This window comes from Gracilibacillus orientalis (assembly GCF_900114645.1).
Classification (GTDB): domain Bacteria; phylum Bacillota; class Bacilli; order Bacillales; family Amphibacillaceae; genus Gracilibacillus; species Gracilibacillus orientalis.
Genome location: NZ_FOTR01000013.1, coordinates 1 through 100,247, shown reverse-complemented (window position 1 = coordinate 100,247; position 100,247 = coordinate 1). Strand labels below are relative to the sequence as shown.

The 100,247-nt window shown below is 35.7% G+C and carries 98 protein-coding genes and 1 riboswitch; of the genes, 96 read left to right on the top strand and 2 right to left on the bottom strand.

The features are described from left to right. The 90 genes from BM121_RS18675 to BM121_RS18230 all read left to right on the top strand — a co-directional run. Positions 1-195, top strand: a 195-nt coding sequence (locus BM121_RS18675) for a transposase (RefSeq protein WP_175495503.1), incomplete at its 5' end; no start/stop codon positions are given. A gap of 435 nt (positions 196-630) precedes the next feature. After that, positions 631-1,017 (top strand): YlqD family protein, encoded by a 387-nt coding sequence (locus BM121_RS18670; protein ID WP_091485502.1) that lies wholly within the window; start codon positions 631-633, stop codon positions 1,015-1,017. 17 nt (positions 1,018-1,034) lie between these two features. Continuing rightward, entirely contained in the window at positions 1,035-1,544 is a 510-nt protein-coding gene (gene rimM, locus BM121_RS18665) for a ribosome maturation factor RimM (RefSeq protein WP_091485497.1), read from the top strand. After that, on the top strand, positions 1,544-2,290 hold the full coding sequence (gene trmD, locus BM121_RS18660; RefSeq protein ID WP_091485495.1) for a tRNA (guanosine(37)-N1)-methyltransferase TrmD: 747 nt from the start codon (positions 1,544-1,546) through the stop codon (positions 2,288-2,290). Before rimM ends, trmD begins: the two co-directional genes overlap by 1 nt. A gap of 120 nt (positions 2,291-2,410) precedes the next feature. Beyond that, positions 2,411-2,755 (top strand): 50S ribosomal protein L19, encoded by a 345-nt coding sequence (gene rplS, locus BM121_RS18655; protein WP_091485493.1) that lies wholly within the window; start codon positions 2,411-2,413, stop codon positions 2,753-2,755. Positions 2,756-3,292: 537 nt separating this feature from the next. Then, positions 3,293-3,844, top strand: a complete 552-nt coding sequence (gene lepB, locus BM121_RS18650; protein ID WP_091485492.1) for a signal peptidase I — start codon at positions 3,293-3,295, stop codon at positions 3,842-3,844. Between the two features lie 23 nt (positions 3,845-3,867). After that, positions 3,868-4,713, top strand: a complete 846-nt coding sequence (gene ylqF / locus BM121_RS18645) for a ribosome biogenesis GTPase YlqF (RefSeq protein ID WP_091485490.1) — start codon at positions 3,868-3,870, stop codon at positions 4,711-4,713. A 190-nt stretch (positions 4,714-4,903) separates the two neighbouring features. Then, the gene (locus tag BM121_RS18640; protein ID WP_091485488.1) at positions 4,904-5,662 is read left to right on the top strand and encodes a ribonuclease HII; all 759 of its coding nucleotides are present in this window, start codon (positions 4,904-4,906) and stop codon (positions 5,660-5,662) included. Between the two features lie 15 nt (positions 5,663-5,677). Further along, positions 5,678-7,744 carry a hypothetical protein gene (locus tag BM121_RS18635; RefSeq protein WP_091485486.1) on the top strand — a complete coding sequence of 689 codons (2,067 nt, stop codon included), beginning with the start codon at positions 5,678-5,680 and terminating at the stop codon, positions 7,742-7,744. After that, on the top strand, positions 7,741-8,022 hold the full coding sequence (locus BM121_RS18630; protein WP_091485484.1) for an EscU/YscU/HrcU family type III secretion system export apparatus switch protein: 282 nt from the start codon (positions 7,741-7,743) through the stop codon (positions 8,020-8,022). The genes BM121_RS18635 and BM121_RS18630 overlap by 4 nt, the downstream gene beginning before the upstream one ends. A 115-nt stretch (positions 8,023-8,137) precedes the next feature. After that, positions 8,138-9,304 (top strand): ADP-forming succinate--CoA ligase subunit beta, encoded by a 1,167-nt coding sequence (sucC, locus tag BM121_RS18625; RefSeq protein ID WP_091485483.1) that lies wholly within the window; start codon positions 8,138-8,140, stop codon positions 9,302-9,304. Between the two features lie 36 nt (positions 9,305-9,340). Next, complete coding sequence (sucD, locus tag BM121_RS18620; RefSeq protein WP_091485481.1) at positions 9,341-10,243, top strand: succinate--CoA ligase subunit alpha; 903 nt, start codon at positions 9,341-9,343, stop codon at positions 10,241-10,243. Between the two features lie 66 nt (positions 10,244-10,309). Continuing rightward, positions 10,310-11,206: a DNA-processing protein DprA gene (gene dprA, locus BM121_RS18615; protein ID WP_091485479.1), complete on the top strand. Its 897-nt coding sequence runs from the start codon at positions 10,310-10,312 to the stop codon at positions 11,204-11,206. Between the two features lie 148 nt (positions 11,207-11,354). Then, positions 11,355-13,433, top strand: a complete 2,079-nt coding sequence (gene topA, locus BM121_RS18610; protein ID WP_091485478.1) for a type I DNA topoisomerase — start codon at positions 11,355-11,357, stop codon at positions 13,431-13,433. Positions 13,434-13,932: 499 nt separating this feature from the next. Continuing rightward, the gene (xerC, locus tag BM121_RS18605) at positions 13,933-14,838 is read left to right on the top strand and encodes a tyrosine recombinase XerC (protein WP_091485476.1); all 906 of its coding nucleotides are present in this window, start codon (positions 13,933-13,935) and stop codon (positions 14,836-14,838) included. Between the two features lie 11 nt (positions 14,839-14,849). Then, positions 14,850-15,392, top strand: a complete 543-nt coding sequence (gene hslV / locus BM121_RS18600) for an ATP-dependent protease subunit HslV (protein WP_091485474.1) — start codon at positions 14,850-14,852, stop codon at positions 15,390-15,392. Positions 15,393-15,407: 15 nt separating this feature from the next. After that, a complete protein-coding gene (gene hslU, locus BM121_RS18595; protein ID WP_091485472.1) occupies positions 15,408-16,808 on the top strand; it encodes an ATP-dependent protease ATPase subunit HslU in 1,401 nt (466 codons plus the stop codon). An 18-nt stretch (positions 16,809-16,826) separates the two neighbouring features. After that, positions 16,827-17,603, top strand: a complete 777-nt coding sequence (gene codY / locus BM121_RS18590; protein ID WP_091485471.1) for a GTP-sensing pleiotropic transcriptional regulator CodY — start codon at positions 16,827-16,829, stop codon at positions 17,601-17,603. Positions 17,604-17,873: 270 nt separating this feature from the next. Next, the gene (gene flgB, locus BM121_RS18585) at positions 17,874-18,266 is read left to right on the top strand and encodes a flagellar basal body rod protein FlgB (RefSeq protein ID WP_091485469.1); all 393 of its coding nucleotides are present in this window, start codon (positions 17,874-17,876) and stop codon (positions 18,264-18,266) included. 2 nt (positions 18,267-18,268) lie between these two features. Then, complete coding sequence (gene flgC, locus BM121_RS18580) at positions 18,269-18,724, top strand: flagellar basal body rod protein FlgC (protein ID WP_091485500.1); 456 nt, start codon at positions 18,269-18,271, stop codon at positions 18,722-18,724. Between the two features lie 25 nt (positions 18,725-18,749). Next, complete coding sequence (gene fliE, locus BM121_RS18575) at positions 18,750-19,049, top strand: flagellar hook-basal body complex protein FliE (protein ID WP_091485467.1); 300 nt, start codon at positions 18,750-18,752, stop codon at positions 19,047-19,049. A 45-nt stretch (positions 19,050-19,094) separates the two neighbouring features. Beyond that, entirely contained in the window at positions 19,095-20,696 is a 1,602-nt protein-coding gene (fliF, locus tag BM121_RS18570; protein ID WP_091485465.1) for a flagellar basal-body MS-ring/collar protein FliF, read from the top strand. Between the two features lie 18 nt (positions 20,697-20,714). Then, a complete protein-coding gene (gene fliG / locus BM121_RS18565) occupies positions 20,715-21,725 on the top strand; it encodes a flagellar motor switch protein FliG (protein WP_091485463.1) in 1,011 nt (336 codons plus the stop codon). Then, positions 21,718-22,485: a flagellar assembly protein FliH gene (gene fliH, locus BM121_RS18560; protein WP_175495502.1), complete on the top strand. Its 768-nt coding sequence runs from the start codon at positions 21,718-21,720 to the stop codon at positions 22,483-22,485. Before fliG ends, fliH begins: the two co-directional genes overlap by 8 nt. Beyond that, on the top strand, positions 22,460-23,776 hold the full coding sequence (fliI, locus tag BM121_RS18555) for a flagellar protein export ATPase FliI (protein WP_091485460.1): 1,317 nt from the start codon (positions 22,460-22,462) through the stop codon (positions 23,774-23,776). Before fliH ends, fliI begins: the two co-directional genes overlap by 26 nt. After that, positions 23,776-24,213 carry a flagellar export protein FliJ gene (fliJ, locus tag BM121_RS18550; RefSeq protein WP_091485458.1) on the top strand — a complete coding sequence of 146 codons (438 nt, stop codon included), beginning with the start codon at positions 23,776-23,778 and terminating at the stop codon, positions 24,211-24,213. The genes fliI and fliJ overlap by 1 nt, the downstream gene beginning before the upstream one ends. 14 nt (positions 24,214-24,227) lie before the next feature. Further along, entirely contained in the window at positions 24,228-24,812 is a 585-nt protein-coding gene (locus BM121_RS18545) for a MotE family protein (protein ID WP_091485456.1), read from the top strand. 36 nt (positions 24,813-24,848) lie between these two features. After that, positions 24,849-26,237 carry a flagellar hook-length control protein FliK gene (locus tag BM121_RS18540; protein ID WP_091485455.1) on the top strand — a complete coding sequence of 463 codons (1,389 nt, stop codon included), beginning with the start codon at positions 24,849-24,851 and terminating at the stop codon, positions 26,235-26,237. 10 nt (positions 26,238-26,247) lie between these two features. Then, entirely contained in the window at positions 26,248-26,700 is a 453-nt protein-coding gene (flgD, locus tag BM121_RS18535) for a flagellar hook assembly protein FlgD (protein WP_091485453.1), read from the top strand. Positions 26,701-26,712: 12 nt separating this feature from the next. Further along, positions 26,713-27,072 carry a TIGR02530 family flagellar biosynthesis protein gene (locus tag BM121_RS18530; protein ID WP_091485452.1) on the top strand — a complete coding sequence of 120 codons (360 nt, stop codon included), beginning with the start codon at positions 26,713-26,715 and terminating at the stop codon, positions 27,070-27,072. Positions 27,073-27,151: 79 nt separating this feature from the next. Next, complete coding sequence (flgG, locus tag BM121_RS18525) at positions 27,152-28,021, top strand: flagellar basal body rod protein FlgG (protein WP_091485450.1); 870 nt, start codon at positions 27,152-27,154, stop codon at positions 28,019-28,021. A gap of 46 nt (positions 28,022-28,067) precedes the next feature. Then, positions 28,068-28,292: a flagellar FlbD family protein gene (locus BM121_RS18520; RefSeq protein ID WP_091485448.1), complete on the top strand. Its 225-nt coding sequence runs from the start codon at positions 28,068-28,070 to the stop codon at positions 28,290-28,292. Further along, entirely contained in the window at positions 28,282-28,698 is a 417-nt protein-coding gene (locus tag BM121_RS18515; RefSeq protein ID WP_091485446.1) for a flagellar basal body-associated FliL family protein, read from the top strand. The genes BM121_RS18520 and BM121_RS18515 overlap by 11 nt, the downstream gene beginning before the upstream one ends. A gap of 25 nt (positions 28,699-28,723) precedes the next feature. Beyond that, a complete protein-coding gene (gene fliM / locus BM121_RS18510; protein WP_091485445.1) occupies positions 28,724-29,725 on the top strand; it encodes a flagellar motor switch protein FliM in 1,002 nt (333 codons plus the stop codon). Further along, positions 29,715-30,905 carry a flagellar motor switch phosphatase FliY gene (fliY, locus tag BM121_RS18505; protein ID WP_091485444.1) on the top strand — a complete coding sequence of 397 codons (1,191 nt, stop codon included), beginning with the start codon at positions 29,715-29,717 and terminating at the stop codon, positions 30,903-30,905. Before fliM ends, fliY begins: the two co-directional genes overlap by 11 nt. 21 nt (positions 30,906-30,926) lie before the next feature. Next, entirely contained in the window at positions 30,927-31,289 is a 363-nt protein-coding gene (locus BM121_RS18500) for a response regulator (protein ID WP_091485442.1), read from the top strand. Between the two features lie 46 nt (positions 31,290-31,335). Continuing rightward, the gene (locus tag BM121_RS18495) at positions 31,336-31,947 is read left to right on the top strand and encodes a flagellar biosynthetic protein FliO (RefSeq protein ID WP_091485441.1); all 612 of its coding nucleotides are present in this window, start codon (positions 31,336-31,338) and stop codon (positions 31,945-31,947) included. Then, positions 31,931-32,605, top strand: a complete 675-nt coding sequence (gene fliP / locus BM121_RS18490; RefSeq protein ID WP_091485439.1) for a flagellar type III secretion system pore protein FliP — start codon at positions 31,931-31,933, stop codon at positions 32,603-32,605. Before BM121_RS18495 ends, fliP begins: the two co-directional genes overlap by 17 nt. 25 nt (positions 32,606-32,630) lie before the next feature. Further along, on the top strand, positions 32,631-32,900 hold the full coding sequence (fliQ, locus tag BM121_RS18485) for a flagellar biosynthesis protein FliQ (RefSeq protein ID WP_091485438.1): 270 nt from the start codon (positions 32,631-32,633) through the stop codon (positions 32,898-32,900). Positions 32,901-32,903: 3 nt separating this feature from the next. Continuing rightward, a complete protein-coding gene (gene fliR, locus BM121_RS18480) occupies positions 32,904-33,674 on the top strand; it encodes a flagellar biosynthetic protein FliR (RefSeq protein ID WP_091485437.1) in 771 nt (256 codons plus the stop codon). Between the two features lie 3 nt (positions 33,675-33,677). After that, a complete protein-coding gene (gene flhB / locus BM121_RS18475) occupies positions 33,678-34,757 on the top strand; it encodes a flagellar biosynthesis protein FlhB (protein ID WP_091485498.1) in 1,080 nt (359 codons plus the stop codon). Between the two features lie 38 nt (positions 34,758-34,795). Next, entirely contained in the window at positions 34,796-36,829 is a 2,034-nt protein-coding gene (gene flhA / locus BM121_RS18470) for a flagellar biosynthesis protein FlhA (protein WP_091485435.1), read from the top strand. After that, positions 36,826-37,935 (top strand): flagellar biosynthesis GTPase FlhF, encoded by a 1,110-nt coding sequence (flhF, locus tag BM121_RS18465; protein WP_091485433.1) that lies wholly within the window; start codon positions 36,826-36,828, stop codon positions 37,933-37,935. Before flhA ends, flhF begins: the two co-directional genes overlap by 4 nt. A gap of 1 nt (position 37,936) precedes the next feature. Beyond that, positions 37,937-38,791, top strand: coding sequence for a MinD/ParA family protein (locus BM121_RS18460; protein ID WP_091485432.1), 855 nt, complete (start codon positions 37,937-37,939; stop codon positions 38,789-38,791). 6 nt (positions 38,792-38,797) lie between these two features. After that, positions 38,798-39,847, top strand: a complete 1,050-nt coding sequence (locus tag BM121_RS18455; protein WP_091485430.1) for a protein-glutamate methylesterase/protein-glutamine glutaminase — start codon at positions 38,798-38,800, stop codon at positions 39,845-39,847. Between the two features lie 7 nt (positions 39,848-39,854). Further along, the gene (locus BM121_RS18450; protein WP_091485428.1) at positions 39,855-41,900 is read left to right on the top strand and encodes a chemotaxis protein CheA; all 2,046 of its coding nucleotides are present in this window, start codon (positions 39,855-39,857) and stop codon (positions 41,898-41,900) included. Positions 41,901-41,910: 10 nt separating this feature from the next. Beyond that, a complete protein-coding gene (locus BM121_RS18445; protein WP_091485427.1) occupies positions 41,911-42,381 on the top strand; it encodes a chemotaxis protein CheW in 471 nt (156 codons plus the stop codon). 4 nt (positions 42,382-42,385) lie between these two features. Next, positions 42,386-43,009 carry a chemotaxis protein CheC gene (locus BM121_RS18440; RefSeq protein WP_091485425.1) on the top strand — a complete coding sequence of 208 codons (624 nt, stop codon included), beginning with the start codon at positions 42,386-42,388 and terminating at the stop codon, positions 43,007-43,009. Then, positions 43,009-43,500 (top strand): chemotaxis protein CheD, encoded by a 492-nt coding sequence (locus BM121_RS18435; protein WP_091485424.1) that lies wholly within the window; start codon positions 43,009-43,011, stop codon positions 43,498-43,500. Before BM121_RS18440 ends, BM121_RS18435 begins: the two co-directional genes overlap by 1 nt. Positions 43,501-43,534: 34 nt before the next feature. Continuing rightward, entirely contained in the window at positions 43,535-44,299 is a 765-nt protein-coding gene (locus tag BM121_RS18430) for a FliA/WhiG family RNA polymerase sigma factor (protein WP_091485422.1), read from the top strand. A 21-nt stretch (positions 44,300-44,320) separates the two neighbouring features. Next, complete coding sequence (locus BM121_RS18425; RefSeq protein ID WP_091485421.1) at positions 44,321-45,688, top strand: flagellar assembly protein A; 1,368 nt, start codon at positions 44,321-44,323, stop codon at positions 45,686-45,688. A gap of 63 nt (positions 45,689-45,751) precedes the next feature. After that, the gene (locus BM121_RS18420) at positions 45,752-46,057 is read left to right on the top strand and encodes a hypothetical protein (RefSeq protein ID WP_091485419.1); all 306 of its coding nucleotides are present in this window, start codon (positions 45,752-45,754) and stop codon (positions 46,055-46,057) included. 7 nt (positions 46,058-46,064) lie between these two features. Continuing rightward, positions 46,065-46,541: a DUF6115 domain-containing protein gene (locus BM121_RS18415; RefSeq protein ID WP_091485418.1), complete on the top strand. Its 477-nt coding sequence runs from the start codon at positions 46,065-46,067 to the stop codon at positions 46,539-46,541. 154 nt (positions 46,542-46,695) lie between these two features. Further along, on the top strand, positions 46,696-47,448 hold the full coding sequence (gene rpsB, locus BM121_RS18410; protein WP_091485416.1) for a 30S ribosomal protein S2: 753 nt from the start codon (positions 46,696-46,698) through the stop codon (positions 47,446-47,448). 79 nt (positions 47,449-47,527) lie between these two features. Next, positions 47,528-48,415 (top strand): translation elongation factor Ts, encoded by an 888-nt coding sequence (tsf, locus tag BM121_RS18405; RefSeq protein WP_091485414.1) that lies wholly within the window; start codon positions 47,528-47,530, stop codon positions 48,413-48,415. A 444-nt stretch (positions 48,416-48,859) separates the two neighbouring features. After that, positions 48,860-49,582 (top strand): UMP kinase, encoded by a 723-nt coding sequence (gene pyrH, locus BM121_RS18400; RefSeq protein WP_091485413.1) that lies wholly within the window; start codon positions 48,860-48,862, stop codon positions 49,580-49,582. A gap of 2 nt (positions 49,583-49,584) precedes the next feature. Further along, complete coding sequence (frr, locus tag BM121_RS18395) at positions 49,585-50,142, top strand: ribosome recycling factor (protein ID WP_091485411.1); 558 nt, start codon at positions 49,585-49,587, stop codon at positions 50,140-50,142. Between the two features lie 141 nt (positions 50,143-50,283). Beyond that, positions 50,284-51,051 carry an undecaprenyl pyrophosphate synthase gene (locus BM121_RS18390; RefSeq protein WP_091485409.1) on the top strand — a complete coding sequence of 256 codons (768 nt, stop codon included), beginning with the start codon at positions 50,284-50,286 and terminating at the stop codon, positions 51,049-51,051. A gap of 14 nt (positions 51,052-51,065) precedes the next feature. Beyond that, positions 51,066-51,848 carry a phosphatidate cytidylyltransferase gene (locus BM121_RS18385; protein WP_091485407.1) on the top strand — a complete coding sequence of 261 codons (783 nt, stop codon included), beginning with the start codon at positions 51,066-51,068 and terminating at the stop codon, positions 51,846-51,848. Positions 51,849-51,874: 26 nt separating this feature from the next. Further along, positions 51,875-53,017: a 1-deoxy-D-xylulose-5-phosphate reductoisomerase gene (gene dxr / locus BM121_RS18380; protein ID WP_091485406.1), complete on the top strand. Its 1,143-nt coding sequence runs from the start codon at positions 51,875-51,877 to the stop codon at positions 53,015-53,017. Between the two features lie 27 nt (positions 53,018-53,044). Continuing rightward, positions 53,045-54,301, top strand: coding sequence for an RIP metalloprotease RseP (rseP, locus tag BM121_RS18375; protein WP_091485404.1), 1,257 nt, complete (start codon positions 53,045-53,047; stop codon positions 54,299-54,301). Positions 54,302-54,353: 52 nt separating this feature from the next. Then, the gene (locus BM121_RS18370) at positions 54,354-56,051 is read left to right on the top strand and encodes a proline--tRNA ligase (protein ID WP_091485403.1); all 1,698 of its coding nucleotides are present in this window, start codon (positions 54,354-54,356) and stop codon (positions 56,049-56,051) included. Positions 56,052-56,783: 732 nt separating this feature from the next. Continuing rightward, on the top strand, positions 56,784-61,070 hold the full coding sequence (locus BM121_RS18365) for a PolC-type DNA polymerase III (RefSeq protein WP_091485401.1): 4,287 nt from the start codon (positions 56,784-56,786) through the stop codon (positions 61,068-61,070). 489 nt (positions 61,071-61,559) lie between these two features. Beyond that, positions 61,560-62,033, top strand: a complete 474-nt coding sequence (gene rimP, locus BM121_RS18360) for a ribosome maturation factor RimP (protein ID WP_091485400.1) — start codon at positions 61,560-61,562, stop codon at positions 62,031-62,033. A 14-nt stretch (positions 62,034-62,047) separates the two neighbouring features. Then, complete coding sequence (gene nusA, locus BM121_RS18355) at positions 62,048-63,196, top strand: transcription termination factor NusA (RefSeq protein ID WP_091485398.1); 1,149 nt, start codon at positions 62,048-62,050, stop codon at positions 63,194-63,196. A gap of 12 nt (positions 63,197-63,208) precedes the next feature. Further along, on the top strand, positions 63,209-63,478 hold the full coding sequence (gene rnpM, locus BM121_RS18350; RefSeq protein WP_091485397.1) for an RNase P modulator RnpM: 270 nt from the start codon (positions 63,209-63,211) through the stop codon (positions 63,476-63,478). A gap of 1 nt (position 63,479) precedes the next feature. After that, positions 63,480-63,800, top strand: a complete 321-nt coding sequence (locus tag BM121_RS18345; RefSeq protein ID WP_091485395.1) for a ribosomal L7Ae/L30e/S12e/Gadd45 family protein — start codon at positions 63,480-63,482, stop codon at positions 63,798-63,800. 4 nt (positions 63,801-63,804) lie between these two features. After that, entirely contained in the window at positions 63,805-65,904 is a 2,100-nt protein-coding gene (infB, locus tag BM121_RS18340; RefSeq protein WP_091485393.1) for a translation initiation factor IF-2, read from the top strand. After that, a complete protein-coding gene (locus tag BM121_RS18335; protein ID WP_091485391.1) occupies positions 65,901-66,179 on the top strand; it encodes a DUF503 domain-containing protein in 279 nt (92 codons plus the stop codon). Before infB ends, BM121_RS18335 begins: the two co-directional genes overlap by 4 nt. Positions 66,180-66,205: 26 nt before the next feature. Continuing rightward, complete coding sequence (rbfA, locus tag BM121_RS18330) at positions 66,206-66,562, top strand: 30S ribosome-binding factor RbfA (RefSeq protein ID WP_091485390.1); 357 nt, start codon at positions 66,206-66,208, stop codon at positions 66,560-66,562. Between the two features lie 180 nt (positions 66,563-66,742). After that, positions 66,743-67,654 carry a tRNA pseudouridine(55) synthase TruB gene (truB, locus tag BM121_RS18325; protein WP_091485388.1) on the top strand — a complete coding sequence of 304 codons (912 nt, stop codon included), beginning with the start codon at positions 66,743-66,745 and terminating at the stop codon, positions 67,652-67,654. A 9-nt stretch (positions 67,655-67,663) separates the two neighbouring features. After that, complete coding sequence (locus BM121_RS18320) at positions 67,664-68,608, top strand: bifunctional riboflavin kinase/FAD synthetase (protein WP_091485387.1); 945 nt, start codon at positions 67,664-67,666, stop codon at positions 68,606-68,608. Between the two features lie 128 nt (positions 68,609-68,736). Continuing rightward, positions 68,737-69,006 (top strand): 30S ribosomal protein S15, encoded by a 270-nt coding sequence (gene rpsO / locus BM121_RS18315; RefSeq protein WP_091485385.1) that lies wholly within the window; start codon positions 68,737-68,739, stop codon positions 69,004-69,006. Positions 69,007-69,275: 269 nt separating this feature from the next. Next, complete coding sequence (gene pnp / locus BM121_RS18310; protein ID WP_091485384.1) at positions 69,276-71,387, top strand: polyribonucleotide nucleotidyltransferase; 2,112 nt, start codon at positions 69,276-69,278, stop codon at positions 71,385-71,387. Between the two features lie 968 nt (positions 71,388-72,355). Next, complete coding sequence (locus BM121_RS18305; protein WP_091485382.1) at positions 72,356-73,576, top strand: M16 family metallopeptidase; 1,221 nt, start codon at positions 72,356-72,358, stop codon at positions 73,574-73,576. Between the two features lie 19 nt (positions 73,577-73,595). Beyond that, positions 73,596-73,835, top strand: coding sequence for a YlmC/YmxH family sporulation protein (locus BM121_RS18300; protein ID WP_091485380.1), 240 nt, complete (start codon positions 73,596-73,598; stop codon positions 73,833-73,835). Between the two features lie 259 nt (positions 73,836-74,094). Then, on the top strand, positions 74,095-74,979 hold the full coding sequence (gene dpaA, locus BM121_RS18295; RefSeq protein WP_091485379.1) for a dipicolinic acid synthetase subunit A: 885 nt from the start codon (positions 74,095-74,097) through the stop codon (positions 74,977-74,979). 99 nt (positions 74,980-75,078) lie between these two features. Beyond that, complete coding sequence (locus BM121_RS18290) at positions 75,079-75,669, top strand: dipicolinate synthase subunit B (RefSeq protein WP_091485377.1); 591 nt, start codon at positions 75,079-75,081, stop codon at positions 75,667-75,669. A gap of 94 nt (positions 75,670-75,763) precedes the next feature. Next, a complete protein-coding gene (asd, locus tag BM121_RS18285; RefSeq protein ID WP_091485375.1) occupies positions 75,764-76,816 on the top strand; it encodes an aspartate-semialdehyde dehydrogenase in 1,053 nt (350 codons plus the stop codon). A 13-nt stretch (positions 76,817-76,829) separates the two neighbouring features. Next, positions 76,830-78,041, top strand: a complete 1,212-nt coding sequence (gene dapG, locus BM121_RS18280) for an aspartate kinase (RefSeq protein ID WP_091485374.1) — start codon at positions 76,830-76,832, stop codon at positions 78,039-78,041. A 177-nt stretch (positions 78,042-78,218) separates the two neighbouring features. After that, positions 78,219-79,091 (top strand): 4-hydroxy-tetrahydrodipicolinate synthase, encoded by an 873-nt coding sequence (gene dapA, locus BM121_RS18275; RefSeq protein ID WP_175495501.1) that lies wholly within the window; start codon positions 78,219-78,221, stop codon positions 79,089-79,091. A gap of 178 nt (positions 79,092-79,269) precedes the next feature. Continuing rightward, positions 79,270-79,989 carry a ClpP family protease gene (locus BM121_RS18270; protein WP_091485370.1) on the top strand — a complete coding sequence of 240 codons (720 nt, stop codon included), beginning with the start codon at positions 79,270-79,272 and terminating at the stop codon, positions 79,987-79,989. Next, entirely contained in the window at positions 79,986-80,207 is a 222-nt protein-coding gene (locus BM121_RS18265; RefSeq protein ID WP_091485368.1) for a YlzJ-like family protein, read from the top strand. Before BM121_RS18270 ends, BM121_RS18265 begins: the two co-directional genes overlap by 4 nt. Positions 80,208-80,346: 139 nt before the next feature. Next, complete coding sequence (locus BM121_RS18260; protein ID WP_091485367.1) at positions 80,347-82,665, top strand: FtsK/SpoIIIE family DNA translocase; 2,319 nt, start codon at positions 80,347-80,349, stop codon at positions 82,663-82,665. 107 nt (positions 82,666-82,772) lie between these two features. After that, positions 82,773-83,495 (top strand): GntR family transcriptional regulator, encoded by a 723-nt coding sequence (locus tag BM121_RS18255; RefSeq protein ID WP_091485365.1) that lies wholly within the window; start codon positions 82,773-82,775, stop codon positions 83,493-83,495. Between the two features lie 429 nt (positions 83,496-83,924). Next, positions 83,925-85,208 carry an EF-P 5-aminopentanol modification-associated protein YfmF gene (gene yfmF, locus BM121_RS18250; protein ID WP_091485364.1) on the top strand — a complete coding sequence of 428 codons (1,284 nt, stop codon included), beginning with the start codon at positions 83,925-83,927 and terminating at the stop codon, positions 85,206-85,208. Next, on the top strand, positions 85,198-86,484 hold the full coding sequence (yfmH, locus tag BM121_RS18245) for an EF-P 5-aminopentanol modification-associated protein YfmH (protein ID WP_091485362.1): 1,287 nt from the start codon (positions 85,198-85,200) through the stop codon (positions 86,482-86,484). The genes yfmF and yfmH overlap by 11 nt, the downstream gene beginning before the upstream one ends. A gap of 10 nt (positions 86,485-86,494) precedes the next feature. Then, positions 86,495-87,217, top strand: a complete 723-nt coding sequence (gene ymfI, locus BM121_RS18240; protein ID WP_091485360.1) for an elongation factor P 5-aminopentanone reductase — start codon at positions 86,495-86,497, stop codon at positions 87,215-87,217. A gap of 87 nt (positions 87,218-87,304) precedes the next feature. Continuing rightward, a complete protein-coding gene (locus BM121_RS18235; RefSeq protein ID WP_091485359.1) occupies positions 87,305-87,562 on the top strand; it encodes a DUF3243 domain-containing protein in 258 nt (85 codons plus the stop codon). A 260-nt stretch (positions 87,563-87,822) separates the two neighbouring features. Next, positions 87,823-88,704, top strand: a complete 882-nt coding sequence (locus BM121_RS18230) for a helix-turn-helix domain-containing protein (RefSeq protein ID WP_091485357.1) — start codon at positions 87,823-87,825, stop codon at positions 88,702-88,704. Positions 88,705-88,769: 65 nt separating this feature from the next. Here BM121_RS18230 and BM121_RS18225 read toward each other — a convergent pair whose 3' ends face one another. Next, positions 88,770-89,033: a hypothetical protein gene (locus BM121_RS18225; protein WP_139220288.1), complete on the bottom strand. Its 264-nt coding sequence runs from the start codon at positions 89,031-89,033 to the stop codon at positions 88,770-88,772. A 93-nt stretch (positions 89,034-89,126) separates the two neighbouring features. Here BM121_RS18225 and pgsA point away from each other — a divergent pair, with 93 nt between their 5' ends. The 5 genes from pgsA to BM121_RS18195 all read left to right on the top strand — a co-directional run bounded on the left by pgsA (position 89,127) and on the right by BM121_RS18195 (position 95,285). Beyond that, a complete protein-coding gene (pgsA, locus tag BM121_RS18220; protein WP_091485353.1) occupies positions 89,127-89,705 on the top strand; it encodes a CDP-diacylglycerol--glycerol-3-phosphate 3-phosphatidyltransferase in 579 nt (192 codons plus the stop codon). Next, positions 89,705-90,952 (top strand): competence/damage-inducible protein A, encoded by a 1,248-nt coding sequence (locus tag BM121_RS18215; protein ID WP_091485351.1) that lies wholly within the window; start codon positions 89,705-89,707, stop codon positions 90,950-90,952. The genes pgsA and BM121_RS18215 overlap by 1 nt, the downstream gene beginning before the upstream one ends. A 192-nt stretch (positions 90,953-91,144) precedes the next feature. After that, positions 91,145-92,224 (top strand): recombinase RecA, encoded by a 1,080-nt coding sequence (recA, locus tag BM121_RS18210; RefSeq protein ID WP_091485350.1) that lies wholly within the window; start codon positions 91,145-91,147, stop codon positions 92,222-92,224. Between the two features lie 361 nt (positions 92,225-92,585). Then, positions 92,586-94,145 carry a ribonuclease Y gene (rny, locus tag BM121_RS18205; RefSeq protein WP_091485347.1) on the top strand — a complete coding sequence of 520 codons (1,560 nt, stop codon included), beginning with the start codon at positions 92,586-92,588 and terminating at the stop codon, positions 94,143-94,145. Positions 94,146-95,066: 921 nt separating this feature from the next. Beyond that, entirely contained in the window at positions 95,067-95,285 is a 219-nt protein-coding gene (locus tag BM121_RS18195; RefSeq protein WP_091485344.1) for a hypothetical protein, read from the top strand. Positions 95,286-95,349: 64 nt separating this feature from the next. Here BM121_RS18195 and BM121_RS18190 read toward each other — a convergent pair whose 3' ends face one another. Beyond that, on the bottom strand, positions 95,350-96,033 hold the full coding sequence (locus BM121_RS18190) for a 4'-phosphopantetheinyl transferase family protein (protein ID WP_091485342.1): 684 nt from the start codon (positions 96,031-96,033) through the stop codon (positions 95,350-95,352). Positions 96,034-96,603: 570 nt separating this feature from the next. Beyond that, a riboswitch (cyclic di-GMP riboswitch) is annotated at positions 96,604-96,692 on the top strand. A 265-nt stretch (positions 96,693-96,957) separates the two neighbouring features. Between BM121_RS18190 and BM121_RS18185 the strand changes: the two genes are divergently transcribed. After that, positions 96,958-99,957 carry a non-ribosomal peptide synthetase family protein gene (locus tag BM121_RS18185; protein WP_245780847.1) on the top strand — a complete coding sequence of 1,000 codons (3,000 nt, stop codon included), beginning with the start codon at positions 96,958-96,960 and terminating at the stop codon, positions 99,955-99,957. Positions 99,958-100,247 lie beyond the last annotated feature (290 nt).

Below are 100,247 nucleotides of genomic sequence, written 5' to 3'. Positions count from 1 at the left end.
ATGAATGAACCGGATAAATACCATCCTTTTATTCATAGTACCAATCATTTAGAACGATTAAATGAGGAAGTTCGAAGACGTGAGAGTGTCATCCGGATCTTTCCAAACACTCAATCCGCTTTTCGTCTCTTAGCTGCTTACTTAATGGAATATGCAGAAACAAAGCAACAACAAAGAGCACTTTTGAAAAATTAAAAAGCACTTTGATAGCATGCCCATTTTCCACTGGGGGAAGGGGATCCCCTTCCCCCAGTGAAAAAATAAATAACCGTCATATGTGGTGGAAACATTGTATTTTTACTTTTACACAAAATTAAGGACTTGACTGCGAGCTGAAGATCCCGCAGTGAGCGATCTTTGCTCGCGAGGAAGCTGAAGCCGTGCCCACGGAAAGGGAGTATTTTTCCGCAGCGACGGTTTAGCACTCATCTACAATCAGAATGGAAGAAAGCCACTCTATAGAAATTTTCATTAGTTCGCAGGTTGTATCTACTACGAATTTCAGTGTGGGTAGATAAAAGGGGTGGGGTTTGTTCGATAATGTATACTTGCGCTTTGGATTGGTGGCATGCTATTCTTTTGTTAGGTGTTTTCATGCTCTTTAATAGGTATGAGAGAGAGGCTGAAACAATGAAAATTATTAAAAAAGTTGCTGTCAAAAAAATAGTCACGGATCAAAGTAAAGAACAACTAAGAGAAGAATACCAATTCAAGATTTTTAAACTCGAACAGGAATGTGAACAATTAAAATTTGAGCAAAAAAAATTAGAACAACGCTCAACCAACAAAAAAGCAGACATCGCAGCCAAGTTCAACAAAGAAATATCGAATCGTAAAGACCATATGAAGTGGTATAAATACAAACTCGAGCAATTGGAAATATTACCAACAGGGAGCGAAATTAGTGATGGAGAAGTCGATGCAGTTATCGATATCGAAGAAGGTATGAGCTGGGACGATTTAACAGAACAAAAATCCGTTACTGTGAAAGACGGCATGATTACGAAAATTACATAATAGGTGGTATGAAATAAATGAATCATTTAAATGTTGGAAAAATTGTCAATACTCATGGGATAAATGGAGAAGTAAAAGTAGTACGAATTACCGATTTCGAAGAACGTTTCGAAATTGGCACTACTTTATGGATTAAAGAGAAAGAAACTCAGGAATTACAACCAGTTACCGTTGATGGCCATCGAGTTCACAAAAATTTCGATTTGTTGCATTTCGAAGAGTTTAACAATATCAATGATGTAGAACACTTCAAAGAATCATTGTTAGTTATTAATACAGATCAGCTTACAGAATTAGAAGCCGATGAGTTTTATTATCATGACATTATTGGTTGTGAAGTAGAAACAACTGATAGTGAATTAATCGGGACGGTTAAAGAAATACTTGCTCCAGGAGCAAATGATGTGTGGGTAGTGACACAAAATGGGAAAGAATATTTAATTCCATATATTGAAGATGTGGTAAAAGAAATAGATATTGAAAACCAAAAAATTAAAATTGAGCCGATGGAAGGGTTATTAGACTGATGAAAATAGATATTTTATCATTGTTTCCGGAAATGTTTGATGGCGTTTTTCAATCTTCGATTTTAAAAAAAGCACATGAGGCAGGTGCTTTTCAGTACAATTATGTAAATTTTCGTGATTATACGGATAATAAACACAATAAAGTAGATGATTATCCGTATGGTGGAGGCGCAGGTATGGTATTAAAGCCTCAACCTATTTTTGATGCAGTAGAGGCGCTAGAAAAAAATACGTCTGATAAACCACCTCGTGTTATTTTAATGTGTCCTCAAGGTGAGACCTTTTCGCAAAAGAAAGCAGAAGAACTTGCCACAGAAGAACATTTAATTTTTATTTGTGGTCATTACGAGGGCTATGATGAGCGAATCAGAACAGAGCTTGTTACTGATGAGATATCGATTGGTGATTATGTGCTGACGGGTGGAGAATTAGGCGCCATGGTTGTGATTGATAGTTTGGTCCGCTTGTTACCAGATGTACTAGGTAACGAAGATTCTGCTGTTCAGGATTCATTTTCAACCGGTATGTTAGAGCATCCCCATTATACGAGACCGGCTGATTTCCGTGGTTTAAATGTCCCTGATGTATTGTTATCAGGAAATCATGCCCATATTGAAGAATGGCGTAGAAAAGAAGCGCTAAAGAGAACCTATTTTAGACGGCAAGATTTATTGCAACAGTTAGAGTTAACGGATAAAGAAGAGAAATGGATAAAAGAATGGGAAAATTCACAAGAAAATAGTTGAATTCTCTTTATTGGTATGCTATATTGATAGTTGTGCTTAAGTGAACGCTTAAGGTGAATAAACGATGTTCCGCTGCCGTGTAATTCGTTAAGAACATTGGTTTGGAAGGAGTGTGACAGAATGCAAAAATTAATGGAAGAAATTACAAAAGACCAACTAAAAACTGACTTACCTAAGTTTCGTGCTGGTGATACGGTAAAAGTTCACGTGAAAGTTGTGGAAGGTAACCGTGAACGTATTCAGGTATTCGAAGGTGTTGTTATTAAACGCCAAAACGGTGGTATCAGTGAAACATTTACAGTTCGTAAAATTTCTTATGGTGTAGGGGTTGAACGTACATTCCCTGTGCATTCACCACGAATCGCTAAAATCGAAGTACCTCGTCGTGGTAAAGTTCGTCGTGCGAAGCTTTATTATCTACGTAACCTACGTGGAAAAGCTGCTCGTATCAAAGAAATTCGCTAATGAGTATTGTGTGAAAAGGAGCTTGCATAGTCAGGCTCCTTTTTCTTAGGATAAGAAAGAAAATTAGGGGCTTGTCTACGCAAGCGCCGACTTCCCGAATCACCCTACGATAAAGAAGACTTGTTGACCTGCGAGCTGTTAAGCGAAGTCACAGACATAGTCGCACTTTCAACGGTCCTGTGACCAAACGTCGACACTAGAACGTCCTGTTCGTCAAAAGTCAGCATCAGCTCGCAAGCTCTCCGTATTTCCTTTATCTCAGTTGATTCACTCCATATTAGCTACTTTTCTAATCGGGTTCTTTTCGCTTTTCTTATACGTTAGGAAAGTATAAAATCTTAGTATAGATGGCCATTCGACGTGACGACAATTTTCAGTGCGAAGAATATGTGAAACTAAGACTTCGTCAGTATTTGGCGAGAAGTCACATTTTTATCATGGTGCTGATCGTCCGTAGAAACCCAATGATGGAAGTCTCACTTTATCTATTTAATATTTTGGAAGTACTTGTAGTGTATGAAAGAAAGGAATCTTTTTATGACTGAAAAAAAGATTGACTGGGTCGACTGGATAAAAACCATTGTTATTACGGCTTTAATCGTAATTATATTTCGTATGTTTATTGCGGTTCCTATTGTAGTTGAAGGTCCATCCATGTTACCAAATCTAGAGGATAAGGATCGAATTATAGTAAATAAGGTAAGTTTAATGTTTGGTGAACCAGATCGTTTTGATGTTGTCGTTTTTCATGCTACGGCTAAGAAGGATTACATAAAAAGGGTGATTGGTTTGCCAGGTGACTCCATTGTGTATAAAGATGATCAGTTATTTATAAATGGACAACCAGTTGAAGAACCATTTATTGATGCAGAAATAGCCAACGACCAATCAAATTACACAACGAATTTTTCATTACAAGATATCCCAGGCAATGCAGAAGAAGTTCCAGAGGGACATGTATTTGTTCTGGGAGATAATAGGCCAAATTCAACAGATGGTAGACATCTAGGATTTATACCGATGGATCAAATAGTTGGAATTGCTGGTGTAACGTATTGGCCAGTGGATAATATCGGCTTCGTAGATTAACATAGAGAAATAGAGGTGGATACATGACAATACAATGGTTTCCAGGACATATGGCCAAAGCAAAAAGAGAAGTACAAGAAAAATTAAAATTAGTTGATTTTGTGATTGAACTAGTAGATGCAAGAGCACCGGCTTCATCACAAAATCCTCTTTTACAGCAAATTTTAAATCAGAAACCAAAAATGATTGTGCTAATGAAGAATGATTTGGCTGATCCTGCATCAACAAAAGCTTGGTTAAGTCATTTCTCAGAAAAAGGTATGGTTGCCATAGCCGTGAATGTGAATGACCGTAAAGATATACAGCATGTTATTCAAAAGGCGAAGGATATGTCCAAAGAGAAAATGGACCGTTTAAAGAAAAAAGGGGTTCGCCCGAGACCGGCACGTGCAATGATTATTGGTATACCGAATGTAGGGAAGTCAACATTAATAAATCGGTTAGTTCATAAGAAGATAGCCAAGACTGGAGATAAACCAGGTGTAACGAAACATCAACAGTGGATAAAAGTAAAAAAAGATTTTGAATTATTAGATACACCTGGTATTCTTTGGCCGAAATTTGAAGAGCAAGTAGTTGGCTATCGACTTGCAGCAATTGGTACAATCAAGGATCAGTTGTTGCCGATAGAAGATATTGCTGCATTTGTGATTCAATATTTACAAGCGACTTTTCCGTCTGTATTAAATGAACGTTATCAAATAACAGAAGATAAAGAAGATATGAACGAAATATTTGAACACATTGGTAAACAAAGAGGTTGCCTTGAATCAGGTGGCAGAGTGAATTTTGAAAAAGCAGCCGATATCATCCTCCAAGACTTGCGATCAGGAAGATTAGGCAACTTAACGCTAGAGCAACCAGAATAGCTAGTGCTTGAATAAAGTATACACCTTGTTTCTATGAAACGAGTGTATACTTTTTATTTAGAAAAACTAATCAATAACTGGAATAAGTGCATAGTGGACAGTGAGTCCATAGTAAGCGAGTAAATGAAGGAGTTGAACCCTTCATTTTTTTGAAAAAGTGCCGATAAATTAGGAAACGAGGTTTATAAAGATGAAAAAAGAATGGACGATAAATCAAATTAAACACTACTTATCAAACGAACTTCCTAAAGAAGACGTGTTGAAAGATTTATATCAAGACCAGCGAAAAGGTGTTCAAACTTTATTAAAACAATATGAAAAAAGACAACAAGCCACTCAAGCTCAATATGAATTATTTGAAACGATGAGTCAATACGAGCAGGTGTTATGGAACAAAGGTATTACATATATTGCAGGTGTAGACGAGGTCGGTAGAGGACCGCTAGCAGGGCCTGTTGTGGCAGCAACAGTTATTTTACCAAATGATTTTCAATTATTAGGAATAAATGATTCAAAAAAATTATCGAAGAATAAACGAGAATTATTTTATCAATATATTACAAAGCATGCAATAGATTATGCTGTTGGCATAGTGGATGCTGAGGAAATCGATCAAATCAATATTTTAGAAGCTTCTAAAAAAGCGATGTATCAGGCACTAAAGAAAATAAAATATACAGAATATGTGCTCATAGATGCAGTGAGATTAGAGCAACTAGATGTTCCAAGTGACGCAATCATAAAAGGAGACCAAAAAAGTATTTCAATTGCGGCAGCCAGTATTATTGCTAAGGTAACTCGTGATGATATGATGGAAAAGCTACATCAGCAATATCCTTTATACGCTTTTGATCAAAACAGCGGTTATGGAACCAAACAGCATTTAGATGCGATAACTGGCAATGGTTTAACACCTTATCACCGGAAAAGCTTTCTGAAATCCTATTAGAGAGGAGGTAGCTATGTGCGAAACATTCCTTCTTTTTCAAGCGTATTGCGTTCTGAAAATACACGTGTGAATGCGACACAAAACGCTCTAAAACCTGGGCAAATGCTACCGGGTAAAGTACTTGAATTATATCCAAATCAAAGAGCAGCAATTCAGCTAGGCGGGTCACAAGTGGTGGCGCAGTTGGAAACAGCATTGGCCTCCAAGCAGAACTACCTTTTCCAAGTAACATCTGTTGGTGATGTGATAAGACTAAAAAAAATTAGCGATGTCCCCCTTCCAAATAACAGGCCGATTAGTGATCAAATAATGCAGCAACTAGGTTTAAACAATAACCGACAATTAAAAGCTTTCATACAACAACTTGTTAGTCAAAACATAGCGTTTACATATAAAGATGGACAAGCATTTGCTAAACTCCTTGAGCAATTTGGCGGGGGTAGCGCCAATCGTGAATTACTATTAGTAATGACAAAACAAAATTTCCCATTAACAGAACAAGTATTTCAAAGTTTACAAACATTTCAATCATCACAACTAGGTAAGCAAATTAATCAACTGCAACAACAATTAGCACCATTTAATCATAATTCATTATTATCTCAATTGCAGCAACAACTTTCATTGCTTGTTTCTTCATCACCATCACAGGCTCAACCGATGTTACAACAGTTTTTGCATGCAAATCAGCCATTACTAGAACAGGTATTGTCTACGTCGGCACCTGTTCAATCATCATTTTTACAACAACTAACAAAAGGATATAGCTTAAATAATAACCAAACACAAGAGTTCATACAGCAGCTAAATCAAATACTAAAACAACAATTGCCGTTCCAGGAAGGGGAAAGACAGGCATTTTCAACATTTTTACAACGTTTTGGTCAAATGATGGAACATGGAACGGTTACTAACTCATTTAAAAATGTTGTGCAGCAACAATCATTTTTTCAAAAAATTATGAAAGTAATAGCAGGACAAGACCAGCAAATGGCTCAACAATGGTCACAACAAACATCACAATCTAACGTGAGTCAAGAGCGACAAGTTTTTTCGATGTTACAACAGATGCAAGCACAACAATTGTCACTTCCCAACCAAAATCTTGTTCGTTCCTTATTGTTGCATTTGGATGCTACAAATCCATCATCGCTACCGATGAAAGATCAATTTTTACATATGATGAAGCATTTCGTCCAAACTAGCGGGATTCAAGATGAAGCACAATTAGCACAAGAAATTCGTACAAATAGTACACATAGTACTAGTCAATTATTGCAATCAATGATGGCAGGAATGACGAAACAAGACCGACAAGTAATGCAACAATGGATGGCACAAGCACAACCAATAGTGACACAAAATCAACAGACAGCTGAAATTTTACAGCGAATCAATATACAACAAATACCTCAATCTGAGCAATCGTTAGTTCGACAAGTCCTGCTATCATTAGAAGCTAGTGACCAAGCTGTAAACAAAGACCAGTTCTTGCAAATGGTCCGTCAAGTGTTACATCAAGGAGAGCAAGTAACCATCCAAACCAGAGAAATGGAACATTCTTTAAAGCAAAACCTATTACTAGCTAATCAACAAAGCCCAGATGTAGCCAATAATCAACTGCAACGTATGATTCAAAGTTTAACAGGCATGCAATTAAATATGGTACAAGATGAGCCATCCATTACCCAGCAAAGTTTTCAAATTCCAGGAGATCGGTTTGGCTTAGCCAAGGATATTCGAATGCAATTTGAAGGGAAAAATCGTCAGAATAGTGAAGAGATTGATTCGGACTTTTGCTCTGTATTGTTTCATCTTGATTTATATACATTAGGGGAGACGATGATTACTATGTCCATTCAAAAAAGAATCGTACATATCTCGGTATATAATGATCAACAAGATATTAAACCAATAATGGATTCTTTTACGCCCATCTTAAAAGAGAAATTGTCCGACTTAAATTATCAATTATCTTCTATTAGCCAAAAGACATTATCAGATAAAGAGCAAAGTGTCACAAACGGCAATCATACCGCTTATAATTCTATTAAAACAGAAGGGATTGACTTCCGGATATGACAGAACAGGAACGATACCGAAAACGAGCAGCAGCCTTACAGTATGATACAGAAACGGATGTTGCACCAAAAATATCCGCGACCGGTAAAGGATATGTAGCAGAAGAAATTGTCGAAAGAGCGAAACAAAACAATATCCCGATTCAATCTGATCCGTCTCTTGTAGAATTATTATCAGAATTAAATATAAATGAGCAAATACCAGAGGAATTATACCAAGTAGTGGCAGAAGTGTTTGCTTATATTTATCAAGTAGACCAAAAAGCAGCTAAGAAATAATGCATCTATCCTACTTTTAGAAAAAAGCTCGAATTATGCATAGTCTTTCCTAGACAATTGAAGGCACTTTTTTATACAATGAGAATGCAGTGATTAATTGATGGGAGGATGAAAGATGAATATTCACGAGTATCAAGGCAAAGAGATTTTGCGTAGTTACGGTGTTGCTGTACCTAACGGAAAAGTAGCATATACAGTAAATGAAGCTGTTGAAGCTGCAGAACAATTAGGTTCAGCGGTATCGGTAGTAAAAGCTCAAATTCACGCTGGGGGAAGAGGAAAAGCAGGCGGTGTGAAAGTAGCTAAAAATATCGATGAAGTCGGTACATATGCTGAAGAAATTTTAGGGAAAACACTGGTAACACATCAAACAGGACCAGAAGGAAAAGAAGTAAAGCGGTTACTAGTTGAAGAAGGTTGCGATATTCAAAAAGAATATTATGTCGGCCTTGTTTTGGATCGTGCTACATCATGTGTCACAATGATGGCATCTGAAGAAGGTGGCACAGAAATCGAAGAAGTAGCAGAGAAAACTCCTGAAAAAATCTTTAAAGAAGTGATCGATCCAGTTACTGGCTTATTACCATATCAAGCAAGACGTCTTGCTTTCCATATTAATATTCCAGCTGAATACTTGTCGAAAGCGGTTAAATTCATGATGGGATTATACCAAGTGTTTGTCGAGAAAGATTGCTCCATTGCGGAAATTAACCCACTTGTTACAACAAGTGATGGTAACGTTTTAGCATTAGATGCAAAACTTAACTTTGATGATAATGCCCTATTTCGTCAAAAAGATATTGTCGAGTATCGTGATTTAGAGGAAGAAGACGAAAAAGAAATCGAAGCATCCAAGTATGACCTAAGTTATATCGCACTGGATGGAAATATTGGATGTATGGTAAACGGTGCCGGTCTTGCGATGGCAACGATGGATATTATCAAGCATTATAGTGGAGATCCGGCTAACTTCCTTGATGTTGGGGGCGGAGCAACTGCAGAGAAAGTAACAGAAGCATTCAAGATAATTCTGTCGGATGACAATGTAAAAGGTATTTTTGTAAACATTTTCGGTGGGATTATGAAATGTGATGTTATTGCAGAAGGTGTCGTCCAAGCAACGAAAGAAGTTGGTTTAACTATTCCTTTAGTAGTTCGTCTTGAAGGTACAAACGTAGATGCTGGTAAGAAAATTTTAGCTGACTCTGGCTTGAATATTACACCAGCTGAATCAATGGCAGACGGTGCAGAAAAAATTGTGGCACTTGTTAATGAAGCATAAATTTTATCTCTAGGGGAAAAAGGAGGATCCATTTACATGAGTGTTTTTGTTAATAAAAATACCAAAGTGCTTGTTCAAGGTATAACTGGTTCAACAGCACTTTTCCATACAAAACAAATGATAGATTATGGAACTAAAATTGTTGGTGGAGTAACACCAAAAAAAGGTGGTACGGAAGTTGAAGGAGTACCTGTATTTAATACAGTTGAAGAAGCTGTAAATGAAACAGGTGCAAATGCTTCGGTTATTTATGTACCAGCTCCATTTGCTGCAGATGCTATTATGGAAGCAGTAGATGCTGAATTAGACCTCGTAATTTGTATTACAGAGCATATTCCTGTGATGGATATGGGTAAAGTAAAACGTTATATGGAAGGTAAGAAAACGAGATTAGTAGGACCAAACTGTCCTGGAGTCATTACTCCAGAAGAATGTAAAATTGGTATTATGCCAGGATATATTCATAAAAAAGGTCATATTGGAGTTGTTTCTCGTTCTGGTACCTTAACGTATGAAGCAGTGCATCAATTATCAGAAAATGGTTTTGGTCAATCCACTGCTGTCGGTATTGGTGGTGACCCTGTAAACGGTACTGACTTTATTGATACGCTTAAAGCCTTTAATGAAGATCCTGAAACAGAAGCGGTTATGATGATCGGTGAGATTGGTGGTACGGCAGAAGAAGAAGCGGCTGAATGGGTAAAAGCAAATATGACAAAACCAGTAGTTGGCTTTATTGGTGGCGCTACTGCACCTCCAGGAAAACGTATGGGGCATGCAGGAGCGATTATTTCAGGCGGAAAAGGTACGGCTGAAGAAAAAATTAAAACGATGAATGCTTGTGGTATTCAAGTAGCTGAAACACCTTCTGTGATGGGTGAAACGTTAATTAAAGTATTAAAAGACAAAGAACTTTATGATAAGTGTAAGACGCACTAAACATTCTGAAATAAGCTGAGATTCTTCTCAGCTTATTTCTTCTATAAAAAGAGGTGTATGTATGAAATGAAAAAAAACGAATGGCGATTAATTCATTTGCATTACATTATAGGAACGAATCGTAATCTTATATGGAACGTAATGAATGAAGATCCAGAGTTTGAACAGATGTACAAATGGGACGTTCAACAATGGAAAGAAAAATTTCAAATCCATGACAAAAAGGCCTTTTTTATTGTAAAAAGGTTGCAGGATAAGTCACTGAAACAAAAAATAGTACGTTACGTAGAGGCATATCAGGTATTAACCATATTTAGTAAAGATTACCCTGTCAGTTTAAAAGAAATTCCAGATCCTCCATTAGTTTTATACCTCCATGGTAATCCAAGGTTACTTTCACACGTACCAAACCTTAGTGTTGTGGGTACTAGATATCCTTCAAAATTCGCAAGATCCATCATGGCTAATATTCTAACTCCATTATTTGAATGCGATTTCCTTATTACGAGCGGTATGGCTATTGGTATTGATGGATTTGCCCATCAATTAGCATTGCAACATCTTAGTCCAACAATTGCTGTACTAGGTAGTGGTTTCGAACATGTATATCCAAAGCAGCACCTAACCTTATTTACACAATTAGTAGAACAAGGTTTAATTTTATCGGAATATCCCCCAGATCTACCTCCAAGAAAATATCATTTCCCTGAGAGAAACAGAATTATTAGCGGACTAAGTTTCGGGACTCTTGTCATTGAAGCAAAAGAAAAAAGCGGGACTTTAATTACCGTTGATCAGGCTTTAGAGCAAGGAAAAGAAGTTTTTGCAGTTCCGGGATCGGTGCTGGCAGAAACAAGTTCAGGATGTAATCAGCTAATTAAAGAGGGGGCAAAATTAGTTAAAAATAGCCATGACATTTTAGAAGAATATCATCCAAGAAGGAGAACTTCAGAAGGAAAATAAAAGAATTTTATGTAATTTCTTTATTGCATTGTTTGACAAACACTAACAAAGTATTTAATAATAGGGAAGATTTATCATATCTAACAGCAAACATTTATAATATGTATTAACACGAAATGATTTTGCCTCTTGGGAGGGTGTAAGTAATATGGCACAATATCTAGTAATTGTTGAATCACCGGCAAAAGCCAAAACTATTGAGAGATATCTAGGGAAAAAATATAAAGTGAAAGCTTCGATGGGGCATGTAAGGGATCTTCCAAAAAGTCAAACTGGTGTGGATGTTGAAAAAAATTATCAGCCAAAATATATAACAATCCGAGGAAAGGGTCCCGTATTAAAAGAATTAAAAGCCGCTGCTAAAAAAGCAGATAAAATCTTTCTCGCAGCCGACCCTGACCGTGAAGGAGAAGCAATAGCGTGGCACTTGGCGCATAGTTTGAATATTGACTTGGATTCTCAGTGTCGGGTAGTTTTTAATGAAATTACGAAAGAAGCCGTTAAAGACTCTTTTAAACATCCAAGAACCATAAATATGGATTTAGTAGACGCACAACAAGCACGAAGAATCTTAGATCGTTTAGTAGGTTATAATATTAGTCCACTACTATGGCAAAAAGTGAAGAAAGGTCTTAGTGCCGGACGAGTCCAGTCAGTTGCCGTTAAAATGATTATTGATCGCGAAAATGAAATTAAAGATTTTAAACCGGAAGAGTATTGGAGTATCGAATCGATCTTTAAAAAGGGTAAACAATCATTTGATGGTGCTTTTTATGGGCAAGATGGCAAGAAAAAGCCACTTCATACTAAAGATGATGTAGACAAGATTTTATCTACATTAAAAGGAAACGACTTTTTAATAGAGAAAGTAACGAAACGGGAAAGAAAACGCAATCCATCTCCAGCTTTCATAACGTCTTCATTACAACAAGAAGCAGCAAGAAAGCTTAATTTCAGAGCAAGAAAAACGATGATGGTAGCACAACAATTATATGAAGGTATTGATTTAGGAAAACGTGAAGGTGGCATTACAGGACTAATAACGTATATGCGTACAGATTCAACAAGAATATCGGATACTGCAAAGGCTCAATCGCGACAGTATATTGAAGATAAGTACGGCAAAGAATTTATTGGTTTCACAAAAAAGGCTAAAAATGCTGAAGGTGCACAAGATGCCCATGAAGCAATTCGACCAACTAATGCACTAAGAGATCCTCAATCACTAAAAAAAGTCTTATCTAGGGATCAATTTAGATTGTATAAGTTAATTTGGGAACGATTTATTGCTAGTCAAATGGCATCGGCCGTTATGGATACGATGACTGCTCATTTAACGAATCAAGGTGTGGAGTTCAGAGCAACAGGTTCCAAGATTAAGTTTAAAGGTTTTATGGAAGTTTATATCGAGGGATCTGATGATCAGACAAAACCAACTGATAAATGGTTACCAGATTTATCTGAGGGAGAAACAGTAAAAGCTGAAAAAATTACACCGAATCAACACTTTACACAACCACCTCCAAGGTATACGGAAGCAAGGTTAGTAAAAACAATGGAGGAAAAAGGAATCGGCAGACCATCAACTTATGCTCCTACATTAGACACGGTTCAAAGACGTGGTTATGTAGCCCTTGATAATCGACGATTTATCCCGACGGAATTAGGCGAAATTGTTATTAAGTTAATAGAAGAATTTTTCCCCGAAATCATTGATGTCACTTTTACTGCAAAAATGGAAGGTGATTTAGATTCTGTCGAAGAGGGGGAAACAGAATGGGTAAAAATTATTGACCAATTTTACTCAGGATTTGATCAACAATTGAAAAAGGCAGAAAAGGAAATGGAGAAAGTAGAAATTCGCGATGAACCGGCAGGTATTGATTGTGAAAAATGTGGCCATGAAATGGTTTATAAAATGGGCCGTTATGGTAAGTTTTTAGCATGCTCTAACTTTCCTGATTGTCGAAATACAAAACCAATCTTAAAAGAAATCGGTGTAGATTGTCCTAATTGTAAAGATGGCAATATTGTAGAAAGAAAGACGAAGAAACGAAGAACATTTTATGGTTGTGACAATTATCCTTCCTGTGAGTTTATTTCTTGGGATAAGCCAGTAGGGAGAAACTGTCCGAAGTGTGATAATATGTTAGTCGAGAAGAAATCAAAGAAGAAAGCTCAAGTCCAATGTGCATCATGTGACTATAAAGAAGAAGCTCAAGGTTAATCAAACAAGGTTTCTAACACATTTTTCTAGCCAGCTTTCAAATGAATATAACGTAAAAGATGGTTCCGACAAATGAATCGGAATCATCTTTTTTAACAGTAAAGATTAGCACTTAGCAAAAATCAGGATGGAAGGAAGCAATTTTAAGTATTCATTAGTTCGCAGTAGTTTGTATCTATATAAAATCAGTTAATCAGGATTGGTCCGGGCTTTTTTGTCCGGTTTTTCTTATGGTCTTAGACGTTTTTACTTAAGATCAAAAAAGCTTTTTATGTGTGATTGGGCCAAGTGTGATGCCTTATGCGTTTTTAAAAAGAACTAAGAATGTTAATATAAAATAACACAGTGTGTTCCATTGCATCTGATTATTGGTTCTTTGTTTAAAGCACTAAGAAAAAGGGAATTAATGTAATAATGGAGAAAGTAGTGACAATTTTGCAAATTTAATTGCAGACTCGAACCTATTATGTTAATATTTTAACGCATTTAGAGGTGAAATATGAATTTTTTTAAATATTGGCTCGCTTATTTAGATTACTTGCAAATCGAAAAAAATGCATCCAAACTGACAATTGAAGCGTATGAAAAAGACCTTGCTGATTTTTTTAATTTTTTAACATCTGAAAATCTTCAGTCTTTACAAGATGTAAATTATAGTATTATTCGAACTTATTTAACTACCCTATATGATAAAAATCTATCCAGAAGGTCGATTAATCGACGCATTTCTTCGCTAAGGTCATTTTATAAGTTTTTATTGAGAGAAGAAATGGCGTTTGAGAATCCTTTTGTTCATTTACATTTACCAAAAACAGCTCATCCCATCCCTGAATTTGTCTATCAAGAAGAAATGAAAATACTTTTTGAATCGATCGATCAAAGTACTGCGCTTGGTAAGCGAAATATTGCTATATTGGAAGTTTTATATGGTACTGGAGTTCGTGTTAGTGAATGTGTTCAACTGACAATAGACAGTGTTGATCTCGATCTTCAAACTATTTTAGTTACTGGAAAAGGTAACAAGGAAAGGTATGTTCCTTTCGGTGAATACGCTAGTCAGGCACTACAACTTTATTTGAAGGAAAGTCGATCATTATTAATTACTGAAAAAAGTCAACCACATAATGTTTTATTTCTCAATGCCAGAGGGAACCCGTTGACAGCAAGAGGGGTAAGGTTAATCATTAATAAATTGGTGGAAGAAGCAGCCATAACTTTACATATTCATCCGCATAAATTACGACATAGCTTTGCGACACATTTGTTGGATAACGGGGCAGATTTAAGAGCGGTGCAAGAACTATTAGGGCATTCTCATTTATCTTCCACTCAAATATATACACATGTTTCTAAAGATCGATTAAGTCATGTTTATAAAACAGCTCATCCGAGAGCAAAACGATAGGAGGAATTAGAATGGACTCATTTCATGCAACCACGATATTCGCCATCCAGCATAATGGAAAATCTGCAATGTGTGGCGATGGTCAAGTGACATTTGGAAATCAAGTGGTGATGAAACATACAGCAAAAAAAGTAAGAAGACTATATAAAAATCAAGTTTTAGCAGGTTTCGCAGGTTCTGTAGCAGATGCATTTACTCTCTTCGAAAGTTTTGAAACAAAGCTTGAAACTTTTGATGGAAACCTATCAAGGGCTGCTGTTGAGCTGGCAAAAGATTGGCGGAGTGATAAATATTTACGGAAACTGGAAGCGATGTTAATCGTAATGAATAAACAGGAAATACTATTAGTGTCAGGTACTGGTGAAGTGATAGAACCTGATGATGACATTCTTGCAATCGGTTCAGGTGGTCATTATGCCTTAAGTGCAGGTAGAGCATTAAAAAAACATGCTTCAGATATGGAAGCAAAAGAAATTGCAAAAGCATCTCTGGAAATTGCAGGAGAAATATGTATTTTCACAAATAACCAGCTTGTTTTAGAAGAATTAGAATAAGAAAGGATGGGTGTCGTGTCTATCAATTTAACGCCAAAACAAATTGTTGAAAGATTAAATGAGTATATAATTGGACAACAGGATGCCAAAAAAGCTGTGGCAGTTGCTTTAAGAAATCGTTACCGAAGAATGCAGTTGCCTGTGGAACTAAGAAATGAGATCGTTCCTAAAAATATATTAATGATAGGGCCAACAGGTGTTGGTAAGACAGAAGTAGCCAGACGGTTAGCGAAATTAGTTGGTGCTCCTTTTATAAAGATTGAAGCTACCAAGTATACAGAAGTAGGCTATGTTGGGCGTGATGTGGAATCAATGGTTCGTGACCTGGTGGAAACAGCTGTACGAATGGTTAAAGAAAAAGCGATGGAAGATGTACAAGAAAAAGCAGAACAACTAGCAAATAAGCGACTAGTGGAAATTCTGGTACCGTCTAAAAAGAAAACGACTACGTCAAAAAATCCATTCGATATTTTCATGAACCCGAATCAACAGCAAAACAACACAGAAGATACGAATGATACACAAGAAAAAGAAGATATTAAACAACAAAGACAACAAACTAAAAAATTATTAGATCTTGGTGAACTAGAAGATAGTACCGTAACTATTGAAGTAGAGGAACAAGCATCGAATATGTTTGACATGTTACAAGGTTCTGGAATGGAACAAATGGGAATGAATATGCAAGATGCATTAGGACAGCTGTTTCCAAAAAAGAAAAAGAAACGAAACTTAACTGTAAAAGAAGCAAGAAAAGTGTTAACCCTTCAAGAGGCACAAAAACTGATTGACATGGATGAAGTCACACAACAAGCGATTGAAAAAGCGGAACAAACAGGGATTATTTTTATTGATGAAATGGATAAGGTCGCTGTAAAACAAGAACAGTCTGCTAATGTATCACGGGAAGGCGTACAGCGTGATATTTTACCGATTGTAGAAGGGTCTTCAATTGTTACGAAATACGGTCCTGTTAAGACAGACCACATGTTATTTATTGCAGCTGGAGCTTTTCATAAGGCGAAACCTTCAGATCTCATTCCTGAATTGCAAGGACGCTTTCCGATCCGTGTAGAATTTGAAAAATTAACGGTGGCAGATTTTAAACGAATTCTTTCAGAGCCTTCTAATGCATTATTAAAGCAATATAAAGCATTGTTAGAAACAGAAGGAATTACTATTTCATATACTGACGAAGCGATTAACCGCTTAGCAGAAATTGCTTATGAAGTAAATCAGGACACAGATAATATTGGAGCAAGAAGATTACACACTGTTTTAGAAAAATTATTGGAAGAACTATCGTATGAGGCATCTGATATTGGAATTGGAAATATTGAAATAACAGAAAACTATGTAAATGATAAGTTAAAATCAATAGCAACGAATAAAGATTTAAGTCAATTTATTTTATAATATGGATGGTGAAAAAATATGCAATTATTAGAAAAGACACGAGAAATTAATGCAATGCTCCAAAAAACCAAAGGTAAATCGGTGGATTTTACAGATATGTCGAAAACGTTAAGAGATGTTATAGAAGCAAATATATTTATTGTCAGTCGTAAAGGAAAATTATTAGGCTTTGCTATTAACAAACAGATTGAAAATGAGCGAATGAAAAAAATGTTGGAAGAAAGGCAATTTCCTGAAACATATACAGACAATTTATTTAATATTTCGACTACAACAACTAACATAGGTATCGATAGTGAATACACGGCTTTCCCAGTAGAAAATTATGATTTGTTTAAGCAAGGTTTAACAACAATTGTACCAATCATTGGTGGTGGTCAACGGCTGGGGACGCTTATATTAAGTCGTTTATCAAATAGTTTTGATGACGGTGATCTAGTGTTGGCAGAGTATGGTGCAACCGTAGTAGGAATGGAAATTTTGCATGAAAAAACAGAAGAAATAGAAGAAGAAGCTCGTAGTAAAGCAGTAGTACAGATGGCAATAAGCTCATTATCATACAGTGAACTAGAAGCAATTGAACATATTTTTGAAGAATTGGATGGTAATGAAGGATTACTTGTAGCAAGTAAAATAGCTGATCGTGTTGGAATTACTCGTTCCGTCATTGTAAATGCACTAAGAAAACTAGAAAGTGCAGGTGTCATTGAATCCCGATCATTAGGAATGAAGGGAACATATATCAAAGTATTAAATGATAAATTTTTAAATGAATTAAAACACCATCATATCTAAAAAAGATCTCCTCTGAAAATGAGGAGATCTTTTTTTATGTTCAACACCATTTTTAGCGAATTATGAATCAAGCCTTAAGAATTAATACGACACAAAACAACAAATTAACCAATAAAAACAAGACTAAAGTCCCTGTTTTACAAAAAAATTACACTACTTTAGTCAGAATATGACGATAAGTCATAGACAACATAGATTATTTAAATTACAATATTCGATAGACAAAAGATTTTTGTGACGGTTTAAATAAAAAAAGTGAGGGATTTTTTTATGTCATTATTTGGTGGTACTATCCAGACCCTGGAAAATTCACTGCAATATGCTTCTGTAAAAAATAAAACAATAGCACATAATATATCAAATGCGGATACAGCTAATTACAAAGCGAAACAAGTTCAATTTAATGATGTATTGAAAAATGAATTATCAAATCAATTTCAGGCAACAAGAACGAATGCACAACATCTTCCTTTTTCATCTGATAAATCGAATATAAAAATATCATCAGACCGTGGTACCATGTACAACCACAACGGAAACAACGTAGATATCGATAAAGAAATGACGGAATTAGCCAAGAATCAAATTTACTATCAAGGTTTGGTAGATCGAATGAATGGTAAGTTTAGTAGCTTACAAAGTGTTATTAGGGGAGGTAGTTAATGATGTCAATATTTAATGCGATCAATACTAGCGGAAGTGGTCTGACCGCTCAACGTCTGAGAATGGATACGATCTCTTCTAATATTGCGAATGCAGAAACAACAAGAGCGACAGTAAATGCAGACGGAGAATATGAACCATATCAGAGAAAAATGACAGTGTTCAGTCCTAAAGATCAAAGTTTTTCATCAATTCTTAATCGAGCTACTCAAAAAGGCGAAAGCGCTGGAAATGGAGTAAAAGTATCTCAAATTGTCGACGATGAAGAACCGTTCAAGCTTGTGTATAACCCTAATCATCCAGATGCGAATGACGATGGTTATGTAGAAATGCCTAATGTAGATCCGTTAAAAGAAACGGTTGACATGATGAGTGCGACAAGGTCTTATGAAGCGAATATAACTTCTTTAAATGCTTCGAAAACAATGTTGATGAAAGCCTTGGAAATTGGTAAATAAAACGTAATAAAGGAGTGAATACTCAATGAATATTTATTCGTTAGAAAACATTCAGCCAAATGCGATTCAAACCGAAAATAACAAGCAGACAGTAGGAGACTCTCAACAACAATTTGCTGATAGCTTTAAACAAGCTATTGAAAGTATTAATAAAGCACAACACGAGTCAGATCAAAAAACAGAAGCACTTGCCAAAGGTGAAATTGATAACTTACATGATGTCATGATTACAGCACAAAAAGCTAGTATTATGCTACAAACTGGTGTAGAAGTTCAGAAAAAAATGGTAGATGCATACAACGAAGTAATGAGATTACAAGTTTAATACATTGATAGTTGTAAGCAAGTAATGATTTTTTGGGGGCACAAAATGAACGAGAACTTAAAACTATACAAGGATAGAGTAACGAGCTATTATACATCGATGTCGAAAAAGCAAAAAGGGTTACTATTCGGTGGAGTGGGAGCATTATTAGCTGTCATCATCCTCTTGGTAGTAATGACATCTGCAAAAAGTGATATGGTAGCACTGTATAATGAATTGTCCATACAAGAAGTAGGTCAAATTACCGAGGAATTAGATGCCCGTGGCGTAACATATGAAATTACGGATACCGGAACGGGTGTCAAAGTACCAGAAGCAAGGGCTGATTCACTATTAGTAGATCTTGCTGCACAAGGAATACCAGATAGCGGTAGTATTGACTATTCTTTTTTTGCAGAGAACAGTTCCTGGGGAGTAACGGACAATGAATTTGAAGTAATGAAACTGGATGCCATGCAAACCGAGTTAGCAACTTTAATAACGCAAATAGATGGGATCAAAGGTGCTGAAGTAAATCTTAATATACCAGAGGAACCGGTATTTATTAGTGACAAACAACAACCTTCCACAGCATCTATAGTCATTCAAACTGCACCAGGATATCAATTTGAACCAAATAACGTGAATGCTTTGTACCACCTTGTTTCGAAATCAATTCCTAACCTTTCTGCTGATGATATCGTCATTATGAACCAAAATTTTGAGTATTTTGACTTAGATAACCAAAATGCTTCTGGAAGTGCTGATGCATATACTTCTCAACAACAAATTAAAGGTGATATTGAAAAAGATATCGAGAGAAATGTACAAAAAATGTTAGGTTCCATGATAGGAATGAATAAAGTAGCTATTTCAGCAACTGCTGATATCGATTTTACCCAAGAACAACGAGTGGAAGAATTGGTAGAACCGGTTGATGAAGATAATGACACGTTACCAGTCAGTATTGAAACGATAACTGAATCATTTACAGGTGAGCAACCGGAAGATGGCGCCGTCGGAGTTGAAGAAGGAGAGGTTGCTAACTATCCAGCAGGTGTGGAAGGAAATGTAGGTGATTACGAGCTCGTTAAAGAATCCGTTAATAATGAATTTAATCGAATTCAAAGAGATATTGTGGAAAGTCCATATAAAATTAGAGATTTAGGTATACAAGTAGCAATTGATAATACGAGAGTTATAGAAGATGGAGAAATTGAACAACTAACTGCGCAGGAACAATTGGCGGTTGAAGAAAGTGTTGCTTCGATTCTAGACTCTATTATTTCTACTTCTATCGACAAATCATATGGTGAAATAACACCGGAGGAAAAAGTATCCATCGTATTCCAACCATTCGAAGGAACGGATACACTAGCAAACCCAACGGTTAGTCCAGCTATTCCAGCATGGGTATACATAGTAGGCAGTCTGTTACTATTAGCAATTATTGTTTTGTTATGGATGATTAGACGAAGCAAACGTTCAGAAACAGAAGAAGTTGTTAAAGAGGTGGAAACTTCAGAAATACAAGAACAAGAAGTTCCGCCAATTACGCATGCAGATGATTCAGATTCATCCATGAGACGAAAGCAATTGGAGAAATACGCTCAGGAGAAACCAGAAGAATTTGCGAAATTATTAAGAAGCTGGATTACAGAGGATTAAAGGAGGTTAATAATTATCATGGCAAGAAGACAACAAATAACCGGAAAACAAAAAGCTGCTATTTTATTAATCTCTCTCGGTCCGGATGTTTCTGCCCAAGTGTATAAGCATTTAACACCAGAAGAGATTGAAAAACTAACACTAGAAATCTCATCCGTAACAAAAGTAGATGGAACTCAAAAGGATGAGATTTTGGAGCAATTCCATGAAATAGCGATGGCTCAGGATTATATTTCACAAGGTGGGATCAATTACGCAAAAACCGTTCTTGAAAAAGCATTAGGTGAGGAAAAAGCAGGCGATCTCCTAAATAGACTAACATCCTCCTTGCAAGTAAAACCTTTTGACTTTGCACGGAAGGCTGAGCCAAATCAAATTATAAATTTTATTCAAAATGAACACCCACAGACAATTGCACTTGTTTTATCCTATCTAGATTCTGAACAATCAGCTCAGATTTTGTCAGAGTTACCACAAGAAATGCAAGCCGATATTGCAAAAAGGATTGCAGTTATGGACTCTACTTCACCTGAAATCATTTCTGAGGTAGAACAGATTCTCGAACGAAAACTTTCTACTACTGTTTCACAAGATTATACACAAACTGGAGGTATTCAGGCAGTTGTAGAAGTTTTGAATGGGGTGGATAGAAGTACCGAACGAACTATTTTAGATACGCTAGAAATTGATGATCCTGAATTAGCAGAAGAGATCAAGAAAAGAATGTTCGTATTTGAAGATATTGTCACCCTTGATAATCGTGCAATCCAGCGCGTAATTCGTGAGGTTGAAAATGATGACCTGCGCTTAGCATTAAAAGTGGCAAGTGATGAAGTGAAAGAAATTGTCTTTAATAATATGTCTGCTAGGATGGCAGAAACTTTTAAAGAAGAAATGGAATTTATGGGCCCTGTTCGATTACGTGATGTAGAAGAAGCACAATCACGTATAGTATCTGTGATAAGACGATTAGAAGAAGTGGGAGAAATTGTCATAGCTAGAGGTGGAGGGGATGATATTATTGTCTAATAGCTCCTTTCCGACTAGGCAAATCCAATTACGAAAAATAGAGATACCGAAAACAAAGCAAACTTCCTCTGATAAAGACGAAAAAGAGATGTTATATAATATCTACCAGCAAATAGAGGACGCAGAGCAGCAATACAATGAAACATGGAACAAAACAGAACAACTGAAAGAAGATACAAATTCAGAAATAAAGCAATTGAGACAAGCATGGGAGCAAGAAAGGGCACACTATGTAGAACAAGCTCAACAAGAAGGATATCAACAAGGTTTTGAGCAAGGAAAAAAAGACAGTATTCAACAATATCAGAAGTTAATGGAAGAAGCTACAGAAGTAGTGGATACTGCCAAACAGGAATATCACAAAATTATTGCAGAAAGTGATGAAACAGTTTTACATATTGCAATGGCGGTAGCTGAAAAAGTCTTGAAACAATCAATTGAAAAAGATAATACGAAATTTATTGGCATTGCTAAATCCTTGTTAGAACAGGTGAAAGACCAATCAAGCATTAAGTTATTTGTTTCAAGCAACTATTATCCTATGCTTATAGAAAATAAGGATGAGTTAAGCTCAATCATCCATGATGAAATACAATTTACGATATACCCATCGAGGGACTTACAAGGAGAACAAGTAATGTTAGAAACCCCCTTTGGCAGAATAGATGCTTCTGTTGACAGCCAATTAGAAGAGATTAGAACTAGACTTTTTCATGTAGTGGAGGAGATCACACGTGAAAACACAAATGATTATCAATGAAATTCAGGATCTAGATGCCTATAAACGCTATGGAAAAGTAGATCGTGTGATTGGGTTATTAATTGAAGCAAGAGGACCGGAAGCTCGAATCGGTGAAGTGTGCTATATTCATACGAAAAAAAAGAACGAAAAAATAATGGCCGAAGTAATAGGTTTTTATGATAAGAAAGTCCTGTTAATGCCTTATTCGACGCTACACAATATTGCTTCAGGTTGTCTAGTAGAAGCAAGCAAAAATGCCTTGCAAATAAAAATAGGAAGAGCATTAATAGGAAAAGTTATCGATTCAACTGGGAATTTATTGGACGGCTCTCATTTACCTAAAGGTTTAAAAGAATACCCAACAGAACAAGCACCTCCTAATCCGCTAGAACGACCTAGAATTAAAGAACCTATTCAAATAGGAGTAAAGGCAATCGATAGCTTATTGACGGTTGGAAAAGGTCAAAGAATTGGACTTTTTGCAGGAAGTGGTGTGGGTAAAAGTACCCTGTTAGGCATGATAGCTCGTAATAGCAATGCCGATATAAACGTAATTGCTTTGATTGGGGAGCGTGGACGGGAAGTAAAAGAATTTATTGAACGCGAGTTAGGGCCGGAAGGTTTAAAGAAATCAATAGTAGTGGTCGCCACCTCTGATCAGTCAGCTTTAATGCGAATTAAAGGGGCTTATACCGCAACTGCCATCAGCGAATATTTCAGGGATTTGGGATGTGATGTGAATTTGATGATGGATTCTGTTACAAGAGTTGCTATGGCGCAACGAGAAATAGGACTTGCCATTGGCGAACCACCAACAACAAAAGGATATACACCATCAGTTTTTGCGATGCTGCCATCTCTACTAGAACGTACAGGTACAAGTAAAACTGGTTCAATCACAGCCTTTTATACCGTTCTTGTTGATGGTGATGACTTTAATGAACCGATAGCTGATACAACAAGAGGTATATTGGATGGCCACTATATTTTGGATCGTAAATTAGCAGAAAAAGGACAGTTCCCAGCGATTAATGTTTTGCAGTCTGTAAGCAGAGTAATGCCTGAAATTGTATCAAAAGAGAAACTTGAATTAGCAATGAAAATTCGTTCTATTCTAGCTACTTATACCGATAACGAAGAATTAATTCAAATAGGGGCATATAAAAGAGGATCTAATAAATCCGTTGACCAGGCCATTCAACTTCAACCGGGAATTTTAAATGTCTTAAAGCAAGATATAGATGAAAATGCAGATGAGAAAACAACCCTGCAGCAATTAGAAGAACTGGCGAAAAGGAGTAGTTCCTGATGAATCAGTTACAGGGGTATGAAAAAATCAGACAGGTAAGAGAGAATGAAAAAAAAGACGCTCAACTTAAATTTCAAGAAGCAACCGCAGAGTTCGAAAAGCATGCAAGTCACTTATATGATTTACTGAAAAAGAAAGAGAAGATTGAAGAAAGCTATAAGCAGTCATTGTCAGACAAGTCTCAAATCGAAACCATAAAATCATATCATCAATATTTAGATTTTCTTATGCCTACTATAGTAAATGTGCAAAAAAAAGCAGATCGAGCAAGAAAGTATATGGACCAAGTGCAAGAGTATGTAACCGAGCATTATATAGAAGTGAAAAAAATAGAAAAAATCATCAACAAAAAAGAACAGCAATATAAACAACTTGAAGATAAAAAAGACTTAATGCTGATGGATGACGTTTCCATTCGCAAGTATCTAGAAAAGTAAGGATAGGTGAAGAAATGGCAGCTAATCCAAAGAAAAATAAAGAAAAAAAACCGAGTATTTTTCAATGGTTCATAGTTATACTTGTCCCCTTAATTTTTGCACTACTGATTACAGTAATCATTCTATACTTTATGGGCGTGGACGTCGGTAAACACACAAAGGAAACGTTAAATAAGGTTCCATTTATAAGCGAGCAAGTTACCACAGATCAAGAAGAATTACATACTAATCAGTTAGCGGAGAAGGATCAACAAATCGATGACATTCAAGAAGAAATGGATGCTTTACAATATGAAGTTCAATCAAAAGATGGAACCATTTCTGAATTGGAAGAAGAAATCTCAACTTTGTCCTCACAAATTGTAGAATTAGAAGCGGAACAGGAGAGCGATACAACAAATTTAGATTCATTTGAAGAACTTGCTACATCTTTTACTGCAATGAAACCAAAGTTGGCGGCACCTATTATTGAAAGCATGGAAGATGATATAGCTGTTCCTTTATTACGACAATTAGAATCAGAAGTTAGAGGAGAAATCTTTGGTGAGATGGAACCAGAAATAGCTGCCGGCTATTCAGATTTACTAGTGGATGAATAATGTAAAAATAGCAAGCTATTGAAAGGGGGTGAAAAAATGATGATAGCGTCGGAGTGGTTAACAAATGGCTCAGCAATCCCATCACCGAAAGCTATAAGAGACAAAGCAAGGGGAAATGCTTTCTCTGATCTCATGTCCTCCAATATGATCAGTTATAATCAAGAAGCAAATGTAGCAGATTCTGATAGTACCTTAAACCTAGTAAAGCTAACAGATAAAGCATTGATACAAGAGTCATTGGATAATTTGTCAGCAGAACAATTGAATGGAATTACGGAAATAATAGACATGATTAACAATAAGCTAGAGACTGATGGACAAACATTATCAACAGAAGAAATCATGACATTTATCTCGGAGGATCTAAATGAAGAGCAGATAGAAGTATTAGGTGGACTATTAGAAGCAGAAGATCAAGAAGTATTAGCTGAGCTGATTAAGAAGTTTTTAGAACAAATCGAAAGCATCGGTCAAAGCCAACAAGAGAAAGTATCTATGGAGCAACCTTATCGTTTGAGTTTTAGTGATGGAATACTAGTACAAAATAACTTTAGTACGGAAGCTGTTTTAGATAAAAATGCTATATCACGAGTCGAACAGACAGAAAAAATATTACAACAGATACAAAATCAAACGCTTAGCAGTCGTGATTATAAACAAATGTTACAACTATTGAAACAATGGTCACAAATGAGTAATCAAACATTGAATGCAGCACAAAAACTCTTATCGGAAGCTACAAATGATAAAAGTAGTGAAATATGGTCGAAGCTGTTATCAAACTTTAATAATCGTCAATCAATGCAACAGCATTATGGAAGTATTCAAAAAGTTACACAGCAAGATGTAAAGCGATGGAGCGATAATGCGATGGAAAGATTGGAACCTGTTATGAAACAAGATCAAGCACACATTGTAAGAAATGATACTGGTAATCAACAAGTTCAATCAAAAATTCAACAATATGTGATTCATTTGTCTCATACGAACAGTGACCAACCATTAGTTCAAAAGCAACTTATCGATCAATTTCAGCAAGTGATGCAAAAAAGTAATTTTATGAAACTACCAAATGGGGCTAATCAGTTGATGATACGGCTTCAACCGGAACATTTAGGTGATATTACAGTGAAACTGACTCAAATCAATGGTGAAATGACAGTTAAAATGATTGCTAGTACTCATGGTGCTAAGGAACTGTTAGAGGGGAATCTAAATCAACTTCGCCATATGTTCTCGCCGCAACAAGTAATCATTGAAAAACAAGAAAACTCTTCTCAGGTTAGTCAAGAGGAACTAACCGATGACAATTTGAATTCTCAAGAAGAGGAACAGCAAGAACAGCATAACGATCATGAAGAAGAATCTAATCAGGATAATCAAAATCAAAGTTTCCATGATATGTTGATGGATGCGAAAGTGTAGGTGATTAACAGTGACTTCTATTGATCCATCTTATTATTTATCTAAACAGAATCAAGCAAGAGAGGCCAACAATAGTTTAGGAAAAGAAGAGTTTTTAAAGATTTTAATGTCACAGTTGCAAAATCAGGATCCATTAAACCCGATGGAGGATAAAGAGTTTATCTCACAAATGACAACTTTTTCATCATTAGAGCAAATGATGAACATGTCTAATTCTATTGATACATTAGTAAAGAATCAAACGGTATCTCCGGTTATACAATATAGCCATTTAATAGGGAAAGAAGTTAGTTATTACCGTTTAGATGAAGAAACAGGTGAAGTTGCAGAACCAAAAGAGATAGTCAGCAGTGAAGTGAAGGCAATCTCACAACAGGATGGTTATGCCGTAATAGAGTTAGATGGTGAACAAAAAATATATACGGATGAGGTGCTCAGAATAAATGATCCTTCCGCGGAATAGAGGAGGGATAAAATGGATAACCGGATTCATGCTTATCATCGTCCACTTGTTCCATCAAAAAATATAGTTCAGCAGAAAAAAACGACTCCTTTCGCTGAAGTTCTGAAAGAACAACAAGAGATCGAATTGAGTAAACACGCTAGCGACAGAATGACCCAGCGGAATATTGTATTGAGTGAAGCTGATTGGAACAAGATGAATGAGAAACTGGACCAAGCTAAGGATAAAGGTGTAAAAGAATCACTAGTTATTACGAGCGATGCAGCATTTATTGTTAATGCAGAAAATAAAAAAGTGATTACAGCATTAGATAAAAGCGAACTTAGCAGTAAAATTTTCACCAATATTAACGGGACAATAGTAATAGATTAGGCTGGACCCAATTGGGAGGCCGGAAGTTACCAACTGACAGCGGTAGCTTAATGGAAAAAACAGAAGGGAAGTTGATTAAATGTTACGTTCAATGTATGCGGGTATTTCAGGGATGAAGGCTTTTCAAACGAAATTAGATGTAGTAGGTAATAATATAGCTAACGTGAATACATCAGGTTTTAAAAAAGGGCGGGCAACGTTTCAAGATATGATGAGTCAATCTGTATCAGGAGCAAGTGCACCGACAGATATCAGAGGTGGTGTGAACCCAGCACAGGTCGGTACAGGCTCTCAACTAGGTTCTATAGATAATGTCCATACACAAGGAAACCGTCAAACAACTGAACGTCCGTTAGACCTTCAACTAGAAGGAGATGGCATGTTTGTTTTTGCAACTGGTGAAAATATTGACGGTGGCGATACAGAGCAAATGGATATTTCTTATTCAAGAGCAGGTAATTTATATTTGGATGATGGAGGATATATTGTAAATGCTAACGGTGAATATTTGTTAGGACAAAACGGAACAGATCCTGATGGTAACCCACTTGCAGGAAATTCAAGAATTCGCATACCAGATACAGCACAAAGCTTTAGTATACAAGGTAATGGCATTGTGAATTATATTGAAAATGGGGAGACAGAGGAAGCAGGACAAATTTCGCTCGCCAAATTTTCAAACCCAGGTGGTTTAAATAAGGTTGGATCAAACATGTTTCAAAATTCTGTCAATGCTGGAAGAATGGAAGAAGACGATGGAACATTTCTATATGCACCAGAAACGGAAGGTACAGCTTCTATTGTGTCAGGAGCTTTAGAAATGTCTAACGTTGATTTGTCTGAAGAATTTACCGAAATGATCACAGCACAACGTGGTTTCCAAGCAAACACAAGAATTATTACAACATCAGATGAAATTTTACAGGAACTAGTGAACTTAAAACGATAAAAAGGAGGAAGAGAGTTGAGGCTCTAATCCTTAACTCTCTAAATCTATGATTACATTAACGAAATTAAAAGGTGACACTATTACGATTAACGCCATATACATAGAACGTATTGAATCCTTTCCAGATACGACCATTACGTTGATCAATAAGAAAAAAATGTTTGTGAAAGAATCAGAAGAAGAAGTGAAGGAAATGGTGAGAGAGTTTTATAAGCAAATAGGTCTCTATCAACTTCAAAGAGAAGTAGGTGAACAAGGCGATGAATCCTAAATTAATAAAAATTTTAGTTGTGGTTCTTTTAATTATTACTATAGCAGGGGCTGTAACTTTATACTTTCTCCTAAACAAATCTTCAAATGAAGGAGAGGGTATGTCGATTGATGATATGGTGAAATATTCTCATACAACCGAAGAGATAAGAACAGATCTAAATGATGGTAATTTTGTTCTCATTCAATTTCAACTTATTACTAATAGTAAAGCTGCTTTAGAAGAACTTCAGAAAAGAGAATTCCAGGTAAAAAATGAATTTATTAAATTATCAGTAGACTTAACCACGAAAGACTTTCAAGAAAATTTAACGGAGTTAGAAAGTGATATAAAAACTGCTATGAATAAACATATGACGGAAGGTCAAATCGTCGATGTCTTAATTATAAGTAAAGTTATCCAGTAAGTTTACTCCGAATGGAGGTGGGAAAATGGCAGATGAAGTTCTTTCGCAAAATGAGATTGACTCCTTATTATCAGCTTTATCATCTGGTGAGATGGATGCTAATAAATTAAAAGAAGAAGAAAAAGATAAAAAGGTAAAAGTATATGATTTTAAAAGAGCATTAAGATTCTCCAAGGATCAAATAAGAAGTATTTCCAGAATTCATGATAACTTTGCCAGGTTGTTATCGACCTATTTTTCAGCACAGCTAAGAACATATGTACACGTTACAGTTGCTTCGGTAGATCAAATTCCTTATGAAGAATTCATTCGTTCGATCCCGACTAAAACGATATTAAATGTATATAGTGTAGAACCATTGGATGGAAGAATAATTTTTGAATTCAATCCTAATATAGCTTATGCAATGCTAGATCGAATGCTGGGTGGTATAGGAAACAGTGTTAATAATATTGATAATTTAACCGAAATTGAAACAACGCTTATGTCACAATTATTTGAAAAAGCTTTAGACAATCTTCAAGAAGCCTGGGGATCAGTAGTTAATATTGATCCAATGCTGGAAGACTTTGAAGTAAATCCGCAATTTTTACAACTAGTTTCTCCTAATGAAACAGTAGTTGTAGTGTCTCTAGATACTACTATTGGTGATAGTAGCGGTATGATTAACATTTGTATCCCTCATGTAGTACTTGAACCGATTATTCCAAAATTATCTGTTCATTATTGGATGCAAAATGAAAATTCTAAGGAAAGAAAACCAGAAGAATATGAATCTATTTCTCAAAATATCAAACAAACAACCTTGGATATGACCGCTCTATTAGGTGAAACATCTATTATGTTAGAGGACTTTTTGTTTCTAGGAATAGACGATACCATTTTACTCGATAAAAGCATTGACCAACCCTTAACATTACAAGTTGGTCAAGAGCCTAAGTTTCTAGTACAACCAGGAAAGAAAAAACAGAAGATAGCCGTACAAGTTATAGAAGAAATTAAGGGAGGGGATCAAGATGATGAATGATGGAATGTTATCCCAAGATGAAATAGATGCCTTATTAAATGGCTCTGATAATACGGATGAAGATGTGAATTCAAATGAAGCTCCTTCCGCAGATGAATACCTCTCATCTATAGAAGAAGATGCTTTAGGAGAAATTGGTAATATATCTTTTGGAAGCTCTGCAACAACTCTTGCTACTCTATTAAATCAAAAAGTAGACATTACAACCCCTATCATCAATGTTATTCATAAGGGAGAATTAGAGGAAGAATTTCCTGTTCCATATGTTGGTATAGAAGTGAAATATACAGAAGGTTTCAGTGGGGCAAATTTATTTATTCTGGAATCAAAAGATGCAGCTATTATTGCTGATCTTATGTTAGGTGGAAATGGTGATCCTGAATCACAAGAGTTAAATGATATTCATTTAAGTGCTGTTCAAGAAGCGATGAATCAAATGATGGGAACCGCAGCTACTAGCATGTCGACTGTATTTAATAAAAAGGTGGATATTTCCCCACCAGTAACATCTATTATGGATGTTACTGAAGAAGAAACACAGGCCTTAACACCAGATGATGATGTACTAATTAAGGTTTCATTTCAGTTAAAAATCGGTACATTAATAGATTCAAAAATTATGCAGTTATTACCTGTTACTTTTGCAAAAGATTTAGTAGATCAATTACTGAATTCACCAGAGGGAACAGATGAATTGAATAGCAAAACAACTGATGCAATCGAAACGGACCTGGCTGGAAGTAACCAGAGTAATGCGTTTGATTCGCCTGTGCAACAAGAGGCTTCCATGCATCAAGGACAAGCTAATAATCAACCGCAACAGCCAAAACATTTAGGAAATCAATCAGTAGGAACAAATCAAGGAGTGCAAGCTGCTTCTTTCTCTAATTTTGATGATGTGCCTTTACAACAAAGTGAGAAACGAAATTTAGATTTATTAATGGACATTCCATTACAGGTTACCGTCGAGTTAGGAAGAACGAAACGAACTGTAAAAGAAATTCTAGAATTATCTTCAGGTTCTATTTTGGAATTAGACAAACTAGCAGGTGAACCAGTCGATATATTAGTCAACCAAAAACTTATAGCCAAAGGTGAAGTAGTAGTAATCGATGAAAACTTTGGTGTCAGGGTAACAGATATTGTAAGTAAAGAAGATAGATTAAAGCAATTAAAATAGATAGATGGAGGATTGATAGATATGGCTAAGACAATATTAATAGTGGATGATGCTGCATTTATGAGAATGATGATCAAAGATATTTTATCAAAGAATGGATATGACGTAGTTGGAGAAGCGCAGGATGGACAAGAAGCTGTTGAAAAATATAAAGAACTACAGCCTGATTTAGTAACTATGGATATTACTATGCCAGAAATGGATGGTATTGCTGCTCTAAAAGAAATTCAAAGTATCAATGGTGATGCTAAGGTTATTATGTGTTCTGCAATGGGACAGCAAGCGATGGTAATTGATGCGATTCAAACAGGTGCAAAGGACTTTATCGTAAAACCATTTCAAGCTGACCGGGTAATCGAAGCCATTTCAAAAGTTCTAGGTTAATGAGGTGATTAGCATTAACCTGAAATTACTAATAAGCATATTATTTATGTCTATTCTAGTATGGATTTCACCAATTAATATAGAAGCTAGTGGAATGGTAAATGACATGTTTGATAACCAAGAAGAAATACAACAAGAACAAGAGGATGAGAACGAAGCAGTTACAGATGATCAGCTTGAGACTGTTGATTCCCCGAGTTTTATTGGGAGCTTCATTAAACTCATTGTCGCTTTAGCCGTTGTTATTGGTTTGATTGTACTGATCTCAAAGTTTTTGCGGAATAAAAACGGGTTTCTCAAAAAGCATCAAGTGGTTGAAAATTTGGGGGGTATATCCGTTGGATCGAATAAATCAATTCAAACAATAAAGATAGGTGATCGTTTTTATGTCATTGGCGTTGCAGAGAATATTGAATTGTTAATGGAAATTACTGATCCTAAAACAATCGACCAATTAATGAAACAAGAAGAAACAGATGATTCATTAGATAAACTTAAGGCGAAACTGATTAAACAACCAGCAGAGTCATCAAAAAGTAGCAATCAAGATTTCACTTCGCTATTTAACAAGGAGCTAAATACAATGAAAGAAGGAAGAAAGAAAGTATATCAAAAACTAAAAGAAAGTAGTCAAAAAAATAATGATTCATCTCATTGATGTTTTCTCAGGCACTGATCCTGAAAGTATATCTACGTCTGTAAGGTTACTTTTATTATTAACAGTACTTTCATTGGCTCCTAGTATATTAATTTTAATGACCAGCTTTACAAGAATTTTGATTGTCTTATCATTTGTGCGGACGTCTCTAGCGACACAGCAAATGCCGCCAAACCAAGTTTTAATTGGTCTTGCTTTATTTATGACATTTTTTATTATGGCACCTACTTTTCAAGAAGTGAATGAGGAAGCATTACAACCGTTATTTGATGAAGAGATAAATTTAGAAGAAGCATATGAAAACGCAAGTAACCCGATTAAAGAGTTTATGTCAAAACATACAAGAGAAAAAGATTTGGCATTATTTATGAATTATGCAGAAATAGACAGACCAGAAACTGTTCAAGATATTCCATTAACAACATTAGTCCCAGCTTACGCAATTAGTGAATTAAAAACAGCTTTTCAAATGGGCTTTATGATATTTGTTCCATTCCTGGTTATTGATATGGCAGTTGCAAGTGTCTTAATGTCTATGGGGATGATGATGTTACCACCGGTGATGATTTCATTGCCATTTAAAATATTATTGTTTGTTCTAGTAGATGGGTGGTATTTAATTACACATTCATTATTAGATGGTTTCTTGCCGCTGTGACATCGTTTGAGAGGAGATACTGATAGTGAGTGGAGAATTTGTCGTTTCATTAGCCGAACAGGGAATATTTACAATTCTAATGGTAGTAGGGCCCATTCTAATACTGGCACTGGTAGTAGGTTTATTAGTAAGTATTTTTCAGGCTACTACCCAAATACAGGAACAAACACTTGCATTTATACCGAAAATAGTCGCTGTTTTACTAGGTATTATAGTATTTGGGCCATGGATGCTAACAACAATGGTAAAATTTGCTGAAAATATATTCCAAAATCTTAATCAGTTTGTGGGATAAGCTATGTTTGAATTAATAGATATCAATCGTTTTCCAGCATTCATTTTAATATTAGTTAGAGTAATGGCTTTTTTTGCAACGGTACCGATTTTCTCTTATCGCAATATACCGACACAGTTTAAAATTGGTATCGGCGTTTTTATAGCATGGATCATGTTTTATACTCTGGAGATTCCAGAACTTGCCTTTGATGGTATGTATATTTTATTGATTATGAAAGAGGCAATCATAGGGTTATTTTTAGGGTTAATTGCTTACATAATTTTAGCTGCCATTCAGATTGCAGGTGGGTTCATCGATTTTCAAATGGGTTTTGCCATTGCAAATGTTGTTGATCCGCAAACTGGAGCTCAAAGCCCACTAATAGGGCAATATTTCTATACGATCGCTCTGTTATTTTTGTTATCGGTTAATGGACATCATCTATTGTTAAATGGTTTGATGTATAGCTTTGAGGAGATTCCGTTAGATCAGCTATTTCAATTTAATAATCTGGATTTAATCTTGCAAACTTTCAGCGAAATGTTTTTAATGGCTTTTCAATTAGCTCTTCCGATCGTAGGTTGCTTGTTTTTAGTTGATGTAGCGTTAGGTATTATTGCACGAACAGTTCCACAGCTCAATGTTTTTGTCGTGGGACTTCCGCTTAAAATTTTTGTTTCATTTGCCGTGCTATTTATGTTTGTAACATTTTATATGATAATTGTGAAGCAACTTTTCCAATATACTTTAGAAACGATGCAAAGTCTTATTCAAATGTTCGGAGGTGCTTAATTGATGAATTTACGGCTTGATCTTCAATATTTCGCAGGTGAAAAAACTGAAAAAGCCACTCCGAAGAAAAGACAAGATGTACGTAAAAAGGGACAAGTTGCCAAAAGCCAAGATGTAAATACAGCCATTTTACTATTTTTTGTGTTTATTATTCTCCTGGTAACGGGAGATTCACTAAAAAGTACGATGACAGACATGTTTAACAAATCATTTACAGAATATATTCATAATGAAGTAACAGAAGAAGAACTTTTTAGTATGTTATTAGATGTTTTGTCCCAAATAAGTATAGCGATCGCACCAATTATGCTTATCGCAATTGTAGCAGGACTTGCTTCGAATTTTATGCAAATCGGCTTTATGTTTACAACAGAACCATTAAAAATGAAGTTAAATAAAATTGATCCCATTCAAGGTGCAAAGAGGATATTTTCTGCAAGAGCATTGGTGGAGTTAGTTAAATCTTTATTAAAAATTGTTGTTGTAGGTGTAATTACGTTCTCTATTATATGGATCAATCGCGATGAGATGATGATGTTATTCGATAAAGAGGTTAATGGGGCATTAGCATTCTTTGGACAGATGACTATCCAAATGGGTATTGCAGCGGCCATTGGTTTACTGATTATATCGGTGATCGATTATGTTTATCAGAAATACGATTTTGAAAAGCAGAATAAAATGTCTAAAAATGACCTGAAAGATGAACATAAAAATATTGAGGGTGACCCGTTAATTAAATCAAAAATTAAAGAAAAGCAAAGACAGATGGCGATGCAGAGGATGATGAGTGAAGTCCCAAATGCAGATGTTGTGATCACCAATCCAACTCATTATGCAATTGCAATTAAATATGATGAAGACAAGGCAGATGCGCCATATGTTGTTGCGAAAGGTGTCGATTTTGTTGCGATGCGAATCAAAGATATTGCTCGTAATCATGATGTGGTGATGGTAGAAAATCGACCTTTAGCAAGAGCATTATATGATCAAGTCGAGATTGATAACATCGTAAGTGAAGAATTTTTCCAAGCTGTAGCGGAAATTTTAGCTTATGTATATCGAATTCAAAAGAAGATTTAAGAACGTTTATGTGTTTCAAGTAAAGGAGTTGTAACAAGATGAAAGCTAGAGATTTTTCCGTACTATTTGGTGTTATATCTATTATTATTATGTTAGTTATTCCTCTTCCAGGGTGGTTATTAAGTATTTTAATTTTAACCAATATATCTCTAGCATTAATCGTCATTTTAGTCTCCATGAATACAACAGAGGCATTGCAATTCTCTGTTTTTCCTTCTTTACTATTGTTATTGACGTTATTTCGGTTAGGTTTGAACGTGTCTACAACCCGATCCATTCTATCAGAAGCTGATGCAGGTGGTGTAGTAGAAACCTTTGGTACGTTCGTTATCGGAGATAATCCTTTGGTAGGTTTTGTTGTCTTCGTTATTTTAGTTATTATTCAGTTTCTAGTTATTACTAAAGGTAGTGAGCGTGTATCAGAGGTAGCGGCTCGATTTACATTAGATGCAATGCCTGGTAAGCAAATGAGTATCGATGCTGATTTGAATGCCGGCATGATTAATGAGCATCAAGCTAAAGAAAGACGTGATAAAATTGAGCATGAAGCGGATTTTTACGGTGCGATGGATGGTGCCAGTAAATTCGTAAAAGGTGATGCGATTGCCGGTATTATTATTGTTCTCATTAATATTATATTTGGACTTATTATTGGTATGGCACAACTAGGATTAAGTTTTACTGAAGCTATTGACACTTATATGAGATTAACCGTTGGGGATGGATTAGTAAGTCAGATCCCGGCTTTACTTATATCTACAGCTACCGGGATTGTTGTTACCAGAGTTGCTTCAGAAGGTAACTTGAGTGCGGATGTTAGCCAACAGTTATTGAGATATCCTACGCTACTTTATATTGCAGGTGGTACGATCTTCTTCTTAGGCTTTACTCCGATTAGTTTTGGTTTGACAACGATGATCGCTGCTGTACTAATTATTAGTGCTTATAGGTTATCAAGAAAAACTCAAGTAGAAGAAGCACCAAGTGATGAACAACTAGATGAGTCAGACTCAGAAGAAATGCAATCACCAGAGAATGTTGTTGGTTTAATTAATATGGACCCTATTGAATTCGAATTTGGTTATGGCTTAATTCCTTTAGCAGATTCAAATCAAGGTGGCGATTTATTAGATCGTGTGGTTATGATCAGACGACAATTAGTAATTGAATTAGGTTTAGTTATTCCAGTTGTAAGAATTCGAGACAATATTCAGCTAAATCCTAATGAATACCGGCTTAAAATTAAAGGCAATGAAGTAGCTAGAGGTGAGTTACTACTTGATCATTATTTAGCGATGAGTCCTGGTATTGAGGATGACGAATTAGATGGTATTGATACAGTAGAACCAGCTTTCGGTTTACCTGCTAAATGGATTACGGAAGAAGCAAGAGATGATGCAGAAATGTCTGGTTACACTGTTGTAGATCCTCCATCTGTAGTCTCCACACATATTACAGAGCTAATAAAACGTTATGCACACCAATTAATTGGTCGACAAGAAACACAACAATTAATAGATCATTTAAAGGAATCAAATCCAATTTTAGTAGAAGAAGTAACACCAGAGCCACTAGGAGTTGGAGATGTTCAAAAGGTATTGGCTAAACTGTTACGTGAAAATGTATCTGTGAAAAATTTACCAGTTATCTTCGAAACATTAGCAGATTTTGCAAAAATGACAACAGATACAGATCTGCTGACTGAATATGTAAGACAATCATTATCCATTCAAATCACGAGTGATATTGTACAAGGTAAGCAACAATTAAAAGTGATCACTGTTTCAGGTGAGGTTGAAAAATTAATTGCCGAACATATACAACAAACTGAATATGGCAGTTATCTAGCGATGGATCCTGATACACAACAACAAGTGATTCACTCTGTTTCAGAAAATGTTGAGAACATGAGTTTACAGGAAGAGACACCAGTCATCTTATGTTCGCCAACCATTCGAATGTATTTTAAACAATTATTAGATCGCTTCTATCCACACGTGGTCGTACTTTCATATAATGAGATTGAACCAACTGCAGAAATTCAAAGCATCGGGGTGGTGAACGTAGCATGAAAGTGAAAAAATTTAAGGGTTCGACAATGCCAGAAGTGATGAAATTCGTCAGAAAAGAACTAGGATCAGATGCAGTCATATTAAATTCAAAAGTTATACATGAAGGTGGATTTTTAGGACTTTTTAAAAAGAGAAAAATAGAAGTTTTAGCGGCAATCGACCAGACAAAATTACCGCGGAAAAAGACTAAGACGCAAAAACATGTAGTTGAATCTAAACCTGAGGTTGAATCAACAGCCGTAAGTCCCAATCAAGAAGAAGTTTTAAAAGAATTACGTGACATGAAGCAATGGATGCAAAAGAATGCTACGAAAGATTTGACTTTCAAGCTACCATATCAGTTGGTATACGATCATCTTATCAAACAAGAAGTAGATCAGGAAATTGCTTACGAATTAATAGAATCTATACAAACAAGGTTTAATAATGATGAGGTCGAAGAAAGCAAAGTATGGGATCAATTATCGTTTGAAGTAAAACACCGGATAGCAAACAAAGGAACTTTCGGTGGAGAAATATTCGACAAACAGTTTATTCATTTAGTTGGACCTACAGGAGTCGGAAAAACGACGACGATAGCAAAATTAGCAGCTCATTGTGTATTAAATAAACAAAAAAAAGTTGCTTTCATAACAACAGATACCTATCGAATTGCTGCAATTGAACAGTTGAAGACTTACTCCAAGATCTTAGACGTTCCAATAGAGATTGCATACAACTTAGAGGATTATAAAAAGGCAAAGGAAAAATTCAAAAATTATAATCATGTTTTTGTCGATACAGCTGGCAGAAATTTCAGAGATGAAAAATATATTAAAGAATTAGGTAAAATTGTCGACTTAAACCATGAAGTCAATACGTATTTAGTTCTTTCATTAACTACAAGGGCAAAAGACCTAGAAGAGATTTATCAACAATTTGATAATATACCAATTAAACAACTTATTTTAACTAAAAAAGATGAAACAACTACTTATGGTCCTGTATTAAACTTATGCTTAAAATATAAAATCGGTATTGCTTATATGACTAATGGTCAGGATGTACCTGATGATATTGAAGAAATATCCATAGAGCAAATTGCGAAATTAATAGTTGGTGATTAATATGACTGATCAAGCAGCGAAGCTAAGACAAAAATTAAGAGATGTACACAGTCATTACCATGCTAAAACTATGGCTATAGTTAGTGGTAAAGGCGGAGTTGGGAAGTCTAATATTGCACTAAACTTTTCATTATCCCTAGCTAGCAAAGGAAAAAAAGTTTTGCTATTTGACTTGGATGTTGGCATGGGGAATATTGACATTTTATTAGGGAAAAGTTCTAACTATTCTATTATAAATCTGTTCGAGAATAAATTGTCAATATATGATATTATAGAAGTAGGTCCAAACTCCTTGTCTTATATTGCTGGTGGTAGTGGACAGGAGCATATTTTCTATCTTGATGAAGAAAAATTACAATATTTCATCGAGCAATTAGAACTACTTTTGGCAGAATATGACTATATTATTTTTGACTTGGGGGCAGGTGTTACGAGAGAAACCATTCATTATATTTTAGCAGTCGATGAATGTATTCTTGTAACGACTCCAGAACCAACTGCCATGACAGATGCATATTCCATGATAAAGCAAGTTTTATTACAACAACCGATAAAGTTTCAGTTAATTGTTAATCGTTCTAAAAGTAAAAAACAAAGTATTGATATCATGAATCGTATGAATAGTGCTGTGAAACGATTTTTAGATCATGATGTAATACCGCTTGGAACAATCCCTGATGATTCAGCTGTTACAGATGCTGTATTAGCACAGCAACCTTTTATCATACATAACCCTAAATCAAAAGCATCAGTGGCAATTGAAAATGTTAGCAATCATTATCTAGGGGAACCATCCAAAAAATCAGATAATTCAGGATTTCTAAAGAGACTCAGAAAATTAATGACAGAAAGGTAGAAATCTATGAACAAAAAACTTGTATTAGTCGTTGATGATTCAGCCTTTATGCGAAAAATGATATCAGATATTATCCATTCATCTGCTTATTTAGAAGTGATCGCTACAGCAAGAAATGGAAATGATGCATTAAAAAAAGTAATGGAATTAAAACCTGATGTTATAACTTTAGATGTTGAAATGCCGTTAATGGATGGAATATCAACGTTAAAGGAAGTCATGAAAATGGCACCGACACCTGTTGTCATGGTGTCAAGTTTAACGAAATCTGGGGCAGATAAAACTATAGAGGCAATGTCATACGGAGCTGTTGACTTTATTGCAAAACCTTCTGGATCAATATCCTTAAATATTAAGGATATTGAATCAGAGATAGTACAAAAAGTAGAGCATGCATCACGTGCTAATTACAAGTTATCAATAAACACATCTCCTTCGATTAAAAAGAAAGATTATAAACCCATTTCAAGTAACCGGCCAATTATAGCAATAGGCTCTTCAACTGGAGGGCCTAGAGCATTACAACAAGTAATCACGAAGTTGCCAATTGGATTTCAATCACCGGTTGTTATTGTGCAGCATATGCCAAAAGGATTTACCAAGTCATTAGCTGAACGCCTCGATAAATTATCCAACGTAACGGTTAAAGAAGTGGAAGATGGAGATTTAATAGAGAACGGAAAAGTGTACATAGCACCAGGCGGTAATCAATTTAGAGTGAAAGAAATTAATAGCCAATTGTATGCAGAAGTTAAACAAGAACAGCCAGTTAATGGACATCAACCATCTGTAGATGTACTGTTCGAATCCGTTGCCCATGTACAGAATTGTCATCCTCTTGCAGTAATGTTAACCGGAATGGGTAGCGATGGATCAAAAGGCATGTTACATCTAAAAAAACGACACCCTAGAACCATTGCTATATCGCAGTCAAAAGAAACGTGTGTAGTCTATGGTATGCCTCAAGCAGCAGAAAAAACTAGTTTAGTAGATTATGTAGAAGACATAGACAATGTTAGTGACGTATTAGTGCAAAAAATCCAAAAGAAGAGGTGAAATACCGATGGAAAATAACGAGTATCTTGAAGTATTTATTGAGGAAAGTAAAGAGCACATTCAATCATTAAACAATCAACTATTAGTTCTAGAAAATGAACCGGAAAACATGGATACAATAGGCGAAATTTTCCGTTCTGCACACACTCTAAAAGGGATGTCTGCAACGATGGGTTATAAAGATCTGGCCGATTTAACACATAATATGGAGAATGTACTAGATGCAGCACGAAATGATCAAGTGAAAATAACATCTGAAATCATTGATATGATATTTCAGGCGGTGGACCAGCTTGAAGGAATGGTTTTGGATATAGTTGAAGGTGGCGATGGTGCCTCAGATGTGCAAGAACTTGTACAGACATTACAGACTATTGAGAATAATCAAGATATAGAAAACTTAAATGAATCAACCATGGCTGCTGATAATGAACCAAAACCAGCAAATAATGAGCAAGTATATTTTAACCAGTTAGATCAATTCGAATTAGCTATTATAGATCAATCAAAAGAAAATGGTTTCGAAAATTTAGAAGTAAAAATAAAATTAAATGAAAACTGCCTATTAAAAGCGGCTCGAGTATATATGGTTTTTGAAGTATTAGAGCAAATTGGGGAAGTAATTAAGGCTGATCCTACAGTACAGGAGCTAGAAGAAGAAAACTTTGATCTTCAGTTTCATGTGTTAATAGTAACGAAGGATAGTCCGGAAGAAGTACAACAAAAAATTCTAAAGGTTTCTGAAATTGAAGAAGTTACTGTATCCATGTTCAAACAGGATAAAAATGCTCAGGGAGATGACAATGAGCAAAATATAGCTGAAAATGAACAATCAACAGATGGGGTTAAGGAATCGCCAAAAAGTAAAAACGCAGAGGGTAAGAAAAAAACTGGAAAAGGCGTTACAAGTAAGACGATTCGGGTTAATATTGATCGGCTTGATGGTTTAATGAATTTATTTGAGGAATTGGTTATTGATAGAGGACGTCTGGAACAGATTTCAGCAAATCTTAAGAATGCAGAATTACAAGAGACCGTAGAGCGAATGACAAGGATTTCTGGAGATCTGCAAAGTATTATTTTAAATATGCGCATGGTGCCGATTGAACAAGTTTTTAATCGTTTTCCAAGAATGGTGCGTCAACTGTCAAAAGATTTAGGTAAAAAAATCAAATTGGATATTGTTGGTGCAGAAACGGAATTAGACCGAACGGTGATCGATGAAATTGGCGATCCGCTAGTTCACTTGATTCGCAACGCATTAGATCATGGAATAGAAACACCAGAGAAACGACAAGCATCAGGAAAAAAGGAAGAAGGAGACTTATTATTAGAAGCCTATCATAGTGGCAATCATGTCTTTATTGAAATCTCTGATGATGGAGCAGGAATAAACAGAGAAAAAGTATTGGACAAAGCAATTTCTAATCATGTTATTACTGAAGAAGAAGCCAAGCAATTAACAGACAAACAAGTGTATCAATTGATCATGTCCAGTGGTTTCTCTACTGCTGATAAAATCAGTGATGTTTCGGGTCGTGGTGTAGGTTTAGATGTAGTGAAAAATACGATCGAGTCACTTGGTGGAACTATTACGATCGAGTCAGAAGAAGGAAAAGGTTCATTATTTTCTATTCAATTACCATTAACATTATCTATTATATCCGTTTTATTAGTAGAAGTAGAGAAAGAAAAATATGCAGTCCCACTATCATCCATTATTGAAACGGCAATTATTAGCAAATCAGAGATTTTAAATGCCCACAACAAAAAGGTAATTGACTTTAGAGGAAAAGTAGTACCGTTGATAGATTTAAAAAATGTATTTGAAGTGCCAACTGAAGGACAAGGTGACGAATTATATTCCATTGTTATTATTCGCAAAGGGGATAAAATGGCGGGATTGGTTGTGGATACTTTCATCGGACAACAAGAGATTGTATTGAAATCCTTAGGTGACTATTTAGGAGATGTATTCGCGATTTCAGGTGCCACTATTTTAGGTGATGGACAAGTAGCATTAATTGTTGATACCAATACATTAATTAACTAGGAGGGTTAACATGGAAGAAATAACAAACAATCATAAATCGATTATTATCGAATTGGATAAAGAAGAATATGCGATTCCGGTTGAAGTCGTTGGAGCTATAGAGCGAATGCAATTTATTACTAGAGTGCCAAAAACAGCGACTTTCGTTAAAGGTGTTATTAATCTTCGTGGTGTAGTTACGCCAATTATAGATTTACGTGAGCGATTCGGAATGGAAAGTATAGAACAAACGGAAAGTACAAGAATTATCATTATTCATATGGAATCGAATGATGTTGGATTTATTGTCGATGCCGCTTATGATGTATTGGATATTCCAGAAGATGCGATTGAACCTGCTCCAAAAGTTATCGGAACAATCGACGCGGATTATATTGGAGGCGTAGCAAAAGTCGACAAGAGATTGATTATGTTTTTAGAATTAGAAAAAGTATTATCACAAGAATCATATCGTGCTGCTACTTTAGGACAAGAAGGTTAGAAAAATGGTAGATATAGAAAATTTATCGCAACATCATTTAGACGTATTAAAGGAAGTAGGTAATATTGGGGCAGGAAATGCCGCTACAGCACTTTCAAGCTTATTAGGGAAGAAGATAGACATGTCGGTACCTGCCATCAAGATTGTCGATTTTAATGAACTGATGGCATTTGTAGGTGGTCCTGAACAAGTCATTGTAAGTGTGTTTTTAAGAATACAAGGTGAAGCACCTGGCAGTATGTTTTTTGTACTATCACCAGTAGAGGCACGTTCGTTAGTTGAACAATTGACTGGTACATCAGGGGATAATATCGAAGAAAATGATCTGGCTATTTCAGCTATATCTGAGATTGGTAATATTCTTTCTGGATCTTATTTATCTGCTTTATCTGATTTTACATCTATTAATATGCAGCCAACCGTGCCGAATTTAACGATTGATATGGCAGCGGCTATTTTAATGCAAGGCCTTCTTGAAATTTCGCAAGAAAGCGACTATGCCATTATAATTGATACGATGATTGAGGAAGAAGAAGAATCAAACGAGTCGGTGAAAGGCCATTTCTTTTTATTACCCGACCCTGACTCTTTTGATGAAATTTTCAAAGCACTAGGGGTCGAAGAGTAATGACAATCATAACAACTGTTATAAAAGTTGGTATTGCAGATCTAAAAGTAACTCATGTACCGAATACTTTAAAAACATCTGGCTTAGGGTCTTGTGTTGGTGTTGTCATTTATGAACAGAAGATAGCAGGACTCGCACATGTCATGTTACCAGATTCGACGGCATCCAACAAAAGCATATTAAATGAAATGAAGTACGCAGATACATCGATTGATTTATTGTTGGAACAACTTTTAACTGAGGGAGTCTGTCGATCTAAGCTGAAAGCTAAAATAGCAGGTGGAGCACAAATGTTTTCCTTTAAGTCTGATAACAATATGTTGAATATTGGTCAACGAAATATCGAAGCAGTGCTTGCCAAATTAAAGGAACATAAAATTCCAATCGTTGCACAAGATGTTGGTGGCAATAAAGGGAGAACTATTGAGTTCAATATCGAAACAGGAATGCTGGAAGTACGAACGGTAAATAGTGGAGTTATGCAAATTTAAGTAGTTTTAGTTATTTTTGAAATGAGGTGATTCGATGGTCAAAGATACATCAATGGAAAAAAACTTGTGGAATAAATGGTTAAGTAACAAAAGTGAAGAAAATACGAATGATTTAATTGAAAACTATATGTATCTTGTAAATTATCATGTCCAACGAATCGCTGTTAATCTGCCTAAAAATGTTAGCAAAGATGATATCAAAAGTTTAGGGTTATATGGATTGTTTGATGCGATTTTAAAGTTTGATAATAGTCGTGATTTAAAATTTGATACGTATGCCTCTTTTAGAATAAAGGGAGCCATAATTGATGGGTTAAGAAAAGAAGACTGGTTACCCAGAACGACACGAGATAAAGTGAAAAAAATCGATCATGCAATGGAATCGTTAGAACAATCACTTCAACGAGATGTAACCACTGATGAAATTGCTGAATATCTTGGTTTGACTGTGGAAGAAGTAGAGGATTCACTAAAAGATAGTTTTTTTGCTAATCTCTTATCAATGGAAGAAAAAAGTAAAAACAATTCAGAGGAAACAAAAGAAGGAATCGGCTATTTAATTCCGGACGATAGGGAACCTTTACCTGAAGGTAATCTTGTGCAAAAGGAAAATTATCAAGAATTATCGAAATGTATCCAACAATTAAATGAAAATGAGCAAATGGTATTGAGTTTATTTTATGATAAAGAATTAACATTTACGGAAATAGGTAAAATACTGGGCTTAACAACATCAAGGATCTCGCAAATTCATAAACAAGCTATAGTAAAAGTTCGTCATTTATATAAAAAAATATAATAGTATAAGCGGGGCTTGATCATGAATGAAATAAAAGAAAAAATAGATATAAATATCTCGAAAAACCGACTAGTAGCAACTTTGTATGTGAAAGATCCAGATGCAGCTGAAGACATAACAGAAGAAGATGTTCTAGAGTTACTATCAAGTTACGACATCATATTCGGAGTTATGAACTTAGCAAAATCAGATTGGAAACAAGAACTGATAGAAAATAATGAATTGGTCATCGCTGAAGGGAAGAAACCGGAAAACGGTACAGATGGTAAATTAGTTGTAAAACAATCGACAGATCGCTCTTTAGCCGAAGAAGAAAAAAAGAATTTTAGAGATATTACTAGAATTCCTATGGTTGCCGAAAATGATATTTTAGCACAATTAATACTACCTACTGATGGTGAACCAGGGATTGATATATTTAATGAATCGCTTAAACAAAAGAAAGGTAAACATTATAAGTGTAAACCAGGAGAAAATGTTTCTTTTGATGAAGCCGAGAATACATTTATTGCTACTTCAAATGGGCAATTATCTGTTAGTGCTCAAGTAATCAATGTGTATCCACTTTATGAAATAAATGGTGACTTAACACTTGAAACAGGTAATATAGAATTTAATGGTTCCGTAATGATTAAAGGAAATGTCCCTACTGGTTTTAGTGTGACAGCAAATGGTGATGTAACGGTGTATGGTATTGTAGAAGCATCTTATATTAATGCAGGTGGCAATATATTAATAAGAGAAGGTATTGCCGGTATGGAGAGAGCAGTTGTTACTGCAGGAGCAAATATTGAAGTGGGTTATATTAATCAAGCAGAAGTGACTGCAGGAAATGATCTGAAGGTAAAAAAATCGATTATGCATTCCCATTGTGTTACACAACAAAATATTTTTTGTGCTAACGGAAGTATTATCGGTGGCAGTTGTTCAGCAGGGAAAGTGATTGAAGTAAAGAATGTAGGGAACTTAGCAAATTCAAAAACGGAACTAGCCTTTGGAATCAGTAAAAAAAGATTAGATAGTGTAAGCGATTTAAAAAAAGAACAGAAAGAGTTAAAAGATAACCAGCATAAATTGCGCATGTTAGGTGACCAATTGAAACAAAAGAAGGATGCTGTTGGTGAATTACCAACAAAAGAACGGATTATGTTATTAAAACAGTGGAATATGCTTGAAAAGACTACAGAAAAGCTTCAAATAGTAGAAAACGAATTAAATGAATTACAATTTGAAATTGGTAATCATGACGGAATGAAATTAATGGTAAACGGAAAAGCATATGAGCATGTTGTATTAATGTTCGGTAAATATAAACGAGTTTTGCACCAAGAACATCAATACTTTCAAGCATATTTAGAAGAAAAAGAAGTTATGATTCAATCTCTCTAGCTAAACTGTTATACTGTAAGTGTATGAAAGTGCGGATGTTTATTTCAATATAGGAGGTATCCTATGAGTTGGAAAGCTGTAGAAATGCAGGTTGCGCTTCCTAGAACGCAGGATGCTGGTAAGATACAGGATCAAATGCAGCAGCAGGGCAGGATTGATCAGAATCAGCTAGCAAAGTCAATGGCTAATGAAGAGTTGAGGAAACGAAAGCAGGTTTTAGAACAAGAAGCAAGTGAACAACTAAAAAATAACAAGCAAAAAAGGGACAACAGCTTTCAAACAACACCAGAAGATAAGAAAAAAGACGATCAGCAACGATCTCAATTCAGACATCCTTACCTAGGAAATAAAGTGGACTTTAATGGTTAAGAGGTAGATTATGTTATATTTATTATTATTGCTTAGTTTTATTATTCATATTGTAACTTTTGTTATTATCAGACAACTGAAATTAAAACAAGATATGCTAACGACAACTGAAGATAATGTTAACCAGCAAGTGAAAAATATCGAAGATACACTTGCCGTTTATTTGGTAGAATTAAAAGAAGAAAACGAAAATTTTGTGAAACAAGTAGGAAAGTTAAATGATAACAAGTCTGTAAATAATAAAAATAAACAAGAGCAACAACAAGTCAGACAACCAGTTGCAGAATTTGACACTTCTAAAGATACAACAGAATATCAACCGATCTCACATGTTGAACAAGTTGAAGATGTTGTAGAACGTTCCACTACAGCTTCTGTGCTACATTTGCATGAGAAAGGTCATACAGTAGATGAAATAGCAAAAAAACTGGACAAAGGTAAAACAGAAGTAGAATTATTATTGAAATTTCAACAAAAAAAATGAAATATCGCTTGCTTGCAATTATACATTATGGTATATTTGTTTTCGGTGTTAAATACACACGTTTGTGGAAGATACGAGTGGTGCTAATAATTAGTCCTTGTATCACATGAAACAAATGGAGGAATAAAAACCAATTTATAGGAGGAAAATATTCATGGCAGTTATTTCAATGAAACAACTACTAGAAGCTGGTGTTCATTTCGGACATCAAACACGCCGTTGGAACCCAAAGATGAAGAAGTATATCTTCACAGAGCGTAACGGTATTTACATTATTGACTTACAAAAAACAGTAAAAAAGGTAGAACAAGCGTACAATTTCGTAAAAGAAGTTGCTGAAAACGATGGAACTGTTTTATTCGTTGGTACAAAAAAACAAGCACAAGAATCAGTAAAAGACGAAGCGATCCGTTCAGGAATGTTCTTTGTTAATCAACGTTGGTTAGGTGGAACGTTAACTAATTTTGAAACAATCCGTAAACGTATCAATCGCTTAAAAGATATCGAAAAAATGGAAGAAGACGGAACCTTCGAAGTATTACCGAAGAAAGAAGTTGTTGGTCTTCTTAAAGAAAAAGAACGCTTAGTGAAATTCTTGGGCGGTATTAAACATATGAATAAAATTCCTGATGTTTTATTCATTATTGACCCTAGAAAAGAGCGTATCGCTGTTGCAGAAGCACATAAATTAAACATCCCGATCGTAGGTATTGTTGATACAAACTGTGATCCGGATGAGATTGATTATGTAATTCCAGCGAATGATGATGCGATTCGCGCTGTAAAACTTCTTACTGGAAAAATGGCAGATGCTATTTTAGAAGCGAAGCAAGGAGAAGTAACAGAAGAAGCTGCTGTAGAAGCAGAAGCTACAGAAAAAACAGAGGTTGAATCTGTAGAAGAGTAATTAAAGGTTTTGGTGATAAGAGGGAGACCTTTTATCACCTTTTTTTCAGCGATATATGATATTAAAGGAGGAAGCTCTAATGGCAATTACAGCAAAATTAGTAAAAGAACTAAGAGAAAAAACTGGTGCAGGTATGATGGATTGTAAAAAAGCACTTCAAGAAACTGATGGTGACATTGATCAAGCTATTGATTATCTTCGCGAAAAAGGTATCTCTAAAGCTGCCAAAAAAGCCGATCGTGTTGCTGCGGAAGGATCTGCTCATGTAGAAGTCTCAGGTAATGAAGCGGTATTGTTAGAATTAAACTGCGAAACAGACTTCGTTACAAAAAATGATCAATTTAAAACATTAGCGCAGGATCTTGCTAAACACATTCTTTCTCAAAAACCAGAAACTGTTGAAGATGCTTTACAACAACCACTAAATGGAGATGGTGAAACACTAGAAAAATTCATCAACTCTAACATTGCAAAAATCGGTGAGAAAATCTCATTACGTCGTTTCACAATGTTTAACAAAACGGATAATGATGCATTTGGAGCATATATCCACATGGGTGGTAACATTGGAGTAGTTACAGTTCTTGAAGGAACAACTGATGAGCAAGTAGCCAAAGATATCGCGATGCACGTAGCTGCTGTAAACCCTAAATATCTATCTCGTGATGCAGTTTCAGGAGAAGAAGTTGAAAAAGAACGTGAAGTACTTAAAACTCAAGCACTAAACGAAGGTAAACCAGAACATATTGTTGAAAAAATGGTAGAAGGTCGCCTTAACAAGTTCTTTGAAGAAATTTGCTTATTAGAGCAAAGTTTTGTAAAAGACCCTGATCAAAAAGTGAAACAAGTTGCGAAAAGCCACGACGCAACAGTTACATCTTTCGTTCGTTATGAAGTTGGCGAAGGAATTGAAAAACGAGAAGATAACTTTGCAGAAGAAGTAATGAGTCAAGTAAACAAGAAATAACATGATAAGATGAGGGGGCACTTGGTGTCCCTTTTCTTTGAAGACATATCATTTTTATTAATATGGAAGTTTGCTTGGGTGAATTATTTGGCACCTGACGACGAATAGAAACGCTCAGACACTGGTTGCCAATAGTTAATTTCTTTCTTGGGCTTAGTTAAGCAACATGCTTTATTAAATAAAAATATAAAAATACTATTTTTTTTAATAAGAATGTTATATAATTTGATGAATTAAATATAAGAATCACGAATGCTTTCGTCAAAAGGATTTGCAGTCAAATGGCATAAAGCATTTATTAGCAAGCCAATACGTTTGCTAAGTAACGTTACGACGAAAAAACAAGTTTTTTAAATGATATATTTTTAAAACTTGAAGATTTTACCCTTTTACTTGGCGAAAATCTTTGTTTTCTTTATAATATTTACATATATGGAGGTAATTATGGCTACTGCTAACTACAGAAGAATTGTACTTAAATTAAGTGGAGAAGCTCTGAGTGGTGAACAAGGGTTTGGCCTTGAGCCATCTATTATCCAATCAGTGGCAAAACAAGTAAAAGATATTGTTGAATTAGGTGTGGAAGTTGCAATTGTTGTTGGTGGTGGCAATATATGGCGTGGTAAAGTAGGCAGTGAAATGGGCATGGATCGTGCAAATGCTGATTATATGGGGATGTTAGCAACTGTAATGAATTCTTTAGCCTTACAGGATAGTCTTGAAAATGTAGGCGTTCCAACACGTGTTCAAACTTCTATCGAAATGCGTCAGGTAGCAGAACCATATATTCGCCGTAAAGCTATTAGACATCTAGAGAAAAAACGTGTGGTTATTTTTGCTGCTGGAACTGGTAATCCCTATTTCTCAACTGATACAACTGCAGCATTACGAGCAGCAGAAGTGGAAGCAGATGTTATTTTGATGGCAAAGAATAACGTAGATGGTGTATATACTGCCGATCCAAAGGTTAACAAAGAAGCTAAAAAATATACAGAGTTGTCTTATTTAGAAATCTTAAATGAAGGATTAGGCGTAATGGACTCAACGGCATCATCATTGTGTATGGATAACAACATATCATTATTGGTATTCTCCATTTCAGAGGAAGGAAACATTAAGAAAGCTGTAATTGGTGAAAATATTGGAACTATTATAAGGGGGAGTTAAACATGTCTGAAAAGTTAATTAAAGAAACTAATGAGAAAATGGATCAAGCAGTGAAAGCATATTCTAAAAGCCTAGCAACAGTTAGAGCTGGCAGAGCAAACCCGGCTTTATTAGATGGTGTACAAGTTGAGTATTATGGTGCACTAACACCATTAAACCAACTGGCATCTATTTCTGCGCCAGAAGCACGTTTGTTAGTTATTACACCATTTGACAAATCTACAGTTTCTGGTGTCGAAAAGGCCATCCAAAAAGCAGATCTTGGGTTATCACCATCCAACGATGGAAATGTAGTTAGAATTAGTATACCTCCATTAACAGAAGAGCGTCGTAAAGACCTAGTGAAAGTTGTTGGTAAGTATGCGGAAGAATCCAAAGTACGAATCCGTAATATTCGCCGTGAGACTAATGATCAATTGAAGAAAGATGAAAAGAATGGTGACCTTACAGAAGATGATTTAAGAGGTTTTCAAGATGATGTGCAAAGTCAAACAAATACACACATTCAAAAAATTGATGATTTAACAAAAGAAAAAGAACAAGAAATTATGGAAGTCTAAGCAAAAACAAGGTAGAATATATAATGAGAGTAGAAGCCCTCTTAATAAGAAGAGGGTTTTTCCACTTTACATAGTAACTATACCTATATTTAAATATATTAAATAGTGAATAGAACGGTTTTTTAATGATGGAGGATAATTATGCGTTTGTTCAAACTTCCTTTTAAAAATAGTAAAGAAAGTACGGCGGATTTTACAGAAACAGTGTCTGAAAATATGCCCAAACACATTGCCATCATCATGGATGGGAATGGCAGGTGGGCTAAAAAAAGAGGAATGCCACGTGTTGCCGGTCATCGAGAAGGAATGGATAATGTCAAGCGAATTGTAAAGGCAGCAAATCAATTACAAGTTGAGATATTAACATTATATGCATTTTCAACGGAAAATTGGAAGCGCCCATTAACTGAAGTAGAATACATCATGAAGTTGCCAATCGATTTCTTGCAGCATTACTTGCCTGAATTAGTTGATGAAAATGTACGTATACAGACTATTGGTGAATTCGATGACTTACCCAAAAATACCAAAGCAGCGATTATGAGAGCAAAAGAGCAAACAGCAGATAACACTGGCTTAATATTAAATATTGCTATCAATTATGGTAGTCGGTTTGAAATGATACGTTCCATAAGAGAAATTTGCCAAGAAGTACAAGAAGGCAAGTATGAGATTGAAGAGATTACAGAAACTACCTTAAGTGACCATTTATATACTTCTCATATAAAGGATCCTGATCTTTTGATTCGGACTAGTGGTGAATTAAGACTTAGTAACTTTTTGCTCTGGCAATCCGCTTATACAGAATTATGGTTTACAGATACATTGTGGCCTGATTTTAGTAAAGAAGAATTTGAGAAAGCTATCAACGATTTTCAGAAACGGAAACGTCGTTATGGTGGAATATAAGGTGTGAAAACAATATGAAAACAAGAATTATTACTGCAGTTATTGCAATTTTGCTTTTCTTTCCATTTATAATAGTAAGTGGCTTTCCCTTTCAAATAATCATGTATATCATTGCCACAATAGGTTTTCTGGAACTTTTACATATGAGAAAGATGACAAAGTATCCAATACCAACAGTGTTAGGTGTTATTTTATTATGGTCTCTGTTATTTCAAGATGAATATTTATTATTTTCAACACGTTTAGAACTACTCATGTTTTTTGTGTTAGTTTTACTTGGTTATACGGTGTTAGTTAAAAATAAATTTACATTTGAAGATGCCGGTTTTTTAATTTTAGCATCTATATATGTCGGTTTGGGTTTTTATTATTTCATTCAAACTAGGGACGCCGAAAATGGACTAGTCTATATTTTTTATGCTATTCTAGTAATATTGTCAACAGATACAGGAGCTTATTTTTTCGGAAGAACATTTGGAAAGAACAAGCTTTGGCCGCAAATTAGTCCGAAGAAGACAATTGAAGGGGCGTTGGGCGGAATACTAATTGCTTGTTTAGTAGCAATTATTTTTCAATACTTTTTTCAAGTACACGAATCAACAATATTAGTTGTTATAGTTACAATTATAGCTTCTGTATTCGCTCAAATAGGTGATCTTGTTGAATCGGCTATAAAAAGACATTATGATGTGAAAGATTCAGGAAAAATATTACCAGGCCATGGAGGTATATTAGACCGTTTTGATAGCTGGTTATTTGTTTTCCCTTTATTACATTTTATCACTTTTATATCATAGACTATTTAACAATAGGAGTTACGGTTATGAAAAATATCACATTATTAGGAGCTACAGGTTCTATAGGTCTACAAACATTAGATGTCATCAAAGAGCATCCTGATCAGTTTCGATTATATGGCATTGCTTTTGGTAAAAATGTAGACAAGGCAACAGAGATAATAAAGGCCTTTAAACCGAAAATAATAGTAGTTCAAGATGAAAAGGTAAGAAAAGAACTGCTGATACATACAGACCAAAGCACAATACTAGTTGGTAGAGAAGCACTGGATGAGGTAAGTGCAGATCCGAAAACAGATGTATTAGTTAATGCGGTGATGGGAAGCGTTGGATTGAGCGCTACATTAACAGCTATCAGACATAAAAAGCAAATAGCTATAGCTAATAAGGAAACCTTGGTAACAGCGGGGCATATAGTTATGGAAGCTGCTAAGAAGTATGGGGTAGACTTATTACCGGTTGATAGTGAACACTCAGCTATTTTTCAAGCTCTTAATGGAGAATCACGGAAAGATGTAAATAAGATTATCGTGACTGCTTCAGGTGGCAGTTTCCGTGATAAAACAAGGGAACAGTTACGTGGTGTAACAGTGAAGGATGCGCTCAATCATCCTAATTGGAATATGGGTGCAAAAATAACGATCGATTCTGCAACAATGATGAATAAAGGCCTTGAAGTAATCGAGGCACATTGGTTATTTGATATACCCTATGACAAAATAGACGTAATTCAGCATAAAGAAAGTATTATTCATTCAATGGTTGAATATGCTGATAAAAGTGTTATTGCTCAACTAGGAACACCTGACATGCGGGTACCAATACAGTATGCTTTGACATATCCTGATAGATTGGCACTACCACCTTCCAAAAGTCTTGATTTAGTAGAAATTAGTACGCTTCATTTTTCAAAGATGGATATGGACAGATTTCCGTGTTTAGCTTTTGCATACCAAGCAGGACGTAAAGGTGGTTCATTACCTACCGTTTTAAATGCGGCGAATGAAGCAGCTGTAGATTTGTTTTTGCGAGAAAAGATTACATTTTTAGAAATTGAAGAAGTAATCGAGAACGCCATGACAAACCATTCTTTTGTTAAACAACCTGATTTAGAAACAATCAATGCGATTGATCAGGAAATTAGAAACAAAACGTATGAAAAATATTGATGAATGTATAGGGAAGGAGTGCTTTGAGTGACAACCGTTATTGCCTTTATTTTAATGTTTGGCCTACTTGTTTCTATTCATGAATTTGGTCATTATTATGTTGCCAAAAGAACCGGAATGCTTGTACGAGAGTTTGCGATAGGGTTTGGCCCAAAAGTATTCTCTACGGTAAAGAATGAAACATTGTATACAATCAGATTGTTACCAATGGGGGGATATGTTCGGGTTGCAGGTGAGGATCCAGAAATTATTGATATAAAACCCGGACAACATATCGGATTAACTTTTAATGACGATGGAGAAGTAAACCAAATTATTGTAAACAATAAAGCCAAACATCCTGATGCTTTCGTGATTGAAGTAGAACATATTGATTTAGATCATGGATTAAGAATTGAAGGCTATGAAATGAATGAAGAAGAGAAGTATTCCTTCCGTGTAAATGAAAAAGCGTCCTTCATTATGGATGAAAAAGCAACCCAAATAGCCCCATACAATCGTCAATTTGCTTCAAAAACTGTTGGACAAAGAGCCTTGCAACTGTTCGCAGGTCCATTCATGAACTTTGTGCTTACAGTAGTGATTTTTATTGTATTAGCGAATATTCAAGGAGTACCAGTTGAAGATGTACGAGTTGGCTCTGTTGTTGATAATAGTCCTGCTCAAGAAGCTGGTTTCCAAGAAGATGATACGGTAATTGAGATAGAAGGGCAAAGTATTAGTAAATGGGAAGAGTTTCAAGAGATCGTTGAAGCAAGTCCAAATGAACCGTTGGAAATGATAGTTTTACGAGATGACGAGCAAGTACCACTCGAAGTCACTCCGGCATTAATCGAAACACCTGAACAGAATGTTGGACAAGTTGGCGTTACTCTTGCATTAGAAAAATCGTTTATTCGAACCATTCCGTACAGCTTAGAGGAAACATATCGTTATTCCACATTGATCTTAACAAACTTAGGCAAATTAGTGACCGGTCAATTCTCCATTGATGTGTTATCTGGACCGGTTGGAATTTATGATGCTACAGATCAGGTTGTAAAAACCGGTTTCATGAACTTTTTAACTTGGACAGCAATATTAAGTGTTAACTTGGGAATTATTAACCTTTTGCCTTTACCAGCATTAGATGGAGGCAGACTCTTGTTTGTTGGTATGGAAGCAGTAAGGGGCAAGCCGATCGACCCACAAAAAGAAGGTATCGTTCATTTTATTGGATTTGCATTATTGATGTTGCTTATGATTGTCGTTACATGGAATGATATTCAACGGCTGTTTTTATAATTGATGAATGCTCTATAGGTTAATATCGAAATTAACGAGGTGAGATTAAAAGATGAGACAAAGTCAAACATTAATCCCAACACTGAAGGAAACACCTGCAGACGCTGAGATTAAAAGTCATCAGTTGTTAGTTCGTGCAGGATATATTAGACAAACAGCTTCAGGTGTATACAGCTTTTTACCAATGGGGAATAAAGTGTTAAAAAATGTTGAAAAAATTGTACGTGAAGAAATGGAAAAAGCAGGTTCTGTAGAGATGTTAATGCCTTCTCTGCAACTGTCTGAGCTGTGGAAAGAAACAGGAAGATGGTATAGTATGGGGCCTGAATTGATGCGATTGCATGACCGCCACGAAAGAGAATTTGCATTAGGTGCCACTCATGAGGAAGTCGTTACAAGTCTTATCCGTGATGAAGTAAAAAGTTATAAAAAACTGCCTCTGTATGTGTACCAGATTCAAACTAAATTTCGCGATGAAAAGCGCCCGAGATTTGGTCTTTTAAGAGGTAGAGAATTTATCATGAAAGACGCCTATACGTTCCATACTAATCAAGAGAGTCTGGATGAAGCGTATCAGAAAATGTTCCAAGCTTATCAAAATATTTTCACGCGTTGTGGTTTGAATTTCCGGGCGGTTATTGCCGATTCAGGTGCAATGGGTGGTAAAGATACCCATGAGTTCATGGTATTATCTGAGATAGGTGAAGATACGATTGCATTTTCTGACACTTCTGATTTTGCAGCCAATATTGAAATGGCAGCAGTCAATGTTACCTATGAACAAAGTGATGAAACTGCACTGGAATTAGAGATAGTTGATACTCCAGGTTATAATACAATGGATGAGGTCTCTCAATTTTTAGGACAACCTTTAGCTAAAGGGATCAAGTCTTTACTGTTCAAAGTAGATGAAAGATATGTATTAGTCTTGTCCCGTGGAGACCATGAAATTAATGATATTAAACTGAAGAATGCATTAGACGCTACTCATGTAGAATTAGCATCTGAAAAAGAAACGAAACAACTATTAAATACAAAGGTAGGCTCCATTGGACCTGTTCATGTACCTAAAGACTTAGAAGTAGTTGCAGATCATGCAGTTGCTGCTATCCGCAATGGCTATTGCGGTGCCAATGAAAATGACAAACATTATCAGAATGTAAACCCTGATCGGGATTTCAATGCATCTTCCTATCAAGATCTTCGTTTTATCAAAGAAGGGGACCCTTCCCCAGACGGCCAGGGAAAAATCAAATTTGCCAAAGGAATTGAAGTAGGACATATATTCAAATTAGGTCAATTCTATGCTGAAAAGTTAGGTGCACAATATTTAAACGAACAAGGTAAACAGGAAACAATGACAATGGGATGTTATGGTATTGGTGTTTCACGTACATTAGCTTCGATTGTGGAACAATACCATGATGAGAATGGCATTAAATGGCCAAAAGAAATAACACCTTATCATGTCCATTTAATTGCAGTGAACCCGAAAAAACAGGATCAACTAGATTTATCAGAAGATATTTATAAACAATTGCAACAAAACAATATCTCCGTTTTATTTGATGATCGTAAAGAACGACCAGGTGTTAAGTTTGCTGATAGTGATTTAATTGGATTACCAGTAAGAATAACGGTTGGTAAAAAAGCTCAAGAAGGCTATGTGGAGTGCAAGCTAAGAGAGAACGGTGAGCAAGAAGATCTTCACGTATCAGAATTAGTAGAAAAAATCAGTTCATTGTTGTAATAATCATATTCCCTTGTCTCTACATCGCAGGCAAGGGAATTATCTATTTAAATGAAGAGAAAAATCCAAAATATGTTGTATTTACCATAAACTGCGCAGTAACTTTTTGCGTGGATTTGCTTTCTTCCTCCTTTTTGATGGTGAGTGCTGGGAAACGCTTCGGCAGAATACTTCGCTTTCCACGGGCACGGCCTTAGCCTCCTCAGAAAACCTAGTACGTTTTCTTGCGGGGCCTTCGGCTCGCGCTGTTCCCGTAGGAGTCTGCGTATTCTGCCTACGCTTTGCATAGTGTTCTGATAACGGAAAGAATAGAACTATTGATATTCTATTCTATGGATTCCCTGTCTTTTTGAACAGAACACTATTCTAAGCTGCGGAAAAATGCGACACTCCTGGGGGAATAGCGCGAGCCGAAGATCCACTTGGTGAAGTGGTTTTCTTCACCAAGTTAGCTGAGGCCGTGCCCCCGGCATAGAAAACACTACGAAGGCGATTTCTGCTTGAGTAGATGTTGTACTTGTGCCCTCGGGTGAAAGGGAGTATTTTTCCGCAGCGATGAATTAGCAGTCACTTCCAGAAGAATGGAAGAACATCTCTCCCAAAATGAATTTTCACTTGTGCGCAGTTTGTATCTATTACAGACAATGGAGAAGTGATGGATCGTACTGGTTTTGGTCGGTTTTGTCTTATGATAAAATAATAGAAAAGATTAATAGGTAAAGGAGATCGAAAATGAGTATCTCTAATCAGGAAAAATTTCAGTTACTAATGAAGCAGGTTGGTATTGCCGATGATATGAAGAACAAATACTTTCAAAATGGTGCAATTGAAAAACTGGAAGTATATCGGTCGAATCAATTATGGCACTTTTATTTTCACCTTGAACAGACTATTCCAGCAGATATATATCAAGCATTTATTTTGAAATTAACCGAAGCATTTTCATCTATTGCCAGAGTTTCTTGGACCATTAAAGTTGATCAACACACTTTAGATGAACAGGAACGATTCCACTATTGGCAAATCTTTTTATCAGAATTGATGAGTGAATCGCCTAAATATCGTGCTTTTGAACATAAAAAACCTCTATTTAACGATAATAATATTATGTTAACTGTGAGTAATCAAATTGAAGCACAGTGGGGTAAAGCAATTCAAACTCAATTTGATCAATTCTGTACGAAAGTCGGAATACCAAAACAAGTCATTAAACTCGAAGTAGCTGCACAACAAGAGGAAATCGAAAAATTCCAACAGGAAAAAGCAATGGAAGACCGCAAAAAAGTGGAAGAAGCTTTTAAAGAGCAAGAGAAACGAGCAAAAGAAGCGAAACCAGAGAGTCCCTCAGGACCTGTTCAGCTTGGTTATCCTATCAAAGAAAATGCTATACCTATGGAGGATGTCATAGAAGAAGAAAAAAATGTTGTCTTTCAAGGATTTGTATTTGATGCTGACATCAGAGAATTACGATCTGGTCGACATTTATTGATACTTAAAGTGACAGACTATACTGATTCTTTTCAAATTAAGATGTTTTCAAAAGGGGATCAAGATGTTGATAAGTTTAAGCAGTTAAAAGAAGATATGTGGATTAAAGCTAAAGGAATAGTACAGACGGATAATTTCACGAATGAATTAACGATGATGGCAAAGGATATTCAACAGGCAGCTTCCGTTACACGAGAAGATCAAGGATATAAAGAAGAAAAACGTGTTGAATTACATACGCATACTTTAATGAGCCAAATGGATGCAGTTGTGTCTGCTTCGAAATTGGTTGAACAAGCTGGAAAATGGGGGCATAAAGCTATTGCCATTACGGATCATGCGGTTGCGCAGGCGTATCCAGAAGCATATGCTGCCGGACAAAAGCATGGTGTGAAAATTGTATACGGCGTAGAAGCAAACGTTGTTGATGATGGTGTACCAATTGCTTATAATGAATCTGATCGTATATTAACAGATGCTACATATGTCGTATTTGACGTGGAGACGACGGGTTTATCTGCAATATATGACACGATTATTGAACTTGCTGCCGTTAAAGTGCATAATGGCGAAATTATAGATCGCTATGAATCTTTTGCAAATCCTCATCATCCTTTATCTGATACCACTACCAATTTGACTGGAATTACAGATGATATGGTTAAAGACGCCCCAGAAGTCGATGAAGTATTAAAGGAATTTAGTGAATGGATGGGAGATGCTATTTTAGTAGCACATAATGCTGATTTTGATATGGGGTTCCTAAATACAGGGTTTAAGCGTATAGGTTATGAAGAGGCAAGTAATCCTGTAATTGACACCTTGGAATTAGCGCGTTTGCTGTTCCCGGAATTAAAGAATCACCGTTTGAACTCACTTTGTAAGAAACTTGATATTGAGCTTACCCAGCACCACCGTGCCATTTATGATGCAGAAGCAACAGGTTATTTATTATGGAAGTTTGTTAAATTATCAATTGAGCGTGGAATTGATAATCATAACCAATTTAATCAGCACATGGGAGAAGGAAATGCTTATCAACGTTCCCGCCCTTTCCATGCTACTTTGTTAGCAGTAGATCAAGAAGGGTTGAAAAATATTTACAAATTGGTTTCATTAGCACATATCGATTATTTCTACCGTGTCCCACGTATACCGAGGTCAAAGTTACAACAATTTCGAAAAGGTATTTTAGTAGGTACGGCATGTGATAAAGGAGAAGTATTCGAAACGATGATGCAAAAGTCAAAAGAACAAGCTGAAAAAGTGGCACAGTTCTATGATTTTGTAGAAGTCCAACCTCCCGAGAATTTTGTGCATCTTTATGATAGAGAATTAGTTCAGAATGAAGCGCAGTTATTCGATATTATTCGTAATATTGTTCAACTTGCTGAAGAACTAGATAAGCCATGCGTGGCTACGGGAAATGTCCATCATTTAGAAAAGAATGATAGTGTCTATCGGCAAATACTGATTTCTTCACAAAGTGGTAATCCATTAAATAGACAAACATTACCGAACACATATTTTCGTACAACAAACGAAATGATGGCGGCATTCTCATTTTTGGGAGAAGAAAAAGCAAAAAAAATAGTCATCACCAATCCGAACGCACTCGTCGACCAAATCGATGAGATAAAACCAGTAAAAGAGGATCTTTATACACCAAATATCGATGGTGCAGATGAAGAAATTCGAGAATTAAGCTATAACTTTGCTAAATCTGTCTATGGCGACCAGATTCCAGAAATTATTGAAAGTCGAGTAGAAAAGGAACTGAAGAGTATTATCGGCCATGGTTTTGCGGTTATTTATTTAATTTCGCAAAAATTAGTGAAAAAATCATTAGATGATGGGTATTTAGTAGGTTCACGGGGGTCTGTCGGTTCTTCATTGATTGCAACTTTTACAGAGATCACAGAAGTTAACCCATTACCTCCACACTATGTATGTCCGGAATGTAAGTATAACGAATTTTTCAATGATGGTTCCGTTGGTAGTGGTTTTGATTTGCCAGACAAGAAGTGCCCTGAATGTAATGCAGAATTGAAGAAAGATGGACAAGATATTCCATTTGAGACTTTCTTAGGATTTAAAGGGGATAAGGTACCTGATATTGACTTGAACTTCTCCGGTGAATATCAACCGCGTGCCCATAACTATACAAAAGTGCTTTTTGGAGAAGATAATGTATACCGTGCAGGAACAATTGGTACGGTGGCAGAAAAAACAGCTTACGGTTATGTTAAAGGATATGCGGGTGACAAAGAATTAACGCTGAAGCAAGCGGAAATCGATCGTTTGGTAAAAGGATGTACTGGTGCTAAGCGGACAACTGGACAACACCCTGGTGGTATTATTGTTGTACCAGATGATAAAGAAATATATGATTTTACACCAATTCAATATCCAGCAGATGATAGAAACTCAGAATGGCTGACAACACACTTCGATTTCCACTCGATACACGATAATTTGTTGAAACTTGATATACTAGGCCACGATGATCCAACCATGATCCGCATGTTGCAAGATTTAAGTGGAATGGACCCACAAACAATACCGACTCATGACGATGAAGTCATGAAGATTTTTTCAGGTCCTGAAGTATTAGGTGTTACAGAAGAACAAATTATGTGTAAGACAGGCACATTAGGTGTACCTGAGTTTGGTACAAGATTCGTACGCCAGATGCTTGAAGATACTAAGCCTAAAACATTCGCTGAATTAGTCATTATATCCGGTCTGAGTCATGGGACTGATGTATGGTTAGGTAATGCACAAGAGCTTATCAATAATGGTATTTGTGGTTTGCCAGATGTTATAGGTTGTCGTGATGATATTATGGTGTACTTAATGCATAAAGGATTAGAAGCATCACTGGCCTTTAAAATTATGGAATTTGTTCGTAAGGGGAAAGGCTTAGAACCGGAATGGATCGAAGAAATGAAGAAACATGATGTTCCCGACTGGTATATAGATTCTTGCAAAAAGATAAAATACATGTTCCCGAAAGCACACGCGGCAGCATATGTACTAATGGCGATTCGAATTGCCTATTTTAAAGTGCATTATCCTATTTATTTCTATGCAGCTTACTTTACTGTAAGAGCAGGTGATTTTGAATTAGATACAATGGTCAAGGGTTCAGAAGCAATGCGCAAACGAATCAAGGAAATATTGGATAAAGGTAACGATGCTCCACCTAAAGAAAAAAGTTTACTTACTGTTTTAGAATTAGCCTTAGAAATGAATGAACGAGGTTTCTATTTTCAAAAAGTAGACTTGTACCGTTCCTCTGCAACGGAATTTTTAGTAGATGGAGACAGTCTGATTCCACCGTTTAATGCTGTGGATGGGTTAGGTACAAATGCTGCAATTAATATTGAAAAAGTGCGAAAAGACGGTGAATTCTTGTCTAAAGAAGATTTACGAGAACGTAGCCGCATTTCTAAAACTGTAATAGAATATCTTGACCAGCATGGTTGTTTAGACGGAATGGCAGAAAAAAACCAATTATCCCTGTTTTAATCGAACATCAGCCATTACTAGGTATTGGATGGAACTTTTATTGGATAAATCCTGTAAATCCCTTGCATTATTCCACCATTCATGCTATATTTTAAACAGATTTCATTTGATGCGGACAGAAAAGAGTGGGAGATTCCCACTCTTTCTTCTTAGCTTCATTTAAGAACGATATAGGGTTTTGATAAATCCCTTGCCATTATTTGGCAAGGGATTTATCATTCCGGCTTCAATTATGCGTGAAGGGTTCGATAAAGTTTGTTGGATACATACCTATTCAGGAAGTAACTATTATATAATTTTTGGAAAGCCGGTATATTGTAGCAGTAAATAAGTATTCATCACGAAAAAATTTATAAACCTTCAATGAATAAGAAGTTAATGATTACTTAACACCCGACATTTGGCTTAGAATCATTTTATGTGTGTATCGTTTAATAAATATGGGAAATATATCTTAAAGGACATAACCGCAGTGGAGGAGGTATTAGAATGGCAAGCAAGATAGTACAACAAACAGAAGAACTAGTTCAACCCATATTAGATGAGCTTTCTTTAGAACTTGTAGATATTGTATATGAAAAAGAAGGACCGAATTGGTTTTTGCGTGTATACATCGATAAAGATGATGGTGTAGATATTGAAGAATGTGGTCAAGTTTCTGAAAGGCTAAGTACTAAGCTGGATGAAGCAGATCCTATTACTGAAGCATATTTCTTAGAGGTTTCTTCACCAGGAGTAGAACGTCCATTAAAAAAAGAAACGGATTTTGAAAAACATATTGGAAAGCATGTCTATGTGAAGCTATATGAACCGATTTCTGGCGAAAAGGAATTCACAGGAGATTTAGTTGATTTCAAGGATGGTAACGCAACTATTCGATATAAAGAAAAAACGAAGCAAAAAGAAGTGGAGATTCCATTTGCCAAAATCGCGAAAGCTCGTCTAGCAGTAACTTTTGATTAAAGGGGGAGACATTTGTGAACAGAGAATTGTTCGACGCAATGAATTATTTAGAAAAGGAAAAAGGAATCAATAAAGATATTCTTATGGAAGCTTTGGAAGCTGCTTTGATTTCTGCTTATAAAAAGAATTTTAAATCAGCAACCAATGTTAGAGTGGATTTAAATGAAGAAGCTGGAACGATGGGTGTTTTTGCACAGAAAGAAATTGTGGAAGAAGTAGAAGATCATAATCAACAAATCTCCCTGGAGGAAGCACAAGGTATTAATCCAGCGTATGAGATTGGTGACGTGGTAGAAATTGAAGTAACGCCAAAAGATTTTGGTCGAATTGCAGCACAAGCTGCGAAACAAGTAGTAACACAACGAGTTCGAGAAGCTGAACGGGGCATTATCTATAATGAGTATATAGACCGTGAAGAAGACATAATGAATGGGACTATTCAACGTATGGACGGTCGTTTCATTTATGTGAATTTGGGTAAAGTGGAAGCCAAATTACCGGAGTCTGAATGTATGCCAACCGAGACATACAATGTTCATGACAGAATTAAAGTATTTGTAACCAAAGTGGAAAATACAAATAAAGGTCCTAATATTTTTCTATCCCGGACACATCCAGGATTGTTGAAGCGATTATTTGAGATGGAAGTACCGGAGATTTATGATGGTACAGTAGAAGTTAGATCTGTAGCTCGTGAAGCAGGAGATCGGTCTAAGATTTCTGTTCATGCTGAGGATCCGGAAATTGATCCAGTAGGGTCATGTGTAGGTCAAAAAGGACAAAGGGTACAAACTATTGTCGATGAATTAAAAGGAGAAAAAATTGACATTGTAGAATGGTCTGAAGATCCTGTTGTCTATGTTTCCAATGCACTTAGCCCCTCAAAAGTTATTCGGGTAAATGTTGATGAGGATGAAAAAGCAACTACTGTTATAGTTCCCGATTATCAACTATCGCTTGCGATTGGAAAACGAGGGCAGAATGCTAGGTTGGCTGCCAAATTAACAGGTTGGAAAATTGATATTAAAAGTGAATCTGAAGCTAAAGAAGAAGGTCTCATTTCAGAAGAAGAGATTGAAGAAAGTATACAGGCTTTAGAATATGAGGATAGCTTGGAATATGAAGAATCCTACGAAGATATGGATGAAGATCTATTTAAGTAAGGAGGTATTCATATGGTTAAAAAACGAAAGAAACCACTAAGAAAATGTGTTGTTACACAAGAAATGATGCCTAAGCAGTCTTTAATTCGAGTAGTGAAAACTAAAGATGGTGATGTTTTTGTAGATCCTACTGGAAAGAAAAATGGGCGAGGAGCTTATGTATCCAAGGATTTACAAGTAATTAACCAAGCAGAAAAAAATGGTACACTGGAAAAACAGTTAGAAGTAAAATTTTCACAAGAAATATATGAAGAATTAAGAACACAGATTGAAGGCGAATAATGTGGTCAATCAAAAATCTTATCTTAATATAATTGGGCTAGCTAATCGTGCAGGTAAATGTACGTTTGGTGAAGAACTAATTGTCAAAGAAATTCAGTCAAAAAAGTCAAGAATTGTTGTAATTGCAAGTGATATAGGTGATCAGACACTAAAGAAAATAACAAATAAATGTACGTTTTATAACATTCCTTATTTCTTTGTAGATGATCGAGATACACTTTCACAAGCAGTTGGTAAATCAGGTCGTGTAGCTATTTCCATTCATGAACAAGGATTTGCGAAGAAATTGATTGCATTACTTGATGAAAATATTCGGGGGTGAACGTATGTCAAAAATACGAGTATATGAGTACGCAAAACAAATAAATAAAACCAGTAAGGAAGTTATTAATAAAATTAAAGAATTAGAGCTTCCGGTTTCCAATCATATGTCTACTATTTCAGATGATATGAAAACAAAGCTTGATCAAAGCTTTCAACCAAAACCAAAAGAACAACCAAAAGAACAGCCAAAAGAACAACCAAAAGAACAACCAAAAAAGAAACAAGCAAAGAATCAACCAAATACAAAGCCTAACAATAATCAATCATCAAAAAAACAAATGAAAAATAATAATAAACAACAAGACAAAAGACAAGAGACAAAAAAACCAACTAATAATCAACCACAAATGCCTAGTAAAATAACCTATTCTGGTTCGATATCAGTTGCAGAATTAGCAGAAAAATTAAATAAAAAAACAAATGAAATCATTAAAAAGTTAATGTTTTCAGGTGTTATGGCAACAAAAAACCAAGATCTCGATGAAGATGCATTAGAATTAATTTGTAGTGAATTTGGCGTAGAAGTGGAACAAGAAATAGAAATAGATAAAGCAGACCTTGCAACATATATTGATGAAGATGATCCGAATAAATTAGAGGAGCGTCCTCCTGTTGTAACGATTATGGGGCACGTTGACCATGGTAAAACCACTTTACTTGATTCCATTCGCCATACAAAGGTAACAGCCGGTGAAGCGGGCGGTATCACCCAACATATCGGTGCATACCAAGTAAGAGAAAATGATAAAAAAGTTACCTTCCTTGATACACCGGGGCACGCAGCGTTCACAAGCATGCGTTCACGTGGTGCTCAAGTTACTGACATTGCTATTTTAGTGGTAGCAGCTGATGATGGTGTAATGCCACAAACCATTGAAGCAATCAACCATGCCAAGGCAGCAGAAGTGCCGATTATAATAGCAGTGAACAAAATGGATAAAGAAGGAGCAAATCCCGATCGTGTGATGCAAGAGTTAACAGAATATGAATTAATTCCTGAAGACTGGGGTGGAGATACAATCTTCGTACAACTCTCTGCTATAAAAAGAGAAGGAATTGATGACTTATTAGAAATGATCCTTCTTGTGGCAGAAGTAGAAGAATTAAAAGCTAATGCCGACCGACGTGCTAATGGTACGGTCATAGAAGCACAATTGGATAAAGGTCGCGGTCCTGTTGCATCATTACTCGTTCAAAATGGTACACTAAAAGTAGGGGATCCCATTGTAGTTGGTAATACGTTTGGTCGTGTTCGTGCGATGGTAAATGATTTAGGGAAACGTATTAATTCAGCTGGACCTTCTACACCTATTGAGATTACAGGTCTTAATGATGTACCATTAGCAGGAGATCAATTTGTTGTGTTTAAAGACGAAAAGCAAGCACGCCAAATTGGTGAAATGAGACAAGAAAAACAATTGGAAGAAAAACGTGGTACACAGTCTCGTGTCAGTTTAGATGATTTATTCGAGCAAATTAAACAAGGTGAAATCAAAGATATTAACGTAATTATTAAGGCAGACGTACATGGATCTGTGGAAGCATTAGCAGCATCATTACAAAAAATCGATGTAGAAGGTGTGAAAGTTAACATCATTCATACTGGTGTTGGTGCTATCAAGGAATCTGATATTATTCTTGCTTCAGCATCTAATGCCGTCGTTATTGGGTTTAATGTCCGACCAGATAATAACGCGAAAAAAGCAGCAGAATCAGAAAAAGTTGATATTCGTCTTCACCGTGTCATTTATAAAGCAATTGAAGAAGTCGAAGCTGCTATGAAAGGTATGCTTGATCCTGAATTTGAAGAAAAAGTGATTGGTCAAGTGGAAGTAAGAGAAATCTTTAAAGTATCCAGAATTGGAACAATAGCAGGTGCATACGTAACAGATGGAAAAGTAACCAGAAATGCTGGTATTCGCTTGATTCGTGATGGTGTAGTCATCTTTGAAGGTGAAATTGATACATTAAAACGCTATAAAGATGATGTGAAAGAAGTCGCACAAAATTACGAATGTGGTATTACGATTAAAAACTACAATGATATTAAAGAAGGCGATGTAATTGAAGCATATGTGATGGAGGAAATTAAAATTTCATGATCACCTATGCAGAAGTTGAAATCTTTTTGTATGAATGTCATTCTTTAAAGGATAAACGATCTGTATTAAAAAGGATTAAAAGTCGTCTTAGTAAAGATTTAAATATTGCTATCTCTGAAATGGATTATCAAGACTTATGGCAACGATCTAAGCTGGGGATAGTCGCTGTATCCGAATCGAGTGAAATTAGTCAACAAATTATCCAACAAGCACTAAGTCTACTCGATTCCTTTACGGAAATAGAACGGACTATTACAAATACTGAAATCAGATGATGTAAGTTAGGAAAGAGGTGATATAGATGGGGGAATTACGCTCTAATCGAGTCGCCGAACAAATGAAAAAAGAGCTTGGTGATATCATATCCCGCAAAATGAAAGATCCTAGAATAGGGTTTGTTACAATTACTGATGTAGAAGTAACCGGAGACTTGCAACAAGCAAAAGTTTTTATCTCGGTTTTAGGTGATGAAAACAAAAGGCAAGAATCTCTAATTGGACTTGCTAAAGCAAAAGGGTTTATCCGTTCGGAGATTGGTAAACGTATTAGACTGAGAAAAACACCAGAATTAATGTTTGACTTCGATGACACCATTGAAAGAGGAAATCGAATCGAACATATTCTTAAAGAATTAAACGAATCAGAAGAAGAGCAATAAGAAAAAGTGCCAGCGAATTCCACCAATTAGTAAGCTTTCTTTATTGAGGGAAATTACCCTAGACGCTGAGCTCTGGATCTAGATAGACATCTCTGGATGTATATTTTATAAATAAATGAGAACCCTTGTCTTTACAAGGGTTTTCTGAATGTCTACATTTAATGAAAGTGGAGGTAACGTATGGACGGGATTTTACCTTTATGGAAAAATAAAGGCATGACATCACATGACTGTGTTTTTAAGGTTAGAAAATTACTAGGTACAAAAAAAGTAGGGCATACTGGTACACTGGATCCAGAAGTGGAAGGACTCTTACCTATTTGTCTAGGCGAGGCAACGAAAATTGTCCCATATTTAATGGATACTACTAAAACATATCGAGCAACGGCAACATTGGGGTTTTCTACCGATACGGAAGATCAAACAGGAGAAATACAGGATCAAGAGAATGTTGATAACGAAATATCGAGAGAATCCATTCATGAGGTATTGCAAGAATTTTGTGGTGAAATTACACAGCAAGTCCCTCTATATTCAGCAGTAAAGGTGAATGGAAAAAAACTATATGAATATGCAAGGGCCAATGAATCAGTTGAAAGACCTTTTCGTCAAGTGCAAATACACAATATTCGTTTTTTGTCTACAACATATGATAAAGTTGATAAGACACAAGCTATTGAATTTGAAGTTACATGTACTAAAGGTACATATGTCCGTACACTATGTGTTGATATCGGAAAAGCTTTGGGGTTTCCTTCCCATATGTCCCATTTAGTGAGAATAGCTACTGGGAATTTGTCAGAACAAGACACGTTTACTCTTGATCAAGTTCAAGACCACTTGCAGAATAACGAACCAATTCCACTATTATCAATAAATAAAGTACTTGCTCATTTAGATAACTTGGATGTAGATGAGGATACGAAGGAAAAAGTATATCATGGGCAAAAATTTCCATTACCTAGTCCAATACCTAATACGACTTTTTTTCGAATGACTTATCACAATCAAATTGTAGCTATATATCAAATACATGATAATAAGAAAGAAATAAAACCAGCTCGTGTTTTCAGATTTAATGAAAGAAAGTAGGTGAAACAGGTGAAAGTGCAATCACTTGTATATCCCCATGATTTTGAAAAAGACAATTTGCCAGATACAGTAGCTGCTATTGGCTTTTTTGATGGGGTTCATAAAGGACATAGGGCGGTAATACAGCAAGCAATTAATATCGCCAGCCAAACAAAAAAAGAATCTGCAGTGATCACTTTTGATCCGCATCCTTCTGTAGTATTGCAAAAGAAAAAAGATTCTGTGCGGTATATTACCCCTATTGAAGACAAAATTAAAAAGATTGAAGCATTAGGGGTGGAACGTTTATATATTATTCGATTTGATCAATCATTAGCTAAGTTAACACCAATAGAATTTATCAATCATTTTATTGTGACCTTACATATAACTCATTTAGTTGCTGGGTTTGATTTTACATTTGGTCATAAAGGTTCAGGTAATATGGATAATATTCATGAGTTTATTGGTAACGAACTTGAGATTACAACTATAGGTAGATTAGATTATCAAGAAGATAAAATTAGTTCAACTAGGATTCGTAATGAATTGGAACAAGGGAACATGAAAACAGCAGAGATATTACTTGGCAGGCCTTATTCCTTAACAGGTGAAGTCATTCATGGGGATAAACGTGGTCGAACCATTGGCTATCCAACTGCAAACTTACTGATTGAGGATTATTATTTTTTACCGAGAATAGGTGTATATGCTGTAGAAGTGGAAGTTGGAGATAAGCAATTTTATGGTATGGCCAACCTTGGATATAATCCAACATTTACAGATGATCGTGAAAATACTAAACTTGAAGTACACATCTTCGATTTTGATGAGAATATTTACGGCGAAAAAATAGTCGTGTATTGGAAAAAATATATTCGAGACGAAGAAAAGTTCTCAGGAATTGATGAATTGGTAGATAAGCTGAAAGAAGATGAAGAACAAACTCGTGATTTTTTTACAATAAATGAATAAAACCACTTGCATTTTAAGTCGAAAAGTTGTAACCTTTAATACGGAAACCATCCACTTGGCTATTCGATTTCTCCGGCGATTGCTAGGGGATTGGGGTTTCAAACTGGAAATATTAGGAGGTGAATAGGATGGCTATAACACAAGAGCGTAAGAATGAAATTATCACAGAATACAAAACACATGAGAACGATACTGGTTCACCAGAAGTTCAAATCGCTGTCCTTACTGAGGAAATTAATAATTTGAATAACCACTTGCGTTTTCATAAGAAAGATCACCATTCACGCCGTGGTCTATTAAAAATGGTAGGTAAACGTCGTAACTTGTTAAATTATTTACGTAATAACGACATTTCACGTTACCGTACACTAATTCAAAATTTAGGTTTACGTCGATAAACCAACAAAAAGCGGGAGTGATCCCGCTTTTTCTGTATGTAAAAAACTAGTGGGAATAATAACTTAACAAGGAATATGTATATATTTTCAGAAATCATGATTTTTGTTAAAGAAATACATGACATATTGATTATTTCTATGCAAAATAGAAAATACTAATATTATTCCGAATTATGTTTAATAAATGGAACTAGTTACATATGTGGAAACAACGTGCTAAAATATAAGTAGTAATGTACAAGCATAGTTGTTTTGAGAGGAGTACAATAATGGTAGAAGAAAAGAAAGTATTTTCAACAGAAATAGCTGGTCAGCCATTTCGTGTTGAAATTGGAGAGTTGGCCAAACAAGCAAATGGAGCATGTATGGTGCATTATGGTGACACAGCTGTATTAGCAACTGCAACAGCTTCAAAAGAACCAAAAGATTTACCTTTTTTCCCGTTAACCGTCAATTATGAAGAACGTTTATACGCGGTTGGTAAAATCCCAGGTGGTTTTATTAAAAGAGAAGGTAGACCGAGTGAAAAAGCAGTATTAACATCAAGACTAATTGACCGTCCCATTCGACCATTGTTTCCAGATGGTTTTCGGAATGAGGTACAGGTAATTAGTACTGTTATGAGTGTGGATCAGAATTTACCATCTGAAATCGCAGCAATGATCGGTTCATCGATCGCTTTAAGCGTATCTGACATACCTTTTGCGGGACCAATTGCAGGTGTCGTGGTAGGAAGAGTAGACGAAAAATTTGTTATTAATCCAACATTAGATGAACGTGAAAAAAGTGATATTGATCTAACGGTAGCTGGTACAAAAGATGCGGTTAACATGGTAGAAGCTGGAGCAGACGAAGTACCAGAAGAAATTATGCTAGAAGCGATTATGTTTGGTCATGAAGAAATTAAACGGTTAATAGCTTTTCAGGAACAAATCATTGAAGCATTACAAGTAGAAAAAACAGATATTAAATTATTTGAACCTAATGATTCTATTGTAGAAGAAGTGGAAAAGAAAGCAAAAGATCGACTAGTAAAAGCAATACAGGTACAAGAAAAACATGCGCGTGAGGTAGCAATTGATCAAGTCAAAACAGAAATAAAAGCAGAATATGAAGAAGCTGAGGCAGAAGCTGACACATTAAAACAAGTTGCGGCTGTTTTAGATAAAATTGTGAAAGAAGAAGTTCGTCGACTGATTACAAAAGAAAAAATACGTCCAGATGGAAGAAAAATTGATGAAATCAGATCGTTATCTTCTAGAATTGGGGTATTACCTCGCACACATGGTTCCGGTCTATTCACTCGTGGTCAAACACAAGCATTGAGTGTGTGTACATTAGGAGCATTGGGTGATGTGCAAATTCTTGATGGTCTAGATGCAGAAGAATCCAAACGTTTTATGCATCACTATAATTTCCCATCTTTCAGTGTTGGGGAAACAGGACCAATCCGTGGACCAGGTCGACGTGAAATTGGGCATGGTGCATTAGGTGAACGTGCCTTAGAAAAAGTAATACCAGATGAAAAAGAATTCCCGTATACAATACGTCTTGTTTCGGAAGTACTAGAATCTAATGGTTCTACGTCTCAAGCAAGTATTTGTGCAAGTACATTAGCAATGATGGATTCTGGAGTGCCGATAAAAGCACCAGTTGCCGGTATTGCCATGGGACTTGTCAAAACCGGTGAAGACTATTCAATCTTAAGTGATATTCAAGGTATGGAAGACTTTTTAGGAGATATGGACTTCAAAGTGGCGGGTACAGAAAAAGGTGTTACAGCGCTGCAAATGGATATTAAGATTGAAGGCTTATCTCGCGAAATCCTAGATGAAGCGTTAAGCCAAGCAAAAATAGGTCGCATGCACATTCTTTCCCATATGTTAGAAACGATTCAAGAGCCTAAAAATGAATTGTCTGACTATGCTCCAAAAATTTTAACAATGGATATTAAACCAGATAAAATTCGTGATGTGATTGGTCCAAGTGGTAAACAAATCAATCAAATCATTGAAGAAACTGGCGTTAAAATTGATATTGAACAAGATGGACATGTCTTTATTTCTTCCACTAATACGGAGATGAACAAAAAAGCTCAAAAAGTAATTGAAGATATTGTTCGTGAAGTAGAAGTTGGACAAATGTATCTAGGTACGGTGAAACGTATTGAAAAATTTGGTGCTTTTGTAGAATTATTTAAAGGCAAAGAAGGATTAGTTCATATTTCGGAATTAGCGGAAGAAAGAATTGGTAAAGTAGAAGATGTTGTATCAATTGGCGATCAAATTATGGTCAAAGTAAAAGAAATCGACCGTCAAGGACGTGTCAACCTCTCAAGAAAAGCTGTACTAATTGAAGAAAAAGAAAAAGAAAACAATTAATCAAAAAGAAGCTGGCCAACCAGTTTCTTTTTTTAAACCTTCAGAAAATATAAAAGAAATACATAACACATAAACTGCGAAGTAACTGTCATGTGAATTTGCTGCTTTCATTCTGATTAATGGTGAGTGCTAGGAAACGCTACGGTAAGATACTGCGCTTTCCACGGCCTCAGCCTCCTCAGAAAACCAAGTACGTTTTCTTGCGGGGTCTTCGGCTCGCGCTGTTCCCGTAGGAGTCTACGTATCTTACCTCCGCTTTGCGTAGTGTTCTGATTATCGAAAGAAGAGAACTATGGAATGATATTCTATGGATTTCTTCTTGCATGATAAGAAATGCACACTAAGCTGCGGAAAAAACACTTCCTTTCACCAAGGGCACAAGTGCAACATCTACTCAAGCGCTTTCGTAGTGTTTTCTATGCCGTCGGGGAACGCTTCAGCCAGGGGACTACTTGAATAGACTTCTTTGTTCCCTTGCGCCGAGGAAACATACTACGAAGCGTTACTAGAAGACACAGGCGCATCACGGGGGTCTTCAGACTGTTCCTTTCCCACAGGAGTGTCGTATTTTTCCGCAGCTTCGTATGGTTTTCTGATTAAGTGAGAAAAGATCCACGAGATGGATTTTGTCCTTTCAATCATCAGAAAATCATTATCAGCGTAGGCAGAATACGGAGACTCCTGTGGGAACAGCGCGAGCTGAAGATCCACTTGGTAAAGTGATTTTCTTTACCAAGTTAGCTGAAGCCGTGCCCACTGCATAGAAGACACTGTGAAAACTTGGTTGAGCAGATGTCGCACTTGTGCCCTTGGGTAAAAGCGAAGTGTTCTGCCGTAGCGTATCCATGTACATATCTTTAATCAGAATGGAAGGAAACTTTAATACAGACATTTTCACTGTTGCGCAGTTTGTATCTACTACGATTTAGTTTAGGTACTTATAGCATGGAATTTAGGAGGATTTGGATTTGTTACATCGTAAAGAATGCAGTAATGGGATGCGTATTGTTTTGGAAGAAGTCACTTCCGTAAGGTCGGTAACTATCGGTATATGGGTCAAAACCGGCTCGAGAGAAGAGGACCCAGAACTAAACGGCATATCTCATTTTATTGAGCATATGTTATTTAAAGGAACAGAAAAGCGAACTCCACAAGAGATTGCTGAGGCGTTTGATGGCATTGGTGGCGAAATTAATGCGTTCACTTCAAAAGAATATACTTGCTTTTACGCCAAAGTCCTCGATACTCATAAAGAATTGGCAATCGAAATTTTAGCAGACATGCTACTTCATTCAACATTTGATCAAACAGAGATCGAAAGAGAAAAGAAAGTAGTGTTAGAAGAAATAAATATGACAGAGGATACTCCAGACGATATTATCCATGATTTATTAGCTGAAGCAGCTTATCAACAACATCCAATAGCAAAACCAATATTAGGATCAAAATCTACTATTAATCAGATGTCAAAACAAGATATGCTTCACTATCTGCAAAATCAATACATTCCCGAGAACATCGTTGTGTCGATCGCCGGAAATGCAAATCATAATTTTATTAACACGGTGGAAGAAACTCTTACAGTACAGAGAAATGAGACTTTATCTGATAGGAAATATTTAAGCAAACCTACATTTCATCCCAAACAAATTTCACAAACAAAAGAAACAGAACAAGCCCACCTCTGTTTAGGATATGAAGGTGTTCGGATAGAAGACGAACTTGAATATGCCATGTTGATTGTTAATAATGTGTTAGGTGGGAGTATGAGCTCTAGATTGTTTCAAGAAATAAGAGAAAAAACAGGAATGGCATACTCAATCTTTTCCTATCATAGCGCTTTTATTGACAGTGGCATGTTAACAATTTATGCGGGAACAGCAAAAAATCAGTTGTATATTGTCCAAGATAAAATTCATCATATCGTTGATCAATTAAGAAAGAATGGTTTAACCACTAAAGAGTGGGAAAACAGTAAAGAACAACTAAAAGGACTTTATATGTTAAGTCTAGAGAGTACTAACAGCAAGATGGGCCGAAATGCGAGAAATGAATTATTGTCACAGGGCCATCCTTCTCTCGATGATATTATGAAAAAGATTGATGATGTGAAACTAGATGATGTTCAATATATTCTCGATACACTACAGTCTGATAGTGTGGCAACTGCCATTATTTCACCTGAATAACAGATTGGAGGTGTTATTGATGCGTTTTAATGATTTAAGCAGTAAAGAGTTGATAGACTTAACAACAGGATCCAGACTGGGTGTTTTAGGTCAATCAGATCTTGAAATCGATGAAAAAACAGGACAAATTATATCTTTTACAATTCCACAATACAGTATGTTCGGATTAAGAAAGTCAGAGTCCTATTCACGGATTGATTGGAAACAAATCAAAAAAGTTGGAGACGATATGATTATTGTAGAAACAGATGAAGTTTGAAAAACGAAGCTAATTGAAGCTTCGTTTTTTTGTAGGGTAATGAACTGGGTATAAAACCACAAGTGTTATCTCCAGATACCTCCATTCCGTTCCTCGTCGTGTTTCCGTTATCCATTGCGGTTCAGGGCCTGTTTGTACGGGCGCTTTGCACTTTTCGTAATTCCTAGGGTATTTGCCCCTTCACTTCTGTTCCGTGTTTTCATATGATAATTTTAAATAAGATTTATTTGTTTAGACAGAGATTTGGTGAGGTGACAAGATGCAAAAGACTAAACAAATTGCTATCATTGGAGGCGATGCACGTTATTTGCCTTTAATACACGCACTTAAAACGATTGATCAATTAAATATTCGAATATTAGGTTTTGAACAAGTAGAGCAAAGTTATACAGGTGTCATGCAATCAACAATCGAGAATTTAGATACATCTAAATTAGATGGTATCATTTTACCAATTACAGGTATAGATGATGAAGGCTACGTCGAAACAATGTTCTCTAATGAGAAAATACAATTAACAGAAACATGGTTTCAGGGATTACCAGAAAATTGTGTCGTGTTCACTGGAATATCCAATCAAAAACTGGATCAGCATATTGAAAACAATAAATTGAAGCTAATCAAATTGATGGAAAGAAATGATGTTGCTATTTATAATTCAATTCCAACTGCTGAAGGAGCTATTATGCTTGCTATTCAACATACTGATTTCACTATCCACCATGCTAATGTATTCATTTTTGGTTATGGGCGAGTTGGTGAAACAACAGCTAATAGTTTTGCTGGTCTCGGAGCTAATGTAGCTGTTATTTCTAAGGAAGAAACCGATTTGGCGCGTGTTTATCAAAGAAGATGGGGAGCGTATTCTTTGGACCAAGCAAAGAATTATATGGATGAATGTCAAATTTTAATCAATACGATTCCTGCAAAAGTAGTAGATAAATCATTAATTGAAAAAATGAATAACCAAGCGATTATTATCGATTTAGCATCCAAACCAGGTGGAATTGATTTTGAATACGCGAAAACCAGAGGCATAAAAGCTATACATGCTTTAGGTTTACCAGGAATGGTAGCTCCGACAACAGCTGGTGAAATTTTAGCTGATCGTATTGCTAAGATACTATTCACCTCCTTAAAGTAACACACAGATGAGCTAGGCATATACTGGGCATATAACGTAAGCCCAAATTGGCTAGCCCTGTGGTTCTGTAACAAGAATATAAGTATAGGAGGTATTTTAGTGGATTTAAAAGGGAAAAAGATTGGATTTGGTTTAACTGGATCACATTGTACTTATGCAGCTGTTTATCCACAAATGGAGAAACTGATTGAGTTAGGTGCTGAATTAGTCCCAGTTGTTTCATATACATTTAAAGATACTGACAGTAAATTCGGTAAAGCTGACGATCATATGGCCCGTGTTCGTGAAATTACAGGTAGAGAACCGATTACAACTATTGTAGATGCGGAACCGTTAGGACCGGTTGAGCCGCTAGATGTTATGCTATTAGCACCTTTAACAGGTAATTCCATGAGTCGTCTCGCAAATGCTATAACGGATGGCCCTGTTTTGATGGCAACAAAAGCAACGATTAGAAATGGAAATCCAGTTGTAATTGGTGTTTCAACTAATGATGCATTAGGCTTAAATGGCGTTAATTTAATGCGGTTGATGTCTACTAAGCTGATATATTTCGTACCATTTGGTCAGGACGATCCAATAAAAAAACCAAATTCAATGGTATCAGATATGACATTAATTCCGGAAACAGTAAAGGAAGCACTTGAATATAAGCAGATTCAGCCCGTAGTTATAGAAAGAAACAAGTAATTATGATGAAATAATTAAAGAATACTCGATAATATGTTATGATAAAAAAGATATCAAATTAAACATTGAAGCAAATGGAAGGAGACAAATAAACATGGCAACAGGACAACAATATAATGTAGCAGTAGTAGGTGCTACTGGTGCAGTAGGAGCAAAAATGCTAGAAACTTTGGATAAAAAGAACTTTCCAATCAATGAATTACTGTTATTATCTTCTAAACGTTCAGCAGGAAAGGAAATGGACTTTCAAGGTAAATCATATACGGTGCAAGAAGCTACTCCGGAAAGCTTTGAAGGAGTAGATATTGCCCTGTTTTCTGCTGGTGGATCAGTGTCTAAAAAATTAGCACCAGAAGCAGTAAAACGTGGTGCGGTTGCTGTTGATAACACAAGTGCATTCCGAATGGATCCTGAAGTACCACTTGTGGTACCGGAAGTGAATGAGGAGGATATCCAGAAGCATAATGGAATTATTGCAAATCCAAATTGTTCAACAATCCAAATGGTAGCTGCTCTTAAACCAGTTCAAGATCAATTTGGTATGTCCAGAGTAATTGTTTCCACATATCAAGCAGTATCAGGAGCCGGAAATGAAGCAGTTGAAGAATTACATTCACAGTCTAAGGCATTTTTAGAAGGTGAAGAATTAAAGCCAGAATTATTACCAGTATCTGGAGAGAAGCATCATTACCCGATTGCTTTTAATGCATTACCACAAATTGATGTATTCCAAGAAAATGGATACACATTTGAAGAAATAAAAATGATAAATGAAACGAAGAAAATTATGCATGATGAATCTATTCAGGTTGCAGCAACTTGTGTACGATTACCACTCTTTACATCCCATGCAGAAAGTGTCTATGTGGAAGTTGATAAAGATGGTGTAACCGTTGATCAGTTCAAAGAAGCGATTAGGAATGCGGATGGTATTGTTTTAGAGGATGATCCAGCTAATCAGGTATATCCAACACCATTAGAAGCAGCAGGTAAATGTGATGTATTTGTAGGCCGCATCCGAAAAGATTTAGATAATGAGAAAGGATTCCATTTATGGGTAGTCTCTGATAACTTATTAAAAGGAGCTGCTTGGAATTCCGTACAAATTGCTGAGTCTTTAGCAAAAAATAACTGGCTCAATAAATAAATGAGGTGGGATCATGCGGGTATTGGTTCAAAAGTTTGGTGGCACGTCTGTTAAAAATAAAGAATCCAGAGAATATGCTATTCGTCATATCAAGGAAGCATTAAGTGAAGGCTATAAAGTAGTTGTAGTTGTTTCAGCGATGGGTCGGTACCCAGAGCCTTATTCGACCGATGCTTTATTATCATTGATTGATGGAAATCATTCCATTTTAAGTAATAAGGAGAAAGATTTATTATTATCCTGTGGCGAAACAATATCTGCGACAGTTTTCTCGCATGATCTACTGGAGCATCAAATAAATGCTATTGCAATGACTGGTGGAGAAGCTGGAATTATTACGACTAGCAATTTTTCCAATGCACAAATTAAAACAGTAGATACTAATCATTTATATCAAGTTTTAACTGACCATCAAGTAGTAGTAGTAGCTGGATTTCAAGGGAAAACGGAGAATGATGAAATAACAACCATTGGCAGGGGTGGGAGTGATACCTCTGCCACTGCATTAGCTGCTGCTTTACAAGCAGAATATGCAGATATATTTACAGATGTAAATGGCATTATGACAGCAGATCCTCGGATTGTTACCAATGCACAAAGATTAGAAACTATTTCATATACAGAAATATGTAATTTAGCTTATCAAGGAGCAAAGGTTATTCACCCACGAGCAGTTGAGATTGCAATGCAGGCCAATGTTCCCATTAGAGTGCGTTCTACAAAACTGAATGATAAAGGAACACTTATTACAAATGTTTCTGAAACAGGTTTTTCTGAAAGTGTACATGATCGATTGGCTACAGGGATTGCATATGTAAATAAAATTACTCAAATAAAAATTCAAGAGGCTAAAGAGCCGCAACAATTACATGTTAAAGTATTTAAAGCGATGGCTGAAGCGGGGATTTCCGTCGATTTCATCAATATATCACCTAATGGTGTTATATATACCATATTTGAACGAGATGAGAATTTAGCTAGGCAAGTCTTAGAAACATTGAACCTTCAACCAATTATTACGAAAGATTGTGCGAAGATTTCTTTAGTCGGAGCAGGAATGTCAGGTGTGCCTGGTGTTACATCCAAAATTGTCCAGACATTAACTAGTAATAAAATACCGATTTTACAATCGGCAGATAGTCATCGTACTATATGGGTTTTAATTCAAAACGTTCATTTAGAATCAGCACTTAATGCGTTACATGAAGCATTTCAATTAGAATAATAAATGTTTGAAGTTTTCTATTGATGAAATTGTATATTCATGGCATAATTATGTTCGCCATTTTTCTATATATGAGCTATATTGTAAAAAAAAGGCAATACATGAAGCGAAAATAAATATTAAATGTTTAGCAATTGCTAATAAGGTGAAGGAGATTGGAAAGGAGATGGTGACATTATGGATTTCGGAAGATTGTTAACTGCAATGGTGACACCTTTTGATGAAAATAATCGTATCGATTTAAATATAACGACGCAATTAATAGAACATTTAATTGCCACTGGATCAGAGGGACTTGTTGTAGCAGGTACAACGGGCGAATCTCCGACATTAAGTCATGATGAAAAAATATCTTTATTTAAACATGTGGTTAAAGTAGTCGATGGTCGAGTACCTATTATTGCTGGAACGGGAAGTAATAATACACAGGCTTCGATCGATCTAACCAAAGAAGCAGAACAAATAGGAGTAGATGGAGCGTTAGTTGTAACTCCATATTATAATAAGCCGAATCAAGAAGGGTTATATCAACATTATCTAGCGATTGCTCAAGAGACCCAATTACCAATTATGTTGTACAATATTCCATCAAGAGCAGTCGTGCGCTTGAATGTGGAAACGGTTGTGGCCTTATCACAAATCGATAACATTGTAGCGGTAAAAGATTCTACTGGTGATCTGGACGGAATTGCTTCTATACTTGAACAAGTGGATGATGGTTTCTCTGTTTATAGTGGTGATGATTCATTAACCTTACCAATTCGTTCTATTGGTGGTTCAGGTATTGTTTCTGTTTCTTCCCATATTATTGGAAAAGAGATGAAAGCAATGATTGAGTTATTCGAACAAGGTAAAGTGGATGAAGCAAGTCGACTTCATCGTAAGTTACTTCCTATTATGCGTGCATTATTTATGGCACCATCTCCTTCACCAGTCAAGTCTGCCTTAAAATATCAACAAATTGAAGTAGGCTCTGTTCGTTTACCGTTAGTACCGTTATCGCCATTTGAAGAACAAAATCTGTTTAGAGTAATTGAATCATTCCAATAACGATTATTATATGGACTCGTTTCTATCTATGTGAAACGGGTTCTTTTTGTGGATATAATACTATCCTTAATATAAACTATACATAAGCAACACTTTTTATAACTGTTAATGTTCACAGAATGAAATAAGCAAGCTGGTTCATACTAATTACTACTATGAAGTAAAGGGGTAATTAGGTATGAAACAACAAAAACAAGAAACGAAAGAAAAAGAGTCACAGTCATCATCACTTGTTGAAAAGATTCAACAATTAGGGCAATCCACCATACCGAATGCACCAGACTCAAATATTCATGTATTATCAATCATCGGTCAAGTGGAAGGACATGTCCAACTACCACCACAAAATAAAACAACCAAATATGAACATCTTATTCCTCAAATAATTGCAATTGAACAGAATCCTAAGATAGAGGGATTAGTCGTGGTTTTAAATACAGTTGGTGGTGATGTCGAAGCAGGTCTTGCTTTATCAGAAATGATTGCATCATTATCTAAACCGACTGTTTCAGTCGTATTAGGAGGAGGTCACTCAATTGGTGTACCTATATCTGTGTCAACCGATTATTCTTTTATAACTCCATCGGCAACCATGACAATTCATCCAATTCGGCTTACAGGTCTTGTTATTGGTGTTCCACAAACATTTGAATATATTGACAAAATGCAGGAACGTGTTCTTCAATTTGTAACGGCTCATTCTAATATCAAAGAAGAAAAATTGAAAGAATTAATGTTCGAAAAAGGAAATTTAACTAGAGATATTGGAACAAATGTAGTCGGACAAGATGCTGTTAAGTATGGTTTAATCAATGAGGTTGGCGGTATAAGTGGAGCAATGTCGAAATTGAATGAATTAATTGGAAGCAAAAAGGATTCTCAGGAGCTGATCCAATGATATTATATACACCACTTAGTTATGAGGATATTCATTATACCGAAAAAGATTACCAACAATTTGAATTTATCAACTATCAAAATAAATCATGTTGTATCCAAAGGTTAGAAAACGGCGATATGCGTATTGTACAATTATTATCTACAAATCCAAACGATTATTTAGCTGAACACTTTTCTCCAGGTACGATTATTTCAAGTAGTGAAAATACCCAATAGAATATTCGTTCTATTTTGGATTCTATGCTATAATAGAAATGAGAATAGAGCTATTTAGACACCCTTGCTAACAATCAGCAAGGGTATTTCATACATATTTACAGTGAAAGTAATGTCTAGGGATTTGAGGAGTGTTTATATGGCAAAAAGAAAAAAAAGAAGGAAAAAACAACCATTAAAAAATAATATAAAGAAGGAATTATTAGGTTTATTATTAGTGTTTTTGGCGATTTTTGGAAGTGGCGCAACGTTGATTAGTGATGGGGCTATTTCATCTCTACTAGAAAATGTCTTTCGTTTTTTCTTCGGAACCTGGTATTTTATTGTTTCACTATTTTTATTATTCGTGGGTATCTACCTTATGGTGAAACGAAAGTGGCCAAAATTAGCAACTCGAAAGTGGACAGGTACGTATCTGGTGTTGGCAGGTTTTTTATTAATGACACATATTCTTACATTTCAAGAAGCGTTTTCACAGCCAGCTAACTATCCTTCTATTACTGGTCAAAGCTTTACCTTTTTTAAAGATTATATCCAGGGTGAGCGTACTTCTGCCTATTTGGGTGGCGGCATGTTTGCTGCAATCATGTTTGGAGTTAGCTATTTTCTATTTTCAAGTGATGGTGCAATGATTGTTGCGGCATTTATGATGTTAGTAGGGATTATTGTATTTTTTAATCTATCAATCGGAGATTTATTCTCAACTATTTTTCATAAATTACAAGAAAAATTACAACACAGTAAACAACGATTTGTAGAATGGAAAGAACAACGAAAAGAAACAGTAACAGAAACAAAAGAAGAAGATAATGATGTTTTACTTGAGAGTGACCAGGATAACAATGATAGTGAACTTCCAGCTATTGCATATGCAAATGAAGATTTAGAAGTGATGGACCAGGATAATAATGAACATGTAGAGACAATAGATGCAAAAGAGTTAGAAGACAAAGAAGAAGAAAAACAAGACAAATGGGATGAATCTGAGTCAGCTCAATTACCAACAACAGAATTTGAGAATCAGGACTATCAATTACCATTAATGAATATATTAGAGCTTCCTAAAAACTTTGGTAAGCAACAAGATAAAACGCATATACAACGAGTTGTTCGCAAGTTAGAAAAAACGTTCCAAAGTTTTGGTGTGAAGGCTCGTGTTACCAAAGTCCATGTTGGTCCATCCGTAACGAAATATGAAGTATACCCTGAAGCAGGTGTTAAAGTCAGTAAAATCGTTAATTTAAATGATGATTTAGCACTTGCTTTAGCTGCTAAGGATATTCGTATTGAAGCACCTATTCCAGGAAAATCAGCAGTTGGAATAGAAGTGCCGAATGAAGAAACAGCAATGGTCACATTACGTGAAGTGATGGAAACGAAAAAGAATCATATTCAGAACAAGTTAGCTTTTGCTTTAGGGAAGGATATTGCTGGTGAATCTGTGATTGCAGAATTAAATAAAATGCCACACCTATTGGTTGCAGGTGCGACAGGCAGTGGTAAAAGTGTTTGTATTAATGGCATTATTACCAGTGTTTTGATGCGAGCAAAACCGCATGAAGTAAAGATGATGATGATCGACCCTAAAAAAGTAGAGCTGAATGTATATAATGGTATTCCTCATTTACTTACACCAGTAGTGACTGATCCTAAAAAAGCTTCAAGGGCGTTAAAAAAAGTAGTATCTGAAATGGAAAGACGCTATGACTTGTTCTCAGAGAGTGGTACTAGAAATATAGAAGGATATAATGAATATATTAAGCGTCATAATGCTGCCGAAGAAGATCAGCAACCACAACTTCCGTATATTCTTGTACTTGTAGATGAATTAGCTGACTTGATGATGGTCGCTTCAAATGAAGTAGAAGATGCAATCACTAGACTGGCACAAATGGCACGTGCAGCTGGTATTCATTTAATTATAGCAACTCAACGCCCATCTGTTGACGTTATTACCGGTGTGATCAAGGCAAATATTCCGTCACGAATCGCCTTTAGTGTATCATCACAAACAGATTCAAGAACAATCCTTGATTCTGGTGGTGCAGAAAAGCTATTAGGTCGAGGGGATATGCTCTTTATTCCGGTCGGATTGTCAAAACCTGTCCGTATTCAAGGAGCCTTCCTTTCTGATGAAGAAGTAGAACGAGTTGTGGATCATTGTGTGGAACAACAAAAGGCACAATATCAAGAAGAAATGATTCCGGAAGAAGAAACAGAAGTGGTACAAGAAGTGGATGATGACTTGTTTGACGACGCGGTACAATTAGTACTAGAGATGCAAACCGCCAGTGTATCCATGCTACAAAGGCGTTTCCGGGTAGGTTATACGCGTGCAGCTCGATTGATAGATGCGATGGAAGATAGAGGGATTGTAGGTCCATATGAAGGCTCAAAACCTAGAACTGTTTTACAAAGCCAAGCATCGGATGATATGACAGCAAATTATTCATCCTAGTACTAAAATTCAAAAGAGACAAACTATTCTTTATTATTCGATCTAATAGTGTTATATTGGGTTGTAATGACAAACTTACATTGGATATAGATTGGTTGGGGGAAGCTATGTTATCTAATTTAAATAACGGATCATCAATCTCTGCTGTTCATTATATTAAAAATTTAATAGAGGATGGACAGTATAAAGAAAAAGAAAAACTGCCTACAGAGTATGAATTAGCAAAAAGTTTAGGTGTAACACGTAAAGAAATTCAAGACGCCATTGCCGTTCTAGAGGAAGAAAATATCTTGATTCGAAGACCAGGTGTGGGAGTTTTTGTACACACAAAACCGATTCTGTCATCTGGTATTGAACAGTTGGGCAGTGTTACGGAGATGATACGAAAATCAGGTAAAAAGCCGGGCGTACAATATATTTCTGCTGAAATTACAGAACCAACAGATGAAGATAAGCGCCGATTTGATCCATTAGAAATTGAAAAATTTGCACAGTTAGAACGAGTGCGTACGGCAGACGGTGACCCTGTTGTTTATTGTATAGACAGAGTGGATAAACGTACCATGCCACTAGAACTGATTCATCGTCAGGAATCTATTTTTCAAGCTTTGAAAACATACGCCAAGAAACAAATAGATTATGCTGTAGCTTATATAGAACCAATCGGTTATCATGAAAGAATTTCACCAATCTTAAATTGTGAACCAGATCAGGCGCTATTACTATTACGACAAATGCACTATACAAAAGATAACGAACCAGTACTATATTCAGCTAACTTTTTTAGAGCAGATGTATTCAGTTTTTACGTTTTAAGAAAAAGATTATAAGGAAGTAGAAAGGCCTAAGAAAAGTGCAGAGTGCGCGCAAGCTTAGTTTCTGGATGCTTGGAGCTAGATAGGATAGATGCCGGGATAATCGTCAGCAAAATCCCCACTTCAAGGTTTGAGTTAAATGGGAGATAACAACCTGCTAACTTTCGCTAACCATCAGTTGGTGTCAAAACACTACTGATGGAAGTTTACTTTGAACTTTCTGATCTTGCAAAAGAAGCTTAAAAACCCGTTTAGATGTAAGGTAACGGGTTTTTAAGCTTTTCATACAATTTGTGTCAAATAATTGAAATATAGCTGTTTCCAGAGGAGAGGAAGTGATAGGTCTAAAAATACTTTGAAGACAACTTCTCCATTTAGCATAATATTTGGATCTTTTTGATAGAATAAAGAAGACAACAAAAATAAATTCAAAGGAGTAGAATTATGGCCGAATCTTTAGAGCGAATCATCCCAAGAGAAGGGTATGATTTACATCTTATACATACTAAGAAATTTAAAACCATTCACCTGTCATTAAAGTTCACGTCAAAGTTAACTAGAGAAAATATTACGAAAAGAGCGTTACTTCCCTATATTTTGCAGCAAGGTACGGAGAATTACCCTACTGCCATACAATTACGGCAACATCTTGATGAGCTATATGGCACTGTTTTAGCAGTTGACAGTAGTAAAAAAGGTGAGAATCATATCTTAAATATTCGATTAGAATTGCCAAATGAACAATACATCGCAGGTTCTCAGGATTTATTAGATAAAGGAATTGCTTTTCTTCGTGAAGTAATTTATCAACCAAAATTAGTTAATCAAGGATTCGATCCCAAAATTGTAGCTCGTGAAAAAGAAACCTTGCGTAGCAAGATGGAATCACTAAAAGAGGATAAAATAAGCTTTGCAAACACTCGCCTAATTGAGGAAATGTGTAACGAAGAGGCATATCGTTTACGTGTGCATGGATACGAGGAAGATTTAGATAAGATTACTGCAGAGGATCTTTATGCTTATTATCAACAAATTTTGAACCAGGATCATCTTGATATTTTTGCAGTTGGTGATATTGAAGGTTTATATGTAGAGGGAAAAATCACAGAATTGGTAGATGAGAGAGAACAGCAACCAATTGAAAAAGGGAAGAAAGTAGCAAGTGCCAATGAACAAACACTAATAGAAAAAGATGATATAAAGCAAGCTAAATTACATTTTGGTTATCGAACCAATATTACGTTTGATGACGAGGATTATCCAGCGTTACATGTTTTTAACGGTCTGTTTGGCGGATTTCCTAGCTCCAAATTATTTATGAATGTACGTGAGAAGCATAGTTTAGCATACTATGCTGCATCAAGAATTGAAAGTCATAAAGGATTAATGTTTGTCTTTAGCGGGATTGGACCAGAACAATATGAAAAAGCAAAAGAGATCATTTTAGAACAGATGGAAGAAATGCGTAATGGTGAGTTTACTGATAATGAGCTAAGCGAGACGAAAGAAATGACCATTAATCAATTACGGGAAACATTAGATAACCCACACGGTATGATTGAATTACACTACCAAAGTGTGTTGGCACAATCATCCATTACACCTAAGGAATTATTAGAGAAGGTAAACACTGTTACGAAAGAGCAAGTAATGAATGTCGCCAATAAAGTGAAACTTGATACTATTTATTTGTTGACGAGTAAGGAGGCGGAACAAAGTGAAGCATAAACATTATCAACAAATCGAAGAGAATATATATGCAGATACACTTTCGAATGGATTACGCGTTTTTATTTTACCAAAACAGGAGATGGCAAAAACTTTTGCTATTTTTACAACCGATTATGGGTCAATTGACCAGAGCTTTGTTCCACTAAATGAACAAGATTTACAGACGGTCCCTGATGGGATTGCACACTTTTTAGAGCATAAATTATTTGAAAAAGAAGATCGTGACGTTTTTCAGGATTTTTCAAAACTGGGTGCTTCAGCTAATGCGTTTACTTCTTTTACAAAAACAGCTTATTTATTCTCTGCAACCTCAAAAATAAAAGAGAGTTTACAAACACTTGTAGATTTTGTGCAAAATCCCTATTTCTCTGAGCAATCTGTTGAAAAAGAAAAAGGAATTATTGCACAAGAAATACGTATGTATGATGATCAGCCAGATTGGCGAGCGTTTTTCGGAACGATTAAAAGTCTCTATCATCACCATCCGGTACAAATCGATATTGCTGGGACAGTAGAGTCGATTCATAATATTACAAAAGATGATTTATATACGTGTTATCGCACCTTTTATCATCCAAATAATATGGCACTGTTTATAGCGGGAAATGTTGACCCTGAAGAAACAATGGCATTTATAAAAAATAACCAAGATCAAAAAGATTTTGAGGCACCTGCACCGATCACAAGAAAATTTCCAGATGAGCCGAAAGAAGTAGCCGAAAAAGAAGTAACAATAACAATGCCTGTTTCCGTTCCAAAAGCTTTGGTAGGTATAAAAGAGAGTGTTATTCCGAAAGATCCGAAAGAATTCATGGAAAAAGAATGGTTAATGGATATAGTATTAGACCACTTATTTTCTAAAAGTGGTGTGGCATATGAACGGTTGTATGAAGCGGGCCTTATTGATCAATCGTTTAGTAGTGAATCACACTTAGAACGTAATTTCGGCTTTAGCATTATCGGTGGAAACACCAAAGATCCAGAAAAATTAGCCCAAGCGATAAAACAAGAATTGTTAAACCTTCAAACCACTTCGATGGATCAGCAAGGTTTCGAGCGGATAAAACGCAAGAAAATTGGCCAAATATTACGTGCGATGAATTCATTAGAATTTATTGCGAATCAATATACACATTATCAATTATTAGGTATTGACTTCTTTGAAAGTATCGAATGGTTGGAAAACCTGACGCATGCTGATATGCAGGATTTTACTAAAAACTGGATTAATGAAGAACAACTTTCTACTTGTTTTGTCAAAGCTAATGAATAGAGGATAAGCGATGGAGAAGAGAACGATTATAACTGGTGCAAGTGGGGAAATTGGGATGGCGATCGCCAACCAATTAGCAAATAAAGGGCATGCACTCTTTTTGCATTATAATCAAAACAGAACAGCTATTGAGCAATTACAGGAGCAAATACCAAGCGATCAAATAATTGATGTGATTCAATCAGATTTATCCACAAGTGAAGGTTTAGCTCAATTTATTCATCAGGTGCCACAGCAAGATATTGATCAGCTTATATATACTAGCGGAAAGTCTTATTTTGGCTTATTTCAAGATATGGAAGAACAAGATATGGATGAAATGCTCCAATTACATGTGAAATCTCCATGGAAAATAGCGCAAGCATTAATTCCTGATATGATACGAAATAAATTTGGACGGATCATATTGATTTCTTCGATTTGGGGTGAAATTGGGGCGAGCTGTGAAGTTGCATATTCGACCGTAAAGGGCGCTCAAAATGCTTTTATCAGAGCCTTAGCAAAAGAGTTAGGTCCAAGTAATATTTTTGTGAATGGGGTTAGTCCTGGCTTTATCGATACCAAAATGAATCAAGCTATGACCGCTCAGGAAAAACAAGAGCTAATTCAAGACATTCCATTGCAAAGAGCAGGTAAACCTGAGGATGTTGCAGATGCTGTTCAGTTTCTTTGTAGTAATCAATCTAAGTATATACAGGGTGAATTAATCCGAGTTAATGGTGCTTGGGGATGAATATAGAATATCTTCCTATTGTTAGTATGCATATTTTTATAAAATTATCGAAAGATACTAATGTATGCTGATAAAGGAGGAATGAACATGTCTGTAATTGATAATTTTGAGTCATGGAAGGATTTTTTAGGAGATCGATTGCATGATGCACAAAATAATGGTATAGGTAACCAAGCAGTTTCAGAGCTTGCATATGATATTGGCAATTACTTATCCACAGAAGTGCAAGCTAAAAACGATCAAGAGAAAATGCTAAGTGACTTATGGAATGCAGCAGATGAGAAAGAACAGCATGCCATTGCGAATACCATGGTAAAGCTTGTTCAAAACGAAGGTACAAAATAATACAGAATTTACCCTATAAAGCATTATGATATGTTTTATAGGGTTTTTTAAATTCTTTATCATCTCCGTCTTTTTAAAAATTTCTTTAATTTGTAAGATTCACGTATATTTCACTTTTCAATCGGTTTATTTTAAGATATGATAAAGACATATTGTTTAAAATGAAACATACTGGAATAAATAATCGTCAACTATTATAGAGTGCGTTAACATATAAAGTTCGGATAATATAGATAAATGATTGATGGATGGTGTTACAGATGGGAATCGGAGAAAGATTAAAAGAAGAACGTGAAAGCAAAAATATGACATTAGAAGACGTTCAAAACCTTACCAAAATACAAGTAAGATATTTGGATGCGATAGAACAAGAACGGTTTAATGTTATGCCCGGTTCTTTTTACGTACGGGCTTTTATTAAGGAATATGCTACCGTACTTGGTTTGAATCCAGAGGAATTAATGGAAGAGTACAAAAATGACTTACCTTTTGAAAAAGAGGAAAAAGTAGCACCTTCTCGTGTGAAAAGTAGTAAAAAAAATAGAACAACTACAAACACACCAGTTATTTTTTCCTTCTTACCTAGTGTCATTGTGGTTTTGTTAATTATTGGTATTGTCGTGTTGGTTTGGTTATTTAGACAAGGCTATTTTACTGGAGATGAAGCAGATCCGACACAGACAGGAAATGATGATAATACCGCTGGTGAGTCTGTTGAATATAAGAGCCCGGGTGAAGAAAAATCAACAGATGAAGAGCAAGCGGAAGAGGATGAACCGGAAGAGCGAGAAGAAGCAGAAGAACCGGAACTAACAACAGAGCTATCCTTGGACAGCTATGAAAATAACGAGTCCTACTATAATCTGACAACAACTGAAGAGAATGTCAACATGGTTATCACTTCTGAAAATAAAAACTGGCTTGACATACAAGATCAGTCAGATGAAAGTTTATATTATAAAACGTTAACAGCTGATGAAAGTCCATTAGAGCTTGATGTTTCCGATGCAGAAGAGCTTTACTTAAGTTTCGGTGAACCGCAAAACATCCATATTGAAATAAATGGTGAAGAACTTGAGTTATCTGATGAAATACAAGCATCTCTAGTTCAAAAAGTATGGATTACGATAGAAAAACAATAAAGGCTCTTTCATAACCCTCTTTTGTTCTTAAAGAGGGTTATGTTTTCAGAAACAAAGAAAACTGTCTATACATAAAATATAAACTGCGGAGTTATCCTTTTTAAATTTGCCTTCATCCATTTTTTGGATGAGTGTTTGATCGTCGCTGCAGAAAAATACTCCCTTTCCGAGGGCACGGCTTCAGCTAACTTGGTAAAGAAAATCACTTTACCACCAAGTGGATCTTCAGCTCGCGCTATTCCTCCAGGAGTGTCGCATTTTTCCGCAACAACGGCTAAGCACTCATATACAATCAGAATGGAAGAAAGCTTCACACCGAAAATATTCATTAGTTCGCTGTTTTTAATCTGTTACGAATAAGAACAGAGCGGAATCGGGCGGTTTTGTCCGATTTATTTTAAAATATGAAGGAGTGTCAGGAAATGAATATACCTAATCGAATAACATTATCACGAATTATGCTTATACCTATTTTTATTTTATTATTATCCTATCCATTTGATTGGGGAGTGTGGAATGTTGCTGATCAGTCCATTCCCATTGTTGATTTAGTTGCTTTGATTATTTTTGCAGTAGCTTCGGCAACCGATTGGCTTGATGGATATTATGCTCGAAAACATCAGTTAGTGACAAATCTCGGGAAATTTCTTGATCCGATGGCAGACAAATTATTAGTATCTGCTGCATTTATTTTGTTAGTTTCGATGGAAATTGCCCCTGCATGGGTAGTAATTATCATTATTAGTCGTGAATTTGCAGTTACTGGGTTGCGACTTGTTGCAGCAGGAGAAGGAGTTGTACTGGCTGCTGGTCAACTTGGTAAATTAAAGACAGTTTTGCAAATACTTGCAATCATTTTCTTATTGCTGCATAATGTTCCGTTTTCTGCGCTTGGGTTACCAATCGATAGTATTTTATTATATGCTGCTTTACTCATTACGGTTGTTTCGGGGGTAGAATACTTTGTGAAAAATTGGCATGTGATGGGAGATTCTAAATAATGACAGAAGTAAAAGCAGAACTTGTTTCAGTAGGTACAGAACTATTGTTAGGACAAATTGTTAATACAAATGCAGCCTGGATTTCAGAACAATTAGCTGAAAAGGGGGTTTCTGTCTATTATCATTCAGTAGTTGGTGATAATTTTAATCGCCTGGCCGAAGTTTTTCTTGAAGCAGGAAAAAGATCTGATATTGTTTTCATAACAGGTGGTCTTGGTCCGACAGAAGATGACCTGACAAGAGAAGCCTTTCAACATATTTCAGGTTTACATATCGAAGAAGATCAAGGTACAATAAATAAAATGGAAGCTTTTTTTGCCAAAATTAATCGCACAATGACACCTAATAACCGTAAGCAAGCGCATGTGTTCCAAGATTCAAAGGTGTTACATAATTCAGTCGGTATTGCACCAGGAATAATCGTGGACTATAATAAAACACTTTGGGTGTTCATGCCAGGTGTACCACGGGAAATGAAGGCGATTATGACAGAAGAGGTACTGCCTTTTCTGAAAGAGACATTCGTTTTAAAAACAGTGATCAGGTCACGAATGTTACGCTTTATTGGGATTGGCGAGTCACAACTAGAACATAACCTTAGAGATTTAGTATCGAATCAAACTAATCCTACGATTGCTCCTTTAGCATCTGAAGGTGAAGTAGCTCTAAGGCTTACGGCAAAGGCTGAAAACAATCAAGAGGCAGAGCAGCTTATCGATCAGATAGAATTAAAGATTAAGAAAGAAGTTGGACAATATCTTTACGGTTATGACAATGTTACTATCGAAAAGACAGTGTTTGATCTGTTGAAGCAGAAACACCTAACGATTGCTAGCGCAGAAAGCTTGACAGGTGGAGCGTTTGCTTCTAAAGTGGTGGAGCAAGGTGGAGCATCTGCGATATTTAATGGTGCAGCTGTTGTATATCAACCTTCGTCCAAAGTTTCGGCATTAAGTGTAAATGATGAACTCATCGCAGCCCATGGAACAGTTAGTAAAGAGTGTGCAGAAGCAATGGCTTCTCAAGTAAAGAAAGTTTATCAGTCTAAACTGGGTATTAGTTTTACTGGAGTAGCTGGTCCTGAAGAGTTGGAAAAGCAGTCAGCTGGCACTGTTTATATTTCCATTTGTGACCACAATAACAAGCACTACACAGAGAGATTTCAATTTAATGGTGATCGTCAAACAATTCGTAATAGGGCAGTTAAAAAGGCTTTTGAATTGCTATTCTATCATCTGAAGAAATGAAAATATTTTTTTGTATGATAGGAAAAGTATTTTTTCTAGAGAGCTAATACTAGAAAAAATGCTTTTCTTCAGGTTTTTATTAATAATGTTATTTGTTTTCATGAAAATAATGGGAACATTTATTCGTTTTATACTTGTGAAACTTGCCGAAAGATTGTAAGATAGTAATAGCAATATGAAGGAGGAATTAATGTGAGTGATAGAAAACAAGCCTTAGATATGGCGTTAAAGCAAATTGAGAAACAGTTCGGTAAAGGCTCCATTATGAAGCTTGGCGAAAAAGCAGAACAACAGGTAGCGACCGTTTCAAGTGGATCCATTGCAGTAGACGTTGCATTAGGTGTTGGTGGTTATCCACGAGGACGTGTAGTTGAAATATATGGACCAGAATCATCTGGTAAAACAACAGTATCTCTTCATGCAATTGCTGAAGCACAACGAGCAGGTGGACAAGCTGCGTTTATCGATGCGGAACATGCGCTTGACCCAGTATATGCAAAAAGACTAGGTGTTAATGTAGATGATCTATTACTATCTCAACCTGATACTGGAGAACAAGCTTTGGAAATAGCTGAAGCCCTCGTGCGTAGTGGTGCTGTAGATATGGTTGTTATTGACTCAGTAGCTGCCCTAGTGCCAAAAGCGGAAATCGAAGGGGAAATGGGTGATGCACACGTCGGCTTACAAGCTCGTTTGATGTCTCAAGCGTTACGTAAGTTATCTGGTGCAATAAATAAATCTAGAACAACAGCAGTATTTATTAACCAAATCCGTGAAAAAGTCGGTGTTATGTTCGGTAGTCCGGAGACAACTCCAGGTGGTAGAGCGTTGAAGTTCTATTCTTCTGTTAGATTGGAAGTAAGACGTGCAGAAACGTTAAAAATAGGAAATGATATGGTTGGTAACAAAACGCGTATTAAAGTCGTGAAAAATAAAGTAGCGCCACCATTTAAACAAGCGGAAGTTGATATTATGTATGGTGAAGGTATATCGCGAGAAGGAGAAATACTAGATATCGGCTCTAATTTAGATATTGTACTAAAAAGTGGTGCCTGGTACTCTTATAACAGTGAAAGACTTGGTCAAGGTCGTGAAAATGCCAAACAATTCTTAAAAGAAAATCCAGCTATAGCAGAGGAAATCTATCTCTCTATTCGAGCTCAATACGATCTTGAGGATGATAACGCAGAAGAGGAAACTAAAAAGGGTTCCAAGGGGAAGTCCAAAGAGAGTTCTAAAGAGAGCAACAAAGAGAGTTTACTAGAGGAATAAAAAATCCATGCTCCGTAGTCAGTAATTGACTGTGGAGTTTCTTTTATAGTATATTATATTGCCTTTGGCAAGAGTGAAATTGATGGGATACTGGAGTGAAGAATGGATGAGAAGCCTGATCTGCCAGAATGCAAAAGTCATTATTTTACATTTACAATAAGAATAAGACTATAGATTCGGTATGTTTTACCTGTTCCTTCATATTGATGCAAAATCTTTACATTCCTTGACATCCTAGTAATAGAAGATTAAAATTAACATGTATAATTCAACAAATATTATACATGTAAATTTTAAAAACGTATTATTGTACATGCCGACTTAAAAATTGTACAAGTTTATAGCAAGAGGAGGTGAAAGTATGGATACTACAGCGATCATCATCTCCATTTTGCTTACATTTGTCGGTATTGTTGTTGGTTATCTGATTAGAAAGAAAATTGCAGAGAAGAAAATTTCGAGTGCAGAAGAATTAGCAAAACAAATTGTGGAAGAGGGCTATAAAAACGCTGAAGTTGCGAAGAAAGAAGCATTACTAGAAGCGAAGGACGAAAATCATATAATTCGTCAACAAGCGGATGAAGAGCTTAGAGAACGTCGAGCAGAAATTCAAAAGCTTGAAAGTCGTCTCATGCAAAAGGAAGAAAACCTTAATCGTAAGGATCAAACTTTAGACAAGCGTGAGTTATTGTTAGAAAAGAAAGAAGGTTCGCTTACAGAAAAACAACAACAAATTGAAGAAATGGAAAGCAAAGTTGGAGCAATGTTAAGCGAGCAACAAGCAGAATTAGAGCGGATATCAGGATATACCACGGATCAAGCAAAACAAATTATTTTGCAACGTGTGGAAGAAGAAGTGACACATGAATCAGCCATGATTATCAAAGAAGCAGAAAATCGTGCGAAAGAAGAAGCTGATAAGAAAGCTAAAAACGTCTTGTCGTTAGCACTACAACGATGTGCTGCTGATCATGTGGCTGAAACCACAGTTTCCGTTGTCAATCTTCCGAATGATGAGATGAAAGGTCGAATTATTGGTCGTGAAGGACGCAATATTCGAACATTAGAAACTCTAACAGGTATTGATCTAATAATTGACGATACACCAGAAGCGGTAATCTTATCTGGTTTTGACCCAATCCGTCGTGAGATTGCTCGAATCGCATTAGAAAAATTAGTGCAAGATGGGCGTATTCACCCCGCCAGAATTGAAGAAATGGTGGATAAATCAAGACGAGAAGTCGATGAATATATTCGTGATTATGGAGAACAGACAACGTTTGAAATAGGAGTTCATGGTCTTCATCCTGATCTAGTGAAAATATTAGGGCGATTGAAATATCGAACAAGCTATGGACAGAATGTTTTAAAACACTCAACGGAAGTAGCTTATTTATCCGGTCTATTAGCTGCTGAGCTCGGAGAAGATCAAACACTTGCTAGGCGTGCCGGTTTATTACATGACATTGGGAAAGCAATTGACCATGAAGTGGAAGGTAGCCACGTAGAAATCGGTAAAGAGCTAGCAACGAAATACAAAGAAAATGAAGTTGTTATTAATTCAGTTGCTTCACACCATGGAGATGAAGAAGCAACATCTGTCATTGCAGTAATCGTTGCTGCAGCAGATGCACTTTCAGCGGCTCGTCCAGGTGCAAGAAGTGAGACACTAGAGAATTACATTAAACGTTTAGAAAAACTAGAAGAGATTTCAGAATCATATGCAGGTGTTGAAAAATCATTTGCAATTCAAGCTGGTAGGGAAATTCGTATCATAGTGAAACCAGATGAAATTGATGATGCAGAATCTACCAAGATCTCAAGAGATATTCGAAAACGAATTGAGGATGAGTTGGATTATCCTGGTCACATAAAAGTAACCGTAATCCGTGAAACTCGCTCAGTAGAATACGCAAAATAGAGAGGCTATTACAGTCTCTCTATTTTATTTTACACTATAAGACAGTATAAAATTCATTATTTTTTTATTAGTAAATGAAGGCCTTAACTATAACTACTTCGATTAGCCGAATTTTTCTTTATTTAAATGTTGCGCAAATGAAATAATACAAGATAAACAGGTGTCGAAAGAATACGATATCAAATTGTGACATTTAGAAATTAGTGTGCAAAACGTGGGGAATCACTATACCCATGGATTCAGCTATCTTAAGAGGATCATTTGTACAGTAATTTTTAACTAATTGACCTACTCTATTTTTTATAGCCCCCCATCACCCCAATCACTCATAGTTTCTGCATTTTTTAGGTGTGAATTTCTGTTTTGCTATTCTTTTGGCTATTCGGTGGTAAACCTTCTATCCGACTATACCTAAAAGTAGAAGTGGACGGCATAGTTTCACAGATTAACCTTAAAAAAGAAGACATCCGTATAAGTGGTAATCTCATACACTTGGATGGCTTAACGTTTATTGACGAAGCTATAATACAAGTGTTCATATCGCAAATACGACAATCGAAAGAGGCTATTTAAAACGTGCCATAATTGGCGAAGCGCAAATAGATGATTTGGCAGTAATCAATGCAATTCAGTTTGATAGTCCTCGTGATGCATCTTGGCATTACCAAGTAGATGATATTCAAGTTATCCAGTCGTTTGAAGATAATGCACAATGTTGGTATGCAACTTATAGGCATGGACCAGGTAACTTAGATTCAAATCGCAATAGAATTGTGTATTAATTCCGGTAGTGGTTATAAAAAATATTAGAAAATACGGCTAATTTAAGAGTTAATGGCAAGACACCAGAGCATTGCAAGAATACCTTGATACAGTAGTAGAGGGCATTATAAGCGTATAAGCGATCAAGTACGTAACAACGTGAATGGTACAACTAATGATTTCGGTAATGGCAACAAGGGTAACTTAGTCATTAAAGCACTACAAAGTAAGGTTGGTGCTAAAGTAGATGGTTTAATAGGTCCTAATACAATCGGCTCTTTACAGAAATTTTTAGATACACCTTATGATAAAGTCCTTAGTCGTCCGTCTATGGTTGTCAACGCTTTACAACGTGGATTAAATAAAGGCATATTTTAATAAGTCGTGAATACAAAATCTATGTAGTTAAGGAAGGAGCGCCATGGAAAAGCGCTCCTTATTTTTATAGATCTATTTCTTTAATTAGCTTTTGAAATGATATTATTTCAATACTTTTTGGCCTTCGATTATAACTTGCTATGGCTAAAACATAATTTGAATCCAGAAAAAAATGTTTAAACGTCCAATATGTTGTATCTATATTCTTGGGGTGACGATCAATTTTTTCAAGTTTTAAATCAAATGAAAATGTTTCAGGAGATAAAAAAAATCCTTTACCAACACCTTTTATAAAGCTTTCTTTTAGTGTCCATATTTTATAGAAGTAAGAAAGTCTATTTTGGATTGGTTGTTTCTCTAGCTGATAAATTTCTGATGGACTAAAAAAATGGTGTGCGAGCTTAAGATCAATTGGTACGATATGTTCAATATCAACACCAATTGGAAAGTGATCTAAAGCAATGGTAACCCATTCTCCTGAATGCGAAAGATTAAAATGAAAGTCTGGATAATTTTGAAAAAAAGGCTTCCCATATTCATTGTAGTAAAATGATATGTATTTATTTTCTATCCCCCAATAATCTATTACTGACTTTCTCAGAAGAAGTTCGCTAACAATAGATCGAATCTGGTCATTTACAGATCGATACTTTTCAAGTCTTGATCTCCTTTCAGTACTTATCGAAGATATAAAACGATTCCGTATGGTTAAGTCAAAATCATCTATTTTTGTGGCAACTATTTTCATAACATCACCTCTTTAAGATTTTGTAAAATAGCAAAGAACAAATTTCCTGTAAATTCTGAACATTAGAACTATATCATTATAATAGTAAGCTCGAATAGTGTTAATCAGAAATTGTGTAATGTTAAATATTTTTAAATGAAAATGGTGAAAAAAGTTTATTATTGTATTATATTGACAAAATATGATTATTTAGTTACTGTAAAGGTGAAAACAACATGAATTAGAATTATTTGGATCATATAATACGAAAGTTTTATTACTTTAGGATCCACAATCCATAATTCAAAACTATAATTACTTTCGACATATATTGTCAAAAATTCTTTTATTCAATAGTGTAATTAAATAGTTTCTATTTTAAATTATACATAATTTACTCAAAAGAGATATCTTTATATATAAAAGTTAAATAAGTAGAAACATTAAATAATGCTTCTGGATTAACATGGCAAGATAAAATGTAAGGGTCTTTTCACTTTTTCTTAAATCCTACAAAAATAATAAAAATTCTAGTTGAAAAATATTGTGCTAAACTTAATATAAAATTTAAATAGTAATAATTGAATTATCGTACGATAATAGCAAAACCATTGAAAAGTGGTGACGCAAAGCTATAGGGGCTAAGGTGAAATATAAATCTATGCCAGCCAGTTGCCGAATACGACGGAAACTCCGTCTATTTTGACGGAGTTTTTGTGTTTTTCGGATTTTTAAAGGAGGTGAGAAATATTCATTTAAAATAATAACATTTGTTCTAAAAGCGCAAAAACAGGATTAGAGGGTATAATCAATTGTATCCTGTCTGGGATAGATCTGGCGCTGAAAAGTCAGATCTTTGATCTGAGCACGCAGAAACAATCGATCGACAGTTTCCATAACTAATTATATGAAAAAATAGGAGGTTTTTATATTAAACCAAATAATTTGAGTCTTATTTTATCAAAACATGCTAAGGAAACACCAGACCAGGTTGCGCTAATAGTAGACGGAGAAAAAATAACTTACGAGAATTTAGAGAAGTCTAGCAATCAACTTTCTAATTATTTATTTTTGAAAGGTACACGAAAAGGAGATAGAGTAGGTATATCTCTTGAACGTTCAAAAGACCTTATAGTAGCAATGTTAGCTATTGTGAATATTGGAGCCATATATGTCCCCATTGATACAGCAAATCCAAAAGAACGCATCGAGTTTATAATTGAAGATTCGAAAATATCTGTTCTAATCACAACCAGTGCTATTATTTCTAACATGCCAGTAGTCAATATTGGAGCTATACTACTAGATAATGAATCAACTCAAATAGTAGCTGCAAATCGCATTAATCACCAAAAAGAAGTAGAACCAACAGATGTGGCATACATGATGTATACTTCAGGCTCTACAGGAACACCTAAAGGAGTGATGGTGCCACATCAAGGAATTATACGATTAGTTTGTGATACCAATTATATTTCTATTAATAAACAGGATACAATACCTCTTGTTTCGACTATATCTTTTGATGCATCGACCCTAGAAATATGGGGGGCATTATTGAACGGTGCGACCCTAGTGATCCCCAAATTCAGAAAAGCATCACCGACCAGTATTTGTAATATTTTAAAGGAAAATAATATATCCATCATGTTTCTTACAACAGGTCTATTTAATTTAATGGTGGAAGAAAGATTGGAGTACATGAATGGACTTAAATATTTAATAACTGGTGGAGACGTCATGTCAACTTCTTCAGCTACAAAAGCTAAGAAAAATTTGAAAAATACCCGCATTATTAATGGGTATGGCCCGACGGAAAACACTGTATTTACAACCTTTTTTGAAATTCCTTCCAACTGGAATCTAAATCGTAATATTCCGATTGGTAATGCAATAACAAATACAAATGTTTATATTATGGATGAACAGTTAAAGAGAGTAAAAGATGGGGAAATTGGTGAACTCGTTGCTGGTGGGCTTGGAGTTGCTCGAGGTTATTGGAATCGAAAAGAATTAACTGATGAAAAATTTATTGAACACAATGGTGAACGGTTGTACAAAACTGGTGATTTGGTTCGACAAGCAGATGATGGGAACATAGAATTTTTGGGAAGAGTCGATCATCAAGTGAAGATTCGAGGGTTTCGCATAGAACTAGGTGAACTTGAAACTACCATTTCACAATTTGGATCTATAAAAGCTTGTACAGTTATGGTAAACGAAGTTACACCAGGTGATAAAAGGTTGGTTGCTTTTGTAGTTCCAAAGGATCGTATGACTTTGGAACTGAGATATTTAAAAGCATTTCTAGAGCAAAAATTACCAAACTATATGCTTCCGTCTAATTATGTAATAAAGGACGAGTTGCCTTTAACAAATAATGGGAAAGTTGATCGGAATGCGTTGTCCTCAGGAAAGATGTTTACACGCCCTGATTTGGGTATTAGTTATCAAGAGCCACGAAAAAGAGAAGAAGTGAGTTTGACTAGTATTTGGGAAAAGATTTTATTAGTTGATAAAATAGGAGTAAATGATGATTTTTTTGATCTCGGAGGCAATTCAATATTAGTTGCTCGAGCAATTATTCAAATGCAGGAATCTCTCCAAACTAAGTTACCTGCAAGTGTTTTGTATGAATACCCTACAATCGCAAAAATTTGCACATTTTTAAACCAGGATTCGATTAAAGCAGAATCGTTAGATTTAGCAGCAGAAGTTCAGTTAGATCAAAAAATCGCACCGTTACAACATTTTAATCCTTCTTCTTTTAAGCAAAAAGCCATATTTTTAACTGGAGCAACTGGATTTTTAGGTGCGTTTTTAATACAAGAGTTACTATTTACTAATCCTGAAACACGTATTTACTGTTTAGTTAGAGACTCTAGTTCTCAAAAAGGTTTGCAACGTATACAAAAAAACATGGAGAAGTATTCTATTTGGAAAAAAGAGTTTTTATATAATATTATTCCAATTACTGGTGATTTAAACAAACCTAAACTCGGATTATCAAGTTATGCTTTTTCTCAATTGTCTGAAACTATAGATGTTATTTATCATAACGGAGCAAAAGTCAATTATGTTCAGTCCTATGAATTGCATAAAAACACTAATGTAACAGGAACTAAAACCATTTTGGATTTTGCTTGTGCCAATAAATTAAAACCCGTACATTATCTTTCTACCATTTCTGTATTTGGTCCAATTGGTTTCTTTACTAACATAAATAAAATAACGGAAGATAGTAATTTAAACTTTAGTGAAACCTATCTTTACAAAGACATAGGATATGCACAGAGTAAATGGGTTGCAGAGAAAATAATGTGGGAGGCTGATAAAAGAGGAGTGCCAGTAACAGTATTCCGGCCTGGTTTCATTATGGGGCATAGTAGATCCGGAGTTAACAATACTGAAGATTATGTAGCTAGACTGATAAAAGGATGTATTCAATTAGGAACTTATGGTGATCTTCCGAATCAAAGAAAGGAATTCGTTCCTGTCGATTATGTAGCAAAAGCAATCTGTGAAATTAGTAGAAATCCCTCTAACTTTGGCGAAGCATATCATTTGGTGCCTTCATATAATCAGAGTTTAGATATTGTTGATTTTTTTGAAGAAATAAATAAAAACATGGGATATAATATCAATAAAACTCCTTATAAAGAATGGGTCGACCAATTAGTTGAATCTACACTTAATCAAAGCGATAATGCACTTACACCTTTTTTACCATTGTTAACTGAGCCTCTTTATAAAGATAAAACAGCATGGGAGCTATATGAAAATATGCCAAAATATGACTCGTCAAATACTCAGGTAGCTTTAGCTGAAAGCGGATTGAAATGCCCGGAGATGAATCATTCGTTGTTGCATATATATTTTGACTACATGATAAAAATAGGCTTTATTCCAGCATCACCAAAATTAAAGTTATCTGTTAAAGTATAATAATTCAAATTTCATTATATAGATGTTCTAGCGTCTAACTAAGTGAGTTACTATACATTAAAAGCAATTGTTATCTGAAAAATATCCAATGATAAAAAACTGAGTTCTGAACGCGAATTTTTATCTTTTCTATAAGATTTATGCCCATCACAATTAAGTGGTGGGTTTTCGTTAGAATGAAAATGGACCGGTGTGGAACAACCGGCCCTAACAAATGACCTGATATAATGAATAACAAACGTCAAAATAATTGATTATTTATCTTTATCATTGTTAAAATCAGTCGGGTC

What these genes read in the sequence shown, in the direction of transcription:
- BM121_RS18670 (WP_091485502.1), top strand. Translation starts at nt 631, where the DNA reads ATGAAAATTATTAAAAAAGTTGCTGTCAAAAAAATAGTCACGGATCAA.
- rimM (WP_091485497.1), top strand. Translation starts at nt 1,035, where the DNA reads ATGAATCATTTAAATGTTGGAAAAATTGTCAATACTCATGGGATAAAT.
- trmD (WP_091485495.1), top strand. Translation starts at nt 1,544, where the DNA reads ATGAAAATAGATATTTTATCATTGTTTCCGGAAATGTTTGATGGCGTT.
- rplS (WP_091485493.1), top strand. Translation starts at nt 2,411, where the DNA reads ATGCAAAAATTAATGGAAGAAATTACAAAAGACCAACTAAAAACTGAC.
- lepB (WP_091485492.1), top strand. Translation starts at nt 3,293, where the DNA reads ATGACTGAAAAAAAGATTGACTGGGTCGACTGGATAAAAACCATTGTT.
- ylqF (WP_091485490.1), top strand. Translation starts at nt 3,868, where the DNA reads ATGACAATACAATGGTTTCCAGGACATATGGCCAAAGCAAAAAGAGAA.
- BM121_RS18640 (WP_091485488.1), top strand. Translation starts at nt 4,904, where the DNA reads ATGAAAAAAGAATGGACGATAAATCAAATTAAACACTACTTATCAAAC.
- BM121_RS18630 (WP_091485484.1), top strand. Translation starts at nt 7,741, where the DNA reads ATGACAGAACAGGAACGATACCGAAAACGAGCAGCAGCCTTACAGTAT.
- sucC (WP_091485483.1), top strand. Translation starts at nt 8,138, where the DNA reads ATGAATATTCACGAGTATCAAGGCAAAGAGATTTTGCGTAGTTACGGT.
- sucD (WP_091485481.1), top strand. Translation starts at nt 9,341, where the DNA reads ATGAGTGTTTTTGTTAATAAAAATACCAAAGTGCTTGTTCAAGGTATA.
- dprA (WP_091485479.1), top strand. Translation starts at nt 10,310, where the DNA reads ATGAAAAAAAACGAATGGCGATTAATTCATTTGCATTACATTATAGGA.
- topA (WP_091485478.1), top strand. Translation starts at nt 11,355, where the DNA reads ATGGCACAATATCTAGTAATTGTTGAATCACCGGCAAAAGCCAAAACT.
- xerC (WP_091485476.1), top strand. Translation starts at nt 13,933, where the DNA reads ATGAATTTTTTTAAATATTGGCTCGCTTATTTAGATTACTTGCAAATC.
- hslV (WP_091485474.1), top strand. Translation starts at nt 14,850, where the DNA reads ATGGACTCATTTCATGCAACCACGATATTCGCCATCCAGCATAATGGA.
- codY (WP_091485471.1), top strand. Translation starts at nt 16,827, where the DNA reads ATGCAATTATTAGAAAAGACACGAGAAATTAATGCAATGCTCCAAAAA.
- flgB (WP_091485469.1), top strand. Translation starts at nt 17,874, where the DNA reads ATGTCATTATTTGGTGGTACTATCCAGACCCTGGAAAATTCACTGCAA.
- flgC (WP_091485500.1), top strand. Translation starts at nt 18,269, where the DNA reads ATGTCAATATTTAATGCGATCAATACTAGCGGAAGTGGTCTGACCGCT.
- fliE (WP_091485467.1), top strand. Translation starts at nt 18,750, where the DNA reads ATGAATATTTATTCGTTAGAAAACATTCAGCCAAATGCGATTCAAACC.
- fliF (WP_091485465.1), top strand. Translation starts at nt 19,095, where the DNA reads ATGAACGAGAACTTAAAACTATACAAGGATAGAGTAACGAGCTATTAT.
- fliG (WP_091485463.1), top strand. Translation starts at nt 20,715, where the DNA reads ATGGCAAGAAGACAACAAATAACCGGAAAACAAAAAGCTGCTATTTTA.
- fliJ (WP_091485458.1), top strand. Translation starts at nt 23,776, where the DNA reads ATGAATCAGTTACAGGGGTATGAAAAAATCAGACAGGTAAGAGAGAAT.
- BM121_RS18545 (WP_091485456.1), top strand. Translation starts at nt 24,228, where the DNA reads ATGGCAGCTAATCCAAAGAAAAATAAAGAAAAAAAACCGAGTATTTTT.
- BM121_RS18540 (WP_091485455.1), top strand. Translation starts at nt 24,849, where the DNA reads ATGATGATAGCGTCGGAGTGGTTAACAAATGGCTCAGCAATCCCATCA.
- BM121_RS18530 (WP_091485452.1), top strand. Translation starts at nt 26,713, where the DNA reads ATGGATAACCGGATTCATGCTTATCATCGTCCACTTGTTCCATCAAAA.
- flgG (WP_091485450.1), top strand. Translation starts at nt 27,152, where the DNA reads ATGTTACGTTCAATGTATGCGGGTATTTCAGGGATGAAGGCTTTTCAA.
- BM121_RS18520 (WP_091485448.1), top strand. Translation starts at nt 28,068, where the DNA reads ATGATTACATTAACGAAATTAAAAGGTGACACTATTACGATTAACGCC.
- BM121_RS18515 (WP_091485446.1), top strand. Translation starts at nt 28,282, where the DNA reads ATGAATCCTAAATTAATAAAAATTTTAGTTGTGGTTCTTTTAATTATT.
- fliM (WP_091485445.1), top strand. Translation starts at nt 28,724, where the DNA reads ATGGCAGATGAAGTTCTTTCGCAAAATGAGATTGACTCCTTATTATCA.
- fliY (WP_091485444.1), top strand. Translation starts at nt 29,715, where the DNA reads ATGATGAATGATGGAATGTTATCCCAAGATGAAATAGATGCCTTATTA.
- BM121_RS18500 (WP_091485442.1), top strand. Translation starts at nt 30,927, where the DNA reads ATGGCTAAGACAATATTAATAGTGGATGATGCTGCATTTATGAGAATG.
- BM121_RS18495 (WP_091485441.1), top strand. Translation starts at nt 31,336, where the DNA reads ATGTCTATTCTAGTATGGATTTCACCAATTAATATAGAAGCTAGTGGA.
- fliP (WP_091485439.1), top strand. Translation starts at nt 31,931, where the DNA reads ATGATTCATCTCATTGATGTTTTCTCAGGCACTGATCCTGAAAGTATA.
- fliR (WP_091485437.1), top strand. Translation starts at nt 32,904, where the DNA reads ATGTTTGAATTAATAGATATCAATCGTTTTCCAGCATTCATTTTAATA.
- flhB (WP_091485498.1), top strand. Translation starts at nt 33,678, where the DNA reads ATGAATTTACGGCTTGATCTTCAATATTTCGCAGGTGAAAAAACTGAA.
- flhA (WP_091485435.1), top strand. Translation starts at nt 34,796, where the DNA reads ATGAAAGCTAGAGATTTTTCCGTACTATTTGGTGTTATATCTATTATT.
- flhF (WP_091485433.1), top strand. Translation starts at nt 36,826, where the DNA reads ATGAAAGTGAAAAAATTTAAGGGTTCGACAATGCCAGAAGTGATGAAA.
- BM121_RS18460 (WP_091485432.1), top strand. Translation starts at nt 37,937, where the DNA reads ATGACTGATCAAGCAGCGAAGCTAAGACAAAAATTAAGAGATGTACAC.
- BM121_RS18455 (WP_091485430.1), top strand. Translation starts at nt 38,798, where the DNA reads ATGAACAAAAAACTTGTATTAGTCGTTGATGATTCAGCCTTTATGCGA.
- BM121_RS18450 (WP_091485428.1), top strand. Translation starts at nt 39,855, where the DNA reads ATGGAAAATAACGAGTATCTTGAAGTATTTATTGAGGAAAGTAAAGAG.
- BM121_RS18445 (WP_091485427.1), top strand. Translation starts at nt 41,911, where the DNA reads ATGGAAGAAATAACAAACAATCATAAATCGATTATTATCGAATTGGAT.
- BM121_RS18440 (WP_091485425.1), top strand. Translation starts at nt 42,386, where the DNA reads ATGGTAGATATAGAAAATTTATCGCAACATCATTTAGACGTATTAAAG.
- BM121_RS18435 (WP_091485424.1), top strand. Translation starts at nt 43,009, where the DNA reads ATGACAATCATAACAACTGTTATAAAAGTTGGTATTGCAGATCTAAAA.
- BM121_RS18430 (WP_091485422.1), top strand. Translation starts at nt 43,535, where the DNA reads ATGGTCAAAGATACATCAATGGAAAAAAACTTGTGGAATAAATGGTTA.
- BM121_RS18425 (WP_091485421.1), top strand. Translation starts at nt 44,321, where the DNA reads ATGAATGAAATAAAAGAAAAAATAGATATAAATATCTCGAAAAACCGA.
- BM121_RS18420 (WP_091485419.1), top strand. Translation starts at nt 45,752, where the DNA reads ATGAGTTGGAAAGCTGTAGAAATGCAGGTTGCGCTTCCTAGAACGCAG.
- rpsB (WP_091485416.1), top strand. Translation starts at nt 46,696, where the DNA reads ATGGCAGTTATTTCAATGAAACAACTACTAGAAGCTGGTGTTCATTTC.
- tsf (WP_091485414.1), top strand. Translation starts at nt 47,528, where the DNA reads ATGGCAATTACAGCAAAATTAGTAAAAGAACTAAGAGAAAAAACTGGT.
- pyrH (WP_091485413.1), top strand. Translation starts at nt 48,860, where the DNA reads ATGGCTACTGCTAACTACAGAAGAATTGTACTTAAATTAAGTGGAGAA.
- frr (WP_091485411.1), top strand. Translation starts at nt 49,585, where the DNA reads ATGTCTGAAAAGTTAATTAAAGAAACTAATGAGAAAATGGATCAAGCA.
- BM121_RS18390 (WP_091485409.1), top strand. Translation starts at nt 50,284, where the DNA reads ATGCGTTTGTTCAAACTTCCTTTTAAAAATAGTAAAGAAAGTACGGCG.
- BM121_RS18385 (WP_091485407.1), top strand. Translation starts at nt 51,066, where the DNA reads ATGAAAACAAGAATTATTACTGCAGTTATTGCAATTTTGCTTTTCTTT.
- dxr (WP_091485406.1), top strand. Translation starts at nt 51,875, where the DNA reads ATGAAAAATATCACATTATTAGGAGCTACAGGTTCTATAGGTCTACAA.
- BM121_RS18370 (WP_091485403.1), top strand. Translation starts at nt 54,354, where the DNA reads ATGAGACAAAGTCAAACATTAATCCCAACACTGAAGGAAACACCTGCA.
- BM121_RS18365 (WP_091485401.1), top strand. Translation starts at nt 56,784, where the DNA reads ATGAGTATCTCTAATCAGGAAAAATTTCAGTTACTAATGAAGCAGGTT.
- rimP (WP_091485400.1), top strand. Translation starts at nt 61,560, where the DNA reads ATGGCAAGCAAGATAGTACAACAAACAGAAGAACTAGTTCAACCCATA.
- rnpM (WP_091485397.1), top strand. Translation starts at nt 63,209, where the DNA reads ATGGTTAAAAAACGAAAGAAACCACTAAGAAAATGTGTTGTTACACAA.
- infB (WP_091485393.1), top strand. Translation starts at nt 63,805, where the DNA reads ATGTCAAAAATACGAGTATATGAGTACGCAAAACAAATAAATAAAACC.
- BM121_RS18335 (WP_091485391.1), top strand. Translation starts at nt 65,901, where the DNA reads ATGATCACCTATGCAGAAGTTGAAATCTTTTTGTATGAATGTCATTCT.
- rbfA (WP_091485390.1), top strand. Translation starts at nt 66,206, where the DNA reads ATGGGGGAATTACGCTCTAATCGAGTCGCCGAACAAATGAAAAAAGAG.
- truB (WP_091485388.1), top strand. Translation starts at nt 66,743, where the DNA reads ATGGACGGGATTTTACCTTTATGGAAAAATAAAGGCATGACATCACAT.
- rpsO (WP_091485385.1), top strand. Translation starts at nt 68,737, where the DNA reads ATGGCTATAACACAAGAGCGTAAGAATGAAATTATCACAGAATACAAA.
- pnp (WP_091485384.1), top strand. Translation starts at nt 69,276, where the DNA reads ATGGTAGAAGAAAAGAAAGTATTTTCAACAGAAATAGCTGGTCAGCCA.
- BM121_RS18300 (WP_091485380.1), top strand. Translation starts at nt 73,596, where the DNA reads ATGCGTTTTAATGATTTAAGCAGTAAAGAGTTGATAGACTTAACAACA.
- dpaA (WP_091485379.1), top strand. Translation starts at nt 74,095, where the DNA reads ATGCAAAAGACTAAACAAATTGCTATCATTGGAGGCGATGCACGTTAT.
- asd (WP_091485375.1), top strand. Translation starts at nt 75,764, where the DNA reads ATGGCAACAGGACAACAATATAATGTAGCAGTAGTAGGTGCTACTGGT.
- dapG (WP_091485374.1), top strand. Translation starts at nt 76,830, where the DNA reads ATGCGGGTATTGGTTCAAAAGTTTGGTGGCACGTCTGTTAAAAATAAA.
- dapA (WP_175495501.1), top strand. Translation starts at nt 78,219, where the DNA reads ATGGATTTCGGAAGATTGTTAACTGCAATGGTGACACCTTTTGATGAA.
- BM121_RS18270 (WP_091485370.1), top strand. Translation starts at nt 79,270, where the DNA reads ATGAAACAACAAAAACAAGAAACGAAAGAAAAAGAGTCACAGTCATCA.
- BM121_RS18265 (WP_091485368.1), top strand. Translation starts at nt 79,986, where the DNA reads ATGATATTATATACACCACTTAGTTATGAGGATATTCATTATACCGAA.
- BM121_RS18260 (WP_091485367.1), top strand. Translation starts at nt 80,347, where the DNA reads ATGGCAAAAAGAAAAAAAAGAAGGAAAAAACAACCATTAAAAAATAAT.
- BM121_RS18255 (WP_091485365.1), top strand. Translation starts at nt 82,773, where the DNA reads ATGTTATCTAATTTAAATAACGGATCATCAATCTCTGCTGTTCATTAT.
- yfmF (WP_091485364.1), top strand. Translation starts at nt 83,925, where the DNA reads ATGGCCGAATCTTTAGAGCGAATCATCCCAAGAGAAGGGTATGATTTA.
- ymfI (WP_091485360.1), top strand. Translation starts at nt 86,495, where the DNA reads ATGGAGAAGAGAACGATTATAACTGGTGCAAGTGGGGAAATTGGGATG.
- BM121_RS18235 (WP_091485359.1), top strand. Translation starts at nt 87,305, where the DNA reads ATGTCTGTAATTGATAATTTTGAGTCATGGAAGGATTTTTTAGGAGAT.
- BM121_RS18230 (WP_091485357.1), top strand. Translation starts at nt 87,823, where the DNA reads ATGGGAATCGGAGAAAGATTAAAAGAAGAACGTGAAAGCAAAAATATG.
- BM121_RS18225 (WP_139220288.1), bottom strand. Translation starts at nt 89,033, where the DNA reads ATGAATATTTTCGGTGTGAAGCTTTCTTCCATTCTGATTGTATATGAG.
- pgsA (WP_091485353.1), top strand. Translation starts at nt 89,127, where the DNA reads ATGAATATACCTAATCGAATAACATTATCACGAATTATGCTTATACCT.
- BM121_RS18215 (WP_091485351.1), top strand. Translation starts at nt 89,705, where the DNA reads ATGACAGAAGTAAAAGCAGAACTTGTTTCAGTAGGTACAGAACTATTG.
- rny (WP_091485347.1), top strand. Translation starts at nt 92,586, where the DNA reads ATGGATACTACAGCGATCATCATCTCCATTTTGCTTACATTTGTCGGT.
- BM121_RS18190 (WP_091485342.1), bottom strand. Translation starts at nt 96,033, where the DNA reads ATGAAAATAGTTGCCACAAAAATAGATGATTTTGACTTAACCATACGG.